The sequence below is a fragment of the Planctomycetota bacterium genome, assembly GCA_038746835.1.
In the GTDB taxonomy this organism is placed as follows: Bacteria; Planctomycetota; Phycisphaerae; order Tepidisphaerales; family Tepidisphaeraceae; genus JBCDKH01.
The window spans coordinates 1-89957 of the sequence record JBCDKH010000001.1 but is presented as its reverse complement, the minus strand read 5'-3'; the positions used below and the strand labels follow the sequence as shown (position 1 = coordinate 89957).

The 89957-nt window shown below is 64.6% G+C and carries 79 protein-coding genes and 1 tRNA gene; 37 read left to right on the top strand and 43 right to left on the bottom strand.

Going from position 1 to position 89957, the window contains the following annotated elements:
* The 9 genes from AAGI46_00400 to AAGI46_00360 form a co-directional block, all read right to left on the bottom strand.
* Positions 1 to 1011, bottom strand: a 1011-nt coding sequence (locus tag AAGI46_00400) for a hypothetical protein (GenBank protein ID MEM1010660.1), incomplete at its 3' end; no start/stop codon positions are given.
* 44 nt (positions 1012 to 1055) lie between these two features.
* Entirely contained in the window at positions 1056 to 2165 is a 1110-nt protein-coding gene (locus AAGI46_00395; GenBank protein ID MEM1010659.1) for a hypothetical protein, read from the bottom strand.
* A 267-nt stretch (positions 2166 to 2432) separates the two neighbouring features.
* Positions 2433 to 3248 carry an oxygenase MpaB family protein gene (locus AAGI46_00390; GenBank protein MEM1010658.1) on the bottom strand — a complete coding sequence of 272 codons (816 nt, stop codon included), beginning with the start codon at positions 3246 to 3248 and terminating at the stop codon, positions 2433 to 2435.
* Positions 3241 to 3822: a hypothetical protein gene (locus AAGI46_00385; protein MEM1010657.1), complete on the bottom strand. Its 582-nt coding sequence runs from the start codon at positions 3820 to 3822 to the stop codon at positions 3241 to 3243. The genes AAGI46_00390 and AAGI46_00385 overlap by 8 nt, the downstream gene beginning before the upstream one ends.
* A 50-nt stretch (positions 3823 to 3872) precedes the next feature.
* The gene (locus AAGI46_00380; GenBank protein ID MEM1010656.1) at positions 3873 to 4277 is read right to left on the bottom strand and encodes a DUF1425 domain-containing protein; all 405 of its coding nucleotides are present in this window, start codon (positions 4275 to 4277) and stop codon (positions 3873 to 3875) included.
* 19 nt (positions 4278 to 4296) lie between these two features.
* Positions 4297 to 5763, bottom strand: a complete 1467-nt coding sequence (locus AAGI46_00375) for a hypothetical protein (protein MEM1010655.1) — start codon at positions 5761 to 5763, stop codon at positions 4297 to 4299.
* A 22-nt stretch (positions 5764 to 5785) separates the two neighbouring features.
* A complete protein-coding gene (locus AAGI46_00370; protein MEM1010654.1) occupies positions 5786 to 6694 on the bottom strand; it encodes a GGDEF domain-containing protein in 909 nt (302 codons plus the stop codon).
* Between the two features lie 163 nt (positions 6695 to 6857).
* Entirely contained in the window at positions 6858 to 8213 is a 1356-nt protein-coding gene (gene thrC, locus AAGI46_00365) for a threonine synthase (protein ID MEM1010653.1), read from the bottom strand.
* Positions 8214 to 8305: 92 nt separating this feature from the next.
* The gene (locus tag AAGI46_00360) at positions 8306 to 9370 is read right to left on the bottom strand and encodes a site-2 protease family protein (GenBank protein ID MEM1010652.1); all 1065 of its coding nucleotides are present in this window, start codon (positions 9368 to 9370) and stop codon (positions 8306 to 8308) included.
* A gap of 41 nt (positions 9371 to 9411) precedes the next feature.
* Here AAGI46_00360 and AAGI46_00355 point away from each other — a divergent pair, with 41 nt between their 5' ends.
* Positions 9412 to 9897: an NUDIX domain-containing protein gene (locus AAGI46_00355; protein ID MEM1010651.1), complete on the top strand. Its 486-nt coding sequence runs from the start codon at positions 9412 to 9414 to the stop codon at positions 9895 to 9897.
* 57 nt (positions 9898 to 9954) lie between these two features.
* Positions 9955 to 11589, top strand: coding sequence for a Ppx/GppA phosphatase family protein (locus AAGI46_00350; GenBank protein ID MEM1010650.1), 1635 nt, complete (start codon positions 9955 to 9957; stop codon positions 11587 to 11589).
* Between the two features lie 3 nt (positions 11590 to 11592).
* Here AAGI46_00350 and nusB read toward each other — a convergent pair whose 3' ends face one another.
* Positions 11593 to 12102 carry a transcription antitermination factor NusB gene (gene nusB, locus AAGI46_00345; GenBank protein MEM1010649.1) on the bottom strand — a complete coding sequence of 170 codons (510 nt, stop codon included), beginning with the start codon at positions 12100 to 12102 and terminating at the stop codon, positions 11593 to 11595.
* A complete protein-coding gene (gene ribH / locus AAGI46_00340; GenBank protein MEM1010648.1) occupies positions 12099 to 12560 on the bottom strand; it encodes a 6,7-dimethyl-8-ribityllumazine synthase in 462 nt (153 codons plus the stop codon). The genes nusB and ribH overlap by 4 nt, the downstream gene beginning before the upstream one ends.
* 20 nt (positions 12561 to 12580) lie before the next feature.
* Here ribH and AAGI46_00335 point away from each other — a divergent pair, with 20 nt between their 5' ends.
* Together AAGI46_00335 and AAGI46_00330 are read left to right on the top strand one after the other, a co-directional pair.
* A complete protein-coding gene (locus AAGI46_00335; GenBank protein ID MEM1010647.1) occupies positions 12581 to 13465 on the top strand; it encodes a carbohydrate kinase in 885 nt (294 codons plus the stop codon).
* Between the two features lie 31 nt (positions 13466 to 13496).
* Positions 13497 to 14768: a pitrilysin family protein gene (locus AAGI46_00330; protein MEM1010646.1), complete on the top strand. Its 1272-nt coding sequence runs from the start codon at positions 13497 to 13499 to the stop codon at positions 14766 to 14768.
* Here AAGI46_00330 and AAGI46_00325 read toward each other — a convergent pair.
* Together AAGI46_00325 and AAGI46_00320 are read right to left on the bottom strand one after the other, a co-directional pair.
* The gene (locus AAGI46_00325) at positions 14765 to 15250 is read right to left on the bottom strand and encodes a hypothetical protein (protein ID MEM1010645.1); all 486 of its coding nucleotides are present in this window, start codon (positions 15248 to 15250) and stop codon (positions 14765 to 14767) included. The genes AAGI46_00330 and AAGI46_00325 overlap by 4 nt on opposite strands.
* The gene (locus AAGI46_00320; GenBank protein MEM1010644.1) at positions 15247 to 15513 is read right to left on the bottom strand and encodes a hypothetical protein; all 267 of its coding nucleotides are present in this window, start codon (positions 15511 to 15513) and stop codon (positions 15247 to 15249) included. Before AAGI46_00320 ends, AAGI46_00325 begins: the two co-directional genes overlap by 4 nt.
* Positions 15514 to 15560: 47 nt before the next feature.
* Here AAGI46_00320 and AAGI46_00315 point away from each other — a divergent pair, with 47 nt between their 5' ends.
* The 4 genes from AAGI46_00315 (at position 15561) to AAGI46_00300 (ending at position 19901) form a co-directional block, all read left to right on the top strand.
* Entirely contained in the window at positions 15561 to 16787 is a 1227-nt protein-coding gene (locus tag AAGI46_00315; GenBank protein MEM1010643.1) for a pitrilysin family protein, read from the top strand.
* A 125-nt stretch (positions 16788 to 16912) separates the two neighbouring features.
* On the top strand, positions 16913 to 17749 hold the full coding sequence (gene panB, locus AAGI46_00310) for a 3-methyl-2-oxobutanoate hydroxymethyltransferase (GenBank protein ID MEM1010642.1): 837 nt from the start codon (positions 16913 to 16915) through the stop codon (positions 17747 to 17749).
* A 4-nt stretch (positions 17750 to 17753) separates the two neighbouring features.
* On the top strand, positions 17754 to 19268 hold the full coding sequence (locus AAGI46_00305) for a trypsin-like peptidase domain-containing protein (GenBank protein ID MEM1010641.1): 1515 nt from the start codon (positions 17754 to 17756) through the stop codon (positions 19266 to 19268).
* An 18-nt stretch (positions 19269 to 19286) separates the two neighbouring features.
* Positions 19287 to 19901, top strand: coding sequence for a response regulator (locus tag AAGI46_00300; GenBank protein MEM1010640.1), 615 nt, complete (start codon positions 19287 to 19289; stop codon positions 19899 to 19901).
* A gap of 25 nt (positions 19902 to 19926) precedes the next feature.
* On the opposite strand, the gene AAGI46_00295 is transcribed toward AAGI46_00300, so the two are convergent.
* The gene (locus AAGI46_00295) at positions 19927 to 21240 is read right to left on the bottom strand and encodes an ATP-binding protein (GenBank protein MEM1010639.1); all 1314 of its coding nucleotides are present in this window, start codon (positions 21238 to 21240) and stop codon (positions 19927 to 19929) included.
* 132 nt (positions 21241 to 21372) lie between these two features.
* On the opposite strand from AAGI46_00295, the gene AAGI46_00290 reads away from it, so the two are divergent.
* Positions 21373 to 23361, top strand: coding sequence for a PAS domain-containing protein (locus AAGI46_00290; GenBank protein MEM1010638.1), 1989 nt, complete (start codon positions 21373 to 21375; stop codon positions 23359 to 23361).
* Positions 23362 to 23479: 118 nt separating this feature from the next.
* Here the strand turns inward: AAGI46_00290 and AAGI46_00285 are convergent, their stop codons facing one another.
* Positions 23480 to 23782, bottom strand: a complete 303-nt coding sequence (locus tag AAGI46_00285) for a hypothetical protein (GenBank protein ID MEM1010637.1) — start codon at positions 23780 to 23782, stop codon at positions 23480 to 23482.
* Positions 23779 to 26979 (bottom strand): DEAD/DEAH box helicase, encoded by a 3201-nt coding sequence (locus AAGI46_00280; GenBank protein ID MEM1010636.1) that lies wholly within the window; start codon positions 26977 to 26979, stop codon positions 23779 to 23781. The genes AAGI46_00285 and AAGI46_00280 overlap by 4 nt, the downstream gene beginning before the upstream one ends.
* 644 nt (positions 26980 to 27623) lie before the next feature.
* On the opposite strand from AAGI46_00280, the gene AAGI46_00275 reads away from it, so the two are divergent.
* The 7 genes from AAGI46_00275 (at position 27624) to AAGI46_00245 (ending at position 33079) form a co-directional block, all read left to right on the top strand.
* On the top strand, positions 27624 to 27827 hold the full coding sequence (locus tag AAGI46_00275; GenBank protein ID MEM1010635.1) for a hypothetical protein: 204 nt from the start codon (positions 27624 to 27626) through the stop codon (positions 27825 to 27827).
* Positions 27828 to 28155: 328 nt separating this feature from the next.
* A complete protein-coding gene (locus AAGI46_00270) occupies positions 28156 to 28632 on the top strand; it encodes a DUF1643 domain-containing protein (GenBank protein MEM1010634.1) in 477 nt (158 codons plus the stop codon).
* A 49-nt stretch (positions 28633 to 28681) separates the two neighbouring features.
* On the top strand, positions 28682 to 28972 hold the full coding sequence (locus AAGI46_00265) for a hypothetical protein (protein ID MEM1010633.1): 291 nt from the start codon (positions 28682 to 28684) through the stop codon (positions 28970 to 28972).
* Positions 28969 to 29319 (top strand): helix-turn-helix transcriptional regulator, encoded by a 351-nt coding sequence (locus AAGI46_00260; protein ID MEM1010632.1) that lies wholly within the window; start codon positions 28969 to 28971, stop codon positions 29317 to 29319. Before AAGI46_00265 ends, AAGI46_00260 begins: the two co-directional genes overlap by 4 nt.
* Positions 29320 to 29426: 107 nt before the next feature.
* Positions 29427 to 30185 (top strand): ImmA/IrrE family metallo-endopeptidase, encoded by a 759-nt coding sequence (locus tag AAGI46_00255; protein ID MEM1010631.1) that lies wholly within the window; start codon positions 29427 to 29429, stop codon positions 30183 to 30185.
* A gap of 851 nt (positions 30186 to 31036) precedes the next feature.
* Positions 31037 to 31867: a nucleotide pyrophosphohydrolase gene (locus AAGI46_00250; GenBank protein MEM1010630.1), complete on the top strand. Its 831-nt coding sequence runs from the start codon at positions 31037 to 31039 to the stop codon at positions 31865 to 31867.
* 501 nt (positions 31868 to 32368) lie between these two features.
* Complete coding sequence (locus AAGI46_00245; protein MEM1010629.1) at positions 32369 to 33079, top strand: hypothetical protein; 711 nt, start codon at positions 32369 to 32371, stop codon at positions 33077 to 33079.
* A gap of 147 nt (positions 33080 to 33226) precedes the next feature.
* Here the strand turns inward: AAGI46_00245 and AAGI46_00240 are convergent, their stop codons facing one another.
* The 5 genes from AAGI46_00240 to AAGI46_00220 all read right to left on the bottom strand — a co-directional run bounded on the left by AAGI46_00240 (position 33227) and on the right by AAGI46_00220 (position 37478).
* Positions 33227 to 34363, bottom strand: a complete 1137-nt coding sequence (locus AAGI46_00240) for a L,D-transpeptidase family protein (GenBank protein MEM1010628.1) — start codon at positions 34361 to 34363, stop codon at positions 33227 to 33229.
* 127 nt (positions 34364 to 34490) lie between these two features.
* Positions 34491 to 35033 carry a 5-formyltetrahydrofolate cyclo-ligase gene (locus AAGI46_00235; protein ID MEM1010627.1) on the bottom strand — a complete coding sequence of 181 codons (543 nt, stop codon included), beginning with the start codon at positions 35031 to 35033 and terminating at the stop codon, positions 34491 to 34493.
* Between the two features lie 8 nt (positions 35034 to 35041).
* Positions 35042 to 35857 (bottom strand): hypothetical protein, encoded by an 816-nt coding sequence (locus tag AAGI46_00230; protein ID MEM1010626.1) that lies wholly within the window; start codon positions 35855 to 35857, stop codon positions 35042 to 35044.
* Between the two features lie 107 nt (positions 35858 to 35964).
* A complete protein-coding gene (locus AAGI46_00225; GenBank protein ID MEM1010625.1) occupies positions 35965 to 37356 on the bottom strand; it encodes a nucleoside transporter C-terminal domain-containing protein in 1392 nt (463 codons plus the stop codon).
* Between the two features lie 51 nt (positions 37357 to 37407).
* Positions 37408 to 37478, bottom strand: a tRNA-Gly gene (locus tag AAGI46_00220).
* Between the two features lie 202 nt (positions 37479 to 37680).
* Here AAGI46_00220 and AAGI46_00215 point away from each other — a divergent pair.
* On the top strand, positions 37681 to 39336 hold the full coding sequence (locus tag AAGI46_00215) for a sigma-70 family RNA polymerase sigma factor (protein ID MEM1010624.1): 1656 nt from the start codon (positions 37681 to 37683) through the stop codon (positions 39334 to 39336).
* Positions 39337 to 39412: 76 nt separating this feature from the next.
* On the opposite strand, the gene AAGI46_00210 is transcribed toward AAGI46_00215, so the two are convergent.
* Positions 39413 to 39832: a carboxypeptidase-like regulatory domain-containing protein gene (locus tag AAGI46_00210; protein MEM1010623.1), complete on the bottom strand. Its 420-nt coding sequence runs from the start codon at positions 39830 to 39832 to the stop codon at positions 39413 to 39415.
* A 304-nt stretch (positions 39833 to 40136) separates the two neighbouring features.
* Here AAGI46_00210 and AAGI46_00205 point away from each other — a divergent pair, with 304 nt between their 5' ends.
* Complete coding sequence (locus tag AAGI46_00205; GenBank protein MEM1010622.1) at positions 40137 to 41318, top strand: type II secretion system protein; 1182 nt, start codon at positions 40137 to 40139, stop codon at positions 41316 to 41318.
* Between the two features lie 180 nt (positions 41319 to 41498).
* On the opposite strand, the gene AAGI46_00200 is transcribed toward AAGI46_00205, so the two are convergent.
* On the bottom strand, positions 41499 to 42509 hold the full coding sequence (locus AAGI46_00200) for a ketose-bisphosphate aldolase (GenBank protein ID MEM1010621.1): 1011 nt from the start codon (positions 42507 to 42509) through the stop codon (positions 41499 to 41501).
* A 437-nt stretch (positions 42510 to 42946) separates the two neighbouring features.
* Here AAGI46_00200 and AAGI46_00195 point away from each other — a divergent pair, with 437 nt between their 5' ends.
* The 15 genes from AAGI46_00195 (at position 42947) to AAGI46_00125 (ending at position 61593) form a co-directional block, all read left to right on the top strand.
* Positions 42947 to 43435, top strand: a complete 489-nt coding sequence (locus AAGI46_00195) for an RNA-binding protein (GenBank protein ID MEM1010620.1) — start codon at positions 42947 to 42949, stop codon at positions 43433 to 43435.
* A 105-nt stretch (positions 43436 to 43540) separates the two neighbouring features.
* The gene (gene mfd / locus AAGI46_00190; GenBank protein ID MEM1010619.1) at positions 43541 to 46969 is read left to right on the top strand and encodes a transcription-repair coupling factor; all 3429 of its coding nucleotides are present in this window, start codon (positions 43541 to 43543) and stop codon (positions 46967 to 46969) included.
* 311 nt (positions 46970 to 47280) lie between these two features.
* Positions 47281 to 48990, top strand: coding sequence for a glycoside hydrolase family 16 protein (locus AAGI46_00185; GenBank protein ID MEM1010618.1), 1710 nt, complete (start codon positions 47281 to 47283; stop codon positions 48988 to 48990).
* Between the two features lie 693 nt (positions 48991 to 49683).
* Entirely contained in the window at positions 49684 to 50040 is a 357-nt protein-coding gene (locus AAGI46_00180) for a GIY-YIG nuclease family protein (protein ID MEM1010617.1), read from the top strand.
* Between the two features lie 322 nt (positions 50041 to 50362).
* Positions 50363 to 51052: a hypothetical protein gene (locus tag AAGI46_00175; GenBank protein ID MEM1010616.1), complete on the top strand. Its 690-nt coding sequence runs from the start codon at positions 50363 to 50365 to the stop codon at positions 51050 to 51052.
* A gap of 190 nt (positions 51053 to 51242) precedes the next feature.
* Positions 51243 to 51659 carry a hypothetical protein gene (locus AAGI46_00170; GenBank protein MEM1010615.1) on the top strand — a complete coding sequence of 139 codons (417 nt, stop codon included), beginning with the start codon at positions 51243 to 51245 and terminating at the stop codon, positions 51657 to 51659.
* A 142-nt stretch (positions 51660 to 51801) separates the two neighbouring features.
* Entirely contained in the window at positions 51802 to 52848 is a 1047-nt protein-coding gene (locus AAGI46_00165) for a GNAT family N-acetyltransferase (GenBank protein ID MEM1010614.1), read from the top strand.
* Positions 52849 to 52907: 59 nt separating this feature from the next.
* The gene (gene purU, locus AAGI46_00160; GenBank protein ID MEM1010613.1) at positions 52908 to 53750 is read left to right on the top strand and encodes a formyltetrahydrofolate deformylase; all 843 of its coding nucleotides are present in this window, start codon (positions 52908 to 52910) and stop codon (positions 53748 to 53750) included.
* A 63-nt stretch (positions 53751 to 53813) separates the two neighbouring features.
* Positions 53814 to 54545 (top strand): prepilin-type N-terminal cleavage/methylation domain-containing protein, encoded by a 732-nt coding sequence (locus AAGI46_00155; protein MEM1010612.1) that lies wholly within the window; start codon positions 53814 to 53816, stop codon positions 54543 to 54545.
* Positions 54542 to 55507, top strand: a complete 966-nt coding sequence (locus AAGI46_00150) for a hypothetical protein (GenBank protein MEM1010611.1) — start codon at positions 54542 to 54544, stop codon at positions 55505 to 55507. Before AAGI46_00155 ends, AAGI46_00150 begins: the two co-directional genes overlap by 4 nt.
* 35 nt (positions 55508 to 55542) lie before the next feature.
* On the top strand, positions 55543 to 56742 hold the full coding sequence (locus tag AAGI46_00145; protein ID MEM1010610.1) for an aminotransferase class V-fold PLP-dependent enzyme: 1200 nt from the start codon (positions 55543 to 55545) through the stop codon (positions 56740 to 56742).
* 128 nt (positions 56743 to 56870) lie between these two features.
* Positions 56871 to 57266, top strand: coding sequence for a YbaB/EbfC family nucleoid-associated protein (locus tag AAGI46_00140; protein MEM1010609.1), 396 nt, complete (start codon positions 56871 to 56873; stop codon positions 57264 to 57266).
* Positions 57267 to 57290: 24 nt separating this feature from the next.
* Positions 57291 to 59309, top strand: coding sequence for an aldo/keto reductase (locus AAGI46_00135; protein ID MEM1010608.1), 2019 nt, complete (start codon positions 57291 to 57293; stop codon positions 59307 to 59309).
* Positions 59306 to 60136, top strand: a complete 831-nt coding sequence (gene truA / locus AAGI46_00130) for a tRNA pseudouridine(38-40) synthase TruA (protein MEM1010607.1) — start codon at positions 59306 to 59308, stop codon at positions 60134 to 60136. Before AAGI46_00135 ends, truA begins: the two co-directional genes overlap by 4 nt.
* The gene (locus AAGI46_00125) at positions 60133 to 61593 is read left to right on the top strand and encodes a hemolysin family protein (protein ID MEM1010606.1); all 1461 of its coding nucleotides are present in this window, start codon (positions 60133 to 60135) and stop codon (positions 61591 to 61593) included. The genes truA and AAGI46_00125 overlap by 4 nt, the downstream gene beginning before the upstream one ends.
* Positions 61594 to 61611: 18 nt before the next feature.
* Here AAGI46_00125 and AAGI46_00120 read toward each other — a convergent pair whose 3' ends face one another.
* The 15 genes from AAGI46_00120 to AAGI46_00050 all read right to left on the bottom strand — a co-directional run bounded on the left by AAGI46_00120 (position 61612) and on the right by AAGI46_00050 (position 78976).
* Positions 61612 to 62100, bottom strand: a complete 489-nt coding sequence (locus tag AAGI46_00120) for a cytochrome C oxidase subunit IV family protein (protein ID MEM1010605.1) — start codon at positions 62098 to 62100, stop codon at positions 61612 to 61614.
* 6 nt (positions 62101 to 62106) lie between these two features.
* On the bottom strand, positions 62107 to 63165 hold the full coding sequence (locus tag AAGI46_00115; protein MEM1010604.1) for a cytochrome c oxidase subunit 3: 1059 nt from the start codon (positions 63163 to 63165) through the stop codon (positions 62107 to 62109).
* Positions 63166 to 63208: 43 nt separating this feature from the next.
* Positions 63209 to 65071, bottom strand: coding sequence for a cbb3-type cytochrome c oxidase subunit I (locus AAGI46_00110; GenBank protein ID MEM1010603.1), 1863 nt, complete (start codon positions 65069 to 65071; stop codon positions 63209 to 63211).
* Positions 65072 to 65138: 67 nt separating this feature from the next.
* A complete protein-coding gene (coxB, locus tag AAGI46_00105; protein MEM1010602.1) occupies positions 65139 to 66473 on the bottom strand; it encodes a cytochrome c oxidase subunit II in 1335 nt (444 codons plus the stop codon).
* Between the two features lie 57 nt (positions 66474 to 66530).
* Entirely contained in the window at positions 66531 to 67499 is a 969-nt protein-coding gene (locus tag AAGI46_00100) for an SCO family protein (protein ID MEM1010601.1), read from the bottom strand.
* Positions 67500 to 67512: 13 nt separating this feature from the next.
* Positions 67513 to 68118: a hypothetical protein gene (locus AAGI46_00095; protein ID MEM1010600.1), complete on the bottom strand. Its 606-nt coding sequence runs from the start codon at positions 68116 to 68118 to the stop codon at positions 67513 to 67515.
* Between the two features lie 72 nt (positions 68119 to 68190).
* On the bottom strand, positions 68191 to 69723 hold the full coding sequence (locus AAGI46_00090; GenBank protein MEM1010599.1) for a hypothetical protein: 1533 nt from the start codon (positions 69721 to 69723) through the stop codon (positions 68191 to 68193).
* 30 nt (positions 69724 to 69753) lie between these two features.
* Positions 69754 to 70623: a cytochrome c gene (locus AAGI46_00085; protein MEM1010598.1), complete on the bottom strand. Its 870-nt coding sequence runs from the start codon at positions 70621 to 70623 to the stop codon at positions 69754 to 69756.
* A gap of 43 nt (positions 70624 to 70666) precedes the next feature.
* Positions 70667 to 71290 (bottom strand): DUF3341 domain-containing protein, encoded by a 624-nt coding sequence (locus tag AAGI46_00080; GenBank protein MEM1010597.1) that lies wholly within the window; start codon positions 71288 to 71290, stop codon positions 70667 to 70669.
* 54 nt (positions 71291 to 71344) lie between these two features.
* Positions 71345 to 72913 carry an NrfD/PsrC family molybdoenzyme membrane anchor subunit gene (nrfD, locus tag AAGI46_00075; GenBank protein MEM1010596.1) on the bottom strand — a complete coding sequence of 523 codons (1569 nt, stop codon included), beginning with the start codon at positions 72911 to 72913 and terminating at the stop codon, positions 71345 to 71347.
* A gap of 18 nt (positions 72914 to 72931) precedes the next feature.
* Positions 72932 to 76195, bottom strand: coding sequence for a TAT-variant-translocated molybdopterin oxidoreductase (locus AAGI46_00070; protein MEM1010595.1), 3264 nt, complete (start codon positions 76193 to 76195; stop codon positions 72932 to 72934).
* A 105-nt stretch (positions 76196 to 76300) separates the two neighbouring features.
* The gene (locus AAGI46_00065) at positions 76301 to 77077 is read right to left on the bottom strand and encodes a cytochrome c3 family protein (GenBank protein ID MEM1010594.1); all 777 of its coding nucleotides are present in this window, start codon (positions 77075 to 77077) and stop codon (positions 76301 to 76303) included.
* A gap of 167 nt (positions 77078 to 77244) precedes the next feature.
* On the bottom strand, positions 77245 to 77688 hold the full coding sequence (locus AAGI46_00060) for a hypothetical protein (protein MEM1010593.1): 444 nt from the start codon (positions 77686 to 77688) through the stop codon (positions 77245 to 77247).
* Between the two features lie 5 nt (positions 77689 to 77693).
* Positions 77694 to 78191: a hypothetical protein gene (locus AAGI46_00055; protein ID MEM1010592.1), complete on the bottom strand. Its 498-nt coding sequence runs from the start codon at positions 78189 to 78191 to the stop codon at positions 77694 to 77696.
* An 86-nt stretch (positions 78192 to 78277) separates the two neighbouring features.
* Positions 78278 to 78976 carry a hypothetical protein gene (locus tag AAGI46_00050; GenBank protein MEM1010591.1) on the bottom strand — a complete coding sequence of 233 codons (699 nt, stop codon included), beginning with the start codon at positions 78974 to 78976 and terminating at the stop codon, positions 78278 to 78280.
* Positions 78977 to 79034: 58 nt separating this feature from the next.
* Between AAGI46_00050 and AAGI46_00045 the strand changes: the two genes are divergently transcribed.
* Positions 79035 to 80306, top strand: coding sequence for a hypothetical protein (locus AAGI46_00045; GenBank protein ID MEM1010590.1), 1272 nt, complete (start codon positions 79035 to 79037; stop codon positions 80304 to 80306).
* The gene (locus AAGI46_00040; protein ID MEM1010589.1) at positions 80303 to 81007 is read left to right on the top strand and encodes a class I SAM-dependent methyltransferase; all 705 of its coding nucleotides are present in this window, start codon (positions 80303 to 80305) and stop codon (positions 81005 to 81007) included. The genes AAGI46_00045 and AAGI46_00040 overlap by 4 nt, the downstream gene beginning before the upstream one ends.
* Positions 81008 to 81162: 155 nt before the next feature.
* Here AAGI46_00040 and AAGI46_00035 read toward each other — a convergent pair whose 3' ends face one another.
* The 5 genes from AAGI46_00035 to AAGI46_00015 all read right to left on the bottom strand — a co-directional run bounded on the left by AAGI46_00035 (position 81163) and on the right by AAGI46_00015 (position 87525).
* Entirely contained in the window at positions 81163 to 82728 is a 1566-nt protein-coding gene (locus tag AAGI46_00035; GenBank protein MEM1010588.1) for a DUF2079 domain-containing protein, read from the bottom strand.
* Positions 82729 to 82779: 51 nt separating this feature from the next.
* Positions 82780 to 84558 (bottom strand): glycoside hydrolase family 2 TIM barrel-domain containing protein, encoded by a 1779-nt coding sequence (locus AAGI46_00030; protein MEM1010587.1) that lies wholly within the window; start codon positions 84556 to 84558, stop codon positions 82780 to 82782.
* 179 nt (positions 84559 to 84737) lie between these two features.
* Positions 84738 to 85364: a PEP-CTERM sorting domain-containing protein gene (locus AAGI46_00025; GenBank protein MEM1010586.1), complete on the bottom strand. Its 627-nt coding sequence runs from the start codon at positions 85362 to 85364 to the stop codon at positions 84738 to 84740.
* A gap of 95 nt (positions 85365 to 85459) precedes the next feature.
* On the bottom strand, positions 85460 to 86281 hold the full coding sequence (locus AAGI46_00020) for a prepilin-type N-terminal cleavage/methylation domain-containing protein (protein ID MEM1010585.1): 822 nt from the start codon (positions 86279 to 86281) through the stop codon (positions 85460 to 85462).
* A 164-nt stretch (positions 86282 to 86445) separates the two neighbouring features.
* A complete protein-coding gene (locus AAGI46_00015; GenBank protein ID MEM1010584.1) occupies positions 86446 to 87525 on the bottom strand; it encodes a LacI family DNA-binding transcriptional regulator in 1080 nt (359 codons plus the stop codon).
* Positions 87526 to 88032: 507 nt separating this feature from the next.
* Here AAGI46_00015 and AAGI46_00010 point away from each other — a divergent pair.
* Both AAGI46_00010 and AAGI46_00005 read left to right on the top strand, forming a co-directional pair.
* Positions 88033 to 89295 carry a type II secretion system F family protein gene (locus tag AAGI46_00010; protein ID MEM1010583.1) on the top strand — a complete coding sequence of 421 codons (1263 nt, stop codon included), beginning with the start codon at positions 88033 to 88035 and terminating at the stop codon, positions 89293 to 89295.
* Between the two features lie 9 nt (positions 89296 to 89304).
* The coding region (locus tag AAGI46_00005; GenBank protein ID MEM1010582.1) for a type II secretion system protein at positions 89305 to 89957 on the top strand (653 nt) is incomplete at its 3' end.

Genomic DNA, 89957 nt, shown 5'->3' with positions numbered 1-89957 from the left:
GTCGCGTACCTCGCCGAGCCAGCTCGGGATGGTCGACGTGCGGATCGAGGCAAGGGCCTCTTCCTGCTCCGGCACGGCCGTCAGGAGATCGACGTTGTCGGTCAGATCCCCCTCAGCCGCCGCGGCAAAGTCGGCCGGATTTCCGTACGCCTGGACGATCGCCCGGATGGCCGCAACGCCAGTCGCATCGAAGAGGCGGTCGGGATTGTCAGGGTCTGGTGCGAGTGCAAAAAGGCGACGGCCTTCGTAGGGAACCAGAGCTCCCGTGGCTGCCTCGGCAACCTGGCCTCGATAGCGCGTTCCACCCGACACGAGCGTCTCCTGGTCTTCGCTGAGCAGGACAAAGCCGTCGTGTCGCATCAGAACGACGTCGCCATCCGACGTCGTGAAGGACATCGGTGCGACCTCGAACTCCATGAGCCACAGTCGACCCAGCGACGTGCCAACGCGATTCACGCGCACGCGGGCCATCGGCGTGGGAAGGTCGAGGCCAAGTCCGTCCAGGATGTCGTCGAGCGGAAGATCGACGCCGAATCGATATCCGTCGGCGTCGGTCTCGCCCGGTTCATTGACGCGTTCAGTCTGACGAACGTCGGCCACGACTTGACGCATGGCTGCGGTGATGGGCGTCTGTCCGATTGTCGGCTCGAGCGTCTCGGCCTCGGTGTCGCGGAGCAGTCGAATCTCGATGGCGTCGCCAAAGCTCGCGGCGACGGCACCAAGGTCGTCGAAGATCACCTCCGCGCCCTGCGGCCGGATCGTGTACTGGACCATCGAGCCCGGCATCGCCTGCTTTTCGACGTCGAGCGGAACGCTCGCGCTCGACCAGAAACGCGTCGAACCGGCACCCGACGCAAACTGATCCTGCGCGTAGACGACGTACGCGTCGCCAATCTCCAGCTGGGCTGGTTGCGTCGAGGGAAGGGTGGCCGGCTGCGTGGTCGCCGGTTGGGCGGTCGCGACCGCAGTCGCAAGCGCGACCGTTGAGAGGGCAAAGGCGGTGGCTCGCATGATGAGGCGTTGCGAAGGGAAGGTGGACTGTGAAGGCAGTGTGGCTAGCTGGCGGGCTGTGTCGCCGGTTCCGTCGGGCGTGTTGTTGGCTCGGCGGGCTGAGTCGTCGGCTCGGGCGGAGCCTGCGTCGGCGTGAACGAGCTGACGAAAAAGAGCCCGTCGCCCGGACGCAGGGTCAACGTGTAGCCGTCGGTGTTTCGTGGGGCGTCGGTGCTGTCGACGAAGAAGGCGTTGGGCCCCTCGGCCCGGCGCAGCGACTCGACTACGAGCCCTTCGCGACCGTCGCCGGCGAGACCTCTGGCGACGAGGAGCCGGGCTTCTGCCTGAGCGTCGACCAACTCGTCGGACGCAGGGCGAGTGGATGACGGGCCGAAGTCACTGTCGTTGCCAAGGTCCAGGAAGTCCGGATGGAACAGATCGGCCACGGTCGCGGCGTCGCCTTGTGCCAGGGCTTCGACGAATCGCGTCGCAACGGCTTCGGAGAGCGCCTGCGGGTCCTCGCCGACCTCGAAGCGAAGCTTCACCACGGCCGGACGATTCAGATAGCGACGACGGCGCTCGAACGTCTCGGGGTCAGTCGGGCTGACGGCGTTGAAGGGCGTGCGACGCAGGCTGCCGAAGCGGAAGCCACGCTCCTGACTGCTGGCAACCGTCGCGATCGCCGGCTGGAGCCCGTCGACTTCCGAGAGCGTCGTTACGTTCAACGAGTCGCGAAACCGCCCGACATCGAAGGCCTCGTTGCGCGGCGTTCCCGAGTCGGGCGTCCACAGCAGGATGTCGCCAGCGCCGGCCACCTCATTGGCCGCCTGCGCGCGGCCCTTGAAGACGGCGGCATAGAGCGTGTCGGTCCCAGCACCAATTAGAACCAGGCCGTCGCTGGAGACGCGGAGCTCTTTCCCGTACAGCGGCACGCTCACCGGACTTCCGTCGGCAGAGAGAAAAACCGGCTCGAACGCGACGCGTGCCTCGAGCGTGTCGAAGTCGACCTCGGAGCCATCGTCGCGCGACTGGAGGACGACCGTGTCGGCAGTCGCGTCGGGCGAAGGGCCGAGCGGTGCCGGTGCATTGGCACAGCCGCCCAGCGCGAACACCGTGCACGTCGACACGGCGACAAGGGCGAGAGTGCCTGCGTTGGAGAAGCGTCGCAGTCGCATGATGGCGAGGTGGGCTTTCGAGGCGGGAGAGTTGGGATCGTGCGAGCTGGTTCGAGGTCGAGCACTGCCGACACATCAAGCCATACCTGACGCACGCAGAGAGCTGACGCTGACTACGACGAGCAGGTGATTTGCCCGATCCCTGGGCAGATGCTGATTGCTCACAGTCGCTCGGCTTCGTCGCCGGACGTCACGATGAGTCTGCAGGCAGCGCTCCCCGCTGCTGGCTGGAACGTAGTGCGTCGCCCAATGCGTCGCAAGCTGCGATCAAGCTCGGGCGATGTGTTCGGCTTGCGATCGCTCTCGCTCTTCGGCGTCGCGTGCGGCACGGGTCAGCGTGAGCCGCTCCGGAGCGACCGCGAAGTGAGCGCGTGCTGCCAGGGTGCCAATCCGACCCGCGATGCGGCTCGCCAGCGTCGACGGCAGCCCAAGCCGAATGCCCACGGCAGGCGGAAGCGTGTCGCGAAGCCAGAGCCTCGCAGGAACACCGGCCGGCCGAAGCCAGTAGGGCCGGGTCGGTTTGGTGATCTGAGTCGCGACGCGACGGCTGACCTCCGACGATCCGACGGCCGGGTCATCGAGCCGAGCGTGCCAGTAGCTGACAAAGTCGTCCCACGACCGCGGGCCGTGCGTCAGCTTCAGGCCGAAACGCGTCGTGCTGTGCCGGGTTTCGCGGTAGTACTGGGCCTTGTCCGACTCTGGGAGTGGCCGGACGAAACGCTCGGTCGCCTCGATGCCGCACATGACGAGCGTGGACATGACCCACAGCAGAAGGTCCGGGTCCATCGCGGAGTAGCCCTCGCCCTTGACGCTCGCGTGGAGCCGATTGACGCGTCGAACGGCGTCATTGGCCTGGGTCGGCGGGGCAAAGACGCTGGCGTAGCTGGCTTCGAGCGTGCGGTGCAGCCGGGCGATCGGGTCGGCGGTGAAGTCGCTGTGCTCCTCGACGCCGCGTGCGACGCGCTCGTCGCTCACCTGCAGCGCCAGCGCCGCCGCCCCGTACAGCAGGACGGCCCTGGACCGCGTGATCCGGCGGACGGCCGAATCGGGTGGGAAGTACGCCTGTGGCTCCGGCTCAGCCAATGCCGACGGCGTTACGGGTGCCTTGCTTGGTGATGCGACGCTGGTCGCTCCAGACGTCCAGGCCGTCGCGGCTGCTGAGTGTCAGGCGGAAGATGAAGGTGTTCTGCCGCGTTCGGCCAGCCTGGGCGCCGACGGACGTGATGCGCCCCGACAACGTGTACGCCGCCTGTGGCAGGTCCTGCTCCAGCTCTTCCGCAGCCGCGCGATCGGCCCGCGCGAGAGCAGAGTCGGGTGTGATGAACGTCGCCAGACCGGACTGGAGCGTCTCGATGCGAACCGTGTCCGTGATGATCTCGACGTCGATCGAGTCGTCGAACGTGTCGTTGCGCACCCGGTCGAGCTCGATGATGACTGGCGTGCCGTCTTCGGGAGCGATTCGGCCGAGCACGCCGGAGCGGATCATGCTCTGGACAAGCTCGTCCGCGGCCTCGATATAGTTCTGGATGTCGACCTGGTCGATCGTCGTGATGACGTCGCGACCGCCCGTGTCGATCTGACGGGCACCACTGCCGCCGCAACCGGCGAGCATCACGGCACAGGAAGCGGCGGCGACGGTGACGGCGATGACTCTCATGACAGGTGGTGGTGCGGGTGGTTGTTGCTTCTGCTCGACGATGGACGATGTCAGTTGGCCCGATTCAGTCGGAGGACGAACCCATCGACGGCCGGGTTTGGGGCGGTCGCGGTGATCGTCTTCTGCTCGCGCGGCTCAAGGTTCAAGACGCGTGCGGTGTTGGAGCTCTCGGGCAGCTCGTACTGGCCTTCGAGCCAGACCCACTGGTACGTCACGCTCTGCGATCGGCCGGTCATGTTTTCGACGCGCATCTGCGGCTGCATCGTGTCGCCTCGTTCGTTGAAGACGCGCAGCTCCTGAACGCGGACGAGTTTGTCGAGCTTTTTGTCGACAACAACCTTGTCCGTCTCGCCCTCCTCGAAGACGACGCGATTCGTTCCCTGGCTGCTTCGACAACCGCTCACGGCGAGCAGCGCGATCGCGACCAGTCCGAGCGTGATCCATCGGCCTTGCATGACGCTCGAAGTCTACGCCTCATCGAACACCGACCGTCGCCGCGCGGACCGACGGCGGGCTGCCGGGCGTCGGCTGACGAACGAAGATGAAGTGCGTCACGCGTCCGTCACTCGACGGAAGCTCGACGGTGACGCTGCGTCCGCCGAGGTTGAGCTGAACCGAACCGTCCGCTGGTGCCGGAAAACTGGCGATCTCGTAGCGGGCCGGGATGAGTCGCCACGTCCGCAGGTCGGCGGCATTGGTCGCGACTTGCGCGACGCTCGTTCCGATGCGACCGAGCAGGAAGATCAGGAGCCCCTCGGGCCCGCCGACTTCGTCGGCCGCTCGATCGGTCGCGGTGTTCACGGCAATGGCGGCCAGCGTTCGGATGATCGCACTCGCGACTGCGCGGCTGACCACGCCGTCGTATGCCGCGTCGAATTCTGCCGTGACGACACGCTCGATGCTGGCGACGCGTTGTGTTGGAAACGGCTCGCCCGACGCAGAAGCCGTCAGCACCGCCCCGGGCGGGCCGTAGGCGAGTTGTGGGAGCGCGATGCCCGGAGCACCTGCCCGGCCGATGTCGCCTGGGAAGATGTACAGCGGCACGTCGATGCGCCACTCCAGCCGCGTCGGAGCCATTCCCGCCGCGTAGATCACGTGGACACGCGGCTCGCCGACGAACGTGCCGGCGTTCGCAGATGCTTCGGCCAGGTCGTAGAGCTCGGCGAGGTACGTGTTGCCGGGCTCAAGTGCCTGTGCACGCCGAAACGCGACCACAGCCCGCTCAAGATCGCCGCGCGTCGTCTCGCCGGCGAGGAACAGCATGCCAGCCAGCACGTCCGGCAGCGGATTGGCGAACACGCCGTAGTCGATCGCGTCAACGGGCCTGCCCGACGTCCGCCGCAGCGATGACGCCCACGCCTCGTCGACGTCGCCCCCGCGCGATCGCACGGCTCGGTCGGCCTCACGGCGGTCACGCTCGATGTCGGCTTCGAACTTGTCCTTCGCGTCGCGCAAACGACGACCGGCGTCGCGGATGAAGACGCGGGCCAGCTCCAGATCGCCCAGCTCGATTTGGTTCATCGCCTGCATCGTCGCGACGAGGACGCGGTCGTACTGCGTCCCGCGATAAGCCAGTGCGGTCGGATTGGTCCAGAGTGCCGTCGTCTCACTACCGAGCTGGACCTTGGGCGTCTCGTCGGCGATCTGGAACAGCCGATCCGCCCGGCGAAAGACGCGCGTGCTCTCGTCGATCAACCCGGCCGCGCGGAGGGCAGCGCCTTGTTCGAGCCGGATCACAAGTCCGTCGCGCGGCAGGCGATCACTGTTGGTTCGGCGGTCCGACTCTTCGGCCAACCCGCCGGCTTCACTGGCCGCGGCGTTGTAGCGGCCTTCGACGAACAGACTGACCAGTCCGCTCGTGCGATCGGTATGCGACTGCGTCGAGCAGCCGACCAGCACGACGGCCGTGACGCAGAAGATCGTGCAGGCGAGCCGTTGCACGCCCACACTCTACGAACAACTGCTAGGCCGCACGGCGAAGCGTGCGTCGCTGTCGCTTGATCCGATACGCGTCGGCGTCGGCGGCTTTGAGCAGGTCTTCGCCGCACGCGGCAGCGGGCAATTGCGACAGGCTCGACACGCCGCAGCTGAGTCCCGGCGGATGGGCGAGCCCACGCAGCGGCCTGGCGAGATCGTCGCCGAGCCGCATGAGCCGCTCGGCCGTCGCCCGTGCCTGGTCGATGCCGACGTCCGCGAGCAGCAGCACGAACTCGTCGCCGCCATAGCGGAAGGCCGCGTCGTTCTCGCGGACGGTGCCGCGAAGCAGGCGTGCGAACTCCTTGAGCATTCGATCGCCCGCCGCGTGGCCGAGCGTGTCGTTGAGTTCCTTGAACCGGTCGACGTCGATCATGATGACCGACAGCTGGCTCATGTTGGCGCGGGCCGTCTTGACGAATCGTGGCAGCGTCTCGTCGAGGCTTCGACGGTTGCCGAGACCGGTCAGCCCGTCGCGGCCGGCCTGGTGCTTGAGCTGGCCGATCTCTTTTTCGAGGGCGTTGGTTGTGGTGTTGACGCGTCGGTCGGCCTCAGCGACCTGTCGGCGGGCACGCTGTTGGGCTTCGCTCGCGTCGGCGACGATGCGTTCGACCTCGGCGGCGAGTCGGGTGAGCTCGCCTTTATCGGCCAAACCGTCGAGGAGTCTGGCGATCTGTTCGCTCGGCAGGCGTCCGCCGCGGACGTTCTCGAGCACGTCGGCAAGCTGGCCGACGGTTTGACGCCATTTCTTCTCGTGGCGAATCGCGACGAGCAGAACCAGCGCCAGCATCGCCAGCGGGACGGCCATCTGCCGCATGAACGCTGCCGTCTGCACGTGCACCTGCACCAACGGCCCGGCAATCAGGGCGAAGCTGATCGACAACGTCATGAGTGCCATCAGCCGAAACCACAGCGGCGGATGTCGCAGGAAGGTCCAGAACGGACGAAGCTTTGACGTACCCCCAGGCACATCGGTGCATCGACGTGCGACAGAGGCGACTTAATCCGACCACACGTCCGATTTTCAGACCGTGACTGAAGCGGAGTCCTTGTTGTCGAGGTCAGCGTTGCTGCACGACCTTCAAGATCGCGTCGAGGTCGTTGGGAATGGACGTGGGTGCGTTCGACCAGCGGTGAGGTTCGTCCCCGATGTGGTAGTCGACGGTGCGATTCGGGTCCTTGAGCTCGTGCCCGGTAAGGACGCACACGACTTGCTCGCCTCTGGAGATGACGCCTTCGTCGAGCAGCTGACGCAGGCCGGCGATCGTGGCACCGCTGGCGGGTTCGCAGCCGAAGCCGAACCGGGCGACCGTCGCCCGGCCGTCGAGGATCGCGTCGTCGTCGACCTCGCGCACGACGCCGTTCATGATGTCCAGCGCTCGCAACGCCTTGGGCAGATTGACGGGCCGGCCGATCTCGATGGCGCTGGCGACGGTGTCGGCCTTGTGATTGGCCGCGTCGAACCCGCGGTAAAGCGCCGCCGGCACGTCTTTGTCGAAGCCGCCGTCGTTCCAACGCAAACCTTGCTGCTCGTACAGCTGCCAAAGCGTGTTGGCGCCGTGGGCGTTGATGATCGCAAGTCGCGGAATGCGGTCGATCAGGCCCAGCTCGAACAGCTCGGCGAAGGCTTTACCGAAGGCGGACGAGTTGCCGAGGTTGCCGCCGGGGACGACGATCCAGTCCGGCACCTGCCAGCCGCGGGCTTCGAGAATGCGGTACATGATCGCCTTCTGCCCTTCGAGGCGGAAGGGATTGACGCTGTTCATGAGGTAAACGCCCGCATCCGGCGTCTCGGCCAGCTCGCGGACGCGTTTCAGGCAGTCGTCGAAGTCGCCTTCAACCTGCAGCGTCATCGCTCCGTAGTCGAGGGCCTGGCTCAGCTTTCCGAAGGCGATCTTGCCGCTGCCGACGAAGACCAGTGCCTTCATGCCGGCGGCCGAGGCGTACAAAGCCAAGGCGGCAGACGTGTTTCCGGTCGACGCACAGGCGACGACCGCCGCACCCACACGCTTCGCATGGGTGAACGCGGCCGTCATGCCGTTGTCCTTGAACGAGCCGGACGGGTTGAAGCCCTCGTATTGCAGCTGCAGCGTGCCGTGGGGCATCTTCAGGTCGCAGGCGACGCTGTCGTTGGTTTGCAGCGTGGTTCGGCCTTCGCCGACCGTGACGATGTCGCTGGTGTCGCGGAAGAAGGGCAGCAGTTCGCGGAATCGCCAGACGCCACTGACGTCGAGCGGGTCGAACGACATCCGGCGCGCGTCGAAGTTTTTCAGCCGTGTCGGGACAGGCAGGCGATCCCAGTCGTACCGGACGTCCAGCAGCGCTCCACAAATCGGGCAGGCGGTCAGGACTTCGCCCGCGTCGAACGTCGCGGCACAGGCCGGATTGGTGCACTGCTGGTAGACGGCGTCGGACATGGCTCAGCACAGAGGCACGGAGGCGTGAAGGTCTTCAGAGTCAGGAACCTACGTCATTCATCGGCTCCGTGCCTTTGCGACTCCGTGGCGATTCATCGGCCGGCTTTGGCTTCGCGTGCCCGCTCGAGCGTGGCTTTCTCTGACGAGGTGAGCGAATCGATGCCCGACTGGCTGATCTTGGCCAAGACGCGATCCACTTCTTGCTCGAGCCGGCTCGCCGCCTCGGCCTCACGGGCGACGCGTCGTTCCTCACGCTTGCGTCGCATGCGTTCGCCGACGGACTCCTTGACGGGCTCGTCAGGGTCCATGTTGACCGACTTCATCCAACCGGGCTCGTCTTCGTCCTGGAACGCGTAGGGACCAGCCGCCTGAAGCTGTTTGCGCATGCTGAAGCATGTCATGCCGCAGCTTGCTCCGATTAAGACGAGCAACAGTCCCCCCGCAGCAAGGCCGTAAAGGACTAGGAGGACCGATCCGACGAGCCCGATTCCGGTAGCGATGAGCGTCGCCCGGAACCACGACAGCTTCGACCAGAGGAGCCCTTGAAGAAGCTGACCGCCGTCCAGCGGGAAGATGGGAAGCAGGTTGAAAAGAAGCAGAAAGTAGCTGATCGAGTAGATGTAGAAGAGGTAAAAGCTCAAGCTCAACACACCCGGCGACAGCCACTCCTCTTGCGCCAGCCGTTCCTCATCCACAAGTGAGAACGGGCCGAACTCGGCAAATCCGACCAACCGGTAGAGGATCAAAGCGCAAACGACGCAGATGATCACGTTGACCGCTGGCCCAGCCGCGACTGTGAAGGTGTGAGGGAACCAGCCGCGGCGCGCTTCGGCGAATGCCCTCCCGCCTAGCGGTGTCATCTCGATCAATTTGCCCTCGCCCCCCGTCTTGCGCGCCCCCCAGATGTGTCCGAATTCGTGCAACAAGATGACGCCGAACATCACGACAACGAAGGTCACGCGGTCCAGCGGTGTCACGCCGAACGGCGTTCCGAACAGAATCACCAGCAGCGAAATGACGAGCAGCGACGCGTGGGCGTAGACCTCAACGCCAAACAGCTGAAACAAACGGACACGGCCCGCGACGAGCCAAAGCAACGGATTTGTACCGAAGCTCGGCCGGCCGTCGCTTGCGTAGTCCCGATCCTGCCAGCCCATCGCGTCCGATACTACGGACCGCTCGTCGGCTAGCGTTCAAAGTGCCGGGCGTTGATTTCGTTGCCGTCTACGTCGTTCGCAACGGCCAAAACGGGCACGAGGTGCTCCAGATGCTGCGGGCGCCCGACCTCTACCTCGGCGGGGTCTGGGCGTTCCCGGGCGGAAAAGTCGAGCCCGGCGAAGCCCCCGCAGCGGCTGCGTTGCGGGAGCTGAGGGAAGAGACGGCGATCGAAACTCAGCAGATCGATGCTTTCAGCTACCTGTCGCACGTGGAGACGATTTTCCACCCAGACTGGCCTGAGCTGAAGCATCGAGCGTCGTTCTGCTGTCGCGTGGCGGCGGATGTGAACGTCACGATCAACGAGGAACACACGGACTTCCGATGGATCGGCCGGCGTCGATTTTCGCGCGATGTGGTCTGGCCCGGAGAGCGGCGGGCGCTGGCGGAGATTTGGCGGGAGCATCTGCGTCCGAGTCCGGCGTCGGCGTTGCGTTTGCTGTCCCAAATCGCCGACAGAGCGACTTAAGCCGTTGTGCCTTGGTGGACGACGCTTCGTGCATCTGCGCACAATGCAGGAGCAGCTATGACCCGACGCGACGCCGAAGCCATCACGCCTGCCGACCCCGTGACGGTCGTCGCCGATCCGCCAGTGTATCCGTCGCACCTGACGGGTGAGTCGCTCCGACTCGCGGCCATCGACGTCGGCAGCAATTCGATCCACATGGTCGTCGCCCAGATCGACCCGGACGGCGGCGTGACGACGCTGTGGCGCATGAAGGAGCACACGGCTCTTGGCCGGCTGACGTTTCCGAAGCGACACATCAACAAGCAGGCCATCGACCGTGGGCTGGCGGTGCTGGCGCGGTTCAAGCACGCGGCCCAGGCGAAGCAGGCGGAGAAATTTGTCGCCGTCGCCACCAGTGCCGTCCGCGAGGCGTCCAACGGCGGCGAGTTCATCCAGCGGGCGTGGCGTGAGCATCGCATCCGAATCCGGGTCGTCGACGCCCGAGAGGAAGCTCGGCTGATCTACCTCGGTGCGCGTCACGGCGGCTGCTTCGGCGACGCGCCCGACGAGCCGGGCCTGCTTCTCGACATCGGCGGCGGGTCGACGGAGGTCATCGTCGGCACCAACGAGCGGGCGATGGTCCTCGAGAGCAAGAAGCTCGGCGCTAGCCGCATGACGGCCCGGTTCGTCAAGAGCGATCCGCCCGAGGAGGAGGAGATCGACAAGCTCCGCAAGTTCTACCGCAAAGAGCTGGGCCCGATCGTCGAAAACTCCGTCCTGCCGACGAGCCCGACAAAGTTCATCGCGACCAGTGGCACGCTGGAGAACATCGCCGCGATGTGCGCGGCCGGGGCGAAGTCGCCCGATCCGACGGGCATCGAGCGAAAGCGGCTGGACAAGCTCGTCAGCAAGCTGCTCAAGAGCACCAGCGACGAGCGGGCGGAGCTTCCAGGACTCGACGCACAGCGGAAGGACCAGATCGTCGCCGGCGTCGTGCTGGTCCAGGAGCTGATGACCATGGTCGAGCCACTCGGCCTGGATCGCATCGACCTGTGCGGCAGCGCCCTTCGCGAGGGCATCCTCGTCGATTACGTTCAGAAGAAACTGCCCAAGATGCAGATCCGCCGCGACGTGCCCGATCCGCGTCGTCGCAGCGTGCTGGACCTGTGTCGTCGTAGCGAGTGGCACAAGCAGCACTCGACGCAGGTGACGCGGCTGGCACTACGGCTGTTCGACGAGCTGCAGGGCGTCCATCAGCTCGGGCCGCTGGATCGGGAGTTGCTGGAGTACGCGAGCCTCATGCACGACATCGGCTGGCACATCGGCGGCAAGGGGCACCACAAGCACTCGGCCTACCTCATCCGCCACGGGCGGCTCAAGGGCTTCAGCGACGAGGAGATCGAGACGATGGCCCTCATCGCTCGGTTCCACCGCAAGGCGATGCCGTCGAAGAAGCACGAGGACTATCAGGCACTGCCCAGCCGTGCGAGGCGGACGGTCGATGTCTGCTCGGCGCTGCTGCGCGTGGCCGACGGACTGGACCGCAGCCATGCGAATGTTGTTCGCGACCTCGACTGTCGGACGAAGGGCGATCGAGTGATCGTCAAGCTCGACGTCAACGGCGAGGCGGAGCTCGAAGTCTGGGGTGCGACGCGAAAGAGCGAGTGGTTCGAGACGGTCTTCAAGAAGACGATCGAGTTCCGCGTCGGATGACCGTCAGAGCGACCCGATCATGGCTTCGCGTTCCTTGAGGATCGCGTCGAGAACGCCGTTGACGAAGCGGGAACTGTCGGCCGTGCTGAAAGCGCGGGCGATTTCGATGGCCTCGTCGATGACGACCTTGGGCGGCGTGGGCGTGTTGAGCAGCTCCCACGACGCCAGCCGAAGCACCGCCCGATCGACCGCGGGCATCCGCTTGGGCGGCCACTGCGGGGCGAGACGTTCCAGCGTCGCGTCGGTCTGCTCACGATCTTCCCATACACGCTTCGCGGCGAGCGCAGCGAGCCTCCTGGCACCGTGCACGTCCGCCTGCGACTTCCCCTCCGCCTGAGCGGTTGCCGTGGCGTGTGCGGTGACATCTTCCGCCAGCCCATCGCGAGACACACCTTCGACGTCGAGGGCGAAGACGATCTGCATCGCCATCTCGCGGGCCAGGCGCGACTTCAGGCCGGTGGTCGTGATGTCGAGGTCGTCCGACACGTCGTGGGGACCGTAGTAGCGACTCACGACGTCAGCTTGCGCCGCAGTCGAATCATCGAGGCCGCGGCGTCGGCGGCTTCGATGCCGACGTGGCCGTGCTCGCCGCCGGAGCGGTCAAGGGCCTGGTCTTCGGTCTCGACGGTGAGGACGCCGAAGATGACGGGAACTTGCGTCGCGAGCGAGACCTCCATCAGCCCGCGTGAGCAGTTCCCCGCGACGTACTCGAAGTGCGGCGTCGCCCCACGGATGACGCAGCCCAGGCCGATGACCGCGTCCGCCTTCTGCGTCGCCCACGTTGCCGCAGTCGGCAGCTCGTACGCCCCCGGCACGTCGTGCACTTCGAAGTCAATCTGCAGTTCGCCCAATCGCCCGCGGACGCCGTCGAGCAGGCGATCGACGATCCTGCGGTTCCAGAGCGTGGTCAGCACGATGACGCGTGCGTCCGGCAACGGCTCGACGTCGGGCGATGGGCGGTGGTCGCTCACGCCTCACCGTACGATGCCGCATGAGCCAGACCTACGACGTTCTCGGCATCGGCGAGGTCCTGTGGGACCTTCAACCCGACGGCCGACAGCTCGGCGGAGCGCCGGGCAACTTCGCCTACCACTGCCACGCCCAGGGCCTGCGGGCGGCACCGATCAGCGCGGTCGGCGATGACGACGAAGGCAGCGAACTGCTCCAGACGCTGCAGGATCGCGGCGTCGATACCTCGCTCATCAGCGCGCTGAAGGACGTGCCCACGGGCACGGTCGACGTCGAACTCGACAACGGCAAGCCGACCTACACGATCCACGAGAGCGTCGCCTGGGACCGCATCCCGATGACCGACGATGCCCTTGCCGCAGCCAGATCGGCACGGGCGGTTTGCTACGGCACACTTGCCCAACGCGACGCCGTCAGTCGCGAGACGATTCTGCAGTTGCTCGATGCCACGAAGCCGGATTGTCTCCGCGTGTTCGACGTCAACCTGCGGCAGAGCTTCTACGACGCCGACATCGTCGACGGCGGGCTCCGGCGGGCGACGGTCTTCAAGCTCAGCGACGACGAAACCGATGAGGTCGGCCGCCTGTTGAAGATGCCGCTAGACCCTGAGCCGTTCGGCGAGGCGCTGTTCGAGCGTTATCCGAACCTGTCGCTCCTCGTCCTGACGCGTGGCGGCGACGGGTCGCTGCTTCGGCGACGCGATGGCGAGCAGAGCGATCAGCCGACGTTGAAGTCGGAGGTCAAAAGCACCGTCGGTGCCGGCGACAGCTTCACGGCGGGCGTCGTGACAGGGCTTCTGCAAGGCCGACCTCTGGCGGAGACGCATGCCTTCGCGTCGAAACTCGCGGCGTTCGTCGTTAGTCAAAGTGGGGCGATGCCGGAGCTTCCTGACGACCTCAAGCTGTAAGTCGTCTTCGGCCGTCTACCCTTTGCGTTCGATGGCGAAAGAGACGGATCCGAGCGAGCCTTTCCACGTCCACCGCCTCGACAACGGCATGGTCGTGCTAATCGAGCCGATGCCGGGTGTTTCGAGCGCGGCGATGGAACTGCACGTTCCGACTGGCTCCGCGACCGACCCGGCCGACCGATGCGGCATCACGACGGTGCTCGCCGAACTCGTCCTGCGTGGTGCCGGCGATCGTGATGCGAAGCAGCTGACCGATCACCTCGACACGCTCGGCCTCTGGCGTGGCGGCGGGGCGGGGACGCTCTCGACGCGATTCACCGCTGCCGGCTTGGCCGGAAACGTTCTGGAAGGCCTCGCCGCTCACGCGGACATCGTGCGTCGGCCGCGCCTTCGCGACGAGGACATCCAGCCGAGCGTCGACCTTGCACGTCAGGCACTGGTCGGCCTCGTCGATAGCCCGCAGCAGCTGGCGACGACCAAGCTCCGCCAGTTCGCCTGGCCATCGCCGTTCAGCCGGAATCCGATGGGCGAGCTGGCTCACCTCGACAAGCTCTCGGCCGCCGGTCTTCGCGAAGACTTCGGCGAACGCTGGCAGCCCGGCGGCGCGGTGTTGTCCATCGCCGGCGACGTCGATTCCGACGACGTCATCGAAAATGCGACCACGCTTTTTGGCGACTGGCAACCGAGCGACCGTCCCGGCATGGAACTCACCGCACCGGCCGGGCCGACGCACTACATCGAGCAGGACTCGCAGCAAACGCACATCGCGCTCGCCTACCCGACGATCCCCGAGACGCACGACGACTACTACGTCGCTCGCCTCGCGGTCGAGTGCCTGTCCGGCGGCATGAGCGGCCGGCTCTTCGACCGCATCCGCGAGAAGCAGGGTCTGTGCTACAGCGTCTATGCCGGCTACACCTCCATGCCCGTTCCCGGCGGCAACGACTTCGCCAGCGTCTTCGCCTACGCCGGCACGAGCAACGAGCGGGCACAGCAGACGCTCGACGCCCTCGTCCACGAGCTGCGCGACATCGCCAGCGGCGTCACGCGGGACGAACTGCACCGTGCCAAGATCGGCCTGAAGGCCGGCACCGTTATGAGCGGCGAAAGCTCCTCCGCCCGTGCCAGCGGCCTCGCCCGCGACTGGCTCAGCCGAGGCCGCTGCCGCACCCTCGACGAGATCGTCGCCGCCGTCGATGCGATCGACCTCGACCGTCTCAACACCTGGCTCGCCGCCAATCCCGCGACCGGCTTCACCGTCGTCCAGATTGGCCCGAAAGAGCTCGCGGTCCCGGCAAGCTAGCTCGGATCAAACTTGAGATTGTCGGCGTGCACATCGAACAGATGAACGCCGGCCTGTTCTTCCAGTTCGGCAAGGATGCCCACCACGTCGCCGTAGCGGTCTTCGAAGCGTTCGCGAAGCTGCTCGTGCCAATGCTCGACCACGTCCTCCGGCCAATCTGGTGGCTCGTCGAGGTATGCCGAGGCGAAGTCGAGCAGGAATGGTGGTGCGACGATCGTGAGCTCGAGGATGAGAAACTCGTCGTCGTGCTGAAGGAGCTTTGGGATGGCAAGGTCGCGAACGAACCTCACGTTCCGCTTGAGAAGGCGAAAATAGGCGTCCCGCTCACGCTCGTAGACCTCGCGAGCATGGTGCAGCTTGACGGCCGATCCGGCATCCGTCTCATAAACACTGCCGTCCTTTCCCTCGCCGAGGATCGCGACAAGCGACGTGTCTCTCTCAGCGCAGTAGGTCGCGACATTGAGTGGGATCCGAAACGTCATCGTCGGACCGATTGCTCGTAGCGGGAGGCGCGAATGCCGTCGATCAATGCGATCCGTCGTTCGCGCGCGACGCCATCAAGAACGGTGTGAAGCACGCCGAAATCGGCATCAACATCGACGGCGTCGGACAGAACCACGAAGTCGGGACCCGTCTCTCGCACGTTGAAGACCCGGCCGGCGACTTCCAGGCTCATCCGCAGCGGCGGCGAGTAGCCGTCTGCCTTGGGCGGCGAGATAAGTGCGGCGGAATCGGCGGCGTCCATCGGTGCATCCTACCGCAAACACCCGAGCGACGCGCTACCGTCGGCTCATGCCACAAGCGGCTTCAAAGCACTTCGAGCACACGCTCGACAACGGCCTGACCATTCTGGCCGAGCCGATTTCAACGAGTCGTTCGTTCGCCTGCGGGCTGTTCGTCCGTACCGGCACGCGCGACGAGCCGCGACGGCTCAACGGCGTGAGCCACTTCCTCGAGCACATGATGTTCAAGGGCTCGGACTCACGCGACGCGGCGGAGATGAACCAGATTTTCGACGACCTCGGCGCCAACTACAACGCGTTCACGACGCAGGAGATGACCGGCTACCACGCGGCCGTCCTGCCGGAGTTCACGAAGGACGTCATGGAGCACTTGGGGCACCTGTTTCGCCCGGCGTTACGCAACGACGACTTCGATACCGAGAAACAGGTCATCCTCGAAGAGATCGCCATGTACGCCGACGACCCAGGCCACCGGGTGTTCGAAGAGGTCATGGCCCGGCATTACGAAGGACATCCGTTGGAGATGAGCATCCTCGGCCCGGCCGAGACGATCGGCGGCATGGCGCGGGACGACATGAAGGGTTACCTCGACCAGCACTACGGCCCGCGGAACACGGTGCTGAGCGTCGCCGGACAGTTTGACTTCGACGAGATCGTGCGGCTCGCTCAGGAGCACTACGGCCACTGGCAGCCGGTCGGTTTCGAGCGCGAACTCTCGCCGGCCGAGTCGCAAGGCGGCGTGACGCACCTGGTCGATCCGAAGCTGACGCGGCGTTACGTCATGGGGTTGTCGAACGGCCCGTCCGCCCAGCACGATGATCGCTATGCCGCTCGCGTCCTGGCAGACCTGATTGGCGACGGTGACGGCAGCCGGTTGTACTGGGCACTGGTCGATCCGGCGATCTGCGAGGAGGCAGAACTCTCGCCGTATCCGCACGATCGCGTCGGCAGCTTCGCACTCTCGCTCACCTGCGATCCCGATAAGAGCGAACAGGCGACCGACATCGCACTTGGCGTCTTGCGAGGCGTCAAAGACGACCTCGGCGACGATGAAATCGAGCGGGCCAAGAACAAGATCGCCGGCGGGGCGGTATTGCACGGCGAGAGCACCAACAGCCGCATGCGGGCCATCGGCAGCGGCTGGGTCTACGACGGCAAGTACCGTCCGCTGCAGGACGAAGTCGACGCCATCCTCGCCGTCACACTCGACGATGTCCTGGCTGTCTTCCAGAAGTACCCATTCGACCCGATGACGCTCGTCACGCTCGGACCGTGAGTCCGCACTATCCGCCATCCTGAGCGAGCGCAGCGAGTTGAAGGGGCTCGTCGGCGCGTACGCGCAGAACCAGGCGAGGTTCCTCTGCTGCGCTCGGGATGACGGAGTGGGCGCTAGGCTCATAAGTGCCTGCGGAGCGTGACGATGCCAGTCCGGAGCCCGTGCTGCAGCCCGTCCGGCTGCGCGATGTTCAGCAGGCAAGGGACGACGGGCGTCGCATGGCGATGCTCACCTGCTACGACTTCACGACGGCTGTCCATCTGCAGCAGTGCGGCGTTGAACTGCTGCTCGTCGGCGACTCGGCGGCGAACGTCGTCCTGGGGCACGAGCGGACGACCGCGATCGACCTCGACACACTCATCACGCTCGGAAAGGCCGTCCGACGCGGGGCGACGGCGAGCTACGTCATGGTCGACATGCCGTTTGGCAGCTACCACGCCGATGCAGCATCGGCCGTCGCGAACGTCTGCCGGATGGTTCGCGAGACGGGTTGCGACTCGGTCAAGCTGGAAGTCACGCGGAGCTTGCTGCCGCTCGTGACGCAGTTGGCCGACGCGGGTGTGGCGGTGTGCTGTCACCTGGGGCTTCGGCCGCAGAGCGTGCAGCGGTCGGGCTACCGCGTGCAGGCTGCCGACGCGGGAGCGGCGGAGCAGCTGGCGAAGGATGCGGAGGACTTCGAGTACGCTGGCGCCGCGACGCTCCTGCTGGAGGCCGTGCCGCCCGAGGCGTCGAAACTGGTCATCGAGCGGACGACGATTCCTGTCATTGGCTGCGGAGCCGGTTCCTCGCCGATGGCGCATGTGGTGGTTTTGACGGATTTGCTGGGGCTTTCGAATCGTCGACCGAAGTTCGTGCCGGACATGGGCCAGCCGTCGTTGCGACAGGCGGCGTCGGCATGGGTGACCATGGTGCGCGACGGCAGCTACCCCGCCGGTGAGCACTTGTATTTGTCCAAGGAGTGATGTCGTGACCGAGGCCGAAGATCTCCAGCCACCGCCGCCGCCCGGTACCAATGACCGGTTGATCGCGATCCGCACGATCGTGATCGGGATCGTGCTGATGTGGGTGATCCTCGTCGCGGGGTGGGCGGTGCGACGGGGCATTGAATCCCGAGCGGGTGAGCAACGTCGCGAAGAGGTCCGCGAAGCCCGCCTGCGGCTGGCGAGCGTCAACGAGCTGCAGGGCGTCTTCAACGAAGTCAACGCCGTCATGGAGCCGGCGGTCGTGAAGATCGATGTCATCCGTCCGCCCAACAGCGTCGTCGGCAGCGACACGCCTGCCTCCAACAGCGGCAGCGGCGTGATCGTCGCCGTCATCGAGGACGAAGGCGAGCGACTCCCGATCGGCCACATCATCACCAACGAACACGTCGTCCGCGGGCACAGTGACATCGCGGTGACGCTCAGTGACGGCAGACGTCTCGACGCGCGGGTCATCGGCGAAGACCAGCAGAGTGACCTCGCCGTGGTCGAAGTGCGCGCCATCGGACTCGTTCCGGCCGACTGGGGCGACAGCGACCTGTTGCAGAAGGGCGACTGGGTGCTGGCCTTCGGCAGCCCCTTCGGCTTCGTCGGCAGCATGACCGCGGGCGTCGTCAGTGCGCTCAACCGGACGCAGGGCGAGCTGATCTTGTCACCACTGGGCGAGCCGACGTTCCAGGACTTCATTCAGGTCGACGCAGCGATCAATCCCGGCAACTCCGGCGGCCCGCTGGTGGACGTGGCCGGGCGCGTCGTCGGCATCAACACCGCGATTTTCTCACGCAGCGGCAGCTTCAGCGGCGTGGGTTTTGCGATTCCGAGCAATCAGGCCAAGCGGTTTTACGAAGACATTCGCGACCGTGGCCGGGTCGTCCGAGGGTGGCTCGGGATTCGTGGGGCAGCGCTTTCGGAGTACGACAACGCCTATCGACGGCTCGGCCTCGAAGACGATCGCGGCGTCCTTGTCGGCCGAGTCTTTCGTGGGACGCCGGCGGCGGAAGCGGACCTCCGTCGCGGCGATGTGATCACCGAGATCGACGGACGACGCGTGGACGACTTTTCAGAGCTGATCCTCATTGTCGGTTTTGCTGAGCCGGGTGAAGCGATCGATCTGACGGTGGTGAGGGACGCTGCCGAGGAGCAAGTGAGCGTCGTCATTGAGGAGCGTCCGAGGGGTTCGCTCGACTTCAACCTCGAGCCGATGGGTGGCGACCTGTACGGCCTGCGGTTCGAAGATCGCGTCAACGGCCCGCCGATGGTGGTGGCGGTCGAGCCCGGGTCGCCCGCGAACCGCGCGGGCATTCGCGCCGGCGATCAGATCTTCGCGATCGGTGGCCGACCGGTCGGATCGGCGCGTCAGGCGATGACGGCGCTCGACGGTGTTCCGCCGCAGGTAGGAGTGATCGTCCGCGTCGCGAGCGGCAATCGGGTCTTTGCCGTCTTTCTCGGCGGCGTGGTTCGCGACGAGGAACCGGGGGACCTGCTCCTGCCGGGGCGATAGAGGGATTACAATGCGGGCATGACCATCGCGGCCAACGACGCCGGAGCCGATCCGTCCGCCGATCTTGCTGAGAATCGCCTGCGCATGCTCGTCGTCGACGACGACGAGATGTTCCGCACGCGACTCGTCCGAGCCATGTCCAACCGCGGCCTCGAAACCGCGTCCGCGGCAGACGCCGACGGTGCGGAGAAGGCGGCTCGCGAGTTCAAGCCCGACTGGGCCTCGGTCGACCTTCGCATGCCGGGACGCGGCGGCCTGGAGCTCGTCAAGTCGCTCCACGCCATCGACGGCGACATGCAGATCGTCGTTCTGACCGGCTACGGCACGATCGCGACGGCCGTCGAAGCGGTGAAGCTCGGTGCCGCGGACTACCTGACCAAGCCGGTCGATGCGGATCAGATCCTCGCGTCGTTCGAGGCCGCCGAGGCCAAGGCGGCCGATCGTCCGTTGCCGAATCTTCCCCGCATCAAGGCGGCCGAAGCGCAGATGCCGAGTCTGGCGCGGGTCGAGTGGGACTACATCCATCGCGTGCTCAGCGACTGCAACGGCAACATCAGCCAGGCCGCACGGAAGCTGGGCATCCACAGGCGCAGCCTGCAGCGCAAGCTCCACAAGCTGCCGCCGTTGGAGTGAGTGACGTGTGGACGGAGCCTCGACGTCACTTTGGCTCGTTGGGATCCGGGATCGGTGGCAGCGCGAGCGTGGCGATGGTGCCTTTGCCGACCTCGGAGTTGAGCTTGAAGCTTCCACCGGCCTTTTCGGCGATCAGCCGGACGAGGAAGAGCCCCAGCCCCATCCCGCCGCCGGGGTCTTTGGTGGTGAAGAAGGGTTCGGCCGCGCGGGCAGCGACCTCGGGTGCCATGCCGGGGCCGATGTCGATCACGCTCACGCGTGCGGCGAATGGGTCCTGAATGGCATCGATCTCGACCGGCCCATCGATGCCCGCGGCCTCGCCCGCTTGAAAGGCATTGTTCACGAGAAGCTCCAACGCCTGCTCCAACGCCCTTGGTGCAACGGCCGCGTGGACGGGCGATCGGAAGTCGATGATCACCTTCTCACGTCGGCCCGGGCGAAGACGATCGCGGACCGCCTCAGCACAGGCCTGGACATCGGACTCGCCGGGCTCGTCGGTGCCTCGGCCGGCGACGTCACCACGGAGGTGTTCGAGGATCTGCCGGCAACGCTCGACCTGCTGGCGAACAAGCGTGGCGTCCTCCGCGAGCGCGTCGTCGCCGAGCTTCTCGGCGGCCAGCTCCATCTCGCGACTGGTGACCGCAATTGTCGCCAGCGGTGTGCCTAGCTCGTGCGCAGCGCCGGCGGCGAGTGTCGTGATCGCCGCGAGCCGTTCGCCGACCTGGGCTTCCTCGCGAACCCGCGCAAGCTCCGCCTCGCGTTGTCGAAGTGACGCGACGACTCGGCTGACGAAGTAACCCACGAGCAGCACGACCAGCAGGAGTGCCATCGCCTGCCCGTAGAGCAGGATGTCTCCTTCCAACACGTCGGTCGACGTGGGCTCGAGTGGACGATGCACGAGCGCAACGAACCCGAAGCAGACGCCAACGAGGCCGACGACGATCCACGTCCAGCGTGACCCGAGCACGCTCGCCGCCAGCGCAACGTGCAGCACGTAGAGCAGCGTGAACGGATTCGCTGCGCCGCCCGTGAAAAACAGAAGCGTCGTCAGCAGCAGCACGTCGGCCAGCACCACGCCCGCCGCTAGAGACCTCGGCGGGTCGGGCAACCGCGGTAACGCCGCCGCCAGCAACACGTTCGACACGAGCGTCACCGCGACGACCACCGCCAGCGGTGTCCAGCCATAGCCAAGGCCCAGCAGCCAGATCGCCAGACCGATGGCCAGCAGCTGCCCGAGTGCCGCGAGCCAGCGGAGTCGCACGAGCCAATGCAGCACGATCGCCGGCTCGGTGAACGACTGCGGCTCGAGCGTCGCGGGGTAGGGCTGGATGGGCGTCATGGGTTGCCTGACCAAACTCTTGAATTGTGTCGCGCAGGGCAGAATCGCGCGGCCGGAGGCGTTAGGTTATGTGACATTGCCAAAATGACTTTGGCGTGTTGGGGCTAGGGCGTTTCGTCGCATCCACTTGTCATGCCTTCTCCTCCCGACGACAACCTGTCACAAGACATTGTGACGCCCGTCGGGCTGGGAGATGCGATCGTCCATCACGGGCGCGATGTCCTGCTGCTTCTGGAGTCAAACGGCACGATCAAACGCGTCGGCGGAAGCTCGATCCAGGACGTCGGCCTCACGGCCGATCGGGCGGTCGGGCAGAAGCTGTCGAGCTTTCTTCACCCGGGCGACCAGGTCTTGCTGACTGGCGAGGATGTCTTCGAGGCACTCGCCCGGTTCGATCTCCACCACGTCGAGCTTCGATTCGATCTCGGCAACGGGCTCTTTCAGCTCACGGCCGGCACGATCACAGACCTTCGCGACAACGCCGACTTTTCGGGAATCGCGTTGTCGTTGCGGTCCATCGGCAAGCCGGCGCGGCAGGTGCCGAATCGCCAGCTTCTGCTCCAGGCCGTCGAGGCGGCGAACAGCAGCATCGTGATCGCCCAGGCCGGGCAGGATGATCTGCCGCTCGTCTACGCGAACGAAGGCTTCCGCAGCGTCACCGGCTATGACGAGGACGAGATCATCGGCCGCAACTGCCGCTTCCTGCAGTGTCGTGCCGACGACGCGAACCGGCGAGACGTGGAGAACACCGGCGAGTTTGCCGACGACGAGGTCGACCAAGCCGAGGCGCTGGAGGAGCTTCGCCGCGGCATTGAGTCCCGGGAGTTCGTCAACGTCACGCTCCGTAACTACCGCAAGAACGGCGAGCTGTTCTACAACGACCTTTACCTCACGCCCGTGTCGATGGGCGGCGTCTTTGCCGGCTTCATCGGCGTGCAGAACGACGTGACGCAGCGGGTCGAAGCCGAGCGCGAGCTTCGACAGCGCGGACGACTGCTCAACGGCTTTTTCGACTCGGCCCCGCTGCTCATGGCCGTCGTGCAGGTTGGTGCGTCGGAGTCGGACATCGGCCGATACGACGAGGGCGAGTTCGACCAGCGACGACAGGCGGCCCGCGACCTTTACGAACACGACGTCAACGGAGACGCCGGCAAGGTTGCCCGGCTCACGTCGCACGTCGAACTCAACCAGGCCGCACTCGATCACTATGGCGTCGAGCGGGACGAGGCGATGCGCATGTCGCTCGATCAGTTCGGCTTCAACGACTCGGCCCAGCGCGACTGGGCGGCAGCGCTGAACCGTGTTGCCCGAACCGGCGAACCGCAGCGCTTCGAAGCGACATGCGACGGCGATGGCCGGGTGACGCGACTCAGCATCACCGTCGCTCCAATCGTCGACGGCACGACCCCGCGCGGCAGCTTCTGCTACGTCGCCCAGGACGTCACGCACCAGCGCGGTCTGGAGCGGCAGGTCATCGACGCGCAGGAACGCGAACGCGAACGCATCGCACGCGATCTGCACGACACCGTCGCCCAGCAGCTCAACATGGTCACGCTGCTCGTCGGCAACACGCGTCGCCAGCTCGCATCGACCGATGTCGGCGACGCGGTCATCGAGCAACTCGACGACGCCGTCCAACAGGCGACGGCTGCTGCCCGGCAAGCGCGTGATTTGAGCCACAACCTCGGCGGCATCGAAGTTCGCGAACGTGGGCTCGTTTCAGCGCTGGGCGCGCTCGCCGACCGCGTCGAAAGGTCCTTCGGCTGCCGCGTCGTCGTGGACGCCGATGCGTCTTGCGAGCCTGAGAGCGAGGAGCGTCGCGTGCAGCTTTACCGAATCGCCAGCGAGGCCGTCGCCAACGCGGCCCGGCACGGAAAGCCCGACTCGATCGTGCTCGGGCTGCGGCTGGATGACAGCTTCACGGGCGTTCTCTCGATCGAAGACGACGGCCGCGGTCTTCCAAGTGGCTTTGACGCGGCGGGCCGTGCCGGGAGCGACGGCGACGCGGGCATGGGCGTCCAGTCGATGCGTCACCGCTCCGCCCTCATCGACGGCCACTTCGCCATCCGACACCGCGAGGTCGGCGGGACGATAGTCGCGGTCGAGTTTCCGATTCGATGAAACCGCTCCGCCAACTCGGCTTAACTTGAATTGAGGTGCCCCGTGCCACGACGTGACAAGGTCGTGTCGGATTCGAAGCACGACGTTGTCACGTCGTGGCACACAACTCTGCTACGGGTTAACTCGATTTGCTCTCGTCCGGATCGTTCGACTCGTCATCGGCCTGGGCGACATCGCCGATGCGGTGACTCACATCCTCGGCGACGTGCTCGTAGACCGTGGCGAGGAAGCCGAGCAGCCGAAACTTGGTTCGCGCGCTGCGTTCGAACGGCGGCTTGCCGAGCTTCTGAAGGGCGTTGTCGAGTCCGAGCGGCGCCGGGTCGGCCAGCGTGTCGTCGGGTGAGCCGTCGAAGAACGCGCGGCGCAGTTCTTCTGGCGTCGGCTGGTGCGGTTCGATGGACGTCGTGTCGAGTTCACTCACGCGGCATCCTCCAGGTCTTCGTCGTCACCAAAGTCCTCGTCGAAGTCGGCCGCAGCGGCGGCAGCGGCGGAGGTTGTGGAGGCCGGCATCGAGCGGTTGAGCGACAGGTACTCGCGAAGTTCGCCCGTCGACAGCTCGGTGAGCCAGTCGTCGCCGCTGCCGACGATGTTCTGTGCGAGTGCCGTCTTTTCGGCCAGCATCTTGTCGATGCGTTCCTCGACCGTGCCGAGCGTGACGAACTTGTGCACCTGCACCCGCTTGGTCTGGCCGATGCGGTACGCGCGGTCGGTCGCCTGATTTTCCACGGCCGGGTTCCACCAGCGGTCATAGTGGAAGACGTGCGTCGCGGCTGTCAGGTTGAGACCGAGGCCGCCGGCACGCAGGCTGAGCAGAAAGATGTCGGCCCCTTCGCCCGGACGCGTGTTCTGGAAGTCGAGCACCATTTCCTCGCGTTTGGGCTGGGGCGTCCCGCCGTGGAGGAAGTCGACACGCCTGCCGAGTCTGGCCTGGAGCATCTCGACGAGCAGGTCGCCCATCTTGCGATACTGCGTGAAAACCAGGGCCTTTTCGCCTTCTTCGATGACCTCTTCGAGCATCTCTGCCAGACGTGTCGCCTTGCCGCTTCGGGCGAGTTGCTGCACGGCTCGCTGACCCGTCGGCGGCGGTGCGTCGCCTAGCAGGGCCGGGTGATCGCAGATCTGCTTGAGCTTCGTCAGCACGCTGAGGATGAGCCCGCGACGCCGGATGCCGCTGGCCGTATCGATCCGGCCGAGCATGTCGCCCGTCACCGACTCGTACGCCGCCGCCTGCTCGGTGGTCAGGCCGCAGTAGACGCTCATCTCCATCTTGTCCGGCAGGTCGGCGGCGACCTCCGGCTCGTCCTTGGTGCGCCGCAAGATGAACGGCCGGATCATTTCGCGAAGGCGACGTGCCCGCCCGCGATCGCCGTGCTTCTCGATCGGTACGGCGAAGCGCTCGCGGAACTCGCCGCTGCTGCCGAGCAGGCCCGGGTTGAGCAGGTCCATGATCGACCAAAGCTCGCCGAGATGGTTTTCGACGGGCGTGCCGGTCAGGGCGATTCGCCTGGGCGCGTCCAGCCGTCGGACGGCCCGACTGCTGGCGGCGTTGGGGTTTTTCACCTTCTGCGCCTCGTCCAGCACGACGCGGTTCCAGCGGACCAGCTTGAAGTCGTCCTGATCGCGATGCGACAGGGCGTAGCTGGTGATGATGACGTCGCTGTCGTTGGCTGCCTGGGCAAACGCCTCGCCGCGAAGACGACTCGGGCCGTGGTGCGGCAGGATGCGGAGTTCGGGTGCGAACCGGTTGAGCTCGCGTGCCCAGTTGCCCAGCACGCTCGTCGGCACGAACAGCAACGTCGGCGGAATCACCGTCGTCTCATCGGACGCCTTGGCCCGCTCGTGCTCGTTGAGGAGCAGCGCGATGAGCTGGATCGTTTTGCCCAGACCCATGTCGTCCGCCAGGACGCCGCCGAGGCCGAGGCGGTCGAGGAAGGCCATCCAGCGCAGGCCGCGAAGCTGATAAGGGCGAAGCTCGCCCTGGAAGGCCTCGGGCTGCTGGACGTCGCCGGCCTTGTCGGGCGACTGTTCGAGGAGCTCGTCGACCCAGTGCAGACCCGCGAGTCGAACCGCCGGTGCGACGCCGCCGCTGGTGCGGAACTCGCCCAGGCCAAACCCGGCGCGGAACGCCTCGCCGAGGGTGAGCGTGCCGGACGGCCGTCGGTCCATGAGTTCCGCTGCGGCGGCTGCGGCTTCGAGGTCGACCTCGATCCACCGGTCGCCACGCCGCACCAGCGGCTGCCCTTGGCGGACGAGCATGCGGAACTCCTCGACGTCGATGTCCTCGCCGCCGACGGCCACGCGCCAGTCGAAGCTCAGCAGCGCATCGAGGCCGATGCGGCTGGTGCCGGGACGCTCGTCGCCGGGCTTGAGTTCCATGACGACCTCGACGCGGGCTTCCTGCGTGTTGGCCCAGCCGGGCAGGCGAACGTCGAAGCCGGCGTCGTTGAGGCTTTCGGCCCAGTCGCGGGTCAGGCCGAAGGCTTCGGTCGGCGAGAGCGTCAGGTGCGTCTGTCGCTCCGGAGCGGTGGCGGCCGAGGTGTCGCCGGCACCCTCTTCGAGGGCGCGATGCAGCGGCGGGAGGAAGTCGGCGGCCCGGCCTAGCTCGGCGGCGAGTCGCTCGCGCAGGCGGACGGCGTTGCGCCCGACATAGCCGATGCTGCCGGCGGGCTGGTCCCACACCTGCCTCGCGGGAAGCGGCGCGAAGTGACCGGCCAGGTCGACCGGCGGCAGCAGTCGCCACGTCAACGGCCAACCTGCGGCCGAGGTGAGCGGCGGGGCATCCTCGTCGGTGTCGTGGCCGAGGAGTTCGCGTGCCTGAATCGAGTCGGGCTCCAGCAGCTCGAAGCCGAGTCGCCACGGATCGCCACCGTCGTCGCCGAGTCGGGCGGTCCAGGTCTGGACCTTGTCGAGCAGCGTGGCGACCTCGCGATCGAGGCCCTTGACGTGGCAGAGCGACGGGTCGGCCGCGATGGCATCGGGGTCGCGAACCAGGGCACTGATCCAGCGAAGCTCGGCCTCGGCCTGAGGATCGGCGGCGCGGTCGTGGACGTTGGCGAAGAACTCGTCCTTCGACAGCGACTCGCGAACGAGCGTGTCGCAGCACGTGTCCAGCACCTGCTCCACCAGCTCCAGGCGATCGGCGACGCGGCCGGCACCTTCGTCGGCACAGAAGCAAGCCCCCGGCATCGAGGCGGCGGTCTGTTCGAGTCGCTCGACGTCCCGCGGATCGCCGACGAGCAGTCGCCATGACGCGATCACGCCGTGCGGGGAGCGACGGGCCGACGGGTAGAACTGCTCTCGAGCGACGGCCGCCTGTGCAAAATCGAGCAGGCGAGCCAGCGCCCGCAGCGATGGCGAAGACGCCTCGTCTGCCGAACGGAGCATGTCGAGCATCGCCCGGCTCGAAAGCGGCTTGGCCCTCTGCGGTGCGGGCTGGTCGGCCTCGGGCAGAACGGCTGGGATGGTCTCGGCTGCATCGTCATACCAGAGCCACAGTCGCCCGGCGTGCCAGGTCGCGATGGCATCGGACGGGGCATCGGCGAGCGCGGGGCCGCTGCTCGTCGGGATCGGCTCAGGTTGTTGGACGAGGTCGGGCCTCAAACGATCGGCATCTTCCATGGGCAGCAACGTCGGCGTCGATCCGAGGGCAGCCGGTGCCGCCCGATGAGGTGGATCGACAGGGTAGGACCGATGCCACCACGGCAACAGACGCAGGCGATGAAAGTTCCCCGACCGTTCTCCACCCCACCCACCAGCCACCGCCACCTGCCACCCCGTCCGCCACCGCCCTCGCACTCGACCGCCGGACGGTCACGTCGCGGCTGGAGCGGAGCGAGTAGGAACCTGGGCAGAAGTCGCTAGTTGCTAGGGCCTAGATCAGAGAGGTGAGAAGGCGTCGCGCTCCGGCCTAAGCCCTAGGCCCTAGCAACTAACAACTGTCTCTGCCCCGCCGGCGTCGCCGCGACCGCCACCGCGACACGCTCGTTCATGGTCCAGCTCACACCCACACCATCGTCGTTCACCACCCCCCACATGAGCCTTGCCACGACGCCCAAGGCTGCCAAACGAACTTGACGCCACGCCTCGGAATCGCCCTCCACGACCGCCGTTCGAGAAGAAGCGCTCGGACGATGCTGATCGCTGCGACCGAACATTCCAGGACGTCGCGCCGTGCGCCCCGAAACGACCTCGAACCGACGGCCCCCACCTAATCGGACGTGCCATCTGTTGCCCGCCGGCCATGACCGGACCTCGATACCCCCGTGATCGATACCCAAACGACACAATCGGACCCTCCACCACCGGTGTTTGAACTTCAAACACCGGTGTTTCGATTCCAAACACCGGTATTCACACTTCAAACACCGGTGGATGAACCGCAAACACCGGTGGATGAACTCGATACACCGGTGAACCAAGTTCAAACACCGGAGGATGAGTTCCAAACACCGGTGGATGAACCGTAAATACCGGTAGATGAGACCCAAACACCGGTGCTTGGAACGTCGACACCGGTGGATTGACGCCGAACACCGGTGTCCCAACTGCTCCCGGGGCTGCATACGCCTCCGACTTCGCTGCCGCGGAACCGCCGCACTCACCCAGTTCGCCGACGACGACCCGAAACCCTGGTAGGGTGGATTCGGCCCACCACTTCGGTGCCACTGGACGCAGCGTAGTGCCTTCGACCACCCGCCCCGACCGAACTACGCTCCGAGCAGCGACACCGGGCACCGGGCGTGTCAAGCAGGCCACACTTGACGCGATTAGCAAGAGCCGCGAAGTTCAGCGGAGATGGCGGTAAGAGCGCGGTCGGCCAATCTTTCCCGTTGCAAGAGATACCGCTACGTGCTGAGACGGCATTGGGGATCTGGAGATTCGTCGGTGCTGTTCGTTGGGCTGAATCCGTCGACTGCTGACGCACATCATGATGACGCGACCGTGCGGCGATGCGTCGGTTTCGGAAAGCGATGGGGGTTCGACGGCCTGATCCTGGTCAATCTTTTCGCCTACCGAAGTACGAACCCAGCCGCTCTGCTCTGCTCGCTTGACCCAGTTGGCCCCGCGAACGATCGGTGGATTCGACGAGTATCTTCGGAGGCAAAGCTGACTGTCGCGGCTTGGGGAGCTCGTGGAGCCTATCTCGACCGGGATCAGACCGTCCTCGAGCTGTTGCACAAGCCTCATTGTCTCGGCACAACGCAACGCGGTCACCCTCGACACCCCCTCTATCTCCCGCAGAAGGCAGAACCGCTTGTGCTGGCGGTTTGACAACCACGATCAAGGTGGTAAGAATATCTTACCGACCTGAAAGGATCAAATGACGAAGGATGAGGTGTCCAGTCGGCTGAAGTCCTGTATCTGCGACTTCATGGAGATGTCTGGTCACCCCGTGCCCGATCTCGACGACGACGTGGATCTTCTACACACGACGGAGGCATCAAGTGACGAAGGCGTCGACTTGGCGCTTGAGATTTCTGAAGCGCTCGGATCCGACGTCCCCCACGATTTCAATCCGCTTGTACACCCCAACGGTAAGAGAGGCATGAAATTTGGAGAGTTAGTGCGTTTCGCGCAGAAATGGGTAGCTCCAGCGACGGAGGGAGTATGAATGACGAGACGACAGGCAAGCAAGCTCTGGCTCGGCGACTCCGTTGGGCGAGGGAACAGGCTGGGCTCTCTCAGGGGCAGGTGGCAAAGAAAATCGACGTTCACCGGCCCACAATCTCACAGATCGAAAGTGGGCAAAGGAACGTGAAAACTGAGGAGCTGTCGCGGCTTGCCGACATTTATGGCGTCAAAGAGTCCTGGCTTATTAAGGGTGACGATGCGCTCGAAGGCGAGCGTGATCCGAGAATTCTCCTTGCCGCTAGAGAGCTTGGAAAGCTTCAGCAGAAAGATTTAGACGCGATTCTGAGGCTTATCCAGGTCTTGCGTGCAGACCGGGAGGAGGAATGAGCAACCGCCGCGCTCTTGGGTGGGTGGCACAGCGGACTGCCATGGAGCTTCGTCGTCACCTAGCAATACAGCGAACACAACCCGTCAACTCCTTTAACATCGCTCAGATGACTGGGGTCGATCTACGATTTCTAGATACCCCATCTCTTGAGGGGATGTTCGTACGTGATCCAGGACTCCGGATATTTGTCCCGAGCACCGAGCATCGTCCGGTCTTTCGCCTGCGTATGACATGTGCTCACGAGCTTGGGCATCAACAGCTGAATCATGGGACTACTGCCGATCGATTTCTCATTGAAAAGGACACCCAACACCGTACCAAAGAAGAGTATCAGGCCGATATCTTCGCAGCATTCTTGATGATGCCACGGCCCGCAGTGCTCGCTGCCTTCGCTCGCCGGGGTTGTACACCGTCCGCTGTGTCACCGCTCGAGGTTCTTGTTACTGCGACAGAACTCGGCGTAGGCTACACAACTCTACTGACGCACTCGCACTTCGCCTTGAAAATCCTTAACGACGCACAGTACCGCGCCCTTAAAAAGTCGTCGCCGAAGTCCATCCGCAGCGAGCTTCAGACCGGCAATACTGAGATCGATCTTGTAGTGGACGAGGCCTACTCGGCCGCGACGCTAGACCTCGAAGTCGGCGATCGTGTCGCATTTGTCGGAGCGCATCCTGAGCAAGCCCAAACTGCATTGGAGATGCTGAGCGGTTGCCAGGTTCCCTTGGGCGTCGCAAAGATCGTAGGGACCCATCGGTTGCGACTAAATAATGGCGTCTACCTTTCGATCCGTACCGCTCGGAAACACTATGTCGGCCCGTATGAGAACCGATTTCTTGAAGAGCCGCTGAATGATGGCAAGTAACCCGATTATAATTAGCCGCAACAGCGTCTCGCACGCATGGGGAGAGCTCTTCATCTCGCTCCTCGACTTGCCGAAGCGCTCTACGCCGCCCCTCTTGCTTTCCATCGATCAAGACGGACAGTCGAGTGCGAAGGAAGTACCGGCAATTCGGTCCGCGCTAGAGCAGGCGCTTTTTCAACAGGATGCGGTGTCTGTTGACTCCACGGCATTTACGATATTTCCGTACAAAATGTGGGTGAGGCGGGGTCGGCCTGATATGACGAGCTTTGGCAGCACCTGCACGAAGAGGGTTCTCCCGCGGCTGAAAAAGCTAGATCGGCGAAACGTACACGGTACTTATTTCTCCCGGATGATGGCTTGGGAGCAGCGTGATGTGCATTCAACAACAGAAGTTAATCAGTTGGCACACATCGTGCATCTTCTGACTCGCTCAAGCAAACGGCCACGACACTCTGCGACTCAGATTGCCGTGTTGGATCCATTGAGGGACCATACTGGTCAAGCTGTACGCGGCTTTCCGTGTTTACAGCAGGTCGCTATCGGTCTTACTGACGATGGGGAGTTGGATGTCACCGCTTTCTACCCAACCCAATACGTTTTTGAGAGAGCCTACGGTAACTACCTTGGCCTTTGCCATCTCGGCTTGGCTTTAGCTCATTGCGCCGGGCTTAAGTTCGCGCGGTTACAGGTATTTGTTAATAGACCGACACTCGGCGACAGTTCGAAGGCGTCGCTCGCGAGCCTTGCAAGTTCGATCAGGAAGGAAATTTGAAATGACAATGTCACTTGACGAGTATCAAACTCAAGCATCACGGACGGATCGTCGGTCCCGAGATCCTGTGCGTGACCTCATGATTCCGTTACTTGGTCTCGCGGGAGAAGCCGGTTCACTGTTGAGCGAGTACAAGAAATGGCTTAGGGAAGGCAAATCGTACCTCCCTTTCCAAGATCAGGTTTCTGAGGAGCTTGGCGACATTATGTGGTACGTCGCAACAATTGCTTCTCGTAACAATCTTAGTATCGAGGACATCGCGAAGGAAAATCTCGCGAAGTTGTACGACTTGTACGGTGATCAAGATGCTGCCGAACCTGCCGGTCGTATCATCTTCAACTTTGATCACGCGTATCCGTCGAGCGAGCAGCTGCCGCGTCATCTTCAGATCGAGCTACGCGATGTGTCGGGCAAGCTTGACCTCGTATACAATGGTAGCTCTATTGGTGACCGGCTCACCGATAACTCTCACATCCAGGATGGTTACCGCTTCCATGATGTGTTCCACTTCGGATGCGGTGTACTTCTCGGCTGGTCACCAGTGATGCGTCGGATTTTCAAGTGCAAACGGAAGTCTGAACCAACTGTTGATGAAGTGGAAGATGGTGCGCGTGCGCTCGTCACGGAGGAAGGTGTCTCGGCATTCGTCTTTGAGTACGCGCGAAAGCGGGACATGCTCAAAGACGCGAAGAAAGTGTCGTATGATCTTCTCCGCACGATCAGAGACTTGGTAAGTCCGTTCGAGGTACGTGTTCGCTCCTTATCTGAATGGAACGACGCCATCATTAAGATTTACGCCGTTTGGCGTCCAATGATTGAGAGCCGCGGCGGCATCTTCGTGGGCGACCCGGATGCTGGGACGTTGTCGTACGAACCACTTCCCGCAACTCCGGTTAGGTCGCCGTTCTGATGAGGCGGGCCCGCGACGGCTCGCCTTTGGGCGTGGCCGGAGAATAGCTTCGTCGCTCGCTTGGAGATGCTCTGCAATTGTTCGAAGCCGGTGGTGGGGGTGTCCGGGCCCGCCGTGGCGGGCACGGCGAAGGGATAGCGGCTGGCGCTGCGGGGAAATCGCACGGGCCGCATTATCGCGCTTGTCCACGGATCAATCGTGCGGTTCGCGAGATTGCGGGACACTTCCGCCACCACAGGGAACACTAACAAGGCGCGGAGTGTGACGCCAAGTGCTGGGCCGCACGGGGCAGGTGGTTGTGGTCGGATCAGGCGAGGTCCCTCGGCTGCGTTCGGGATGACGGAGGGGCTGGCTTCGTCTGAGGGAGCGGTCTTTTGGGCGGCGGTGGAAAATCTCGTGGTCGGCTTAACCGGCATCGCCCCCGGCCCGATGTGGTTGGCAAGAGCCGCAACGGATGCGGGCTCGGCCCACCATCAACCCTCCCCCGGAAGGAACCTTGCCGTGCCTGACTCCGCCATTTTGCCCAGCACCATCGCGGGCAAGCTCAGCTTTGCCGCCAACATGGCCCTTCGCATCGCAGACCCCGTCTACGCCGCCTCAGATGTCCTCATCGCCGAGGTCGAGCAGGCCAACACCGATCTCCAAGCAGCCGCGACGCTCGCGGAGCAGCCGTTGACGCGGACCAAGTCGAACATCGCCGATCGCAATCAGAAGCTCGAAGACTTCGGCAAGATCGCAGGTCGTGTTGTCTCCATCCTCCGCGGCAACCCCGACCTGACCGACAAGCAGCTCGAGGACATTGGTGTTCGGCCGATCGCCACCAAGCGGAAGTCGATCCCCGCGCCCAGCGAAGCACCCGTCTTCACGAACCTGCGCGTCGACGGGCGGACGATCTACGGCGAGCTGCGTCGCGAAGCCCGCGGGCGTGGCAAGCCGGCGGATGTCACCGGGGCGATCCTCTTCACCGCGACCGGTCCGATCGCTCCGATGGGCATGGACGGCTGGACGTTTGCCCAGAGCACGACCAAGACGAAGTTCACACTGACGATGCCGCCGAGCGAGACCGAGACGGTCGTCTGGGTCAGTGCGTTCTGGCAAAATGCCAAAGACGAGAGCGGCCCGGCCAGCGAGCCGGTCAGCGTCAAGCTCGCCAGCGGCGGTGCGTTGCCAGCGGAGAACGAGGAGCGTTCCCCGATGCGCATCGCGGCGTGAGTGGCGGAAGCGATTAGCTATTAGCTGCTAGGGCCTAGGTCGGAAAGGGATGCGTCCCTCTCTGGCCTAGGCCCTAGTCGCTAGCAACTCGCTGCACACCGGCGGTCAAGCTTGCGTTCGCGATGCCGCTTCAAAGGTTGCGGAACTTCAGTCGATCACGCGGATGGTGCTCAGGCCCTCGAGCAGCATGTCGTAGACCATGGCGACGTCGTCGTCGCCGAGGCGGATGCAGCCCATGGAGGCGTTGGTGCCGATGGTCTCGGGTTCGATGGTGCCGTGGATGCCGTAGCTGGGCTGGCCCAGTGCGTCGCCCGCGATGCCGGTGAGGCCGATCCAGCGCTCGCCGAGCGGGTTCTCTGGGTCGTCGCGCGAATAGACCTCGTTGGTCCGCGGGTTGGTCCATTCCGGGTTGACGAGCTTGCTGCCGCGGGTGACTTCCCAGGTGCCGGTCGGCGTGGAGCTGTCGGCCCCGAGTCCGACGGGGAAGCTGGTGAGGTACATGCTGCCCGACTGCCCTGGCAGGCCGCCTAGGTACACATCCATGACAAAGTTGGACTTGCTGACCTCGGCGTGCAGAGGCCCTTGGATCGTCTTGAGTGACTGGCCGAGTCGAATTCTGTCCGCACGCACGCCGTTGATTCGGGCGAGAAATCCGTACGGCACCTTGTGCGGTCGCGCGATCTTGCTCAGCAGGTCGCCCGACTGAACGACGTGCTCGCCCTGAAACGGATCGTCGCGGAATCGCTTGCTGGGCGTGAAGACGATGACGCGGTTGAGCAGCTGCAGCCGCTCCTTGATCTCGTCGGTGGTGTCGCTGTCGGTCGTGCCGGACTGAAGGGCCTGGTTGAGCAGCGAGCGAGCCTCGAGCAGTTTGCCAGCGTCAACGAGGGCCTTGGCGTCGGCCATGAAGTCGCCCGACGGGGCGGCGGGTCGCTCGGCCTCGGCGAAGGGCGAAAGCGAGGGAGCCGACGCGAGGACGGCCTTGTCGGCGTCAGGCTCCGGCTCGGCGTCGAGGTTCCAGTCGTCCGTCGCCGGCTGTCCGCGTTCGGGCGTGGTCGTCCGCAGGATCGGCATTGGGGACGGCTCTGGCTCGGGCGCGACGTCGGGTGACGCCTCGACTGCCGGTTGCTCGTCGTTCGGTACCTCGGCAACGGCGTCGTCATCGCCGCCGAACGGGTTGAACGCGTAGGCAGCGAACGCGCAGCAGCCCAGAAGCAGCAGGCCAACAAGGCCTCGACTGAGCAGGCGGGTCCGACGACGGGAAGAAGATCGAAGCGTTGCCATGGCGTCACCTCCGTGCGACCAGGGGAGCGGGTTTGCACGTCGACGCGTCCGAACGTCGACGGCCGAGCGAGTCGGCGTGGGCGGAGACTACCAGCTACGGCTCAGAGTTTCACGAGTTCGCTTCGCCTTACACCAGAATGGTGCGATTTGGAGTGACGATCGCGTTGACTCGCCGGTCGTGTCGCTCGGTCGGCAAGTCGTCAAGCAAGCGGTCATCCCCACAGACGCCACAGATGAATGCCCCGGGCAGCGAGGCGATCAGGCGGTCGTAGTACCCGCCGCCACGGCCGAGACGTCGACCGTCGGCCGTAAAAGCGACGCCGGGAACGAGCACGAAAGCTCCCTCAGCTCGAATCTCGCTCGGCTCGCCGACGGGCTCCGGAACACGAAGTCGTCCCAGCCGCCATCGCGTTGTCGGTTCGACTGAAACCAGCTCCAGCTCTTCGTCGGCCACTCGCGTCGCGAGGCACACCACGCCTCGATTCCAGGCGTCGAGCAGCAGAGGCACGACGACAGGCTCGTCGCCCGCGTTGGCGAACGTGACAAGCGTCATTGCCTCCGACCATGCTGCAAGGCCGGCAAAACAGCGTGGCTCGATGATGCCAGCGGTTGCTCGTCTGGCTTCGCGAAGCTGAAGCCGAAGCTGACGTTTCTCGTCCGCGACGGTCATCGCGTTTTCTATCGTCTTTTCAGGAGGATCAAGCTGAGCGAGACGATACCCATGCACGCCAACGGCTCCGGCACGACCGTTGGCTGAGACGCAATGCTGATGTTGTCGAGCCCGTAAGCGTCGAACGAAAAGCCACTGCCGATCGCGTCGAACGAAAACGCGACAAACGCACTGTGGCCGTCGGGCAATGCTACCGACAAGGGCGTCGAAATCGTCTCGACCGAGACGGCAGAGGTCGACGTCGCCGCGTCGTTCATCACTCGGCCAGCTCCCGGCAGGATGGTGTAACTCGGCATCTCCGGATCGCTCGTCGCGCTGCCGCCATCGTCGGGCGCGACGGCCACCCGGGCCGAAAGTGCGAAGCCGTTGCTTTTGTCGTTGGTCGACAGCAGGTCGAATGACAGCGTGAGGTTGTCGAGAGTCGTTCCAGTGTTATTGAGAAAGCGGGTGTAGAACGTCGCCGCGTTTCCCTCGGAAAACGTCGGCCGGACAATGAATGCGCGATCGCCAGGTCCGCGTTGCAGCGGAAAGAGCCCACCACTCGACGTCACGCTCGACATCGACTGGAGGCTCGTCATCTGGGAGAACGATGCGTCGGGGTTGTAGCTGAACGTGTTGAAGGGTGGCCTCGTGTTGTCGGTGCTGTCGGAATCGAAAGCGAACGACCCCGAGTCCATCGCGCCTTGTGCGATCTGACTGCTGAACCGCGAGAATCCGCCTCCGCCAAAGTCGTCGAACGTCGCTGTCGCCGCATGCCCATCGGACGTCGGCTGGAACTCGATGCGACCGGCATTCGCCACGTTTGTGAGCAGCAGACTTGTCAACCCAACACCCAACCATTTGCTTCGCATCGTCATAAGGACTCTCCCGGGCGAACGTACCTGCCGGATGACAGCGACGCAAAGGACGTCTCGCACGCTGCCGACCGTTGTCAGACCAGAACGCCGACGACACACGCAGTCAGCAGGCTGGCGACGGCACCGCCGAGCATGGCGACGAGTCCCAGCTTCGCAAGATCGGCACGACGGCCAGGCGCGAGCACGCCGATCCCGCCGATCTGGATGCCGACACTCGCGAAGTTGGCGAAGCCACAGATGGCGTAGAGGGCAATCAACGCGGAGCGCTGACTGATGTACGTCTCACCCGCATTCGCGGCAGCAAGGCCTTGGGAAAGCTGCAGATAGCCGAAGAACTCGTTCAAAACGGTCTTGATGCCGATAAGCGATCCGACCTCCGTCGCGTCGGCCCATGGCACGCCGCACAGCCAGGCGACCGGCGCGAGCGCCCAACCCAGCAGCAACTGGAGCGTCAGGTCGTCGCGTCCGGTGAGCGAGCCGAGGTAGCCGATGCCGGCGTTCGCGAGCCAGACGAACCCGGTGAAGACGATCAGCACGGCTCCGACGTTCGCCGCGAGGAGCAGGCCGTCACGCGTGCCTCGGACGGCGGCGTCGAGGAGGTTCGCGTCGGACCGCTCCAGGGCCACCGATGACTTGCCGCTGGTCTCGGCTTCTTCGGTCTCTGGCCAAAGCAGCTTCGCACACACGAGACCGGCCGGTGCGCTGATGACGCTGGCCGCGAGCAGATGACTGCCGGCGTTCGGAATGGCAAACGCCCCCAGCTCCACCGCGGCGAGCATGCCCGCATAGACCCCGAGCACGCCGCTGGCGATGTTCGAGAAACCGCCGACCATCACCGCCATCAGCTCGCTCTGCGTCATCCGCGGCAGAAACGGCCGAACGAAGAGCGGCGCCTCCGTCTGGCCGACAAAGACGTTCGCACTCGCACTCAGCGTCTCGGCTCCGCTGGTGCCCATCGTGCGTCGCATCAGCCACGCGAGCCCTCCGACGACGTAGGTCATCAGGCCGCTGTGGTAGAGGATCGCCAGCAACGCGCTGAAGAAGATGATCGTTGGCAGGATGTTGAAGGCGAAGAACGCACCGACCGCGGCGAAGTTCGGTGCTTGCGTGTCGGCAATCAGCGGCGAAAACAGCGGGTTCCCGGGATTCAGCGGCTCGCCCACCGGCACGTTCTGTCCCGTCGCCATGCCGCCGAAGAGCAGCGAGGCTCCCTCGCGCGACGCACTCAGCAACAAGAGAACGACGTCGTTGAGCCGCTCGAACACCCACGCCCCGGGCCCCGTCCGCAAGATCAGCACGGCAAACACGATCTGCAGACCAATACCCAGTAGGACGACACGCCACGGCACCTTGAACCAGCGGCCAAGCCGACGACGGTTGTACAGCAGGCCAAACCCGTACAGCCCACCCAGGAGAACGACGAGGCCCAGCAGCGACTGCAGCCGGAGGAAAAGGTCACCAGACACGCCGGCCAAGGCTAACGGGTCGTCTCAGCCGTCGCATGTGTCACGACCGGAAGCGGGTGAAGGGAATCGAACCCTCATCGTCGGCTTGGGAAGCCGGTGCTTTACCACTAAGCTACACCCGCAGCTGCGGTCAGGATGGTAGCACAGACGCTGCATCGACGGTGCTTTGGCAAGATTCATGTCCGGCGGCACATGCGTCGAAACAGTTGACTGGCGGAGGGTCGGCGGGGCATAATCGGGCCACACGGCCGCTTGGCCGCCCGCCTCGGTGACGCGTCCGCGTCGCCTGCCACAGCCCGGTCTTGCCGGGGTTCGGAGGAACCCATGGGCTTCAAGCTCAAGAGCCTCGACGAGCTTTCTCGCCAGATGCGGTACGCGCCGCGCGGCAAGCGTCTGGAGCAGCTCAAGGCGGCTGAGGAGCTTTTGTTGTCACTCGACCCAGGCCGGGCCTATCCGCCGGGCTACGTGAAGCACGCGATCACCGGCTACCGGGCCAAGGACGCGGACGCCAAGGTCGTCTCCGGCGGCAACCAGATGACGGGCGTTGCCCTGCAGCATGACCTGGGCCTGCTGATCGAAACCGTCAGTGGGGCAATGGACCTGTCAATCAACGACGACACCTTCGCCGGCGAGCCGATTCTGGACCTGGCTTCGGCGGGAGAGCGGTTCGGCGTCACCGGCAAGACGCTCCAGCGTTGGCGGCGCAAGGGGTTGCCCGCCAGACGGTTGCTTTTCGACGACGGCAAGCAGCGCATCGCTTTCAGGCTCTCGTGTGCGGAGCGATTCCTCGCCCGACACGACGATGGCAGCAGCGACACCGAGGCGGCGGGTTCGGCGATTCTTGCCGATGAGCGCGACCAGCTAGCCGGCATGTGCGAGCGCTTGGTGTCGCTCGGCTGCGATCAGGCGGAGATCGTTCATCGCCTCTCGCGTCGGGTCGGGCGATCGATGCTCGAGACGCGATCGGTGCTCCAGGCGACGCCGGAATCAAGGTTCGACGCCGCTGCGAAGCCGCCGTCGGATGAGTTGGCCGGTGTCATTGCCGAACGACTGGACGCGGGCGATTCGCTCTCGGCGGTCGCTGCCGACGCGGGCCTGCGACGATCCTCGGCCTACCTCGCCGCGATGAGTGTCCGGGCCGACCGACTCGTGGCCGCCACCGTCAAGTACCACGCTGACGACCTGTTCGACGGTGACCCGATCGAGGCCGAGGCACGCGTGAAGGCACTCGTCAAGGCGGCTCGGGAGTCGATCGGCGGCAAGGCGAGCGATGACGACGGCCTGACGAAACGTCCGCGCGGCTTGCCGCCATACCTGGCCGCGTTGTACGACACGCGGCTGCTCTCACCTGCGGAAGAGCGCGCGGGGTTTTTGCTGTACAACTTCCACAAGTTCCGCTTCGCAACGCTCCGGCGTCGGCTCGATCCGCACCTGTGTCGCCGACGCGAGATTCGGCAGCTCGAACGCCACCTCTGCCTCGCACGCGAGGCACGGAACCGATTGCTGGAGGCGAATTTGCGGCTCGTCGTCCACGTCGCTCGCAAGCACTGCCGTCCGGGTCTGGACCTGATGGACCTCGTCAGCGACGGCAACGTCACCCTGATGCGGGCCGTCGAAGGGTTCGACGTCGGCAAGGGCTTCAAGTTCAGCACCTATGCGACGATGGCGCTGGTGAAAGGCTTCGCCCGCAGCGTCCCAGCGATGCAGGCCGAGCAGGCCTCCGGACAGAGCGTCTTGCCCGACCGGCCACATGTCGACCGCGGCCAAGATCGCGTTGCAGACCTCGAGGAGCTCGAGCAGCTGTTCGCCACGCTCGACGACCGCGAGCGACGCGTCGTGTTCTCCCGCTTCGACTTGCCCGATGCCGACGAGTCAGCCGAAGACCTGGAGACCACCCTCGGGCTTTCTTCCAGGCGCGTGCGTCAACTCGAAGCCAACGCCCTCGACAAGCTTCGTGAAGCCGCGGGCAGCCACCGTTGAAACGCGGCCGAAAAAAGAGAAGCCCCGAAGCAACGACTGCCTCGGGGCTCGTGCACCGTGATGATCGGCGGCGAACTCAGCGGAGCTTGATTTCCATCTCCGTCACCTCGCCGGCCTTGATGCCGACGGTCTTGCGGAAGTAACCCTCTTCGCCGCCACGGGTTCCTGCCTCGACGCGGTAGCGTGCAGCCGCGAGGCCGGGCATGTTGAAGTTTCCGTTGGCGTCGGTTCGGACTTCCTTCGTGGGCTTGCGAAGCTCCACGTCGCCATCGACGGGCATGCCGCCAATGACCTGTCCGAAGACTCGGACAGACACTCGCTCGGCTGGTTCGCCGGCTTTCGTGATCACCTTGCCCTTGAGCGTTCCAGCAGCGATCATTTCGGTCGGTGCAGGAGCGGCAACGTCACCGGACGGAGCGGGAGCAAAACCGACGACAGCGGCGGCGGCGACAGCAGCGACGGCAGGGATCGAAAGCAGTGCGAGTCGGGTCTTCATGGTGAGTCCTGTTGAAGTGTGAGTGCTCTTCAGAGCGGGTGAGCGCAGCCTAGCCGAGCCAGATGCCGCGACGCAACGGCGAGATGACGCGGCTTCGCGGTGCCGGGGACTTCTGGATGCGAAGAAAGTTGCATCTGGGCAACTTTTTTTGGCCCGCATTGAACCCAGCGATGACGTGGGGCGAAATGGTGACCCAGAGCCCGATCACGCCAAGAGCGTGGGTGGGCGTGCGTTTCGGTCGCCGGCGAATTCCGGCGTCTGAAGTTGCTTTTGGCTCGTAATTCGCAATTTTACTGGAATGCTCATGTCTTCCGAAATCCGATCCTCCCGCCGCCGCCTGCGAGGCTTCACCCTCGTGGAGCTGCTCGTCGTCATCGGCATCATCGCACTTCTTGTCGGCATCTTGCTGCCGACCCTCAGCCGTGCCCAGTCTTCTGCCCGGTCGGTCGCCTCCGCTGCAAACCAGCGGCAGATCGCGACTGCCTTCGTCGGCTACATGACCGACAACCAGCAGACCGCCCCGCACGGCCTTGCCTACCAGTCGTCGATTCTGTGGGGCGTTACCGTGCCGAAGCCGGTCGGGCCGGAACAGGGCTACGCCGCCGGTACGACCTCGCGACCGTTCGTGACGTGGGTCACGCTGCTCAGCGACTACATGGGCGCTTCTGACCTGGGTCCTGAGCTGTGGCCGCTTCCTGCCGTTCTGGACAACGAGCGTCGCAACAAAGTCGGCGAGTCGTTCCTCTGTCCGTCTGTCGAACTCGGGTCTCAAGGAGGTGTGGTCAGCTACGCCGCAAACCCGACGGTCATGCCTGATATCCGGAGCGAGACCTTCGGACTCGACGGAAGTGACGGTGCCGGTGGTGCGGTGAACTTCATCCCGTTTAAAGCACCAACCGGTGCGGTGAAGGTTCAAGGCATTCCATACCCGGCCAAGGCAGGTCAGCTGTTTGCGGACAATGCACTTTTCTGGGACACGCCGACATATTTCAACCTGCCTGATTGGGCGACGCGGGCATGGCTCACGTCCTACGCCATCAGCTTCATCGACATGGATGGCTTTGGCGACTTCCCGAGCTACGGATCGGGTCCGTTTGGGCAGCGCTCCCGCTATCGCGACGCCGTCGACGCTCCTCCGGGCTCGCCCGACTACGAGTCGTACAACGACGAACTGAGTGTGCACTACCCGCGCCCCGGCTTCTTCATCGGAGACGACAATTACGACCTGTCCAACTCACAGGCCGTTGCGATCAACCCGACGAACAACAGCTTCAGCTTCTACATTCTCCCGGCGGGCAACCTCCGCTTTCGCCAGCTTGGTGATACGCGAGCCAACGTCGCCTTCGCCGATGGCAGCGTGCAGTCGCTCGCCTGGAGCCCGAAGGTCGCTCACCCGGCTGGTGAGGACTATGCCGAGACCGAGTTCAAGCGCTCGTTCTACCGCATCAAGCTCCCGGCCAACATCGATCTCGATCGCGGCATCTAGTTCCGAGGCCTGACCGGCTTCACTACCGACGGCACCCGCTCTTGCGGGTGCCGTCTTTCACTGCGCTTCGCTCGAGCTGGCGAGACTTGGTGGCCCGGATAATGGAACAAAAGAGAACCGCCCCACGAGAGTGGGGCGGCTGGTCAGTCGGGGTTGAAGAGGTCGCCGGCTTCGCCTGCCTCAGCTGTAGTACTTCGGCATCGGCTTGCCGAGGCTGTCCCACTTGGCGACGACCTCGTCGCTCTTGCCGGCGCTGTTGAGCATGTGGAGCTTGCGCTTCACCATCTCGGTAATGGCCTCGCGGGCTGGGCCGAGGTACTTGCGGGGGTCGAACTCCTCGGGCTTGGTCACGAAGACCTCGCGAATCTTGGCGGTCATTGCGAGGCGCAAGTCCGTGTCGATGTTCACCTTGCACACGCCGTACTCGCGGACGGCCTTGGCGATCTGATCCTCGGGGACGCCCTTGGCGTTGGGCATGTTGCCGCCGTACTTGTTGACCAGCTCGACGAACTCCTGCGGCACGCTCGAGCTGCCGTGCATGACCAGCGGCAGGCCGGGGCAGGTCTTCATGATCTGCTCGATCCGGTCGAACGCCAGCACCGCCTCGTGCTTGAACTTGTACGCGCCGTGGCTGGTGCCAATGGCGACCGCCAGGCTGTCGATGCCGGTCTTCTCGTAAAAATCCTTCGCTTCTTCGGGGTCGGTCAGGAACTTGTCGAGATTCTTCTGGTACTCCTCGGCGTCGAGGCCGATGACGTCTTCTTCGATGCCGCCGAGCATGCCGAGTTCCGCCTCGACGACCACGCCGTGCTCGTGGGCGACATCGACGGCCTCCTTGGTGAGGCTGACGTTGTGGTCATACTCATGGTGGCTGCCGTCAATCATGACCGACGTATAGCCGTCGCTGATGCACTCCTTGATGAGCTCGACCGTGTCGCCGTGATCGCAGTGGATGGCGATCGGAACCTCGGGGTTCTCCTTGACGGCGGCGTCGATGATGTGCTTGAGGTAGACGATGTTCGCATAGGCGCGGGCACCCTTGGAAATCTGCAGGATGCAGGGCGATTTTTCGGCCACGCAGGCGTCGATGATCGACTGCGCGAGCTCCATGTTGTTGACATTGAACGCGCCGACGGCGAAGCCGCCTTCGTAGGCGAGGTCGAACATCGGCTTGGTGGTCATGAGTGGCATGACCGGACGCTAGCGATCGTGGCGCGCGGTGCAAGCGCTGCTGCTGCTTGTCGCTTGCGACAGATCGCGCCGCTCGGCAGTCGCAGAGGTTGGGATGTGTCGATGTGGGAAAGCAGGCGACTTCGATCGGCATTGCCGCTAGACTGCCGGCCCCGGCGGGCACGGTGCCTGTTGGACTGTTCGAGATCTGCCCGGCGAATCGCCTGCGCCCGATCGTTCGTTTGCCCGAGGATTCGCCCGGCCGAGGTATCTGTCGCTCGTCGACTCGTTCGCCTCGCCCTCTGACGTGATGATCCAGATGCTTCGGGACCACCCATCGGGTGCGTGTCGACGGCTTGGTACTTCGCGTGACGACCTTCAGCGACAACGTTCGGCCGGCGTGAACCGGTCCGATCCCACGGCCGAGGCTTCGGCCTGATTCTGACTGCGAGATTCTGATGCGACTGTTTGTAGGCAATCTTCCCTACCGCTCCGAGGAGCCCGAACTCATGAGCCTTTTCGGCGAGTACGGCACCGTGGATGACGTTTTTCTGGCGCGTGACCGCGAGACGGGCCGCAGCCGCGGCTTCGCCTTCGTCACCATGAACAATGACGAGGAGGCCAAGGCCGCCATCGAAGGCACCGACGGCAAGCCGCTGGACGGCCGAAACCTGAAGGTCAACGAGGCTGCCCCTCGTGAGGAACGTCCCCGTGGCGGTGGCGGCGGTGGTGGTGGCTACCGCGGCTGCGGCGGCGGTGGTGGTGGCGGCTACCGCGGTGGCGGTGGTGGCGGCGGCTCCGGCGGCGGCGGCGGTGGTGGCCGACGCGGTGGTGGTGGCGGCTACGGCGGTGGCGGCGGTGGCCGACGCGGCGGTGGCGGCGGCTACGGCGGTGGTGGTGGCGGCGGTGGCTACGGCGACCGCGACGGTGGCCGAGATCGCTACTAAGCCCACAAACCGATTCGCACAACCTGATCGAAACCCGGCCCTCGCCGGGTTTCTTTCGTTTGTGGTTGCAACCCACTACTTCCTGTCGCAGCGCTACCCTCGCCGGTGGTAGCCGTTGCCGACAGACCCGAGACAAAACCGCGGCGTTCCCGTGCCACCGGTGGCTCACCCGTCCCGGCCGATGTGATTCGGCAGCTCATGGCGACCGACGAGCTGCACGAACTGGCGGACAGCGTCACCGACGGCTCCACCACGATGGTCAGCGGCCTGTGGGGCAGCAGCGTCGCCCTCGCCGCAGCAGCGGTCGGCCGTCATGCCGAACGCCCGGTCCTGCTCGTCTGCGGTCACACCGACGAAGCCGACGACCTGGCCGACGACGTCGAGCTCTTCGCCGGTTCGCGGCCCGAGGTGCTCGTGGCGTTGGAGACAGCCGGCGGGCTCGGCAACGCGAGCGAGGAACTCGTCGCCGACCGCATGAAGCTCCTCGGCAAGCTGGCGGACAACAAGCAGCGGCCCGACTTTCTCGTCGCCCCGATCCAAGCGCTCATGCAAGCCGTGCCAGAGCCCGGCGAGTTGAAGCATCTGCTCTTTGCACTGCGGGCCGGGCAGGAGATCGAGCCCGAGAAACTCATCGTCTGGCTCAGCGACCACGGCTACAACCGGCTCGACCAAGTCGAGGTCCCCGGCGACTTCGCGGTGCGTGGCGGCATCGTCGACGTCTACCTGCCCGGCAAGTTCGACGCGGCCGACGACTCCGGCCTCATGCAAATCGGCCTGCCGGTGCGGATCGATTTCTTCGGCGATCAAGTCGAGACGATCAAGCGGTTCAACATCGACACGCTCGGCAGCGAAGGGCCGATCGACTTCCTCGAAATCCCCGACCTCAAGGGCCGACTCGACGAAGCCGGCACGACCAGTCCGCTCAGCTACGTCGCCGACGACGCGGCCGTCTTCCTGTGGGCGCCGATGGAGATCGCCGAGCAGGCCAAGGCCTACCTGACCCGTGCCCCGGATGCCCGCGGGCTTTACCCGCTGGCCAGCGTCCTCAAGCTCATCGGCGACCGCCCGACGATCGAGGCCAGCCAATTCGACGGCGGCGTCTCACTCGTGCGCGAGAAGGCGGACGCTGAACGAATCAAGCTGCCGGTGAACAGCCTGCAGAAGTTCGAAACGGAACCCAAGGCAGCGCTTGCGGAACTGGTCGAGACCAGCAAGACCCAGCACGCGACCGTCTTCTGCCAAAACACCGGCGAGCAGAAGCGACTGCGCGACATGCTCGAAGGCGTCGAGACCGACGCGTCCACCCGCATCGACACGCCGGTCGGCTACCTGCACCGAGGGTTTGTTTGGGGACGAAAGGCCGGAAAGCTTGAAGATGGAAGCTTGAAGCTTGAAGGCTCAGATTCCGACTCTTCAAGCTTCAAGCTTCAAGCTTCAAGCTTTCTGCTCCTCGGTCACCACGAGCTCTTCCACCGCTACGAGCTTCGCCGCCGCGTCAAGAACAAGGGTGTCGCGACCAAGCAGATCGACTCGTTCCTCGATCTCAATGTTGGTGACTACGTCGTCCACGTCGCCCACGGCATCGCCAAGTTCACCGGCATGCAGACGATGGAAAAGGAGGGCAAGACCGAAGAGTTCCTCACGCTCCGCTTCGCAGAACAGGCCGCGCTCTACGTGCCGGCGAGCCGGATCAACCTCGTCCAGAAGTACGTCGGCGGCTTCAGCGGACACCCGACGCTCTCCAAGCTCGGCGGCAACCTGTGGGACAAGCAGAAGGAAAAGGTCGCCGAAGCCGTCATGGACATGGCGGCCGAGCTGCTCGAAGTCCAGGCCAAGCGCGCCGCCCAGACCGGTCACCCGTTCCCGGCCGACAGCGACTGGCAGCAGGAGTTCGAAGAAGAGTTCCCATACACGCCGACCGACGACCAGGTCACCGCCGCCGACGAGATCAAGGGCGACATGACCCAGCCCCGGCCGATGGACCGCCTGCTCTGCGGCGACGTCGGCTATGGCAAAACCGAACTCGCCATGCGGGCCGCGTTCAAAGCCGTCGAGGCGGGCAAGCAGGTCGCCGTCCTCGTGCCGACCACCGTCCTCGCCGAGCAACACGAACGCTCGTTCAAGGAACGGATGGCCGACTTCCCGTTCGCCATCGAATCGCTCTCACGCTTCAAGTCGACCAAGCAGACCAAGGAAATCCTCGGCTGGATGGACAGCGGCGACGTTGACATCGTCATCGGCACGCACAAGCTGCTCGGCAAGGACATCAAGTTCAAAGACCTCGGCCTCGTCATCGTCGACGAAGAACAGCGCTTCGGCGTCACGCACAAGGAAAAACTCAAAACGCTCCGCACCCAGGTCGACGTGCTCACGATGTCCGCCACGCCCATTCCGCGGACGCTCCACATGGGCATGGTCGGCCTACGCGACATCAGCAGCCTCACCACGCCGCCACAAGACCGACGCGCGATCGTCACCGAAGTCATGAGCTTCGAGGAAGAGCGGATCAAGCTCGCCATCGTCCGCGAGATGCAGCGGGGCGGGCAGATCTACTACGTCCACAACAAGGTCTACGACATCGAGGAGCAGGCCGCGATGATCCAGCGGCTCGTGCCCGACGCCAAGATCGTCATCGGCCACGGCCAGATGGACGGCGACACGCTCGAGAGCGTCATGCTCAAGTTCATCCGCCACGAAGCGGACATCCTCGTCAGCACGACGATCATCGAGAGTGGCCTCGACATCCCGAACGCGAACACGATGCTCATCAACGGGGCCGACCGGTTCGGCCTGAGCGAGCTGCACCAGCTTCGCGGCCGCGTCGGACGGTACAAGCACCGGGCGTACTGCTACCTGCTCCTGCCGCAGGACCGCGTCCTCACCGAAGTCGCCGCCAAACGCCTCAAGGCGATCGAAGAGTTCAGCCACCTCGGCAGCGGCTTCAAGATCGCGATGCGCGACCTGGAACTGCGCGGTGCCGGCAACATCCTCGGCCCCGAACAGTCCGGCCACATCGCCGCCGTCGGCTACGAGATGTACTGCCAGCTCCTCGAAGACGCGACCCGGCAGCTCAAGGACGAGCCGAACCCGACACGCCCCGAGGCGCACGTCGAAATCGACATCGCCGCGTTCATCCCCAAGACGTACGTCCAGAACGACCGCCAGCGGATGGACCTCTACCGCCGGCTGACGCGCTGCACAAGCGTCGAAGAGATCGGCCGCCTGAAGCAAGACGTCGCCGACGCGTTTGGAGAGGCCCCGCGGCAGATGGAAGTCGTCTACGCCCTCACCGAGCTCCGCCTCCTCGCCAGCCACTTCGGCATCGACAGCATCGTCCGCAAGAAGCCCGACGTGGTCCTGACCGTGCGCGACGCCACCAAGGCCCAACAAGCCCTCACCGGCGCCCCCGGCACCCTCCGCGTCATCGACGCCAAAACCGTCTACTTCCGCCCCCCGGCGGTGTTCATCGAGCCCGAGCCGCTGCTCTTGACACTGCGGAACCTGCTGATGAAGCACTACGAGGCTTCCGCGTGAACGGATGGCCGGACGAGGGACAACCCAGCATGTGGCGGGCGACAATTTTGAGTGATGTCCCGGAATCCCGTCATCCTCTGTCATCCGTCAGATCGCGCTGCGCCTGATACTGGGGGTTGAGACGGAGCCCTGGTGACCCCATTTCTGTCCCGCGCAAACGAGGCGAGGCGCGGCAATCCATCGGAATAGGTGTCTTGCAAAGATTGCATCGCGATTGCATGCTGTTACAATGATGTTGCACCGGCTGCCACTGGTGCCCGGCCGCTTCGGAACCCGCCGGACCCGATTCATCTCTCTCGGAGGAACATCCCATGTCGTCACGACTCTCCCGCCCGGCCAAGGCCGGTGCCGCCCTCGCGTGGGCGGCCGCCCTTGGCGTCGCCTCGTCCGCGTTGGCCGTGCCGATGCCGCCCAATCAGGGCTCTTCGTTCGTCAGCGGCGCCCCCGCGGGTTACAGCCAGATCTGGTCTGACGAATTCAACGGCAGCAGCCTCGACACGACCAAGTGGACCGCCCGCAACGGCTTGGGCCAGATTCAGAACCGACGCGATCACTACGACGATCCCGCCGCCATCACCGTTCACAACGGCGTCTTGCAGATCGACACCTGGTCAGTCCCCGACTCGGGCGGCGGCGATGCGACGCACTACTCGGGCCGCGTCAGCTCCAACCAGACCTTCACCGGCGGCTACTACGAGGCGCGCATCAACTTCCACACCGTCCCCGCCATGTGGTCCGCCTTCTGGCTCTACAACAGCGAGGTCTACAAGCAGGGTGGCGGCGCGGTCGACCCGCTCAACGAAGGCGTCGAGGTCGACATCGTCGAACACCGCTCTTGGAACTCCAAGCCACACAACAACGCCAACGGCAACATCAGCGACGACATCCACCAGGCCCTCCACTGGAACGGCTACGGGGCCGCTCATGAGAAAGCCGCCCACGACGACTTCGGCGTCCTTCGCAAGACCCTGTTCGACGGTGCCGGCAACATCCAATCCGGCTCTCACGCCTGGAGCGGCTGGCACACGTACGGCGTCGAGTGGGTCGTGCCGACCAACAATGATCCGGGCAAGTACGTCTTCTACCTCGACGGCCAGCCCGTCTGGGACACGCTCCTCGATACGCCCCAAGCCCCGTACGACCCCGCGACCACCGGCTACTCCGATCCGTCAGGCATCGTCTCGGGCATCCCGCAGTGGATGATCCTCAGCAGCGAAGTCCGAGACATGAACTGGGCCGGACGTTTCGCCGACCCGTCGACCGGCTTCGGCACCCGCGGTGCCAGCTCGAACGGAGCCATGCAGGTCGACTTCGTCCGTGTCTACGAGTTCGGCGTCGCCGATCCGCTCGACATCAACAGCGTGGCCGAACTCACCTGGATCGACTCCGGCAACGCCGAATCGAGCATCGTCAACCACGGCGGCAACGAGAAGCTCAAGATCAAGACCGCCAAGAACGCCGCCGTCACCGCGGAACTTCCGACGTTCAAGAACCTCTCCGCCGCCGGTTCGTCGCTCACCGTCGACTTCGACATCCGACTCAGCCACGTCCCCGCCGACGCCAACAGCACCCTCGGCATCGGCTTCGCCGACAGCACGACCGGCGACTACTTCTACAAGGTTCTCCTCGATCCGCTCGCCGACACCAAGGGGGCCATCTTCGCCGAAGGTGGTGACAACAACCTCGGCAAGACCGGCGTCCTCGGCTTCGGCACGGCCCGGCACGACGTCACCTTCACCCTCGAAGGCCTCGGCAACGGCGACCTGATCCTGACCCTCGTCAGCGACCTGCTCACCAACGGCTCTGCCTCGTACACCCTCGACGTCCTGCCCGCCACCACCCTCGACCTCGACACGATCTTCTTCGAGTTCAACGGCAACGCCTGGAACGAAACCTTCGGTTCCAGCAACAACCGCATCAACGCGACGATCACCAACTTCAGCATTTCACACAACCCCGAACCCGCCTCGCTCACCCTGGCGGCGGCGGCCGGCCTGCTCGTCCTGCGCCGCCGCCGCTGAGAGATGTCCGACGCAGCAGCAGGCAAAGCCCTGCTTGTGGCCGCGGGGCCTGCCCCGCGATCGCCCGCAGAATTTGGGGGTTCAACAGGCCCACGCCGTCATCCCGAGCGAGCGGAGCGAGTCGAGGGACCTCGCTTGAATGATTTGGCGGATCGCAGGCGAGGTCCCTCGGCTGCGCTCGGGATGACGGATCGCTCGGGATGACGGAGGAGCGGCGTCGCCGTTCGAGGTCTCGCGGCGTTGGCTTTTCTGGACGCATGGCTCCGCTGCACGACTGCGATGTCGCTTTGCAGCCGTGCGATGGAGTATTTGCGGAGCGCACCTCGTTCTGCAGCCCTGCAGCGCAACGCTGCAAGGCTGCGATGTCGTTTTTGCTCCGCGCAAGTGACGCTGCAGCCCTGCGGCGGAGCATTGCATGGCTGCAGAGGAACGCTGCAGCCATGACCCGTCGTTCTGCAGGCGGGTACGCGGACCTTGTTGTCGGACCTGCGGCGATGAAAGGGTGGCAGGGGCGATTTTCTCGGACCGGGTTGGCTCCGGGCGACGGCATCGTCGGTGTGCGTTTCGCGCATTCGTTGGTTTGGAGGCGTTGCAGCTTGGCCCCTTCCGTCATCCCGAGCGCAGCCGAGGGACCTCGGGTGGGTCGGACCCGAGAAGCAGGCGAGGTCCCTCGGCTCGCTTCGCTCGCTCGGGATGACGGGATGTGTTGTTCGTGATAGGTTCGGGGGCGTGGTTCGGTCGTTTTGGGTGTACATCCTTGCCAGTCGGCCGGGCGGGACGCTTTACATCGGGGTGACGAGCGACCTCGATTGTCGGGTGCAGGAGCACAAACAGAAGCTCGTGCCGGGCTTCACGGAGAAGTACGCGATTGACCGGCTGGTTCACTACGAGTCGTTCCCTGATGCTCGGTCGGCGTTCGCGAGAGAGAAGCAGCTCAAAGGGTGGAGGCGGTCGAAGAAGACGAACTTGATCGCAGCGGCCAATCCGCAGTGGGATGACCTCTACGACGAGGCGGACCAGACAGTCGTGCCACTGCCAGAGCTGGAGTAATCGCTGTCCTCCGTCATCCTGAGCGATCCGTCATCCTGAGCGAGCGCAGCGAGTCGAAGGACCTCGCCTTGGGCGATCGTGCAGAACCAGCCGAGGTCCCTCGGCTGCGCTCGGGATGACGGAGGGGATGGCGTGGGGGGCGGTGGGGTGGGGGCAGAAAAATCGAGCTTCGCGTAAAGGGGGTAGGCCGCGTGGCCGATGTCGGCGGTGCAGGCGAACTCCCCACCCCACCCCCGGCGACCTGTTCACGGTGAACGCGTGCCGGCTCAACCTTGATCTCTCGCTTGCCCTGTGGAGCCGGCGCTCCAGAAAGAACGCCACCATGAGCGTTGTTCCCCGTAAAAACGTCGACAAGATTCAGTTCTTCGAGGATCACATTTCCGTCTGGACCGCCCAGGCGACGACCATCGGCACGACCGAGGCGGAAGTGACCGACCTCGACACCAAGACGCAGGCCGCCCGAACGGCGTACGACGCGCAGCAGGCGGCGCAGAATGCTGCCAAGGCCGCGACTGCTGACTTGAACGTCGCGCTCGACGCGATGAGCCGGGCGGGGTCGGACATCATCTACCAAATCCGTTCCCAGGCGGGTGCCGACGGCGACGGCGTTTACGCCGCAGCTCAGATTCCAGTGCCCGCGACGCCAAGCCCGAGCGCGGCACCGGGCACGCCTTACGAGCTCAAGACCGAGGTCAACGGCAACGGTGAGCTCATGCTCAGCTGGAAGTGCGACAACCCCGCGGGCACCAGCGGGACGATCTACCAGGTCTACCGCAGCACGAACGGGTCGCTCGACTTCGAGTACCTCGGCGGTGTCGGCAGCCGGAAGTTCGTCGACGCGACGATCCCGGCCGGGGCGACGCAGATCACGTACAAGATGCAGGCCGTCCGCAGCACCGCGGCCGGCATGTGGGCGACGTTCAACGTCCTCTTCGGCAGCAACGTTCAGTCCTCCGCCACCCCCACCGCCAGTGTCAGCGAGGAGTCGCCGTCGATGAAGATGGCGGCGTGAGGGAGGTGAGAAGGGATGAAGGAGGAGGGATGAAGGAGGAAGGTCAGAGCGGAGGAACGTGCCAACTCGGCACCCGCCGCACTTCATCCTTGATCACTCCAACTCCCAACTCCCCACTCCCCACTTCTGCCTTCATCCCTAACTCCTAGTCCCTAGTCCCTAGTCCCTAGTCGCTAGTCCCTTTCTCCCCATGCCTCTCGCCACCGTCAACGTCCCACCGTCGTTCACGCCCGCCAAGCGGCGGCGGTACGGGCGGCGTCGGCGGGGCGGGGGTGTCGCGGCGGGGCCGAGTGTGCCGGTGTTGACGTCAGCGGTGGTCAATGGCTCGCTGCTGACGTTGACGTTCGATCAGGCGGTCGACGTCGACCAGCTCGACGGGGCGGCGATCGTCGTCGACGGCGGCTCGGCCACCAACGTGCGGTGGGACGCGACGGGCACCGTGAGTCAGCCGTCGGCAGACACCGTGGTGCTCGGGCTCGAGTACCTCGGGCCAGCCGTCACGACCGCGTTCACGCTCGACGCCTCGGCAGCGAACGGCATCCGCGCCGCGGATGGCGGGCAGCCGTGGGGCGGGGTGATGGGCGTCGTTTTGCCATACACGAGCTAAAGGAAGCTCCAGGTGGCACCCATCCGTCATCCTGAGCGAGCGCAGCGAGTCGAAGGACCTCGTCCGGCCTTCGTCGCGGAGCCGCTGCGAGGTCCCTCGGCTGCGCTCGGGATGACGGAACAGAACGAACGACGGAGATGTCATGAATGAGCTCATTTCGCAGAACGCATTGCCGGTGCCGAATGCGCCGATCACGGTGCGCCCCGCGACGCACGACGACCTGCCATGGATCGACGCATTGCACAAGAAGCACTCGAAGCAGCTCGGCTATGCGACGACCAAGCAGTTCCAGGAGTACCTCGATCTGGGCGGATTGCTCGTCGCTGAGCAGGAGACGATGGCACAGCCGATCGGCTACGTCATGTATCGCGACCGGTACCTCAAGCGGGATGAGCTGGGCGTGATCTATCAGCTGTGCGTCGATCCGTCGGCGCAGCGGGGGCTGATCGGGGCCACGTTGCTCAAGGAGGTCTTCGAGCGGAGTGCGTATGGGTGTCGGCTGTTCTGTTGCTGGTGTGCCCAGGATCTGCCGGCGAACCGGTTCTGGGAGGCGATGGGGTTCGTGCCGATCGCGTTCCGCGGCGGGAGCACGAAGAAGAAGCGCGTCCACCTGTTCTGGCAAAAGAAGATCGTAGAGGGAGACACTGAGACCCGATGGTGGTACCCGAGCAAGACGGAAGGCGGGCAGATGCGGGAGGATCGACTGGCGTTGCCGATCCCGCCGGGGTTGCACTGGAGCGAGCCGATGCCGGTGATCGAGGTCAAAGAGGTCCCCACCCCCTTGAAGCCGGCAGTGCCGAAAAAGAGGGTCACGACATCGAAGAAGCAGCCGGTCGCCGAGCCGCCGAAGCCGCGGATGCCCATGCAGTTCGGTCCCCCGCCGACGGCTGCCACCCCACCCACCGCGCCCACAGACTCCGGTGCCACGGCATCCTTGCCGTGCCCGACGCCTCAGCAAGTTCCGCCACTGGAAAGATTTAGTGGCACCGAGAAGAAAGCGTCAAGGCCGAAGGCACCGCCGATCGACCCGAACCTGGTCCGTCAGGCCAGGGAGTTGCGGGATCGATACCTGGAGCATGTCAACCGGCCCGAGCACGCGAGTCTGCTGGAGAGTCGCGCGAAGTACGCTGTCGCGAAGCAACTGCCGGCCTTCGACGAGCTACCGACGATGCCGCGACTCGCGGCGTGATGTGCGTTGGGCGAGGCGGCTGGTAAGGCGGGCTGATCGTCGGTTTCGTAGACTGGGCCATGGCGACGCGTTCGGGCCGACTGCTTATCGATTGCCCGGACCGGCCGGGCCTTGTTGCCACAGTTGCGGCGTTTCTCGCAGGCGAAGGTGGCAACATCACCGATGCGGATCAGCACGGTGAGCGCGGGCACTTTTTCATGCGGCTGGCGTTCGACTTGGTCGACGGCTCGACCGCCGAGGCGTTTGCAAGCCGTGTCCGAGACCTCGCTGAACGGGATGGCCTGACGATCCGCCTTGGCTGGGACGACCATCGGCCGAGCATCGCGATCCTCGCGAGTCGACAGGACCATTGCCTGCGGGACCTGCTCTTTCGGCACGACATCGGCGAGCTGCCGGCCGAGGTGGCGATGGTTGTGTCGAATCATCCTGAGCCGGGCGAGGCGGCGGAGCGTCGTGGGCTGAGGTTTGTTCATCTGCCCGTCACGCCCGAGACCAAGGCCGAGCAGGAGCAAGCCCTGGCCGAGGTCGTTGGCGATGTCGACCTGATCGTGCTGGCCCGGTACATGCAGATTCTGTCGCCGGAATTGTGCGCGCGTTGGGCGGGTCGCTGCATCAACATCCACCACGGCCTGCTCCCGGCGTTCAAGGGAGGCCGGCCGTACCACCAGGCGTGGGAGCGGGGCGTGAAGCTGATCGGCGCGACGAGCCACTACGTCACGGCCGAACTGGATGCCGGGCCGATTCTGGCTCAGGCAATCGAGCCGGTGGGTCATCGCGACTCGCCCGACGACCTCGTGCGCAAAGGTCGCGACCTCGAACGCCAGGTGCTTGCGACAGCGGTCCGGGCTCACCTGGAAGACCGCGTCATCGTCACCGGCCAGCGGACGGTCGTGTTCGAGTAACCGGCGAGCAACGCTGGAACGATGCGACGCCACGCGGTATGTTGCCGCCAGCAGAGGAGGAGCTTGCTCGAACACCAAGGACAGCACGTCGGCCGACGACGCGGGTTTTCTCTCGTGGAGATCCTCGTCGTCATCGGCATCATCGCGCTCTTGATATCGATCCTGCTGCCGGCGCTGACGCGGGCGCGGCAGTCGGCGACGACGGTGGTCTGCCTGAGCAATCTGCGTCAGATCGGTGCCGCGCTAAACCTCTACGCGAACGAACAGGACGGCCGGCTGCCGGCGTGGAGCGGCATTCAGACCCACCCGGATGGCTCGCACCCATTCGATGCCGAAGGCCTCGGCTGGAGTCAGATGCTGCAAGCGGCGTGGGACCAAGAGCCCGACGACGACATCTACAACTGCCCGGCGTTTCCAGTCGGTGCGACCCACAACTACTTCATCAGCGCCCGCTGGCTGCAGCGACAAGACCCGCGGCGGCAGTCATGGATTCTGGCCAACATTCGCAACAGCAGTGCGTTCGTCCTGAGCGGCGATGCAGTCAATCTCGGCTTCTACGCCCAGCCGTTCGGATCGAAGCCGACGGACGACTTCACCGACATCGACAAGGACGACGCCACGAACCACATGCTGATCTTCAGCGGCGAACCGGACGGCATCAACATTCACGAGGGACGTGGGCTGACGGTGCTGTTTGCTGACGCGCACGCGACGCTCGAGAGTCAGTTCGACGAGACCACGATGACATTCGACCCGGACGAGCTGGGCGTTCGCTGGAGGGATGTCGACCCGTGAGCGACGAGCCCGTCACGCCTGACCTGGACGACTTGGCCGTCAATGCGCCATCCAAGCTCGCGGGTGAAGTCGTGCGGCCTTGGGCGTGGTCTCTGCGATCGTGGGGCCTGGTGGTGCTCGGACCGATCATCGCGGGCGCGGTGCTCTGGGCGCGGCCGGAGCCCGTCGCGACGCCTATCCGGACGATGGGTGCCGTCAGCTTCGCGCAGTCGCTCGGCCAGCAGACGCGCGACGGGCGGAACGTCGTCCAGGGGCTGACCGTTGAACCCCTTCGCGAGGGCGGACACCGATTGACCGGCGAGCGGCTCATCCGGCAAGGGCGGCGCGACGAGGGCACGTACCAGCCGTTCGAGATCATCACACCAGCCGAGGGCATCGTCTGGAACGAGCCCGGTGCGGAGCCACGACGCCGGGGCCTGTTTCGCTCGACTCGAAGCGTTCCCGAAGCCAACGGCGGGCAGCCGATGGATCTGCCCGCGTACCTGAACCTCGCCGAGGCCGACTACCGAACGACGCTCTCCAACGATCCCCGTCTCACCTGGGCGGCATGGCTCGGAGCGGGGCTGGCCGTCGGGATGACGCTGGCGGGCGTGCGGCGTCTGATCGTCGGTCCGACAAAGGACGGCCCGCTTCTGGGCGAGCTGGCGAAGGTCGACAACCCTGACGCCCAGGCCGAGTCTCGCGCAGAACGCGAAGCCCGCGAGCAACGCGAGCGCGAACGTGCCGCCGAGCTCGATGCGTACGTGGAGTCTGCGGCGATGCAGAGCGGTGATGTCGCCGGCGACGCGCTTGCCGAATCCGCCGAGCCCGCCTCCATCGGTGCCGCCGCTACGCCTGCCAAGCGATTCGTCGCCACCACGCCTGAAGACAAGCCGACGCACGTCGACGAGCCCGAGGAAGATCGCGAGTATGCCGGCGAGTTCTACCCGACCGTCGTCGGCAAAAAGCACGCCGACGACTGAAACACGCGTCCGCGCCGCGTCCTTATCATGCCACGATGTCCGACGCCGCCCCGCGACGCCTCTACCTTGACAACGCCGCAACGAGCTTTCCCAAGCCGCCCGAAGTCCTGGCGGCGATGACGGACTACGCGACGCGCCTCGGTGCCAGCGCCGGCCGCGGTGCGTATGACGAAGCGGTCGAAACCGGCAGACTGCTCGAGGCGTGCCGACGCGAGATCAACGACTTCATCGGCGGCGAGTCGCCCGACCACGTCGTCTTCGCGCTCAACTGCTCGGACGCACTCAACATCGCGCTGCGCGGCCTCATCGATCCCTTCAACCCCGGCCACGTCGTCATCAGCGAGGCCGACCACAACTCCATCCTCCGGCCCGTCCACGCGATGGCCGAACAGTGGGGCCTGAAGTTCACGGCCGTGCCGTGCGACCCGGAGACGACGCTCGTCGACCCGGCCGACGTGCGCGAGGCGATCCAGCGGGACACGAAGTTCGTCGCATTGACGCACGCGAGCAACGTCACCGGCGCCGTTCAACGCGTCGCGGAGATCGGTGCGATCTGTCGCGAGATGGCGGTGCCCTTCGTGGTCGACGCGGCCCAGTCGATCGGGCATGTGTCGGTCGACGTGCAGAAAGACTCGATCGATCTGCTCGCCGCACCGGGGCACAAGGCGTTGATGGGGCCGCTCGGCACGGGCTTTCTCTACCTTCGGCCAGGCATGGAAAAGCTCGTCCGGCCTCTGCGTGAAGGTGGCACCGGCAGTCGGAGCGATCTGCCGACGCACCCGACGTGGATGCCGGATCGCTACGAGCCTGGCAGCCACAACGCCATCGGCGTCGCCGGTCTGCTCGCGGGCGTGCGCTGGCTCCGCGGCAAAGGGCTCGGCGAGATTCAGCGACACGAGCAAGGCCTGGTCTCGACGTTCCTCGGTGCGATCACCGGCGTCGACGGCCTGACGCTCTTCGGCCCGCCCGGCGTGGCGGACCGCATTGGCGTCTTCAGCGTCCGGGCTGAGGGACTCGAACCGCACGAGCTTTCGGCCGCGCTCGAGAGCGGCTTTGGTGTCCTCTCCCGCAGCGGCATCCACTGCGCGCCTTGGGTCCACCGCGCGATCGGCACGCTCGACGCCGGTGGCGCAACGCGGCTCAGCTTCGGCCCCTTCACCAGCAAGCAAGACGTCCGCTTCGCCGCCGACGCACTTGCCGAGCTGACCTCGTCGGCGGAACTGATGGCGGTGTAGCCCGAAACCGGCGTTAGGTCATCCTGAGCGGGCGCAGCGAGTCGAAGGAGCTCGCCTGCGCGACCACGCAGAACCAGGCGAGGTCCCTCGGCTTCGCTCGGGATGACGGACAAGCCGTATCATCGCGCATGTTCGAGAACTTCAAAGACCTCGCGAATCTGCCCCAGATGATCGCGAAGATGAAGGCCATGCAGTCGAAGATGGCCGAGATGCAGGCGGAACTCGTCGGCGAGCTCGGCGGCCTTCGCATCACCGCTGACGCCGGTAACGGTGCGGTGGTTGCGACGTGCAACGGCAAGCTGGAGCTGGTCTCGCTGCAAATCAACCCGACGGCCGAGGTTGCCGACATCGAGCAGCTTCAGCGGCACATCGTTTCCGCGGTCGCGATCGCTCAGCAGAAGGCGCAGGTCAAGGCGGCTGAGGTGACGCAGGAGAAGATGGCCAAGGCCGCAGAAGAGGCCGGCATCACCGACGACATGATGGACCAGCTGCGGCGTGGCGGGCTCGGCGGGTTGGGTGGCTGATCTGCCTCGCCTACAAGTTGGGGCATGACGCCCGCCACGCATCTTCGTTGGGGAATCCTCGGCGCCGGCCGCATCGCCGGGGCCTTTGCTTCTGATCTCAAACACACCGACACGGGCACGCTCGTCGCTGTCGCGAGCCGTTCCAAGGAAAAGGCCGACGCCTTTGCCAAGGAACACGCGCCGGGCGCACGCGGCCTTGGCAGTTACGACGAGCTCCTCTCGGACGCCGAGGTCGATGCGGTCTACGTCGCCACGCCGCACCCGCAGCACGCCGAGTGGACGATCAAGCTGCTCCGCGCCGGCAAGCACGTTCTGTGTGAGAAGCCGGTCGCGATCAACTGGGCAGATGCCGAGGCGATGTTTGAGGCGGCTCGGCTGTCCGATCGCGTCCTGATGGAGGCGTTCATGTACCGCTGCCATCCGGTGATCGACGAGCTCGTGCGATTGCTTCGCGAGAAAGTCATCGGCGATGTGCAGTTCATCGACGCCGCCTTCAGCTTTCGCGGGCCGGACAAGCCCGAGCAGCGACTGCTCAACCCGGAGCTCGGCGGTGGCGGGATTTTGGACGTCGGCTGCTACGCCGTCAGCATCGCTCGGCTCGTCGCCGGTGCTGCCGTCGGTGGAGACGTTGCAGGGCCGACGAGTCTCAAGGGCGTCGGTCATCTCGGCAAGACGGGCGTCGACGAGTGGGCCGCTGCGACGGCGATGTTCCCCGGCGGGATTGTCGCGTCGCTGCGAACGGGCGTTCGTCTCAACGCACAGAACGGACTGACCGTCTACGGCACCGGCGGAAAGCTGAGCATCGACCAGCCGTTCATTCCCGCACGCCACGGCGGCGAGAGCACGATCGTCATCGAGCCGGCCGAGGGCGACAAGCGTGAGATTGCCGTGCCGAGCGACAAGCCGCTCTACGCACTCGAGGCCGAGGCCTTTGCGAAGGCAGTGGTCACCGGCGGCGTTGCGTTCCCTGCGATGACGCCTGCCGACACACTCGGGAACATGCGGGCGCTCGACACGTGGCGCGAGCAGATTGGTCTCACGTACCCGGCCGAAACGCTCGAGCACTACAGCTCCACGACCATCATCGGCGAGTCGCTTGCGCGCCAGTCGACGTCGCCGATGCCGACGGCGAAGGTCGGCGAGATTCCGTTCGAGGTGTCGAAGTTCCTGATGGGCTGCGACAACCAGCACCGGTTCGACCGGGCGGCTGTCCTTTACGACGCGTTTTTCGAGTACGGCGGCAACGGCTTCGACACCGCGCACGTTTACGGTCGACAGCGCTCGGCACTGCTGGGTCAGTGGATCAAGCACCGGAACGTGCGCGACCAGGTGGCCGTCATCTGCAAGGGTGCCCACACGCCGCGAAACTTCCCGCACTTCATCCGCGGCGAGCTGATGGACCAGCTCGGCTGGCTCGGCACCGACTACTGCGATCTCTACTTCCTCCACCGCGACAACCCTGATGTGCCAGCGGGCGAATTCGTCGACGTTCTGAGCGAGCTGGCCGATGAAGGACTCATTCGCGGCGGGTTTGGCGGGAGCAACTGGACGCTGAGCCGCCTGAAGGAGGCCCAGGATTACGCGAGCAAGAAGGGCGTTCGTGGCTTCACCGTCATGAGCCAGAACCTGTCGCTGGCCGAGATGGTCGATCCCGTCTGGCGAGGTTGCGAGAGCGCGCACGCCGACGATTGGATGAGCTACCTCGCCGAGACCGGTCTGACCAACTTTGCGTGGAGCAGTCAGGCCCGCGGCTTCTTCGTGCCTGATCGCGACTTGGACGAGGCCGAGCTGAACCGCTGCTGGGTCAGCGATGCCAACATGGAGCGACGCAAGCGTTGTTTCGAACTTGCCGAGCAACGCGGCGTCGAGCCGATCAGCATTGCAGCGGCATGGGTGCTCAAGCAGGCGTTCCCGAGCTTCGCACTCATCGGCCCGCGCAACCTCCGCGAGCTGCACACGTCGCTGCCCGGCCTGTCGATCGAGCTCACCGACGCGGAGCACGCGTGGCTCGATCTGAAGCGCGACACGCCTGCCGATTCGTGAGCGATGAGCCGGCCCAACTCCGTTACAAGCTGACGGTCGCGTATCGCGGCACGGCTTACCACGGCTGGCAGCGGCAGATGGTGCCGGGCGAAGACACTTCTGCGGCCGAGCTGCCGACGGTCCAGAACGTCCTGCGACTCGCGCTCCAACGCACCGTCGGGCATCCCGTCAACGTCGTCGGTGCCAGTCGGACCGACGCCGGCGTTCACGCCAAAGGTCAGGCGGCAAGCTTCGAGACGATCCGGCATCAAATCGCGCCCGAACGGCTCATGGCAGCGACGAACGCAAAGCTGCCGGCGGATGTCGCGATCCGGTCGATCGAGCCCGTCGCGAACGACTTCGACGTCCTTAGCGACACGGCCGAGAAGGCGTATCGCTACACGGTGCACAACGGACTGAAGAAGGACGTGTTTGCCGGCGACGTGATGCTCCACCTGCCGCCGATGCCGAGTCCACTCGACGTCGCTGCGATGCATGAAGCGGCGGCGCGATTCGTCGGCGAACACGACTTTGCCAGCTTCGCCAAGCCGGGCCACGGACGCGAGTCGACGGTTCGGACGGTCACGTCCGCGAAGGTGTCACGCGACGGCGATCGGGTGCACTTCGAGATCGCCGGAACTGGCTTCCTGTGGCATCAGGTTCGGATCATGACGGGAACTTTGCTCCGCGTGGGTGCGGGGAAAGTACCGCCTGAAGCGATGACGACGATTCTGTCGGCACGCGATCGCGAGGCTGCAGGCCCGACGGCTCCGCCGCATGGGATGTGCCTGCTGTGGGTGAGGCATCGTCGGCAAGTCGGATCCGCTACAGTCGCGGCAGCCGAATGACGCTTCTCATTCTTCTGCTTGCCGTCGGAACGTCGCTGTCGATCAGTGCGATCTGCTCGCTCATGGAAGCGACGCTGCTGAGCCTCACGCCTGGCGACGTCGCCGGTCTCAAGCGTCGTCGACCCAAGGCGGGCGAGATCTGGGAAGCGTTCAAGAAGGAAGTCGAACGCCCGATCAGCGTCATCCTGATCTGCAACACCGCCGCCCACACCATCGGCGCGACGATGGCCGGGGCGAAATTCGAGGAGTGGGTCGATCAGAACCCGCAACTCTTCGGCGAGAACGCAGGCGGCTGGAGTGTGTTCGCGTTCGGTGCGGTCTTCACCGTGCTGATGCTGCAGTTCACCGAGATCCTGCCTAAGAGTCTCGGCGTTCGGTACAACACGACGGTCGCCGCCTTCACGGCCAGACCGATGTTGCTGATCGTCAACGTGATGAAGCCGGTGCTGGCGGCAGTGAAGTTTGTGAACAAGCCGTTCGACACGTCCGGCGGGCACCACAAGGTCGTCGGCACCGATGAGATCGCGACGCTGGCTGCGATGGCTCGGACGACGCAGGTCATCAACGAGCACCAGGAGCAGATGATCGCCGCCGCCGGTCGGCTGCAGGAGGTCAAGGCGCGGCAGGTGATGACGCCCCGCAAGGACATGCACGTGCTACACCTGAGCGACGGCTTTGCCGAGGTGCTGAGCACGCTGCGTCAGACGCCCTACACGCGGCTGCCGGTGCTGGGAGAGGGTGTGGATGACGTCAAGGGCATTGTCCACCTGCGCGACGTGTTCAACGCACTGTCACTTGTTCCAGGACGCCTGCACGTGGCTGACGATCCGGACAAACCGGATGAGGTGCGGGCGTTGCTGCCGGATTCGCCCGGCGGAGAGCTGCACGTCATCGGCTCGGGTCAGATCGACCTCGCGTCGCTCGTCCGTCCGGTGCCGTTCGTGCCCGAGACGCAGAACCTGGGACTGTTGCTCAGCCGGTTCCAGCAAGGCTTCCAGGAGCCCGGCGGCCAGCGGCTGGAAAGCCACATGGCGATCGTCGTTGACGAGTACGGCAGCACGCAGGGCGTCATCACGCTCGAAGACGTGCTGGAGGAAGTCGTCGGCGACATTGAGGACGAGTTCGACGCAGGTGAGCGCGTCTGGAAGCTGGAACCCGTCAGCTGCGACGTCGGCCACGAGCAGGTCAACGGCGAAGTCATTGCCAGCGAATGGCGTGCAGACGGCGAGGTGCCGCTGCGTGAGATCTTCCAGAAGCTGCAACTCAGCGACGCAGCAATGGACAAGGCCGAGGGCGGCGATGTGACGACGCTCGGCGGCTACGTCACCCGCGAGCTCGGCCGCTGGCCGGTCTCCGGAGACTCCGTCCCGCTCGACAGCGTCGACGTCACCGTCAACTACGTTGAACGTGGTCAGGTGCGAGGAGCAACGCTTCGCAAGCGCGAAGACGAAGAGTGATCAGGCGGCTACGGCACGTCACTCGCCAGCGGCTTCGATGCTGGTGGTGTAGGCGTCGGCGGGGTCGAGGATCGGCTGGTACTGGTCGCTGTCGATGATCGCCACGCCAATGAAGATCGTCAGGAACAGCAGCGTGCTGACCAGGATCAGCTGATTGAGCTTGCTGTCCCAGATCAGGTGCATGAAGAACATCGCCACGAGCACCGCCTTCAAGAAGGCAAGGCCGAGGGCAATCATGATGTTGATCTGAGCACCGAAGTCGACGAATCGAGCTCCGACGGTAAGAACTGTGAGCCCGACCAATGCCGCAAACGTGCCGTACATGATCCACAAGGGCGCGACGTGCGGCTCGTCGTGTTCTGCATGACTTACCGGAGCACCTAGCCCGCTCAGTCCTCGTGAGAGACCGTCAGCACGCTCGGCGGTCAGCTGACGGTCTTCGTCGGTGATGTCGGCGAGCGAGACGGCTGCGGTGCCTCGAACGCCACTGTCGTTGGTGATGGCCATGGCGGGTCAGTGGATGAGGTACAGCAGCGGGAAGAGGAAGATCCAGATCAGGTCGACGATGTGCCAGTACAGGCCGACAAGGTCGACGGGTGTGAAATATGCCGGGCCGAAGGTGCCGGCGAGGCTCTTGATGAGGACCCAGCCGATCAGGCCCATGCCGATGAGCACGTGGATGCCGTGAAGGTCGGTCATCATGTAATAGATGCCGAAGAACGCCTTGAGGTTGGACTGCTCTTTGATCGATAGGTCGCCATACGCGACGCTGTGTTTGCCACCGGCGTGGGCACCGTCGCCGTTGTGCGCGTCGTGGCTGATGGACAGCTGAGCCATGTCGATCGTCGGCCGGTGGATCGCTGCATCGCCGGTGCCGGCGTTGGGGTCGACGTAGTCCGGGCCGAGCATGGCAAAGACATCTGAGGCGACGACCGGCGATGCGACCGCCTGATCTGGCGTCTCCGCGTGACCGTCTGCGTGATGATCTTCGTGGTCGTCGTCCTCGTGATGGGCGTTACTCCCCGCGGCGTGGGAGTCGCTGCTGTGTTCGTCGTGATGGGCAGCACCCTGCTCGTGGGCGATGTAGCTGGCGAAGCGTTCCTGCCCGCCTTCGCTTTGGCGGTCGTAGACGTTCCACCTGCCGGGGAACAGGCCGTGATTGAACTTGTCGGTGTACTCGACGGTCTTGATGACCATGAAGCCGACGCCGCCCAGAAGCGTCATCGCCAGCATGAGCTTCAGGTACGACTGCTGCCCGAGCTGGGCTGCCCGGACGGCCAAGGCCATCGTCAACGACGAGGCGAGCAGAATGAGCGTGTTGGTCGCACCGAGCGACCACTTGAGGTGGTCGGCGGAGTACTTGAAGACGTCCGGGTTGTTGTAGCGGTAAACCGCGTAGGCGACGAACAGGCCGCCGAACATGAGGATTTCCGTCGCCAAAAAGGCCCACATACCGACCTTCGCAGAGTCGAACTGCTGTTCGGGCGTGTCGAAGTGGTGCGCCAGGTGGGGCGGATGATCGCCGTGATGACCGTGGTCGGCGTCGGCGTGCTCGGGCGAAAGGACTGTCATCGTGAAGCTCAGAGGCTAACGGGTCGAACCGGAGTCGTCACACTCAACGGCGATCGTCGTCGTCGTTGTCCGGGGCATCGAGGAGGCTGGTGCCAGTCGTGCCACCATCGTTGTAATCATCGACGTCAGCGGCGACGACGCGGTGACCCGGGCCGGCGGCCTTAAGGGCCTCGGCGTACTCGGGCTTGAGCTGCCAGCCGTCGGCGACCTCAGGGTCGGTGCTTCGAGCGTGCTGCCAGCGGTAGATCGCGTACGGATCGCCGGCCGCGGGCGTGACCTTGAAGTTGTCGTGCGGCGGCGGGCTGCTGGTCTGCCACTCAAGCGTATTGGCACCCCACGGGTTCGGTGGGGCCTTCTTGCCCTTGCGGAGCCCCTGGATCCAGTTGTGCAAGACGCCGAACAGGCCGACGGCGAGGATCCACGAGCCGACCGTCGCTATGACGTGGTAGGCGATGTACTGGTCTTCGTAGCTGGCGTAGCGGCGGGGCATGCCCTGGCTACCAGCGATGAAGAGCGGGAAGAAGAGCACGTTGAAGCCGACCAGCGTCACGACCGCCCAGATGCCGGCCCACTTCTCGTCGTACATCTTGCCGAACATCTTCGGGAACCAGTAGTAGATTCCCGCGACCAGGGCGAAGAGCACGGTGCCCATCATCACGTAGTGGAAGTGGGCGACGACGAAGTAGGTGTCGTGCAGGTGGATGTCGGTGCGGAGCGTCGCGAGGAACAGGCCCGTCAGGCCGCCGATGGTGAAGACCCAGATGGCCCCGACCACGTACCACATGGGCGCCTTCATACGGATCGAGCCCTTGTACATCGTCCCGAGCCAGTTGAAGACCTTGACGGCCGACGGGATCGAGACGCTGAAGGTCAGTAGGCTGAAGAGGGCACTCGCCAGAGCCGACTGGCCGCTGGTGAACATGTGGTGGCCCCAGACGATGAAGCTGAACAGCGCGATCGCCAGGGAGCTGAGGGCGATGAAGTTATAGCCGAAGATGTGCTTGCGGCAGAAGATGCCGATGATCTCGCTGATCACGCCCAGCGCCGGCAGGATCATGATGTAGACCGCCGGGTGGCTGTAGAACCAGAAGAAGTGCTGGTAGAGCACCGGGTCGCCGCCGTTGAGCGGGTCGAAGATGCCGATGCCCATCGACCGCTCGGCGACCAGCAGAAGCAGCGTGATGGCTAGAACCGGGGTCGCGAGGATCTGGATGATCGCCGTCGAGTAGAGCGACCACAGCAGCAGCGGCATGCGGAACCAGGTCATCCCCTTGGGCCGGAGCATGTGGATGCTGGCCAGGAAGTTGACGGCCGTCAGGATGCTGGCAAAGCCCAGGACGAACGCACCCAACGTCGCCGGGATAACGCCCGACTCACTCTTGGTGGTGCTGTACGGCGTGTAAAAGGTCCAGCCGGTGTCGAGACCGAAGCCGCCCGGCAGGTGCCATCCGAAGGCGACTTCGAGAACGCCACTGAGCAGCACGTAGACGAAAAACACGCCGCCGGCGAGCCAGACGTAGAAGCTGGCCAGGTTTAGCCGCGGGAAGGCCACGTCCTTGGCCCCGAGCATGATCGGCAGGGCGAAGTTGCCGATGATTGCGGGAATCCCGGGGATGATGAACAAGAACGTCATCACCGCCCCGTGGATGGTGAACATGTGGTTGTAGAAGTCCCACGCGGCGTTCTCGTTCGAGTTGAACAGCGCACCCGGACCGATGAGCTCGAGCCGGAGCAGCAGCGCGAAGATGCCGCCCAGCAGGAACGACCCGAGGATGCCGATCATGTACATGATCGCGATCCGCTTGTGATCGAGCGTGAGGGCCCACGAGAGGAAGCCTCGCGTGTGGGTCAAGTAGTTGTCACCATGGACCTCCGCCCGGTTCGCCTCCGGGATGCCGGCCACCATGGGTGCGTTGATCGTGCTCATAAACGTCTCGAAGCTGGGGATCGAAAAGTGGTGGTCTTGTAAGCGGTTAGCCCTCGTCGCCGGGCTCGACGACGGCCGACTCGGCCTCGGTCATTTCTTCGGTGTAACTGCTGATCGTCTTCATGTACGCGATGATGTCGGACACATCGCGTTCGCTCAGAACGCCGAGGTAGCTGGCCATCGCGTTGCCGTAGCCGGCGACGATCTGGCGCTGCGGGTAGAAGATCGACTCGCGGATGTAGTCTTCGTTGACCTCGACAACAGTGCCGTCGACCATCGCGTGATTCGGCTTGTTCCAGAGGTCCTTCCAAGTCGGGCCGGTCATGGCGGCGCCATCGACGCTGTGACAGCCCGCACAACCACGAACCTGCCAGAGCTTGGCACCGACCTCGGCCGGCGGACGCTCTTCGCCCGTGACCGGATCGACACGCAGGTCACTGAACTTCTCTAGGATGACCTCGAAGTCTTCAGGCTCGTAGACGAAGACCTTGGCTGCCATCTGCGAGTGGAGCGTGCCGCAGTACTCGGTGCAGAAGAGCTCGAAGACGCCCTCAACCGTCGGTGTCGTCCACGTTTTGTTGAACCGGCCAGGAACCACGTCCTTCTTCATTCGGAAGGCCGGGATGTAGATCGAGTGGATGACGTCCATGCTCTTGAGCGTGAACTCCACCGGCCGGTCCTTGGGCAGGTGCAGGTGTTCGAGGATCGCGCCGTTGGGGTACTCGAACTGCCAGTACCACGAGCCGCCGACGACGTTGATCTTGTACGCGTTGGGCGGCGCGATGGTGTCGTTCAAGTAGCCGCGGAAGCCGAGCGTGAACATCACCAGGACGATGCAGGTCGGAATGACCGTCCAGGTGATTTCAAGCGTCGTTGAGTGGCTGGACGTTCCGGTCGGGTCGGGCTCGTCGTCGCTCCTGGCCCGATACTTAATCAGGAACCAGAACATCGCGATAATCACGATGCCGCCGAAGATGTAGCAGACCCAAAGGATGAACTGGTAGAGGAAGTCGACGTCCCCAGCCTGGCTTGCGGCGTCCTGCGGCATGGCGGAGAGGCCGAGGCCATCCATCGTGCCGGTGTCCATCTGCTCGGGCATGGACGGCACAAGCGTGCGGATCGTGTCGACGTACTGCTCGAAATCAGCCTGTCGCTTGTCGCGTCCGGCAAGCTCTGGCTCCGCGGTCTCGACTTCGGCACCAGCGGCGGCCTGAGATGACTGCAGCGTCGCCTCCGCGGACTCGACCGCCTGCTCTTGGCCACGCGTGATCAGCGGCGCATCGGCGTCCGAGTCCTGTGCGAACGAAGCGGCCGGCAGGGCGAGGCAGAGCGTGAGGATGGTCGGGAGGAGGCGTCGCTTCATGACCAGCAGGTGCATCATGGCAAAGACGTGGGATTCGGTCGACCCGAAGGCGTGTTCGTCAGGAAAAGTGAAGGATCAGGCAAACGCGTGCGGCTTCCCGCCGGAAGACGGTGCCGACGGCGGCGGAACGTCGTCCACCTCGTCGATCGGCGTACCTGCGTTGGGGTGACGACGCAGTCGGCCCTTCTTTTCGAGGTGGAGCAGGAACAGGATGACGATGCCAAGCGTCACGACCGTCGTGGCCCCACCGATCTTCATGACCGTCATGGCCGTCGCGGTGTACCGGCCGGTGGTCGGATCGAAGCTGAAGCAGTAGAGGATGAAGGCGTCCTTCAGGCTCGGCTGAAGGCGGCCCTCGCTGGCTCCGACGAGGCTCAAACGCAGCGTCTGCGCTTCAAATCGCGGCCCTTGCAGGTAGCGGCTGACTTTGCCGTCGGGCGTGACGAGGACGATCGTACCCGTGTGGCTGTACTCCTGAGCCTCCGGGATCCAGGCGAAGCGGAAGCCGATTGCGTCGGCTAGCCGCTCGATGTTCAGGTCGTCGCCCACCCAGAAGTTCCAGCCGGACTCGACGTCCGACTCCTCGAACTCGCGGCTCATGACGTCGACGGTCGCGTCCTTGTTGCTGCGGGCCAGCGACACATCCTCGCGGCTGTCGAAGCTGACGGTGATGACCTCGAAGTCCTGGGAAATCTCGTAATCGCCGGCCAAGTCGAGCATGGAGCGGACCATGCCGTTCATGACCTCGCCGCAGAGCTGGGGACAGCGGTAGTAGGCCATCTGGATGATGACCGGCTTGCCCTCGTCCAGGACGTCGCCGATGCTTAGCTGCTGCCCGTTGGCGTTGGTGAAGACGAGGTCGCGCGGGATGAACTCGCCGAGCTTTTCGTCGATTCCGGCCTTGGAGCGGGCATCTTCGATGACTTCGTTCTGGAACGCACCGTCCAGGTCATCGGTCGCCCGACGCTGATACTGGCCGAGCGCGACGTCGCCCAGAACGAGGCTTCCGAGCAGCCCTGAGAGGATGAGTCGTGTGGTCTTCACTGATGAGTGAAATCTACGACGAAGACTCCGTCGACGTTTCAGAACCGTTCGGGTGTGCGGCAGACTGTCCCATGGGCGTCTCGGCCGGACGCGTGCTCGGACGGCGGGTCGGAATCTCGACGGTCGACTCCGGCGAGTTGTACGACTTGTTGACGAGCGTGACGTAGTAGTTGCGGCCCTCGTCCAGGGCCAGCATGTCGTCGCGCGAGATGGAGGGCCCGCCACGCTCGGCGACCACGGCGGCCATGGCGAGGTGAATCGGCACGACGAGCTGGTCGCGCTCTTCGCCCAGGAACCGGTAGCCCTCCGCTGCGCCTTCGCCGATCAGGTAGTCCTGTCGCTCTTCGCCCATCGCGAACGAGAACCGCGTCGGCGGGGCGGTTTCGGACGCGTAGATCGTGTCGTTGCCAATCGGATCACCGATGTTGGCGTACTGCTCGCTCTTGAGCCGACGCCAGTCGACGTTGTCATCGGCGCCGTAGCGCTGGCTGACGATGAGATCGGACTCGAAACCGAACCACGCCTGCACGCCGAGCACGATGATGAGCAAGACCATCGTGCCCACCACGCCCACGAACGCGACGAGGCCGACATTGACGTCTTGACGGTTGGAGGACATGGGTTAGGAGTCGTCGGTGGCGGAAGTCAGGAACAGGGGCAAAGGCCGCAGCTCGCTGCGACCTGCTCGCTCTTAGATGTTGTGGAACGCGAGGCTCTCCTTGGCACGTGGATCCGCGGCGGGGCGGAGTTTGACGATCTTCATCTCGCGAGCGATCCAGGCGACGCTGGCGCCGCAGACCATCATCGCACAGGCGATCTCGGTCAGCGGCAGCAGTTGCCAGCCGCCGACGAGCATCTCAGGCATGATCAGCCAGTAGAGGTCGATCCAGTGCATCACCAGCAGCCAGCCGGCCCAGAAGCCGAGCAGCGTCAGATTCCGCTTCACGTGTCGGCTCAGCAGCGCCGCGAACGGAATAAGCAAGTGGCCGACCAGCAGCGTCATCGAAACGACAGCCCACCAGCCGACCTGGGCCGGGGCGTCGGGATCGTCACCCCAGGCACCGAAGCCGAGGTTCGCCGGGATGGTGGTCGCTCCGCGAACGCCGAACCAGTAGGTGGTTTCAGGGATGTTCGCGTACCAGATCAACATGTACTGGCTGAACGCGATGTAACCCCAGAAGAACGTGAAGGCGAAGAGCCACTTGCCCAAGTCGTGGTAGTGCTCGACGGTCACGCTCTCCTTGAGGAGCCCGGCCATGCGCAGGAACTGGTAGGCGAGGATCGTGACGGCGAAGAAACCCACCATTCCACCGGAGAAGATGTAGCCGCCGAAGATGGTGCTGAAGAAGTGCGGGTCGAGGCTCATTACCAGGTCGAAGCTGGCGAATGTGAGCGTCAGGCCGAGGATGACGAGGTTGATGTAGCTCCAACGCGTCATCGCGTTGGTTCGCTCCGGATCACCGTCGCCGTCTTGACGGACGCTGGTGCGGTAGTAGAAGCCTGCGATCGCGATCCACGCTGCGAAGTAGACGACGATCCGAGCCATGAAGAACGGCCGATTCAACCAGCCGAGCTTGCCCTCTGTTAAAGGATCGATGTGGTACGCGTGGTGCTCCGCCCGCTCGACTGTGAGGTTCTGGCGTGGGTCCGTCAGCAGGTGCCCCTCGGCCGAGTCTGGGTCGTAAGCGGGGTTCGCGATGCCCGACATCGTCGCTTCGATGGTCGAGTCGCCCGTGATGTCTTCGCTGACTGAACCAGCTTGTTCTTCGACTTCCTCGTCAACGGCGTAACTGTCGTCGCCGTGGTCGACCTGGTACATCGCCCACGGGTAGAGCAGTGGGCCTTTCCCTTCGACGCGGTCGCCTTCCGTTCCCGGGAACAGGAACGTGACGATGATCGGAATCACCAAGATCGCAAGCAGTGGAAACAGCCGTGTCAGCAGTTCCGGCACCCGGCGGACGTTGACGCTCCAGCCCGCCTTGGTCGCGTGTTGAAGGAGCACGAAGACCAATGCCCCGAGCGCAATCGACAGAACGAACATGTAGCTGACGAGGTACGACAGCATCAGCCGGCGAACGCCAAACACAATCGCAAAGACGAACGCCAGCACCAGCCCGGCCGCTGTGACCGCAGCGGACACGCCGAACAAGCGGTCGGCCTTGTCCGACGGGATCGTCAGCGGCTCGTTGTGAGCGGGATGGCTTGCGGTGTCGTGCGTGGCCACGTCGTGGGAGTTCCTCGGGAAAGTGCGTGATCAGTCCTGCTGGGCTTCGTCAGCCGGCGTGTCAGCCTCGGCTTCGGTGTCGGCTTCTTCGGCGTCGACGACGATCACCATCGCGCGGCCGCTCACCAGCGTCGGCTGGACCGGGATGTCGCTGGTGTCCTCGGGCCACAGCTCGGCTGGGGCGTTCTGGCTGGTCTGCAAAGCACGCATGTACGCGACGATCGCCCAGCGATCGACCGGGTCCGGAATCGCATGGCCGTAGCCGGCCATGTTGCGGATGCCGATGTTGATCGTGTTGTACAGGTGCCCGTCTTCCCGACTCATGCGGACCGCGTCGTGGATGCTGGACGGCTGGACCCAGAGAGGGTTCTTGTTCGTATTCGCGGCGGCTCGGACGTGAATCGGGCCGTTGCCGTATCCGTCGTACCCGTGGCAGAGGTAGCAGTAGCGTGCCCAAAGTTCCTTGCCCTTGGCCATGAGCTCGGGCGTCACTTCGACCGGGATCGAGTCGGCCCAGATGACCTCGCCGTCCCGCATTTCGAAGCCGCTGACGAGCATGCGGTCGTCATCGAGGTTGCCACGCTTCACCGTGCCCGGCACTGGCGGACGCGTGGCCATGTCGTTCTCAAAGAAGACGTTCTGGCTCTGCGCTTTGAACTTGGCTTGGTTGTCCATGCCCTGGAGAAGGTGGACGCGTGGCAACGGGCTCCGTGTGAACTTCTCGCGAACCGCCCAGGCCAGCGGAATCCAGCTGGCGACGATCGTGATGACCACCATGTAGACCAGCCACGTCGGCACGTTGTTAAACCGCGCCAGCCCACGCACCGCCATCAGCGTCGCCGGACTGTTGGCGGCGACGGCGTCGTCGACCTGCTTCTTGATGGCGTCGTTCGCGGGCATGAAGGTCGTAAAGCGTGGAGAAGAAGCTCGAAGGCCGGTTGCGCTAGTCCACAACGCGCTCGACGGCGGTCGTGCCGGTGTCGCGGAGCAGTTGCTCGGTCTCGGTGACGTCGAACTTGGGGTCCGACGCGTCGATGACGATGAAGAACCGGTCGTCGGTCACCCGGCGGAACCGCTCGCTGCGGAGCAGCGGGTTGTACAGCATCGGCAGCGCGTTCAGAGCGATCATGCCGAGCCCTGCCGAGAAGGCGGCGAGCAGAATCGTTGTTTCGAAGATGACGGGAATGAACTGCGGCAGCGACCACATCGGCTTGCCGCTGATGAGGTACTCGTACCCCTGCAATCCGCCAGCAAAGCTGTAGCTGGTCGACATCGTCCAGACGCACAGGAACAGTCCGCCGAACAGACCCGCCAGACCGCCGCCGAGGCAGATCCAGGGCAGAATCGTCGGCCGAAGGTTCATTGCCTTCTCAATGCCGTGGATCGGGAAGGGCGAGTGGACGTCCCACCGCGTGTAGCCGGAGTCCCGAACCTTCTCTGCAGCGGCGTAGACGCTGTCGACGTCCTCATACTCCGCCAGCACACCAGCCAGCACCGGTCGATCGTCCTCGACGGCGATCTCTGGTACCCGAAGGTCGTTGGGCAGCGTGGTGTAAGCGGCGGTCACGTGTTCGAGGGTGGTGGGAGCTTGAAAAGTCGGACGTGTGCAGACGGCAACGGCTCAGTTGGTTGCGGTCGCTGGGGCGGGGGCTTCGGTCGATTCCGACTGAACTTCGTCGTGCTTGCCGTGGCCGACGTGGGCTTGTGGCATGACCGTTTTGACCTCGGCCATCGCGATGATCGGGCCGAACTTGATGAACATCAGCATGTTCGCAAAGAACAACCCGAACGTGCCGAAGAACATCGCCATGTCGATGTAGGTCGGCGTGAAGTCGGCCCAGCTGCTCGGGATGAAGTCGCGGGTGAGGCTCGTGATGATGATCACGAATCGCTCGAACCACATGCCGATGTTGGCACACATCGCGCAGAACATCACGACGACAAGGTTCTTGCGCAGCTTCGGGAACCAGAGCAGATTCGGGAAGAAGACGTTGCAGCTGAACATCGTCCAGAACGCCCAGCTGAAGTTGCCCAGCGGGCGGTTCATGAAGACGAACTGTTCGTACACGACGCCTGAGTACCAAGCGATGAAGAACTCGACCGCGTACGCGTAGCTGACGATCAGACCCGTCGCCAGCATGATCTTACACATGTTGTCGATGTGGCGCAGCGTGATCAGGCCCTTGAGCCCGAACCACTCGCGTGCCGGGATCGCCAGCGTCAGCACCATCGCGAAGCCGCCGAACACGGCACCGGCGACGAAGTAGGGCGGGAAGATCGTCGTGTGCCAGCCGGGAAGCTGCGACACGGCAAAGTCGAACGACACGACCGAGTGCACCGAAAGCACCAGCGGCGTCGCAAGGGCGGCGAGAAGCAGGTACATCTTCTCGAAGCGCCACCAGTGGCGACTTGAGCCGGTCCAGCCGAGGCTCAACACGCCGTAGATCGCCTGGCCGATGCGATTTCGGCAGCGGTCACGCAGCGTCGCAAGGTCCGGCACCATGCCGACGTACCAGAAGAGCGTCGAAACCGAGGCGTAGGTCGAGACGGCAAAGACGTCCCACAAGAGCGGCGACCGGAACTGAGGCCACATGGCCATCTGGTTCGGGTACGGGAAGAGCCAGAACGCCAGCCAAGGGCGACCCACGTGTAGGCCGGGGTAAATGCCCGCGCAAGCGACGGCAAAGATGGTCATCGCCTCGGCGAATCGGTTGATGCTCGTCCGCCAGTTCTGCCGCAGCAGAAAAAGAATGGCCGAGATGAGCGTTCCAGCGTGGCCGATGCCGACCCAGAAGACGAAGTTCACGATCGGCCAGCCCCAGACGACCGTGTTGTTGTTGCCCCAGACGCCTGGCCCGGTGAGCAGGAGGTAGAGCACGCTCCCGCCGAGGAACATGGTCGCCACGCCGCCCGCCGTCAAGAACAGGATCAGCCACGGAATGTCCGGGGCCTTCAGGTTGAAGTCGACGACGGTGTCGGTGACGTCGCGAAACGTCTTGTGGTTCAGGACCAGCGGTGCCCGTTCGCCGGGGACGTCGCCGGTGTTGTCAATCTCGACGTTGCGCTCGCGGAACGTCTGCGGCTTGGGCTCAGGCGGAAGCGTGACGGTGTCGTCACGCGGGTCGCGCTCCTCGAAGAGGCCGCGACGCCCGAGGCGTTCGAGTTCTGTGCTGGTGTCGATCGTCGCCATGGGTACGTCTCAGCCGGGTTAGACGGCCACCTCCTGCGGTGCGGGCTTCGCGGTGGTTGACGCGTCTGCGTGCTCCTCGCCGCCGTGGTCATTGCCGTGCTCGTCGCCCTCCGACTTGTCGGCCTTGGCTGGCGGATTGCGGAGCTTGGCCATGTACTTGGTGCGTGGCCGGACGTTGAGCTCGTCCAGGACGCCGTACGTCCGCGGGTTCTGGTGCTCGATGGTGACCCTGGACGTCGCGTCGTTGAGGTTGCCAAAGACGATGGCGTCGGTGGGGCAGACCTGCTGGCAAGCCGTGCGGACGTCGCCGTCCTTGATCGTCTCGCCTGTGTTCTTGGCGTGGATGGTGGCGACCTGGATGCGCTGCTGGCAGTAGTTGCACTTCTCCATCACGCCGCGCATTCGGACGGTGACGTCGGGGTTGAAGACCATCCGGCGGACCAGGTCGATCTCTGACTGCTGCTGGTCGGGGATGCCGATGTACGTCGAGTCGAGCGTCGACCCGCGCGGCCGCTTGTAGTGGTAGTCGAGGTAGTTGAACCGCCGGACCTTGTAAGGGCAGTTGTTGCTGCAGTACCGCGTGCCGATGCAGCGGTTGTAGATCATCACGTTGATGCCCTGCGTGTCGTGCACGGTGGCTGCAACGGGGCAGACCTGCTCGCACGGTGCGTTTTCACACTGAACGCAGGCCAACGGCTGGAAGACCGTGTCGGGGTCGTCGTCGTGCTTCTTGTCGGCGACGGTGTCGCCCTCGGCCTTGAAGTAGCGGTCAACGCGCAGCCAGTGCATCTCGCGGTTGTTGAGGACCGACTCCTTCCCGACGACCGGAATGTTGTTTTCCGCTTGGCAGGCGACGACGCACGCGCTGCAGCCTGTGCACGCGTTCATGTCGACCGACATGGCCCACGCGTGCGGGTAGTTGTACTCCATCGGCGGCTGGAAGATCTGCAGCGAGATCTCGCCGTACTTGTACTTGATCGCCGGGTGGATGCCCTTGTTGCCGGCTTTGACGTGCTTTTCGTGCTTGTCGAAGGTCGTCTCGCGGATGATCTTGCCGGGCTTGCCGTGCTCGCCGACGCGTTTGATTCGGCCCTTGTAGCCGGTGTCGTCGATGAGGTGGTGATTCTGCGTCATCGCCAGCGTGTACCGCTCGCCGGTAGGAGTGAGCTGGCAGCCTGAGGCGATGTCGAGTCCGGCGGTCGTGCGGAGCTGGTACGTGTCGAATCCGCCGCCGCCGTCGCCGCCTTCTGCAGCGGTCGTCACGGCAAGGCTTCCACCGGCGCGTCGGCCATAGCCGAGCGGCAGGGCGATAACGCCCTCCGGCTGGCCGGGCATGACGTAGACCGCGATGACCATCGAGCGCTCGGCCAGCGTCAGTGTGACCAGGTCGTTCGTCCTGATTCCGAGCTTCTCCGCATCCTTCACGTTGACGAGGACAGCGTTGTCCCACGTGAGCTTCGTCATCGCGTCGGGCAGCTCTTGGAGCCAGCCGTTGTTCGCGTGTCGGCCGTCGTGAAGTGCGGGACTACCGCAGAAGACGACCTCCAGCCCGTCGGCCTCAGCGACGACGTCTTCCAGCGGCGCGGCGGTCGGACTCGGGACGTCAACCTTGGCGAAGGTCGAGTCGGCGAGGATGCCGTCGTGGAGGAACTTGCGGAAGTCGGGATCGGTCGCCGGCCGAAGATCGCGGTCCATCAGCCCGGCGAACGTCTCGAGCACGAGGGCGAGGCCTTCGGTGAGCGGTCGATCCTGAATTCGCGCCAACAGCTCGATTTCCGAAACGCCGCCGAACAGCGGAAGGATGAGCGGCTGCTGCGGTGCGACCGTGCCTTCCCAGCCACGCGTGTCGCCCCAGGCTTCGAGGAAGTGAGCACGAGCGACGTGGATGTCAGAGACGCGGGCCGTCTCGTCGACATAGTCGGAGAGGTGAACGCTCAGCGGCACGCTCGCCAACTTGCCGGCGAAGTCGAGGTCGGCCGGAGCGTCGTACGCCGGGTTGCCGCCGAGGGTGACGATCGCGTCGATCTCGCCGGCGTCGATGCGACTGGCAAGGTCCTGGATCGATCCGCCGGTGACGGTTGGATCTTCGACGAACGTCAGCGCTCGGCCGAGATTGCCGAGCTGTTCGTTGATGCGGAAGCCGAGCACCTGAAGGCCGGGCGGAAGGTGGGCACCGACGGCGACGAGCGAGTTGCCCGTGTTCGCCTTGAGGTCCTTGGCGGCCTTCTTGACGAACTCGGACTCGCGATCGGTGAGCGTCTCCGGCAAGGCGACGCCGGTGACCCCGACCTCGTACGCTAGCGCTTCGAGGACGCGTCGCAGTCGACTCGGCTTGAGTGGCAGGCGGACGTCGGCGTTGGCTCCGGTGAGCGAGTGCTGGCAGTCGACGTGGTACGTGCGGCTCATCCGCGGCTTGGCCTCGTCGTCGGCCGAGACACGCAGGCGGGCCCAGGCGGCCTCGTGCTTGACGTGGGCCGGGTGCTGCCCGATGTAGTCGTCGTCGAACCCGACGACGATCATCGCCTCGTCCAGCTCGTACACCGCACGCAGCGGCCGTCCGAAGGCGAGCGCTGTCGCCTTTGCAACGTGATCCGTCGCGAGCGGTGCCCAGGCGTAGTGCGCCCCTTCCGGCAACTCGGCCAGAAGTCTCGTGTACGTCGGCGACGCGGTCGACTGGGTCAGGACGGCGAGTCGACCCGTGGCCAACGCCTCGCGAAGCTGCGGGAGAATCGCTCCTTCGAACGCGTCGGCAGGAAGTGTGACAGGCGCTTGCCCACGACGATCGACATAGCCGCGGGCACGCTCCGGATCATAAAGCGAGAGCGTCTGTGCAACTGCCGTCGTATCACAAGCACCCGAATTGCGATTGCGACTCAAGTTCGATGGATGAAGGGCATTGCCTTCGACTTTAATCGGCCTTCCATCAAAGCTCTCAACGATCAAGCCCGCGCCAACGCCATCGACTTCCCAGCTCGACGCGTAGTACTCCGGCACGCCGGGAATGTGGTCGTTGACCGCGTGTGCGTAGGGAGCGATGACTTCCGTCGGCCAGCGCCGGCAGCCCGACAACCCAATGCCCGCCAGGCTCATCCCGGCCGCTGCGTACTTTAGGAACTTGCGCCGCGTCGGGGCGGCGGTGATGTCGTCGGGCGTGTAGTCCGCAAACTCTTTCTCAAGCGACTCCGCCACCTCGGGCGATTCAGCCAGGTGCTCAAAGCTCTGCCAGTACGTTCGCCCGGTCTGCTCGGGCCTGATGGCGGGATGATCGGCGCTAGCGGTCATGTAAAGCGAGAAAAGTGAGTCGTGCGTCGGTGGTGGTGGGGTCGGAGCCGGAGCAGCTTCTCGTGGAGTCGGGGCGACTCGCTGCTCGCGACGGACAACTCTTGATCATCGGTGGCAGGTGCTGCACGCCTGCATGTACGCCTCGTCCTTGATGTTGTAGAGGGCCTTGAGCTCCAGGCCGACGCGAAGCTGGGCCTTTTCCAACGAACCTTCATCCTCAGGCTTGAGCTGCAGGTCGTTCTCACCCTGGCCGAGGTGGTAGGTCATGCTCGTGACCTGTTCGCGCGGACGGAGGAACTTCTCCGGTTCGCGGTGGCACTGGAGACACCAACCCATGTTGAGCGGCTGCGCCTGGTAGACGACCTCCATCTGGTCGACGCGTCCGTGGCACGAGTAGCAACCAACGCCGGCATTCACGTGGGCGGAGTGGTTGAAATAGCTGTAGTCGGCCAGGTCGTGGATCTTGATCCATTCGATCGGCTCGCCCGTCGCCCAGCTTTCGCGAACCTTGTTCAACGTCGGCTCGGCTGTGGCGACGTTGCTGTGGCAGTTCATGCACGTCTGCGTCGGCGGAACTGCGGCAAATGCGGCTTTTTCGACCGTCGTGTGGCAGTACTTGCAGTCCATGCCAAGCTGGCCCACGTGGAGCGCGTGGCTGTAGTGGACTGGCTGCTCGGGCTGGTAGCCGATGTTGAGCGTGTCCGGATGCAGTGCCAGGCCGGCGAAAGTCGGGGCATACAGGGCACCGCCGCCGACGGCGACGATCATCACCGGCAGCAGGAAGTTGGCCCACCGTGGAAACACGAAGCGGCCCGACCGTCCTGAGGCGTAGGCCATCGAGCCGCTCTGTGAGGCGTCGGATTGTCCCGTCGTCTTGCTCATCTACATCAAAAGCGAAATGGGGAAGGACTCGAAAGGTCGAGTCGTGGCACGACGCACCACGCGGGGCCGGCCGGCTTGGGGGCATTAGAGTCGGTCGCTGCTGCTTCGGCAAGCTACGAGATTTCACAAGCTGCGGCAGCATGCCGCACGTGCAGGCGTCAGGACGATCAATCGCTCTGGACGGTGGGAAAGGTTTGTTTCATAAAGCTTTCGTACGCCCTCGGAAGGTCGTCGCGTTCGGGGTGAACCTGTGCCTGTGGCGTTTTGCCGCTGATCACATCGACCGCGATCACCCGGCGCAGAGCGTGCCGACGCGAAGCACCGCCGACGAGATAGTGGACGGTCGCAACAACCCGCATCGCGCCGTCTTCGGAAGCCTTGCTGAAAACGTTCGTTGCAACGAGGCCCGACGCGCCCGTTTCAGGCAGGCCTGGCCGGGCAGCAGCCGTCAGCCAGACGGGCGGTGCGGCCAGCGGCTGGTAGCCCAGAGCGTCGGCCGACGCGCGCAGCTTGTTTCTCAGGCGTCGCTCGCGCAGTCGGACAAAGACAATGACCGCAGTCACCGCAACGGCCGCGGCACCGAGCAGCACCAGGGGCGGAATCGTCGGCACGCGTCCTACTTCGGCTCTTCGTACGTCGCGGGATCGTCATGGTCGCCCACCGGCCGCGTCATCGCGTGACCGTTGGGTGCCATTGAAAGAAAGACGATGAACGCGAGCATGCTGATGAACACCGTGGCAAAGTCACGTGTCAGTGCCAGGCCGATAAAGCCCAGAACGCCCGCCGACACCAGCGGCAGCCAGATGATCACCCAGCCCTTGAGGTAGTTGCCGGGCGTGACGACATCGCCCGCGTAGTACTCGTTCCACAGCTGACGCCGAATGTAAAACGACCCCGGCAGCGTCACGCCGATGAAGGTCATCCCGCCGACTAGCCAGACGACGCCCCAGAAGTGCCCGACGTGGTCTACCTCTTTCGTAGCCCCATTGCCGGTGAACAGCAGCACGAAGATCGACCCGATCATCGCGGCGGGTGGGATGAGCGCGACGGCGATGTACGTCAACCACGCGTACCGCAACGCGAGTCCGGCCTCGTCGAGCGGCACCGTGGGCATCGGTCGGCGTGGACGCATCACGTCAGGACGGTCAGCGCCTGGCTGATTCGCAACGGTCACGGGAGCTTCTGTGGGACTGGCAAGGGTCATCGGGGATACTGCTGGGACGCTGGTATATCGGCATTCGGCAAGGCCGGCAACGTCGAGGCCCTTGTCGGGGTCACGTCCGAAAGGTCGATCGTGTCCTGCCCGGCCATCTCGCCGCGGTTCCACGAAACCGTCAACCGCTCAGGCACCGTTCCCTTCAGTGCGACGACAGCGACCCGTCGCGGCGGGGCGGCGTAGCCAGAGTAACCCGAAATGATCGCAGAGGCCGGGCCCTCCTGGAGCTCTTTGCGAACCTCTGAAGGCACGTCGACGTGCGTGACCACGCGCATCCCACCCGCCGGGCTCGTGACGCTGTCGAGGTCGGCTCCGTCCCGGTGGAGCCAGATGACCAGCAGCGTCTCGTCGTCGAGCTCACCCAGAAGCTCCAGGCGAAAATCCTCACCGATCAGTGGCGACGGCCTTCCGCCCGCACTAGCCAACCGAAACGCCGGCTCGCCGGTGAGGTCGCGGGCCAGATCGTCGACAAACGCATCCGTCGCGGGCGGCACGATGCGAATGACGCCGGACCCGACGCCGACGGGATTGAGGTAGGCCGTCTTGATCTTCGCGGCCGGCGGGGTCGCATTCAGCCCGCCCTCGCCACGCCACGCCTTGCCGACCAGCAGAAACATCGGCGGCAGCGTCAGGACGAGCAGCACGCCGAGGAAGATCAGGTTGTTCCGCGTGTCGCGCGTCACGAGCCACCCTACGCGACCCCACTCGAATGCCGGCCCCTTGATCGTTACGCTGCTACTCGTGGGCGAGCAGCGGCCGAAGAAGACGTACGACGACGATGAGCTCGTCCCACTGCTCGGCGAGGAGCCGACGCCGACCGACGACGACGACATCGTCCCGCTCGTTCGAGACGAGACGCCCGATCCACGCGACGAGCTCGCGCACGACGGTTTCGGCGTCGAGGGGCTCGACAGGCGTTCGCCGACCGACGCTTCATATGCCAAGGCACCGATTCCGATCGCGGAGATTGCCCACCCGATCCCGATCCAGCCCGATCGCCCGACCAAGCTCGCCGCCGACGGCGGGTACGACTTCTCCGACGACGACGAAGAGGCGGCGCCCGCCCCCAAGCTGCCCAAGCCGGCCGTCGCCAAGGTGTTGAAGGAAGAGAAGTGCCGCAAATGCGGGTACAACCTCATGGGCCTGTCTCGCGGCGGAAAGTGTCCGGAGTGCGGTACGCCCATCCTGAGCCAGGTTGCGGCTGACCGTGCCGACGACCTGCGGTTCGCCGACTCGCAGTGGCTCGACAAGGTGGCGCTTGGGTGCCGGATCGTGCTCTGGACAGTCATTGCGGCCTTTTTTGCAAACTTGGTCCAGAGTTTCGTGATCGGCTCGCTCGTCGTGGCAGGCCTGATCTCGGCCGTCAAGTTCGGAGCGTTCGCCGTCGGCTACTGGCTCATGTCGGAACCGGACCCGTCGGAGATCGACCTGAAGCCCAAGCTCCGCATGGCCGTGCGACTGTGCGCGTTCGCCGGGCTTCTCTCGGCCGGCGTGCAGCTGATCGACGCTGTCATCACGTCGACCGCCGGTCCGCCGATCGGAGCGGGTGGGATCACGGTGCTGCTCGCGATCGCTTTGGTCCTGGAGTTCGTCGGATACGCCGCCTTGCCGATTTCCGCGTTTTATCTCCAGCACCTCGGCATTCGTGGCCGTGAGCCTTCGGTAGAGGATCGCGGGCAGGTCGTCGCGATCGGCCTGCTGGTCGTCTACGCGGCAGCGGCGATCGTGCTGGGCGTGGCACTTCTGGCGATGTTCCTGACGACGACGCCGGCACAGTCCGCGGGCGTCTTGATCCTGAGCGTGTGCGGCGGCTTCCTGGTCTTCCTGATGTTCCTCGTCTTCGGCATCAAGTACCTCGTCCTGCTCGGCGAGACGAGTCAGATGCTCCTGCACGCCGGGAGCAAGACCACCAACGCCGCAGGCCAGCGGGCGACGGTCGAGGAGCTGCGCGCCCGCGAACGCGAGATTGCCGCACTCCGCAAGGAAAAGATGAAGTACAGGATCGCCCCGTGACGCCAGACGAGCTGCTGGCGAGCTATCCACGCGAGCGACCCCCGCTCCCGCCAAAGCAGGCGGCGATCTACGCGGACGAGTACAAGAAGAACCGGCAGGGCAAGGGCCTGATGAGCCGCCTGGCCCAGGGTGCCGAGGGCTGGATGCACGAGCGCGTCGCCGCCGGCGGCATCGCGGGGCCAGTGCTCGAACTCGGTGCCGGGACGCTCAACCACGTGCCGCACGAGTCGCCGCACCTGGGCGAGTGGGGCCTCGACATCGTCGAGCCGCAAGAGCACCTGTACGCCGACAGCCCGCACCGTTCGGCCGTCCGCGACGTCTTCGCCGACATCGCCGACGTGCCGTCCGATCGGCGTTACTCGCGGATCATCAGCGTCGCGGTTCTGGAACACGTCGCCGACCTGCCGGCCGTTCTGGAGCGCTGCCGCGACCTCCTCGCCCCCGGCGGCCTGATGCAGCACGGCATCCCCAGCGAAGGCGGCTTCCTCTGGGGCCTCGGCTGGCGCTTGACGACCGGCCTGTCCTACCGCCTCCGCACCGGCTTCAGCTACAAGACCCTCATGCGGCACGAACACCTCTCGTCTGCCGACGAGATCCTCACCGTCTTCCGCCACATCTTCCCCACCGCCACCGTCGACCGCTTCCCCACCCCAACCCGCCACGGCTCGCTCTACGCCTACCTCGAAGCGACGAGGCCGTAGGACCGGAAGCGATTAGCTGTTAGCGGTTAGGGCCTAGGTCGGAAAGGGATGCGTCCTCCTCTGACCTAGGCCCTAGTCGCTAATCGCTAGCAGCTCGACGCGGAAGGGCGGCAGGTTTGGAGGAGCCAGCGAGGCACGTCGAAACGCTTTCGACGTCACGGGTCGTATTCCGATCGTTCGTCGTCGTCGCCGGCGTGGAGCCAGGCGGCGTAGGCGCGGGCGGCTTCCGTGTTGCCGTGGGCGGGCGCATCCAACGGCCATTGCCAGAGTTCGACGCAGTTGCCGCGTTCGATCAGGACGGCCGAGCCGCTGCGGCGGACCTGGCCGGGGAAGCCGCTCTTGACGAAGGCGTTGTCCTCACGCGGGATCAGGAACAGGTGGCCGGGGCGGGCACGGGTCGAGATCCACCAGACCCATTTCTCCTTGGTTCGGCCGGTGCGTTCGGCGACGTAGTTGGGCCGACCGGCGACGTGCGGGCCGAGACGATGGTGCGCGGTGAGCGCGGGTGCGTTGCGGTAGCGCTCGGCCATCTCGACCGCTTCGGCGATCGTCGCGCGGCGGTCGGCGGAGGGCCACCAGTCGTCGAGTCGCTGCCAGACGGTCTTGGTGCCGGGGATGCCCCACAGAATGAGCGAGAGCGCGAGCGACGGGACCGTCAACGCGATGGTGCGGTTGAGCGTCGTCAGGGCGCGAAGGCCGTGCGCGGCGGCGATCATGAGGAACGGGATCGTCTGGGCGTCGTAGTGCCCGACGAAGCTGTACTGCGTCCAACGAGCGACTGAGACATTGAGCAAAAGTCCAGGAATCACGCCAATCGTCGCTGCCAACGAATGTCTGCCGAGGTAGGGGAAGAGGCCGAGTCCGAGGAGCATGACGAGCAGGTACTCGGCCTTGTCGTCCCAGGCGGCCGACCAGTCGACGTAGCTGGTGTGGCCCCACTCGGCACCGCCGCGGAAGTAGGGCATGACGACGCCCATCGCGATCACGAGCCATGCGATCGCGACCGTGGTCAGGACGCCGAACAGGCCCCAGCGCCGATGCCCGATGCCCGCGTAGAGCCCGATGCCGACCACGGCCAGTGGGGCACTTTCGCGCGTCGACAGGAGCAGCGGAATTGTCAGCCAGAGCCATCGTGTCCGTCGCGTGTGGACGAGGAGCAGCGACAGCGCGACGAGCGGCGCGGCCAGTTCGATCGGCTGAAACTGCGTCGCGAGCGTCGCCGTCAACGGCGGCCAGACGAGCAGCATCGCGAGGAAGACGGCCAGGATGATCCGTCGCGTCCCATCCGTCATCCCGAGCGCAGTCGAGGGACGTCGTTCGGGATCGTTTACGACCTCCAGACGAGGTCCTTCGACTCGCTGCGCTCGCTCAGGATGACGGAGGGTGTGGTGGGCGAAGAGCAGTGTCATCCAGATCGTCGCCCAGACAGCCGTCGCCTGGAGGAGCATCAGCACGTACGCGCTGGGCCAGACGAGGTACTGGAGGGCGACGAGCAGCATGACCGGCGAACAGTGCTCGCCGAGGTGGTGCCGCGTGAGGACACTGCTAGCGAAGCCTTCGGCCGGGCCGAGGTGGGCGATGGCCCAGGCGAGGTGGTGGTAGTTGCCGGTGTCGAGGTCGGCGGTGTTGGCGGACGCGTGCTGGAGAAGCTTGGGCGTCGTGATCGCGAGCCAAAGCAAACCGGCCGCGGCGATGAGGAACCATCGTCCGCGGCCGGGCATGACCGAGAAGATATGCGTCGCGATTAGCGATTCACCAGGCCCAATCGATGCTCACTCGTACCGCACGTCATCCAGATAAAAGACGACAGGCTTGCCTTGGCCGGGGATGGCGAAAGCGAAGCCAGTTTTGATTCGGCGAAGGTCTTTGCCCGTGAGGTCGATCTCGTATTGCTGCCATTCGTCTGTCAGCTCGACGACAACCTTGCCAGCGGCGGTGTCGGTGAACGCCTGGCCTTCGCGAAGGGCGCCGAAGCTGAAGTCGACCTTCTCGCCGCCGGTTTCGCCGCGGGCGAAAAAGGTCAGTTTGGTGGCGTCGCTCAGGTCGAACCCGCCGGGGAGGTCACCCCAATCGTTGGCGGGGTTCTGCCAGACAACGCCGGCCCAGTCGCCAGGGCTCATGAATGCGACGCGCATTGCGGTGTTGCCGGAGTTGGCGTACTTGGTGTCGTTGTTTTCGACGGACAGAGCGTCTGTTTTGCCCACCCAGCCCGAAGGCACGTATGGCATCGGGCCGATGTCGTCCGCGTAGAGCACCAGCGGCAGTTCGGGGGCGACGGCGAGGCGTTCTTTGGCGGCGGTGTCGGAGTCCTGCACGAAGACTGGCATGTTGGCCGTCGCACCGCCGCCGGCGGGATCGCGAACGATGGCGAACACCCGGTAAGCGCCGGGTTGATCGGGCATGCGAATGGTGGCCGAGTTGAGGTTGGATTCAATGACGGCATCTGCAAAGCGATCGGGCTTTGGCTCCGCGTCACCACCCACGCGGTACTCCTCGGCCTCGGCGTAAAGCTTCCATTGCGCGGTGAGCGGCTCACCTCCCGGATCGAACGCGTCGACAGTGAACGTAACGGTCTGGCCCTCGATGAAGCGGTTGCCGGGAGCGCGAATCGGCTCGATCTGTGGCACGCGATTTCGAGGCGGCGCTCCGGTCCAAAGTTCCTGCATCACATCGACCGCCGCCAGCTTGGTGTTGTCGTCATAGAACATGCCGAACCACGTGGCGGTGGCTTCCTGCTTGAAGCCCCAGGTGAAGGCGAAGCTGCCCAGGCAGAGCTTGTCCTTCTCAGCCAGAACCGAGTTGCGATAGGCCAGGCCGTAGTACTGTGCCTTCTCGCTGCTCGTGGGTTCGGGCACCGCGCCCCAGTCGTTCTTTTGGACTTCCCACGTACCGACGGGCCCGAACTCGGTGAGGATGAACGGCTTGGTACCGCCGGCTTCGCGGTAACGCTCGGCGATGCTTGGTGCGCCGCCGTAGGCGTTGATGCCGACGATGTCGATGCTGGGCGTGAGCTCGTGCATCGCCCGCACGCGTTCGCCGCCGATCTCGGCGACGACGGTCATGGTGGGGTGGTTGGGGTCGGTCGCCTTCGCGTAGGCCGCGATCTCTTCAACCGCGGCCCAGATCTTCTCGTTGTCGCCGTCCGCGAAGCCTTCCATTTCGTTGCCAATCGACCAAAGCAGCACGGCAGGGTGGTCTTTGAACGCATCGATGGCGGCATTGGCTGATTCGAATTGCTCCGCGACCTGGGCCTTGTCGTTGTAGTCGAAGCCGTGCCGCTCATGACCGAGCCAGATGCCGACGGCGACCTTCAGGCCGAGCGACTCGGCCTCGTCGAGCTGGTCCAGCAGGTTGTCGGTGCCCCATGTCCGAAACGCGTTGCCACCAACGGCGGCAAGCACGTCCTTGGGGCCATCACCACCACCTCCTTTGACGAAGAAGGGTTCGCCGTCGATCAGCAGTTGGTGGTTGCCGTCCGTGGCGACGACTTCAACCTTGGCAGCGAGAGCGAGGCAGGGAAAAAGCAGGACGACGAGAAATGTTTTCCACATTGCAGATGCTTTCAGGTTCCGCGGGTTGCCAATCATCAATCAGGAACATGCTTCCCAATCGTGGGAGTCATATCACCAGAGTCAGTTTGCACGAGGTGTAGCCCGCGTTTAGTCAAGGCCCCGCCGGAGCATTTCGCACCGACGGGGCAAAAGGGGAATCAATCGAAGACCGGACCGACCTACGCGCGACGACGTCGGGCGAGCAGGCCCAGGCCGGCAGTGCCCAGGAAGGCCATGGTGCCGGGCTCCGGGATCACCTGAACGCTCAGGTTGTCGTAGTACATCGTGGTGCCGGCGGCAGGGCCGTTGGTGGCACCGAGCTGCAGCGTCACGCCGCCGTCGACATCGGGGCCGGCGGTGACGAGGAACTCAAACGAGGTCCAAACCGACGGGTCAGGGTCGATCGCCAGTGGTCCGCCGCCGAGGATTTCCGCAGCCGACGTTCCACCACCAACCGGGTCGATTTCCGAGAAGAACTCGGCGAATGCAACACCGCCGGGCTGGGCGTAGCTGCCGCGCGCATCGAAGCGAACACGAAGCGTATCGCCCGGGCTCACCATGCCGATGCCAATCTTCTCCTGCTTGATGAGGGAGTTGCTCAACGTCGCGTCGTTGACGATTTCGCCCGCGAACGTGCCGCTGGACGGGTTGGTCGAGACGACATTCTGCTGACCGGGACCGGTCGGGAACTGAACGTAGCCGGTGAAATCACCCGTCTCGAAATCACCGTTGACGGTGAGTTCCGTGAACAAGCTTGCCGAAGCGCTGCCTGCAAAAACTGCGGTCGCAGCGGCTGCGACGATCATGTGTTTTCCGAACATTCCAATCCTCCAAACATGGGAAACACCCCCTCGTAAAGTCCTGCTCGGAACGTCCGGGCAGGCACAGAATCATCTGCCGGCTAGTAGGCACCGGAGAGATTCTGGAAAGTCAGTACATCCTGCGCGACCGCGCCGGCGTGCCCGTCGACGTACAGAATGTTGGCAGTCCTGTTGTCGCCGTGTCGGTAACGAATGTGGTAATTGCCACCTGTCGGGCGGTCGTCATTCAGATCCCAACCCGGAAGCGTGCTGGTCAGCCGGCCGGCGTTTGCCGGGTCGTCAAAACCTTGGTTGTTGAGCTGAGTCCAGTCGAGCCAGCCGCCCGCAACGAACGAACCGCTGGTTTGAGCTGAGTCGGCGATGGCGACGACTTCACTGCTATTCCGGACACGCGTGATCTTCAGCAGCTCGTCATAAAAGCCCGGAACCGGGTCCGCGTTGGGAGTGGCCGGGTTTACAACCGAAATGTACCGATGGACCTGTCCGTTGCCGCCGTAGGTCAGCGGGAACTGATTGGCCTCGCTGAGGATCGACTCAGGGCACGTCCAAATGTCAGCCGAATCGCTTGCCTCATCGGCAGCGACCTGGGAGAAGTCGACATTCGGATCGCCGCCGATGCTGATGTAGTCGCGGAGAATGACCGGTAGGGCACGATCTAAACCGCGATTGTCTACGAACTCGTTGAAGTAGAAGCTAGGCGGTAGGAAAAGACTCTCGGCGTTCACGTACAAGGCTGTGGCCGAGCCGATCTGCCTCAGCTGACTCAGGCACACGGTCGATCGCGCCGACGACTGTGCGCGACTGAGGACCGGCAAAAGGATGCTGATCAGGAGGGCGATGATGCCGATCACCACCAGCAGCTCGACCAGAGTAAATCCGTTTGTTCTGCGCTGATACTTCATGAACGGGCCTCCGATGAGATGGGGCTGTTAGTTTGACGTCTATCGAGCCACGCGGGCAGTGTCTGCTGAACGCCCTGAAGGGCCGTTGCCGAAATGAGTGGTGTCTGTGTCATTCAGTAAACTTGACGGCATGCCTCGCACGTGAGACGGGTGCCTGGATTCCATCAGCGCGACGACGGCAGCCCGACAGTCGCGCCAGCTCGGAAGGTCGTAAACACGCTCCGCTGCTCGACGGCTGCCGGGGACGATGGCTCGTCGTCACGTCGACGCACTTTGCCCGCCATCTGGATTCGTAGAACGTCGACCGCCGCCTCGCCGAGCTCTGCTGCGTCCTGGCAGACGGCCGACATCGGTGGCATCGTCAGCCGCTGGGCGTCGCCGTCGTCGAAGCCGACGAGGCTGAAATCGTCTGGTACAGAAACCCCTGCGTCGTACGCCGCCCGCAAAAGACCCAGTGCTGGCAGCGGGTCGGCGACGTAGAAGGCTGTCGGGCGAAGCTCATTTGGCGTTGCAAGCCACTGCTTGAGGATCGTTCGGCCTTGCTCGTAGAGGGCCGGAAGACGCAGAACCATCGGCATGGCATCGGGGGCATCTTCTGTCGACAAGCCCGACGCGGACATCGCGTCACGCCAGCCATCGATGCGGTCGAGGTGGTCGGTGTCGTCGCGGGTGTTGGCGACGACGGTGATCCGCTCGTGCCCGAGCCCGATCATGTGGGCCACGGCCTCGCGGCTGGCGTCCCGGCTACCGGCATCGACCCAGCTGACCGGGACCTCGCCCCCCTCGATCCGACTGCCGGCCACGACGCTCGGGAAACCTTCGGCGGTAAGCTGTCGGCAGATGTCAGCGCCCTCCTCGGTCGTTCGGAGGACCGCGCCCTTGATGCCCTTGCGACGGAACAGGGCGGACGGAGACTCGCCGGGCCGGAGGGCGGTCTTCAGGTTGACGATCAGGAGGTCGTTGCCGAAAAACTCGCCGGCCTCCTTATCCGCAACGGCTCGGCCAATGCCTGAGAGCAGGCACTGGTCGAAGGGCGTGGCGACGGTGGCAGGGCCGGCGTAGGCGAGGGCGATGCCCTCTGCGACGGCGCGTTTGCCGACTCGCCGGACGTATCCGCTCGCGTTGACCTCTTCGAGCACACGCCGCCGAGTCTCGATGCCGACGCCTTGATCGTCGTTGAGAACGCGGCTGACGGTCGCGATGCTGACCGACGCACGCTTGGCTATTTCACGGACACTTCCCATCGCTCCAAGCCTCCTCCAGGCAAGCGACACGAAACAGTTTCGAACGACCGGGGAAGAATAACCCAAAGTGCGGCAAGCTGTCAAGGAACAGTTTCAGAAACGTCCGCATTTTTGTTGTTGCGACAAGCAGCTGCAGCGGGTCGAATCGTCCCCGAGAACCTGCCAACAGCGATTCGCACACGCACCGACCTTGCATCGAAAGCTGCTGGATCCTGAAGCCGAGAGCAGAGCGAAGCGTCGCTCCGGGCTTGCACAGATTCGGAGCGACGCTCCGCTCTGCACTCGTCTTCGACGTTTTCTCCGGACCCCGTTACGTTCGATTTCGGTCAAAGCAGCTGCATCGCGCGTCGCAACGAGCAAAGCGGGATGAGAGACTCCGGCTCTCCACGCTTTCTCGCAGCGTGCATTTGGACGCGGTGACCAGGCGCAGGTGGACAGGTCGTACCCTTGCGGCGGTCGGCGGCCCCGTCGTCCCTCTCCACAACTGCGTCAACCGACGGAGACACGATGCCGACTTACGTCTACGAAGCCATGAGCCCCAGCGGCTCCGAGGTCAAGGAGGAGCTCGAAGCAGCGAGTAACGCTGAAGCGATCGCCAAGATCCGCGCTAAGGGCTATTTCCCGACCAAAATCAAGGAAAAGCAGGCGAAGAAGTCGGTCAAGAAGTCTGGCGGGCAGGCGGAAGCGGCACCGATCACGCCGAAGAAGAAGCTCCCATTCGCCATCGGCGGCGTGTCGCGGAAGAAGCTCGTCAACTTCACCCGCAACCTCTCAACGCTCCAAGACGCCGGTCTGCCGATTCTGCGGTCGCTGCAGATCCTCGAGCAACAGGAGCGTCCCGGACTGCTCAAGGCCGTCGTCGGCGGTGTGGCCGAAGAGGTTGAGAGCGGCTCGTCGCTCTCCGAAGCGATGGCCAGCTATCCCAAGGCGTTCGACAAGCTCTACGTCAACATGATCAACGCCGGCGAGGCCGGCGGTGTGCTCGACATCATCCTGAGCCGCCTGGCCGACTTCATGGAGAAGGCGGCCAAGCTCAAGAAGAAGATCATCGGTGCGATGATCTATCCGGCGGCGGTCATCACCATCGCGGTGGCGATCGTGACGGGCATCATGATCTTCGTGATTCCGGCCTTCGAGGACATCTTCGCCGACTTCGGCGTTGAACTTCCCGCGCCGACCCAGTTCCTCATCGACACCGCCAACTTTATGGCCCCGCCGCGTCACGGCTGGGCTTATGTGCTGCTGACGCCAATCGCGATCCTGATCCTCTGGAAGATCATCCGCCTGTCCAAAGGCGGGCGATACGGGACGGACCTCTTCAAGATGAAGATTCCGATCCTCGGCCAGATCGTGCGAAAGGGCACCGTCGCCCGCTTCACCCGGACGCTCGGAACGCTCATCAGCGCCGGCGTGCCGATCCTGGACGCGATCAACATCACCAAGGAAACCTGCGGCAACGAGGTGTTCGAGCGGGCTCTGGTCAAGGTCCACGACGCCATCCGCGAGGGCGAATCGATGGCCGACCCGATGCGGGCGACCCGCATTGTCGACACGATCGTGGTCAACATGATCGACGTCGGTGAGGAGACGGGCGATCTGGACAAGATGCTCGTGAAGGTCGCGGACAACTACGACAACGACGTCGACGTGCTCGTGAGTTCGCTCGTGAGCATCCTGGAGCCGGTGATGGTCGTGATCCTCGGCGGTATCGTCGGCTTCATCGTGATCTCGCTCTTCATGCCGATGATCTCGCTCGTGCAGTCGCTCTAGGAGAAGCCGATGCAGTCAGTCACGCAACGACGTCGAGAGTCAGGGTTCACGCTGGTCGAGCTGCTGGTGGTGATCGGCATCATCGCGCTGCTCGTCGGCATCCTGATCCCCACCATCGCCCGCGTCCGCCAGGCCGCGTTCGCGACCGATTCGGCGGCGACCGTCCGTGCGCTGACGAATGCGATCCAGACGTATTACGACGACTTCCAGGCGTACCCGGGACCGCTGGCGGACGACCAGATTGGCATCGGGCTCGGAAACTTCTCATTTCCAGCACCAGGCGACCGGAGTGCAAACTTCACATTCGACGTTGACGACGACGGCACCGACGACGACTCGTTGCTTGAGAACATCGCTGCGACGAACGGCATCACGGGCACGGAGAACCTTGCTCTTGGGCTGCTAGGCGGGTTGGTCCTCGATGCGGGTGGCGCCATCCTCTACGACCCTCAGGCCGTCGGAAGTGGCCCGCGTCTGCTCGGCGGAACCCCCGGCAGCCGGCCGAGCTACGTGGACCTTGAGCGGGATCGCCTTGGCTTTACCTTCGCTGCCGACAACAAGGAGACCGGGCGTTTCCGCGACAACACGGCCTCGGCGAACGACACGATCATCCCGGAATTCGTCGACAGCTTCCCGAGCCCGATGCCGATCCTGTACCTCCG

Coding starts and splice junctions, on each gene's coding strand:
- AAGI46_00395 (MEM1010659.1), bottom strand. CDS start 2,165: ATGCGACTGCGACGCTTCTCCAACGCAGGCACTCTCGCCCTTGTCGCC.
- AAGI46_00385 (MEM1010657.1), bottom strand. CDS start 3,822: ATGAGAGTCATCGCCGTCACCGTCGCCGCCGCTTCCTGTGCCGTGATG.
- AAGI46_00380 (MEM1010656.1), bottom strand. CDS start 4,277: ATGCAAGGCCGATGGATCACGCTCGGACTGGTCGCGATCGCGCTGCTC.
- AAGI46_00370 (MEM1010654.1), bottom strand. CDS start 6,694: ATGGCACTCATGACGTTGTCGATCAGCTTCGCCCTGATTGCCGGGCCG.
- thrC (MEM1010653.1), bottom strand. CDS start 8,213: ATGTCCGACGCCGTCTACCAGCAGTGCACCAATCCGGCCTGTGCCGCG.
- AAGI46_00360 (MEM1010652.1), bottom strand. CDS start 9,370: ATGGGCTGGCAGGATCGGGACTACGCAAGCGACGGCCGGCCGAGCTTC.
- AAGI46_00350 (MEM1010650.1), top strand. CDS start 9,955: ATGACCCGACGCGACGCCGAAGCCATCACGCCTGCCGACCCCGTGACG.
- AAGI46_00335 (MEM1010647.1), top strand. CDS start 12,581: ATGAGCCAGACCTACGACGTTCTCGGCATCGGCGAGGTCCTGTGGGAC.
- AAGI46_00330 (MEM1010646.1), top strand. CDS start 13,497: ATGGCGAAAGAGACGGATCCGAGCGAGCCTTTCCACGTCCACCGCCTC.
- AAGI46_00325 (MEM1010645.1), bottom strand. CDS start 15,250: ATGACGTTTCGGATCCCACTCAATGTCGCGACCTACTGCGCTGAGAGA.
- AAGI46_00320 (MEM1010644.1), bottom strand. CDS start 15,513: ATGGACGCCGCCGATTCCGCCGCACTTATCTCGCCGCCCAAGGCAGAC.
- AAGI46_00315 (MEM1010643.1), top strand. CDS start 15,561: ATGCCACAAGCGGCTTCAAAGCACTTCGAGCACACGCTCGACAACGGC.
- AAGI46_00300 (MEM1010640.1), top strand. CDS start 19,287: ATGACCATCGCGGCCAACGACGCCGGAGCCGATCCGTCCGCCGATCTT.
- AAGI46_00295 (MEM1010639.1), bottom strand. CDS start 21,240: ATGACGCCCATCCAGCCCTACCCCGCGACGCTCGAGCCGCAGTCGTTC.
- AAGI46_00290 (MEM1010638.1), top strand. CDS start 21,373: ATGCCTTCTCCTCCCGACGACAACCTGTCACAAGACATTGTGACGCCC.
- AAGI46_00280 (MEM1010636.1), bottom strand. CDS start 26,979: ATGGAAGATGCCGATCGTTTGAGGCCCGACCTCGTCCAACAACCTGAG.
- AAGI46_00270 (MEM1010634.1), top strand. CDS start 28,156: ATGGCGGTAAGAGCGCGGTCGGCCAATCTTTCCCGTTGCAAGAGATAC.
- AAGI46_00265 (MEM1010633.1), top strand. CDS start 28,682: ATGACGAAGGATGAGGTGTCCAGTCGGCTGAAGTCCTGTATCTGCGAC.
- AAGI46_00260 (MEM1010632.1), top strand. CDS start 28,969: ATGAATGACGAGACGACAGGCAAGCAAGCTCTGGCTCGGCGACTCCGT.
- AAGI46_00255 (MEM1010631.1), top strand. CDS start 29,427: ATGACTGGGGTCGATCTACGATTTCTAGATACCCCATCTCTTGAGGGG.
- AAGI46_00250 (MEM1010630.1), top strand. CDS start 31,037: ATGATTCCGTTACTTGGTCTCGCGGGAGAAGCCGGTTCACTGTTGAGC.
- AAGI46_00240 (MEM1010628.1), bottom strand. CDS start 34,363: ATGGCAACGCTTCGATCTTCTTCCCGTCGTCGGACCCGCCTGCTCAGT.
- AAGI46_00235 (MEM1010627.1), bottom strand. CDS start 35,033: ATGACCGTCGCGGACGAGAAACGTCAGCTTCGGCTTCAGCTTCGCGAA.
- AAGI46_00215 (MEM1010624.1), top strand. CDS start 37,681: ATGGGCTTCAAGCTCAAGAGCCTCGACGAGCTTTCTCGCCAGATGCGG.
- AAGI46_00210 (MEM1010623.1), bottom strand. CDS start 39,832: ATGAAGACCCGACTCGCACTGCTTTCGATCCCTGCCGTCGCTGCTGTC.
- AAGI46_00205 (MEM1010622.1), top strand. CDS start 40,137: ATGTCTTCCGAAATCCGATCCTCCCGCCGCCGCCTGCGAGGCTTCACC.
- AAGI46_00200 (MEM1010621.1), bottom strand. CDS start 42,509: ATGCCACTCATGACCACCAAGCCGATGTTCGACCTCGCCTACGAAGGC.
- AAGI46_00195 (MEM1010620.1), top strand. CDS start 42,947: ATGCGACTGTTTGTAGGCAATCTTCCCTACCGCTCCGAGGAGCCCGAA.
- AAGI46_00185 (MEM1010618.1), top strand. CDS start 47,281: ATGTCGTCACGACTCTCCCGCCCGGCCAAGGCCGGTGCCGCCCTCGCG.
- AAGI46_00180 (MEM1010617.1), top strand. CDS start 49,684: ATGACGGGATGTGTTGTTCGTGATAGGTTCGGGGGCGTGGTTCGGTCG.
- AAGI46_00175 (MEM1010616.1), top strand. CDS start 50,363: ATGAGCGTTGTTCCCCGTAAAAACGTCGACAAGATTCAGTTCTTCGAG.
- AAGI46_00170 (MEM1010615.1), top strand. CDS start 51,243: ATGCCTCTCGCCACCGTCAACGTCCCACCGTCGTTCACGCCCGCCAAG.
- AAGI46_00165 (MEM1010614.1), top strand. CDS start 51,802: ATGAATGAGCTCATTTCGCAGAACGCATTGCCGGTGCCGAATGCGCCG.
- purU (MEM1010613.1), top strand. CDS start 52,908: ATGGCGACGCGTTCGGGCCGACTGCTTATCGATTGCCCGGACCGGCCG.
- AAGI46_00145 (MEM1010610.1), top strand. CDS start 55,543: ATGTCCGACGCCGCCCCGCGACGCCTCTACCTTGACAACGCCGCAACG.
- AAGI46_00140 (MEM1010609.1), top strand. CDS start 56,871: ATGTTCGAGAACTTCAAAGACCTCGCGAATCTGCCCCAGATGATCGCG.
- AAGI46_00135 (MEM1010608.1), top strand. CDS start 57,291: ATGACGCCCGCCACGCATCTTCGTTGGGGAATCCTCGGCGCCGGCCGC.
- AAGI46_00125 (MEM1010606.1), top strand. CDS start 60,133: ATGACGCTTCTCATTCTTCTGCTTGCCGTCGGAACGTCGCTGTCGATC.
- AAGI46_00120 (MEM1010605.1), bottom strand. CDS start 62,100: ATGGCCATCACCAACGACAGTGGCGTTCGAGGCACCGCAGCCGTCTCG.
- AAGI46_00115 (MEM1010604.1), bottom strand. CDS start 63,165: ATGACAGTCCTTTCGCCCGAGCACGCCGACGCCGACCACGGTCATCAC.
- AAGI46_00110 (MEM1010603.1), bottom strand. CDS start 65,071: ATGGTGGCCGGCATCCCGGAGGCGAACCGGGCGGAGGTCCATGGTGAC.
- coxB (MEM1010602.1), bottom strand. CDS start 66,473: ATGATGCACCTGCTGGTCATGAAGCGACGCCTCCTCCCGACCATCCTC.
- AAGI46_00095 (MEM1010600.1), bottom strand. CDS start 68,118: ATGTCCTCCAACCGTCAAGACGTCAATGTCGGCCTCGTCGCGTTCGTG.
- AAGI46_00085 (MEM1010598.1), bottom strand. CDS start 70,623: ATGCCCGCGAACGACGCCATCAAGAAGCAGGTCGACGACGCCGTCGCC.
- nrfD (MEM1010596.1), bottom strand. CDS start 72,913: ATGGCGACGATCGACACCAGCACAGAACTCGAACGCCTCGGGCGTCGC.
- AAGI46_00070 (MEM1010595.1), bottom strand. CDS start 76,195: ATGACCGCTAGCGCCGATCATCCCGCCATCAGGCCCGAGCAGACCGGG.
- AAGI46_00065 (MEM1010594.1), bottom strand. CDS start 77,077: ATGAGCAAGACGACGGGACAATCCGACGCCTCACAGAGCGGCTCGATG.
- AAGI46_00055 (MEM1010592.1), bottom strand. CDS start 78,191: ATGCCCACGGTGCCGCTCGACGAGGCCGGACTCGCGTTGCGGTACGCG.
- AAGI46_00035 (MEM1010588.1), bottom strand. CDS start 82,728: ATGCCCGGCCGCGGACGATGGTTCCTCATCGCCGCGGCCGGTTTGCTT.
- AAGI46_00030 (MEM1010587.1), bottom strand. CDS start 84,558: ATGTGGAAAACATTTCTCGTCGTCCTGCTTTTTCCCTGCCTCGCTCTC.
- AAGI46_00025 (MEM1010586.1), bottom strand. CDS start 85,364: ATGATCGTCGCAGCCGCTGCGACCGCAGTTTTTGCAGGCAGCGCTTCG.
- AAGI46_00020 (MEM1010585.1), bottom strand. CDS start 86,281: ATGAAGTATCAGCGCAGAACAAACGGATTTACTCTGGTCGAGCTGCTG.
- AAGI46_00015 (MEM1010584.1), bottom strand. CDS start 87,525: ATGGGAAGTGTCCGTGAAATAGCCAAGCGTGCGTCGGTCAGCATCGCG.
- AAGI46_00010 (MEM1010583.1), top strand. CDS start 88,033: ATGCCGACTTACGTCTACGAAGCCATGAGCCCCAGCGGCTCCGAGGTC.